At 53.2% G+C, this 115,343-nt stretch carries 96 protein-coding genes and 3 pseudogenes (2 of these 99 running past the window's edge); 47 read left to right on the forward strand and 52 right to left on the reverse strand.

Going from position 1 to position 115,343, the window contains the following annotated elements:
* The 5 genes from DD586_RS08850 to DD586_RS08870 form a co-directional block, all read right to left on the reverse strand.
* Positions 1–109, reverse strand: partial view of a phage major tail tube protein gene (locus DD586_RS08850; protein WP_012884464.1) — the 5' end (the start) only. Its footprint begins 410 nt before the window's first position; only the first 109 of its 519 coding nucleotides appear in the window; its start codon is at positions 107–109; its stop codon lies beyond the left edge, outside the window.
* A gap of 14 nt (positions 110–123) precedes the next feature.
* Positions 124–1,293 carry a phage tail sheath protein gene (locus tag DD586_RS08855; protein ID WP_012884465.1) on the reverse strand — a complete coding sequence of 390 codons (1,170 nt, stop codon included), beginning with the start codon at positions 1,291–1,293 and terminating at the stop codon, positions 124–126.
* A 226-nt stretch (positions 1,294–1,519) separates the two neighbouring features.
* The gene (locus DD586_RS08860; protein ID WP_012884466.1) at positions 1,520–2,131 is read right to left on the reverse strand and encodes a tail fiber assembly protein; all 612 of its coding nucleotides are present in this window, start codon (positions 2,129–2,131) and stop codon (positions 1,520–1,522) included.
* 2 nt (positions 2,132–2,133) lie between these two features.
* Positions 2,134–2,730 carry a phage tail protein gene (locus DD586_RS08865; protein WP_012884467.1) on the reverse strand — a complete coding sequence of 199 codons (597 nt, stop codon included), beginning with the start codon at positions 2,728–2,730 and terminating at the stop codon, positions 2,134–2,136.
* Between the two features lie 161 nt (positions 2,731–2,891).
* A complete protein-coding gene (locus DD586_RS08870) occupies positions 2,892–3,473 on the reverse strand; it encodes a recombinase family protein (protein WP_012884468.1) in 582 nt (193 codons plus the stop codon).
* Between the two features lie 54 nt (positions 3,474–3,527).
* Between DD586_RS08870 and DD586_RS22245 the strand changes: the two are divergent.
* The 3 genes and pseudogenes from DD586_RS22245 to DD586_RS08885 form a co-directional block, all read left to right on the forward strand.
* Positions 3,528–4,082 (forward strand): annotated as a pseudogene (locus DD586_RS22245) (phage tail protein); the annotation flags it as partial.
* A gap of 167 nt (positions 4,083–4,249) precedes the next feature.
* The gene (locus tag DD586_RS08880) at positions 4,250–5,605 is read left to right on the forward strand and encodes an esterase-like activity of phytase family protein (RefSeq protein WP_012884470.1); all 1,356 of its coding nucleotides are present in this window, start codon (positions 4,250–4,252) and stop codon (positions 5,603–5,605) included.
* Between the two features lie 152 nt (positions 5,606–5,757).
* Positions 5,758–7,104, forward strand: coding sequence for an MFS transporter (locus tag DD586_RS08885; protein ID WP_012884471.1), 1,347 nt, complete (start codon positions 5,758–5,760; stop codon positions 7,102–7,104).
* Between the two features lie 88 nt (positions 7,105–7,192).
* Here DD586_RS08885 and smrA read toward each other — a convergent pair whose 3' ends face one another.
* The 14 genes from smrA to DD586_RS21985 form a co-directional block, all read right to left on the reverse strand.
* Positions 7,193–7,759, reverse strand: coding sequence for a DNA endonuclease SmrA (gene smrA, locus DD586_RS08890; RefSeq protein WP_012884472.1), 567 nt, complete (start codon positions 7,757–7,759; stop codon positions 7,193–7,195).
* A gap of 153 nt (positions 7,760–7,912) precedes the next feature.
* On the reverse strand, positions 7,913–9,118 hold the full coding sequence (locus DD586_RS08895) for a phage tail-collar fiber domain-containing protein (protein ID WP_012884473.1): 1,206 nt from the start codon (positions 9,116–9,118) through the stop codon (positions 7,913–7,915).
* A 228-nt stretch (positions 9,119–9,346) separates the two neighbouring features.
* Positions 9,347–9,958 carry a phage tail protein I gene (locus DD586_RS08900; RefSeq protein ID WP_012884474.1) on the reverse strand — a complete coding sequence of 204 codons (612 nt, stop codon included), beginning with the start codon at positions 9,956–9,958 and terminating at the stop codon, positions 9,347–9,349.
* Complete coding sequence (locus tag DD586_RS08905; RefSeq protein ID WP_012884475.1) at positions 9,951–10,859, reverse strand: baseplate assembly protein; 909 nt, start codon at positions 10,857–10,859, stop codon at positions 9,951–9,953. Before DD586_RS08905 ends, DD586_RS08900 begins: the two co-directional genes overlap by 8 nt.
* A gap of 4 nt (positions 10,860–10,863) precedes the next feature.
* Positions 10,864–11,214: a GPW/gp25 family protein gene (locus DD586_RS08910; protein WP_012884476.1), complete on the reverse strand. Its 351-nt coding sequence runs from the start codon at positions 11,212–11,214 to the stop codon at positions 10,864–10,866.
* Positions 11,211–11,852 (reverse strand): phage baseplate assembly protein V, encoded by a 642-nt coding sequence (locus tag DD586_RS08915; protein ID WP_023639486.1) that lies wholly within the window; start codon positions 11,850–11,852, stop codon positions 11,211–11,213. Before DD586_RS08915 ends, DD586_RS08910 begins: the two co-directional genes overlap by 4 nt.
* Positions 11,853–12,191: 339 nt before the next feature.
* The gene (locus DD586_RS08920; protein WP_012884478.1) at positions 12,192–12,653 is read right to left on the reverse strand and encodes a phage tail protein; all 462 of its coding nucleotides are present in this window, start codon (positions 12,651–12,653) and stop codon (positions 12,192–12,194) included.
* Positions 12,654–12,695: 42 nt separating this feature from the next.
* Complete coding sequence (locus DD586_RS08925) at positions 12,696–12,899, reverse strand: tail protein X (RefSeq protein ID WP_012884479.1); 204 nt, start codon at positions 12,897–12,899, stop codon at positions 12,696–12,698.
* 693 nt (positions 12,900–13,592) lie between these two features.
* Positions 13,593–13,814 carry a hypothetical protein gene (locus DD586_RS08930; protein WP_012884482.1) on the reverse strand — a complete coding sequence of 74 codons (222 nt, stop codon included), beginning with the start codon at positions 13,812–13,814 and terminating at the stop codon, positions 13,593–13,595.
* 63 nt (positions 13,815–13,877) lie between these two features.
* Positions 13,878–16,001, reverse strand: a complete 2,124-nt coding sequence (locus DD586_RS08935; RefSeq protein WP_012884483.1) for a replication endonuclease — start codon at positions 15,999–16,001, stop codon at positions 13,878–13,880.
* Between the two features lie 96 nt (positions 16,002–16,097).
* Positions 16,098–16,322 carry a TraR/DksA family transcriptional regulator gene (locus DD586_RS08940; protein ID WP_012884484.1) on the reverse strand — a complete coding sequence of 75 codons (225 nt, stop codon included), beginning with the start codon at positions 16,320–16,322 and terminating at the stop codon, positions 16,098–16,100.
* Complete coding sequence (locus DD586_RS08945) at positions 16,322–16,537, reverse strand: DUF2732 family protein (protein WP_012884485.1); 216 nt, start codon at positions 16,535–16,537, stop codon at positions 16,322–16,324. The genes DD586_RS08940 and DD586_RS08945 overlap by 1 nt, the downstream gene beginning before the upstream one ends.
* A gap of 122 nt (positions 16,538–16,659) precedes the next feature.
* Positions 16,660–17,172 carry a hypothetical protein gene (locus tag DD586_RS08950; RefSeq protein WP_012884486.1) on the reverse strand — a complete coding sequence of 171 codons (513 nt, stop codon included), beginning with the start codon at positions 17,170–17,172 and terminating at the stop codon, positions 16,660–16,662.
* Positions 17,169–17,651 carry a hypothetical protein gene (locus tag DD586_RS21985; RefSeq protein WP_012884487.1) on the reverse strand — a complete coding sequence of 161 codons (483 nt, stop codon included), beginning with the start codon at positions 17,649–17,651 and terminating at the stop codon, positions 17,169–17,171. Before DD586_RS21985 ends, DD586_RS08950 begins: the two co-directional genes overlap by 4 nt.
* A gap of 124 nt (positions 17,652–17,775) precedes the next feature.
* On the opposite strand from DD586_RS21985, the gene DD586_RS08955 reads away from it, so the two are divergent.
* Positions 17,776–18,618 carry a phage repressor protein CI gene (locus DD586_RS08955; RefSeq protein WP_019845996.1) on the forward strand — a complete coding sequence of 281 codons (843 nt, stop codon included), beginning with the start codon at positions 17,776–17,778 and terminating at the stop codon, positions 18,616–18,618.
* A 654-nt stretch (positions 18,619–19,272) separates the two neighbouring features.
* Positions 19,273–21,282: a methyl-accepting chemotaxis protein gene (locus DD586_RS08960; RefSeq protein ID WP_012884489.1), complete on the forward strand. Its 2,010-nt coding sequence runs from the start codon at positions 19,273–19,275 to the stop codon at positions 21,280–21,282.
* Positions 21,283–21,500: 218 nt separating this feature from the next.
* Here DD586_RS08960 and DD586_RS08965 read toward each other — a convergent pair whose 3' ends face one another.
* From DD586_RS08965 to yebS, 4 genes are all read right to left on the reverse strand, one after another.
* Positions 21,501–21,692 carry a YdfD/YebW family protein gene (locus tag DD586_RS08965; protein WP_012769560.1) on the reverse strand — a complete coding sequence of 64 codons (192 nt, stop codon included), beginning with the start codon at positions 21,690–21,692 and terminating at the stop codon, positions 21,501–21,503.
* Positions 21,693–21,801: 109 nt separating this feature from the next.
* Entirely contained in the window at positions 21,802–23,250 is a 1,449-nt protein-coding gene (rsmF, locus tag DD586_RS08970; RefSeq protein WP_012884490.1) for a 16S rRNA (cytosine(1407)-C(5))-methyltransferase RsmF, read from the reverse strand.
* Between the two features lie 105 nt (positions 23,251–23,355).
* Positions 23,356–25,986 carry a PqiB family protein gene (locus DD586_RS08975; RefSeq protein ID WP_012884491.1) on the reverse strand — a complete coding sequence of 877 codons (2,631 nt, stop codon included), beginning with the start codon at positions 25,984–25,986 and terminating at the stop codon, positions 23,356–23,358.
* A 15-nt stretch (positions 25,987–26,001) separates the two neighbouring features.
* Positions 26,002–27,273: a membrane integrity lipid transport subunit YebS gene (yebS, locus tag DD586_RS08980; RefSeq protein ID WP_012884492.1), complete on the reverse strand. Its 1,272-nt coding sequence runs from the start codon at positions 27,271–27,273 to the stop codon at positions 26,002–26,004.
* Between the two features lie 302 nt (positions 27,274–27,575).
* On the opposite strand from yebS, the gene DD586_RS08985 reads away from it, so the two are divergent.
* The 3 genes from DD586_RS08985 to prc all read left to right on the forward strand — a co-directional run bounded on the left by DD586_RS08985 (position 27,576) and on the right by prc (position 30,930).
* On the forward strand, positions 27,576–28,082 hold the full coding sequence (locus DD586_RS08985) for a GAF domain-containing protein (RefSeq protein WP_041164896.1): 507 nt from the start codon (positions 27,576–27,578) through the stop codon (positions 28,080–28,082).
* An 84-nt stretch (positions 28,083–28,166) separates the two neighbouring features.
* Positions 28,167–28,889 (forward strand): RNA chaperone ProQ, encoded by a 723-nt coding sequence (gene proQ / locus DD586_RS08990; RefSeq protein WP_012884494.1) that lies wholly within the window; start codon positions 28,167–28,169, stop codon positions 28,887–28,889.
* 19 nt (positions 28,890–28,908) lie between these two features.
* Positions 28,909–30,930 (forward strand): carboxy terminal-processing peptidase, encoded by a 2,022-nt coding sequence (prc, locus tag DD586_RS08995; protein ID WP_012884495.1) that lies wholly within the window; start codon positions 28,909–28,911, stop codon positions 30,928–30,930.
* A 128-nt stretch (positions 30,931–31,058) separates the two neighbouring features.
* Here prc and DD586_RS09000 read toward each other — a convergent pair whose 3' ends face one another.
* From DD586_RS09000 to narX, 4 genes are all read right to left on the reverse strand, one after another.
* Complete coding sequence (locus DD586_RS09000) at positions 31,059–32,114, reverse strand: DUF481 domain-containing protein (RefSeq protein WP_012884496.1); 1,056 nt, start codon at positions 32,112–32,114, stop codon at positions 31,059–31,061.
* A 229-nt stretch (positions 32,115–32,343) separates the two neighbouring features.
* Positions 32,344–33,624: an acyltransferase family protein gene (locus DD586_RS09005; RefSeq protein ID WP_012884497.1), complete on the reverse strand. Its 1,281-nt coding sequence runs from the start codon at positions 33,622–33,624 to the stop codon at positions 32,344–32,346.
* 273 nt (positions 33,625–33,897) lie between these two features.
* A complete protein-coding gene (gene narL, locus DD586_RS09010; protein ID WP_012884498.1) occupies positions 33,898–34,545 on the reverse strand; it encodes a two-component system response regulator NarL in 648 nt (215 codons plus the stop codon).
* On the reverse strand, positions 34,538–36,346 hold the full coding sequence (gene narX / locus DD586_RS09015; protein ID WP_012884499.1) for a nitrate/nitrite two-component system sensor histidine kinase NarX: 1,809 nt from the start codon (positions 36,344–36,346) through the stop codon (positions 34,538–34,540). The genes narL and narX overlap by 8 nt, the downstream gene beginning before the upstream one ends.
* Before the next feature lie 439 nt (positions 36,347–36,785).
* Between narX and DD586_RS09020 the strand changes: the two genes are divergently transcribed.
* Entirely contained in the window at positions 36,786–38,177 is a 1,392-nt protein-coding gene (locus DD586_RS09020) for a NarK family nitrate/nitrite MFS transporter (RefSeq protein WP_012884500.1), read from the forward strand.
* A 109-nt stretch (positions 38,178–38,286) separates the two neighbouring features.
* Here the strand turns inward: DD586_RS09020 and blaCAR are convergent, their stop codons facing one another.
* Positions 38,287–39,294, reverse strand: coding sequence for a CAR family subclass B3 metallo-beta-lactamase (gene blaCAR, locus DD586_RS09025; protein ID WP_012884501.1), 1,008 nt, complete (start codon positions 39,292–39,294; stop codon positions 38,287–38,289).
* 116 nt (positions 39,295–39,410) lie between these two features.
* Here blaCAR and DD586_RS09030 point away from each other — a divergent pair, with 116 nt between their 5' ends.
* From DD586_RS09030 to DD586_RS09060, 7 genes are all read left to right on the forward strand, one after another.
* The gene (locus DD586_RS09030) at positions 39,411–40,301 is read left to right on the forward strand and encodes a LysR family transcriptional regulator (protein WP_012884502.1); all 891 of its coding nucleotides are present in this window, start codon (positions 39,411–39,413) and stop codon (positions 40,299–40,301) included.
* Positions 40,302–40,634: 333 nt separating this feature from the next.
* Positions 40,635–44,405: a nitrate reductase subunit alpha gene (locus DD586_RS09035; RefSeq protein ID WP_012884503.1), complete on the forward strand. Its 3,771-nt coding sequence runs from the start codon at positions 40,635–40,637 to the stop codon at positions 44,403–44,405.
* Positions 44,405–45,964, forward strand: a complete 1,560-nt coding sequence (narH, locus tag DD586_RS09040; protein ID WP_012884504.1) for a nitrate reductase subunit beta — start codon at positions 44,405–44,407, stop codon at positions 45,962–45,964. The genes DD586_RS09035 and narH overlap by 1 nt, the downstream gene beginning before the upstream one ends.
* A complete protein-coding gene (gene narJ / locus DD586_RS09045; RefSeq protein ID WP_012884505.1) occupies positions 45,961–46,680 on the forward strand; it encodes a nitrate reductase molybdenum cofactor assembly chaperone in 720 nt (239 codons plus the stop codon). Before narH ends, narJ begins: the two co-directional genes overlap by 4 nt.
* Entirely contained in the window at positions 46,680–47,357 is a 678-nt protein-coding gene (gene narI / locus DD586_RS09050) for a respiratory nitrate reductase subunit gamma (protein ID WP_012884506.1), read from the forward strand. Before narJ ends, narI begins: the two co-directional genes overlap by 1 nt.
* Before the next feature lie 459 nt (positions 47,358–47,816).
* The gene (yiaY, locus tag DD586_RS09055) at positions 47,817–48,965 is read left to right on the forward strand and encodes an L-threonine dehydrogenase (RefSeq protein WP_012884507.1); all 1,149 of its coding nucleotides are present in this window, start codon (positions 47,817–47,819) and stop codon (positions 48,963–48,965) included.
* 552 nt (positions 48,966–49,517) lie between these two features.
* Positions 49,518–50,543, forward strand: coding sequence for a HoxN/HupN/NixA family nickel/cobalt transporter (locus tag DD586_RS09060; RefSeq protein ID WP_012884508.1), 1,026 nt, complete (start codon positions 49,518–49,520; stop codon positions 50,541–50,543).
* A 413-nt stretch (positions 50,544–50,956) separates the two neighbouring features.
* Here DD586_RS09060 and DD586_RS09065 read toward each other — a convergent pair whose 3' ends face one another.
* Positions 50,957–51,415 (reverse strand): winged helix-turn-helix transcriptional regulator, encoded by a 459-nt coding sequence (locus DD586_RS09065; protein WP_012884509.1) that lies wholly within the window; start codon positions 51,413–51,415, stop codon positions 50,957–50,959.
* A 61-nt stretch (positions 51,416–51,476) separates the two neighbouring features.
* Here DD586_RS09065 and DD586_RS09070 point away from each other — a divergent pair, with 61 nt between their 5' ends.
* A complete protein-coding gene (locus tag DD586_RS09070; RefSeq protein ID WP_012884510.1) occupies positions 51,477–51,713 on the forward strand; it encodes a tautomerase family protein in 237 nt (78 codons plus the stop codon).
* A 328-nt stretch (positions 51,714–52,041) separates the two neighbouring features.
* Positions 52,042–52,524, forward strand: a complete 483-nt coding sequence (locus DD586_RS09075) for a glutathione peroxidase (protein WP_012884511.1) — start codon at positions 52,042–52,044, stop codon at positions 52,522–52,524.
* A gap of 130 nt (positions 52,525–52,654) precedes the next feature.
* Here DD586_RS09075 and DD586_RS21350 read toward each other — a convergent pair.
* A pseudogene (locus DD586_RS21350) lies at positions 52,655–52,801 on the reverse strand (HNH endonuclease); the annotation flags it as partial.
* Positions 52,802–53,599: 798 nt separating this feature from the next.
* Between DD586_RS21350 and DD586_RS09080 the strand changes: the two are divergent.
* From DD586_RS09080 to DD586_RS09110, 8 genes and pseudogenes are all read left to right on the forward strand, one after another.
* On the forward strand, positions 53,600–54,781 hold the full coding sequence (locus DD586_RS09080) for an MFS transporter (RefSeq protein WP_012884512.1): 1,182 nt from the start codon (positions 53,600–53,602) through the stop codon (positions 54,779–54,781).
* 58 nt (positions 54,782–54,839) lie between these two features.
* On the forward strand, positions 54,840–55,454 hold the full coding sequence (locus tag DD586_RS09085) for a CDP-alcohol phosphatidyltransferase family protein (RefSeq protein WP_012884513.1): 615 nt from the start codon (positions 54,840–54,842) through the stop codon (positions 55,452–55,454).
* A 12-nt stretch (positions 55,455–55,466) separates the two neighbouring features.
* Entirely contained in the window at positions 55,467–56,765 is a 1,299-nt protein-coding gene (locus DD586_RS09090) for an ATP-grasp domain-containing protein (protein WP_012884514.1), read from the forward strand.
* 62 nt (positions 56,766–56,827) lie between these two features.
* Positions 56,828–59,173 carry a PEP-utilizing enzyme gene (locus tag DD586_RS09095; protein ID WP_012884515.1) on the forward strand — a complete coding sequence of 782 codons (2,346 nt, stop codon included), beginning with the start codon at positions 56,828–56,830 and terminating at the stop codon, positions 59,171–59,173.
* Positions 59,170–59,784: a gamma-glutamyl-gamma-aminobutyrate hydrolase family protein gene (locus DD586_RS09100; RefSeq protein WP_012884516.1), complete on the forward strand. Its 615-nt coding sequence runs from the start codon at positions 59,170–59,172 to the stop codon at positions 59,782–59,784. The genes DD586_RS09095 and DD586_RS09100 overlap by 4 nt, the downstream gene beginning before the upstream one ends.
* 1 nt (position 59,785) lies before the next feature.
* Positions 59,786–60,511, forward strand: coding sequence for a phosphocholine cytidylyltransferase family protein (locus tag DD586_RS09105; protein WP_012884517.1), 726 nt, complete (start codon positions 59,786–59,788; stop codon positions 60,509–60,511).
* Between the two features lie 225 nt (positions 60,512–60,736).
* Positions 60,737–61,104, forward strand: a pseudogene (locus DD586_RS22250) (IS481 family transposase); the annotation flags it as partial.
* Positions 61,105–61,318: 214 nt separating this feature from the next.
* Positions 61,319–62,359, forward strand: coding sequence for a LacI family DNA-binding transcriptional regulator (locus tag DD586_RS09110; RefSeq protein WP_012884518.1), 1,041 nt, complete (start codon positions 61,319–61,321; stop codon positions 62,357–62,359).
* A 22-nt stretch (positions 62,360–62,381) separates the two neighbouring features.
* Here DD586_RS09110 and DD586_RS09115 read toward each other — a convergent pair whose 3' ends face one another.
* Genes DD586_RS09115 through bglB form a run of 3 tightly spaced genes read right to left on the reverse strand, consistent with a single transcriptional unit; the run spans position 62,382 to position 67,363 of the window.
* On the reverse strand, positions 62,382–63,728 hold the full coding sequence (locus DD586_RS09115; RefSeq protein ID WP_012884519.1) for an MFS transporter: 1,347 nt from the start codon (positions 63,726–63,728) through the stop codon (positions 62,382–62,384).
* Between the two features lie 36 nt (positions 63,729–63,764).
* Positions 63,765–66,248: a PA14 domain-containing protein gene (locus DD586_RS09120; protein WP_012884520.1), complete on the reverse strand. Its 2,484-nt coding sequence runs from the start codon at positions 66,246–66,248 to the stop codon at positions 63,765–63,767.
* A 38-nt stretch (positions 66,249–66,286) separates the two neighbouring features.
* Entirely contained in the window at positions 66,287–67,363 is a 1,077-nt protein-coding gene (gene bglB / locus DD586_RS09125) for a beta-galactosidase BglB (RefSeq protein ID WP_012884521.1), read from the reverse strand.
* Positions 67,364–67,732: 369 nt separating this feature from the next.
* Between bglB and DD586_RS09130 the strand changes: the two genes are divergently transcribed.
* Positions 67,733–68,356 (forward strand): glutathione S-transferase family protein, encoded by a 624-nt coding sequence (locus tag DD586_RS09130; protein WP_012884522.1) that lies wholly within the window; start codon positions 67,733–67,735, stop codon positions 68,354–68,356.
* Positions 68,357–68,498: 142 nt separating this feature from the next.
* On the opposite strand, the gene DD586_RS09135 is transcribed toward DD586_RS09130, so the two are convergent.
* Together DD586_RS09135 and DD586_RS09140 are read right to left on the reverse strand one after the other, a co-directional pair.
* Positions 68,499–69,530, reverse strand: coding sequence for a methionine synthase (locus DD586_RS09135; protein ID WP_012884523.1), 1,032 nt, complete (start codon positions 69,528–69,530; stop codon positions 68,499–68,501).
* 27 nt (positions 69,531–69,557) lie between these two features.
* Positions 69,558–70,535, reverse strand: a complete 978-nt coding sequence (locus DD586_RS09140) for a DUF1852 domain-containing protein (RefSeq protein ID WP_012884524.1) — start codon at positions 70,533–70,535, stop codon at positions 69,558–69,560.
* 549 nt (positions 70,536–71,084) lie between these two features.
* Here DD586_RS09140 and DD586_RS09145 point away from each other — a divergent pair.
* Positions 71,085–72,179 carry a helix-turn-helix domain-containing protein gene (locus tag DD586_RS09145; RefSeq protein WP_012884525.1) on the forward strand — a complete coding sequence of 365 codons (1,095 nt, stop codon included), beginning with the start codon at positions 71,085–71,087 and terminating at the stop codon, positions 72,177–72,179.
* On the opposite strand, the gene DD586_RS09150 is transcribed toward DD586_RS09145, so the two are convergent.
* Together DD586_RS09150 and pptA are read right to left on the reverse strand one after the other, a co-directional pair.
* A complete protein-coding gene (locus DD586_RS09150; protein ID WP_012884526.1) occupies positions 72,121–73,173 on the reverse strand; it encodes an alpha/beta hydrolase family protein in 1,053 nt (350 codons plus the stop codon). The genes DD586_RS09145 and DD586_RS09150 overlap by 59 nt on opposite strands.
* Before the next feature lie 346 nt (positions 73,174–73,519).
* Positions 73,520–73,750, reverse strand: coding sequence for a tautomerase PptA (gene pptA, locus DD586_RS09160; RefSeq protein ID WP_012884527.1), 231 nt, complete (start codon positions 73,748–73,750; stop codon positions 73,520–73,522).
* A gap of 87 nt (positions 73,751–73,837) precedes the next feature.
* Between pptA and DD586_RS21990 the strand changes: the two genes are divergently transcribed.
* The gene (locus DD586_RS21990; RefSeq protein ID WP_157668896.1) at positions 73,838–74,011 is read left to right on the forward strand and encodes a hypothetical protein; all 174 of its coding nucleotides are present in this window, start codon (positions 73,838–73,840) and stop codon (positions 74,009–74,011) included.
* Positions 74,012–74,044: 33 nt separating this feature from the next.
* Here the strand turns inward: DD586_RS21990 and DD586_RS09165 are convergent, their stop codons facing one another.
* On the reverse strand, positions 74,045–75,139 hold the full coding sequence (locus DD586_RS09165; protein WP_012884528.1) for an ABC transporter ATP-binding protein: 1,095 nt from the start codon (positions 75,137–75,139) through the stop codon (positions 74,045–74,047).
* A gap of 388 nt (positions 75,140–75,527) precedes the next feature.
* Positions 75,528–77,015, reverse strand: coding sequence for a MocR-like pyridoxine biosynthesis transcription factor PdxR (gene pdxR, locus DD586_RS09170; RefSeq protein WP_012884530.1), 1,488 nt, complete (start codon positions 77,013–77,015; stop codon positions 75,528–75,530).
* Between the two features lie 125 nt (positions 77,016–77,140).
* Between pdxR and DD586_RS09175 the strand changes: the two genes are divergently transcribed.
* The 5 genes from DD586_RS09175 (at position 77,141) to DD586_RS09195 (ending at position 83,401) form a co-directional block, all read left to right on the forward strand.
* The gene (locus DD586_RS09175; RefSeq protein ID WP_012884531.1) at positions 77,141–78,406 is read left to right on the forward strand and encodes a 4-aminobutyrate--2-oxoglutarate transaminase; all 1,266 of its coding nucleotides are present in this window, start codon (positions 77,141–77,143) and stop codon (positions 78,404–78,406) included.
* A 21-nt stretch (positions 78,407–78,427) separates the two neighbouring features.
* Positions 78,428–79,888 carry an NAD-dependent succinate-semialdehyde dehydrogenase gene (locus DD586_RS09180; protein WP_012884532.1) on the forward strand — a complete coding sequence of 487 codons (1,461 nt, stop codon included), beginning with the start codon at positions 78,428–78,430 and terminating at the stop codon, positions 79,886–79,888.
* Between the two features lie 323 nt (positions 79,889–80,211).
* Complete coding sequence (locus tag DD586_RS09185) at positions 80,212–81,243, forward strand: ABC transporter substrate-binding protein (RefSeq protein ID WP_012884533.1); 1,032 nt, start codon at positions 80,212–80,214, stop codon at positions 81,241–81,243.
* Between the two features lie 34 nt (positions 81,244–81,277).
* Positions 81,278–82,549, forward strand: coding sequence for an ABC transporter permease (locus DD586_RS09190; RefSeq protein WP_012884534.1), 1,272 nt, complete (start codon positions 81,278–81,280; stop codon positions 82,547–82,549).
* Between the two features lie 33 nt (positions 82,550–82,582).
* Positions 82,583–83,401, forward strand: a complete 819-nt coding sequence (locus tag DD586_RS09195; RefSeq protein WP_023639526.1) for an ABC transporter permease — start codon at positions 82,583–82,585, stop codon at positions 83,399–83,401.
* 103 nt (positions 83,402–83,504) lie between these two features.
* Here DD586_RS09195 and DD586_RS09200 read toward each other — a convergent pair whose 3' ends face one another.
* Positions 83,505–84,284: a DeoR/GlpR family DNA-binding transcription regulator gene (locus DD586_RS09200; protein WP_012884536.1), complete on the reverse strand. Its 780-nt coding sequence runs from the start codon at positions 84,282–84,284 to the stop codon at positions 83,505–83,507.
* 113 nt (positions 84,285–84,397) lie between these two features.
* Here DD586_RS09200 and hisN point away from each other — a divergent pair, with 113 nt between their 5' ends.
* The 11 genes from hisN to DD586_RS09255 all read left to right on the forward strand — a co-directional run bounded on the left by hisN (position 84,398) and on the right by DD586_RS09255 (position 97,116).
* Positions 84,398–85,189, forward strand: a complete 792-nt coding sequence (hisN, locus tag DD586_RS09205; RefSeq protein WP_012884537.1) for a histidinol-phosphatase — start codon at positions 84,398–84,400, stop codon at positions 85,187–85,189.
* A gap of 75 nt (positions 85,190–85,264) precedes the next feature.
* Complete coding sequence (locus DD586_RS09210) at positions 85,265–86,443, forward strand: MFS transporter (RefSeq protein ID WP_012884538.1); 1,179 nt, start codon at positions 85,265–85,267, stop codon at positions 86,441–86,443.
* Positions 86,444–86,865: 422 nt separating this feature from the next.
* Positions 86,866–88,449: an ABC transporter substrate-binding protein gene (locus DD586_RS09215; protein ID WP_012884539.1), complete on the forward strand. Its 1,584-nt coding sequence runs from the start codon at positions 86,866–86,868 to the stop codon at positions 88,447–88,449.
* 75 nt (positions 88,450–88,524) lie between these two features.
* Positions 88,525–89,511, forward strand: a complete 987-nt coding sequence (locus DD586_RS09220) for an ABC transporter permease (RefSeq protein ID WP_012884540.1) — start codon at positions 88,525–88,527, stop codon at positions 89,509–89,511.
* 1 nt (position 89,512) lies between these two features.
* On the forward strand, positions 89,513–90,418 hold the full coding sequence (locus DD586_RS09225) for an ABC transporter permease (protein ID WP_012884541.1): 906 nt from the start codon (positions 89,513–89,515) through the stop codon (positions 90,416–90,418).
* A complete protein-coding gene (locus tag DD586_RS09230; RefSeq protein ID WP_012884542.1) occupies positions 90,415–92,115 on the forward strand; it encodes an ABC transporter ATP-binding protein in 1,701 nt (566 codons plus the stop codon). Before DD586_RS09225 ends, DD586_RS09230 begins: the two co-directional genes overlap by 4 nt.
* Positions 92,116–92,127: 12 nt before the next feature.
* On the forward strand, positions 92,128–92,907 hold the full coding sequence (locus tag DD586_RS09235) for an SDR family oxidoreductase (protein WP_012884543.1): 780 nt from the start codon (positions 92,128–92,130) through the stop codon (positions 92,905–92,907).
* Between the two features lie 45 nt (positions 92,908–92,952).
* Positions 92,953–94,155 (forward strand): amidohydrolase, encoded by a 1,203-nt coding sequence (locus DD586_RS09240; protein WP_012884544.1) that lies wholly within the window; start codon positions 92,953–92,955, stop codon positions 94,153–94,155.
* Positions 94,152–95,408, forward strand: a complete 1,257-nt coding sequence (locus tag DD586_RS09245) for a D-amino acid dehydrogenase (RefSeq protein WP_012884545.1) — start codon at positions 94,152–94,154, stop codon at positions 95,406–95,408. Before DD586_RS09240 ends, DD586_RS09245 begins: the two co-directional genes overlap by 4 nt.
* 72 nt (positions 95,409–95,480) lie before the next feature.
* Entirely contained in the window at positions 95,481–96,158 is a 678-nt protein-coding gene (locus tag DD586_RS09250) for a TetR/AcrR family transcriptional regulator (protein WP_012884546.1), read from the forward strand.
* A 43-nt stretch (positions 96,159–96,201) separates the two neighbouring features.
* Positions 96,202–97,116, forward strand: coding sequence for a 4-hydroxy-tetrahydrodipicolinate synthase family protein (locus DD586_RS09255; RefSeq protein WP_012884547.1), 915 nt, complete (start codon positions 96,202–96,204; stop codon positions 97,114–97,116).
* A gap of 56 nt (positions 97,117–97,172) precedes the next feature.
* Here DD586_RS09255 and DD586_RS09260 read toward each other — a convergent pair whose 3' ends face one another.
* The 6 genes from DD586_RS09260 to DD586_RS09285 form a co-directional block, all read right to left on the reverse strand.
* Positions 97,173–98,108 carry an aminotransferase class IV gene (locus tag DD586_RS09260; RefSeq protein WP_012884548.1) on the reverse strand — a complete coding sequence of 312 codons (936 nt, stop codon included), beginning with the start codon at positions 98,106–98,108 and terminating at the stop codon, positions 97,173–97,175.
* A gap of 9 nt (positions 98,109–98,117) precedes the next feature.
* A complete protein-coding gene (locus DD586_RS09265) occupies positions 98,118–98,900 on the reverse strand; it encodes an amino acid ABC transporter ATP-binding protein (protein WP_012884549.1) in 783 nt (260 codons plus the stop codon).
* 43 nt (positions 98,901–98,943) lie between these two features.
* Positions 98,944–99,618, reverse strand: a complete 675-nt coding sequence (locus DD586_RS09270) for an amino acid ABC transporter permease (protein ID WP_012884550.1) — start codon at positions 99,616–99,618, stop codon at positions 98,944–98,946.
* 8 nt (positions 99,619–99,626) lie between these two features.
* Positions 99,627–100,298 (reverse strand): amino acid ABC transporter permease, encoded by a 672-nt coding sequence (locus tag DD586_RS09275; protein WP_012884551.1) that lies wholly within the window; start codon positions 100,296–100,298, stop codon positions 99,627–99,629.
* A 230-nt stretch (positions 100,299–100,528) separates the two neighbouring features.
* Positions 100,529–101,683, reverse strand: coding sequence for a trans-sulfuration enzyme family protein (locus DD586_RS09280; protein WP_012884552.1), 1,155 nt, complete (start codon positions 101,681–101,683; stop codon positions 100,529–100,531).
* A gap of 30 nt (positions 101,684–101,713) precedes the next feature.
* Positions 101,714–103,081 carry a pyridoxal-phosphate dependent enzyme gene (locus tag DD586_RS09285; protein WP_012884553.1) on the reverse strand — a complete coding sequence of 456 codons (1,368 nt, stop codon included), beginning with the start codon at positions 103,079–103,081 and terminating at the stop codon, positions 101,714–101,716.
* Positions 103,082–103,360: 279 nt separating this feature from the next.
* Here DD586_RS09285 and DD586_RS09290 point away from each other — a divergent pair, with 279 nt between their 5' ends.
* Complete coding sequence (locus DD586_RS09290) at positions 103,361–104,770, forward strand: MmgE/PrpD family protein (protein ID WP_012884554.1); 1,410 nt, start codon at positions 103,361–103,363, stop codon at positions 104,768–104,770.
* Between the two features lie 17 nt (positions 104,771–104,787).
* On the opposite strand, the gene DD586_RS09295 is transcribed toward DD586_RS09290, so the two are convergent.
* From DD586_RS09295 to sbmA, 4 genes are all read right to left on the reverse strand, one after another.
* The gene (locus DD586_RS09295) at positions 104,788–105,597 is read right to left on the reverse strand and encodes a transporter substrate-binding domain-containing protein (protein ID WP_407635426.1); all 810 of its coding nucleotides are present in this window, start codon (positions 105,595–105,597) and stop codon (positions 104,788–104,790) included.
* 348 nt (positions 105,598–105,945) lie between these two features.
* Positions 105,946–107,901, reverse strand: a complete 1,956-nt coding sequence (locus tag DD586_RS09300) for a methyl-accepting chemotaxis protein (protein WP_012884556.1) — start codon at positions 107,899–107,901, stop codon at positions 105,946–105,948.
* A 575-nt stretch (positions 107,902–108,476) separates the two neighbouring features.
* The gene (locus DD586_RS09305; RefSeq protein ID WP_012884557.1) at positions 108,477–110,450 is read right to left on the reverse strand and encodes a methyl-accepting chemotaxis protein; all 1,974 of its coding nucleotides are present in this window, start codon (positions 110,448–110,450) and stop codon (positions 108,477–108,479) included.
* 632 nt (positions 110,451–111,082) lie between these two features.
* A complete protein-coding gene (gene sbmA, locus DD586_RS09310) occupies positions 111,083–112,312 on the reverse strand; it encodes a peptide antibiotic transporter SbmA (RefSeq protein WP_012884558.1) in 1,230 nt (409 codons plus the stop codon).
* Positions 112,313–112,687: 375 nt separating this feature from the next.
* On the opposite strand from sbmA, the gene DD586_RS09315 reads away from it, so the two are divergent.
* Entirely contained in the window at positions 112,688–113,278 is a 591-nt protein-coding gene (locus DD586_RS09315) for a hypothetical protein (protein WP_012884559.1), read from the forward strand.
* Between the two features lie 240 nt (positions 113,279–113,518).
* On the opposite strand, the gene sctU is transcribed toward DD586_RS09315, so the two are convergent.
* Positions 113,519–114,598, reverse strand: a complete 1,080-nt coding sequence (sctU, locus tag DD586_RS09320; protein ID WP_012884560.1) for a type III secretion system export apparatus subunit SctU — start codon at positions 114,596–114,598, stop codon at positions 113,519–113,521.
* A gap of 36 nt (positions 114,599–114,634) precedes the next feature.
* Positions 114,635–115,343: the 3' portion of a type III secretion system export apparatus subunit SctT gene (gene sctT, locus DD586_RS09325; protein ID WP_012884561.1), read on the reverse strand. It continues 95 nt past the right edge of the window; only the last 709 of its 804 coding nucleotides appear in the window; the start codon falls outside the window, past its right edge; it ends in the stop codon at positions 114,635–114,637.

A 115,343-nucleotide genomic window follows, 5' to 3' on the forward strand; every position in this document is an offset into this window, starting at 1 on the left:
TTTCCAGTTTGCGGGTCAGTTTCGGCAGGGTGACGGAATGCACCTGGCCCATGTAGCTCATACCGTTGTTGAACAGGTTGAGATATTTAAGTTTACGTGGCAGTGCCATGAGTCTGTCGCTCCTTAGCTGTTAACAGATGCGGCCAGGTTCACCAGATACTTGTCGGTGATACGCTGACGCAGCGTGAGGTTTTCCAGTGGCGGCACCGGGGTGTACTCGTAGTCGATGTACAGCTTGCCTGCCTTCAGCGTTTCCTTGTCGTTGGCGCTTTCATCGAACCAGCAATCGGCGTCGATAATGTAGCCATTGGATTTCAGCTCGCGGAATTTAGCCTTGATACCTTCGATGATGTCGCGGATCAGGGTGGCAGTTACCGGTTTGTCGACCGCCCACATGTGCGCTTCGGCCATGGTGTCGGCCAGTACCTGCGCCGTGCGGGTGTAGTTTTCAAACAGGAAAAGCGGATCGTCGGAGCAGGTGCGGTTACCCCAGAAGCGGAAACCGTCCTTGCGTACCAGCGTGGTGACGCCAGCCTGGTTCAACAGATCGGCATCGCTACCGATGGTCTGCAGGTCCCAGTACACGCTGGCGGAGATGCCGGTAACGCCGTTAACGCCGACGTTAGACAGGGTTTTATGCCAGCCAGTTTCCTGGTCGATTTTGGCACGCAGGCCCAGTGCACGTGCGGTGGCGTAAGCTGTTGCACTGGCGTTAGCCGTGGTGTCCCAGGCAACGAAGTCCGGCCAAATCACCATCAGTTCGCGCTGGCTAAAGTTGCCGCGGTATTTGATGGCGTCAGACAGGGTTTTGCAGCCATAAGCGCTCACGTAACCGAAGGCGCGCAGTGACTGGCAGATAGCCGCCAGCGCGGTAGCGACAGGCTGGGAATCCAGCCCCGGCACGCCGAGGATACGCGGTTTCACGCCAGTCACGGCCTGAGCGTCCAGCAGGGCTTTCATGCCGGTGTATTTACCGTTGGCATCGGCGCCGCCGATGATGTTGGATACCGTTTCAGCCTCGTTGGCGCCTTCAGCTACGCGAACGACTACCGTAACCGGTTTGGTCTGGTCACCGATGGCCTGCAACGCAGCAGCCAGGGTACCGGTTTTACCGGCTTTGCCTGCGGCGGTCAGTACATCGGTAATCAGCACCGGTGTATTCAGTGGGAAAGTGGCGGCGTCAGCATCCGGTCCAGTACAGACCATACCGACGATCGCGGTTGATACAGTTGAAATGACGCGGGTACCGTCGTTGATTTCGACGACCTGCGTACCGTGATGAAAATCACTCATCAAGAATGTCTCCTGTTGTGGGGTGCGAGTAATAGTGCCTTGCTGGAAAAAAGAAGGCATCCGAATGGGGTTTGGTATCGGATGGCACAACAGGGGAATAAGTGAGGTGTTTAAATTATTATTAAAAACAGGTGGTTGAGTGAAAATAAAAAAGATGCCGTTGGAGTGACAACGGCATCTTTGGCAGGGACACACCTCAGCAAAGGGCGTCAGTGTGAACGCTGAATCAGGCTGGCATGGTTGGCCAGTCAATCGCGGGCGCGGCAGACAGAACCACCCGGTTTAACAAGACCAGATAGGTTTTCCAGTCCTTCAATGCCTGAACTTCCTGTTCGCTCGCCATGTTCAGCTCAACCGCGTACTGCAGTACGGTCAGGCGTTTTTCCGCTTGTGCCAGGTAACTCGCCTGCTGCTGTTGAGCGGCAGTCAGCTGAGCGGCCTGTTTTGCCTTTTCATCCGTTACCCAGTTGTCACCTTGCCAGACATCATAGTCGGTTGTCGGTGGCAAGAGCGTCAGGGTATCGGGCAGGTCGCCGAGTTGGCTTATCTGGGTGGGTTGACGTGTCTGTTTATCGTAGGCGGTCTGCCCGCGATAATTGACAATGCTTTCCCAGGTTAACCCGTCCTGACTGCGCACGGTCGTGTGACCAGCTTGTTCATCCGGTGGCGTATCCGTAAAACTGTGTGCCGGAATGCCAACACCTTCCATCAGGTATTCCCGGGTACTACCGATATATTCCCGTGTTTGCGGGTCAATATGGTAAACCTGAATATACCCATTACTGACACTCAGCCCTTGTTCATTCAGCTGCGTCGTATTTTCGTTTTGTGTTGTCATGATTAACCTGCCTTGACGATATAGCTGAAGGCGATATTGCGTGGGCGGGTTTCATTTCCACCTGTCAACGAGGTTAACTCGCGTGATGTTGAAACACCGGATTGACTGAAATCCTCAATATTGGCGCTAGGCTGATCATTTGCGTATCCATACACCGCGCCATTCCACTTACTGGGATCAGAAACGGGCATCATATGGTTATGCGATTCAAGCATTCCTGACTGTGCGCTTAGGATCTGGCGATTGGTATCGACACCACGCCCGTCATCCCAGCCACGAATAAATTCGCCGCGCAGATCCGGTAACGTGCCAGCAGGGTACAATTTCGCCAGTTGTGGGTATTTGGTTTTATCAAACGCCTGACCGTTACATTTCAGCCAGCCTTCCGGCGCATCTGCCAGCGGCCAGGCTTGCGGGATACCGACCAGGTCTTTCAACCCGTCGGTCGTGGTAGGTTGCGTTGCTGGGGTATCTTGCTGGCTATCCTGGCACTTGGCACATCCAATGGTAATACTGCCGATATTAATCGGGCTGTTTTTGTACAGATTCTCTTTACCCAAGATCAGGTCCAGTGAACAAGGGGAGTTACTTTTTTCCATGTGTTTTCTCTCAATATGAATGATGTTGTTAGCGCGAGTGATATCGCGCTTTTATTATTTTTTGAAAACACAACGCATGCATTGAATGCCTGTTTTGGGGTGGGTGGCAAGACATGTAGTGACTTCATTCTTATAATGTAAATTATAAGAATGAATATTTTTTATATTGAAATTATTTTCTGATGAATGGATTCTTTCGTGGCAGGAAAATATTTATAAATGGTTTTGGCCGACACCCCAATGATATTGGCGATTTGCCAGCGTGTTGCACCATTACTTAACAATGTTTTGGCATGATCAATCGCATCGGGTGTCATAATGCGACGCCGCCCACCGATGCGACCGGCGGCTTTGGCCGCCGCTAATCCCGCCCGGGTACGTTCGATTATCAACTCGCGTTCCATCTCTGCCAGTGCACTCATGACATGGAAAAAGAAGCGGCCAGCAGGCGTGGAAGTATCAATGGCATCTGTCAGGCTGCGAAAATGAATACCACGACTTTGCAGGTCAGACACCATGGTAATCAAATCACGCACACTGCGGCCCAGTCGGTCCAGTTTCCAGACAATCAGCGTGTCACCACGCTTGAGTTTACGCAATGCGCGTTTAAGTCCCGGTCGCCTGGCGTTTTTGCCGCTGGCCTGATCTTCGAAAATCAGCTCACAATTTGCACTATTCAGTGCATTTTTCTGTAATTCGGTGTTTTGATCGCTGGTCGATACCCGGGCATAACCGATAAGCATAACGTAACCTCCTGAAAAGGCTGATTGTATTTATCTCCGTGCTTTCTCGCAAACCTGGGTTTAAGCGACACGCTGAAAATCGCCGATATCGTCGGCATCCCACTGCCCTGGCCACAGGCGACGCCGCCTGCTGGCTGGCTGAAATGCAACGGTCAGGCTTTCGACAAAAACGCCTTCCCGAAACTGGCACAGGTCTACCCTGGCGGTGTGCTACCGGACCTGCGTGGTGAATTTATTCGTGGCTGGGATGATGGGCGTGGGGTGGATGCGGGGAGAGGGCTGTTATCAAGACAGGCACCGACCCTTATTACTGCTAACATCGGCCCTGATGTAGCACAATTGTTAGTAGTTGAAGGATCCACCGCTAACACAGCGACAATTGCTGAGTTTAATCAATCAATGCAAACCGATACGATCGTAGATGCTGATTATGGACCAGCATTGAAAGGTTATTCTTATGCCATAAATGGATACGCTTATACAGGAAATAGCAATCAGAGAAGTGTCGATACGAATGCTAATCGCCCATTAAACAATAATCCCTACTTTATTTCTGGCGGTTCTCGCCCCCGCAATATCGCCTTTAGCTATATTGTGAGGGCGGCCTGACGGTTGAGTTGATTTCCCCACTTGCCGTATAGACCCCATCAATACGCGATTACGCGGTGAGGAAACTCGCCGCGTTTTCTAAAGTAATCGGCTATGGGGATTGTCATACAAGCGTCGTATTGCCGTCTTAGTGTAATCTCGCCACTTCTCTATCACGGGATTCAACTATGCGCTTTGGCTTACCTCTTCTCCCTATGATGCTGTTAACCCATGCAGTCTACGCTGCCGACATTCAAACCGACCAATACCAGATTACCTTTCCTGATAATGATCGGGTGGGTTATCACGGCAAATGGCAAGCGCGTTTTCCGAATGGTTTTCCAATGGGTGTCGGTTCCGGGTTGTCATTTATCAGGCGTGAGGGGGACAAGCTGATATTTGTTACCGTCACTGATCGTGGGCCAAATGCAGATGCACCGGAATATCAGGGTAAAGAGGCGAAAATATTTGCCGCTCCTGATTTTACCCCTGCAATTATGACGATTACTGTGGATACTAAAAGTGCACAAGCCACGGCGTTACATCCATTGCATGATGAATCGGGTTCTGTCAGCGGTTTGCCATTACCAGGCACGTTGATAGGTACAACCAATGAAGTGGCACTCAGTGATGTGTTGCAAACGCTGCCAAACGACCGTCAGGGATTAGATACTGAAGGGATTACACCCGATGGTCTGGGAGGATTTTGGATCTCAGATGAATACGGCCCATTTCTTATCCAGACTGATACACAGGGTAAGATCCTGAAAAAAGTGGGTCCAACCCCATTAAATGGCGAACAGGGTATCGCCAGTGGTCTCCCGAACATTCTTAAATGGCGGCAACCTAACCGGGGCTTTGAAGGTATCACCCGAATGCCTGATGGACGCATTCTTGCGGCGGTACAAAGTACACTGAATATCGATGGGAAAACGCAAAATAAAGCACTGTTCACCCGCCTGGTCAGTTTTGATCCTGCAACAGGTAAAACAGCGATGTATGGTTATCCGCTGGATGCCGAAAAATGGAAGAAGACTGGAGATGCCAAAATTGGTGACATGGTCGCGCTGAACGATCATGAAGTGTTGGTGATTGAACAAGGGGCGGATAAAGACCAGGTCATGCACAACCTTATTTATCGTGTTGATCTGGATGGGGCCAGCGACTTGACCTCGTTGGATTCGACACAGCCCCCAGAGTGGAACGATGCCGAAACACTGAAAACACGCGGTATTGTACTGGCGAAAAAGCAGAAATTGGTCGATTTACGCCAGCTAGGCTGGAAGCCGGAAAAAGCAGAAGGGCTAGCGCTGATTGATACCAGCACGCTGGCGGTAACCAATGACAACGATTTCGGTTTACAGTCTGTGCTGGTCAATCCTGCCAACGGTGTAAAGAAAATTGGTAAATATCAGGTGGGGTCTGATGGCAAACTGTCGTTAAATGGCCAGCAGGTCAATACCCAACTGGAGCTGGAGCCACTGCCTAAAGATGAGGCAACCAGCCAACTGTGGATTATTCATCTTCCCCAGCCACTCCAGTAAAATCCAGCAACTTACCGGGCAGCGTTTCTTCTAAGGAAGCGCTGCTTTTTCATTGTTACACAAAATTTTCTCAGCATCGTATTTCCCTATCGGAAATAATTGTTTACAGTGTAAGCCATTGTGAACATTTGCGGTATTGTTGGAGAAAAAGCGTGACAGGTTCCACCGCGATTGACGTACGCCAGCTGATTAACCAGCGCCCGCTTGGCGCTTACCAGAAACTGATCGTTCTCCTGTGTTTTTGCATCATTGCGCTTGACGGTATGGACATCGCCATCATGGGGTTTATTGCTCCTTCGCTGAAAACGGCGTGGGGAATTGGCAATGCAGAGTTAGCCGTGGTTATCAGCGCTGCTTTGATTGGCCTGGCGGTAGGCGCCATGGTGTCTGGCCCTTTAGCGGACTGGCGTGGGCGTAAAACTATCATTATCGTCAGTGTATTTCTGTTTGGGCTGTGGACGCTGCTGACAGCGTTTTCCGAAAACCTACAGCACATGGTCATCTTTCGCTTTTTGACCGGGTTAGGTCTGGGCGCGGCGATGCCAAATGTGGGTACGCTCGTCTCAGAATTTGCTCCGGAGAAAAAACGCTCCTTCATCATTACCGTGGTTTTTTGCGGCTTTAGTTTCGGTGCCGCCAGCGGTGGATTTGCTGCATCCTGGATGATTCCACAGTGGGGCTGGCATTCTGTCTTACTGCTGGGAGGGATTTTGCCGTTGTTATTGGTGCCGTTCCTGTTGCTAAGGCTACCCGAGTCGGTGCGCTTTTTGGTTAGCAAGCGTGCAGACTCACGGCAGATACACCACATTGTGGACAAGATAGCCCCCGGCGTGACCCAGGTCGATAGCCTGTTTGCCATGCCGACAGCAGAGAAACCACCGGCGTTTGCCGTGCGACTGGTGTTATCACGCTCTTATCGTTTCGGCAGTATTATGCTGTGGGGTGGCTATTTCTTTGGCCTGTTCATGGTGTATCTGCTGGGAAGCTGGTTGCCGACCGTTATCAAAGAAGCAGGCATGAGCGTGACCGAAGCGACCGTCATCACCGCACTTTATCAGGCAGGCGGTACATTCGGTTCGTTATTTGCTGGCTGGCTGATGGACCGGGTTAACCCACATCTGGCGCTTGGCATCATTTATGCCGCTGGCGGTGTTGCCACAGCAATGATTGGCGTTACCCATGCCTATTTCGTGCTCCTGGCTGTGGTGGCTTTCAGCAGCGGTTTCTGCCTTAACGGCGCCAACACCGGCATGAATGCGCTTTCTGCGCGTTATTATCCGACTGAGGCCCGAGCCACCGGTTCCGGCTGGATGCACGGCATTGGGCGCATGGGAGCCATCATGAGTGCGTTTGCTGGTGCACAGGTAGTCAGTATGGGGTGGGGGTTAAGTGCGATGTTCACTATTCTTGCCATTCCTGCGTTACTGACATCGCTGATGATCTTCGCTAAGGGGCAATTTGGTCATAATCGTCCCCCCATCGCAGAATTGAGTTATTAGCGTTGAGCTATTTTAGTTTAGCGTTGAACAATTAATGCATTCACGCCCGGTCAGCCGGGCGTTTTTGTTATCAGATAAGCCAAATTCGTCACCGGCTACGTTTAGCATGCCTCTCGCGATTATCCTGTCGGGCTTGCTCTGATTTTCTCAGCGACACATAACAAGCACCAGTACCACCATGAAATGGCTGAGCAATACAGCATGCCTGTACCGCATCAAACTGCTGCAACCAGCGAAACAGGTAGTTGCGCACCACGTTGGCGTGTGACTTATCATGGTGACTTTTACCATGAATGATCAACAAATTGCGTAAATTCTCCTGCTGTGCCCGTAACATGAACGCGAACAAATTCTGTCGACAGGTTTCGATTGGCTGGCGCAACAAGTTCAGGCTGGCATCCAGCGCATATTTTCCCTGACGTAATTTGTCCACCACCCCTTGCTGGATGCCTTCTCTTTTGAATTCCAATGGTGTGTCACACGAAACCAGATCCAAAAATCCAGTAATCAGAAAATTATCCAGCTCGGGTTCTTGCACATGATGAGGCGTCACATTCGGGAGAGAGGACTTCAGGTGAACGACGGTTGAGGACGGCTTCAGCGGTTTGACATCGTCCATGGCGTTTAGGAATAGGGCTTTTTCGTCAGGCGTCATCGTGTCACTCGCTATTATCTACTTCACTGCCTCTCTACTATAACCAGAGCGCCAGTAAATATCACCCAGTTAGCCGAAACGCGGCGAGTTTCCTCACCGCGTAATCGCGTACTGATGGGATCTATACGGCAAGTGGTGCGGCAAACTCAACCGTCAGGCTGCCCTCACGATATAGCTAAAGGCGATATTGCGGGGGCGGGTAGCCCCATAACCAAATTGCCAGCCATATGAATCCAGATCTTGTGCTCCCGACGATTCTACATTTAGAGCGGCTCGAAGCATGTCATAATCTGCCTTATTTACGATATCAAACCCCATAGATTTATATGTATTAGCGCTATCGTTATTACCATGTATCAGTGTTCCCACATTTACTGAAGTTAAGTTGGGATCTGAAACGGTCAGAGTTCCTTTTTGCCAGCTTAATAATTCACGGGCAACATCCACCCCACGCCCATCATCCCAGCCACGAATAAATTCGCCGCGCAGGTCCGGTAACACCCCTCCGGGGTAGACCTGTGCCAGTTTCGGGAAGGCGTTTTTGTCGAAAGCCTGACCGTTGCATTTCAGCCAGCCAGCAGGCGGTGTCGCCTGTGGCCAGGGCAGCGGAATGCCGACGATATCGGCGATTTTCAGCGTGTCGCTTAAACCCAGGTTTGCGAGAAAAGCCGATTTATCGGCGATATCGGCACCGTTTTGCTCTTTGAGCAACGCGGTGTTTTTGACAAATGCGGTGGTGGCCAGCTGGGTGGAGTTTGTGCTTTTGTCCGCAGTCGGGGCACTTGGCACGCCGGTCAGGGCTGGGCTGTTGAGTGGGGCGTACTGTGGGTGAGGGTTGGCGGCGGTGACATGCGCGTTGAGTTGACTATCGGCGTATGCTTTCACCTCAATCGCTTTATCATCGACGTACTGTCGTGTTGCCAAAACTACCGCCGGGTCGATTTTCAGGGTGATGGCGTCAGCGCTATTCACAATCAGGATCATGCGGACGGTTTGTACCCGGCCTGAGCCTTCTTGCAACTGCGGTTTATAGGTGTCGGCGCAGTTTGCTACGGCAATCAGGTCGCCGTCGCTGTCATACAGGCCGATTTCGCGAATCCACCAGCCGCCTTCGGTTTCAGGAATAACCTGCTCGGCGATGATTTGGTTCGTGTTTTGGGGATCGACACTCAGTGCATTGAGCGGTGCACGACGTTTCTCGTTGACCAACTTGGTTTGGGCTGGCGTTGGGGTTGGCAGGCTGCCGCCGCCATCGCCCACGGCCATTTGCGTGATAGCCAGATGGCTACCCAACGCGGTGGCGTTGGCCAACTTCGCCGCGCCGATATTCGTCAGTAAAGCAAAGTATTTTGTACTCATGCAGATTACTCATACGGTTAACAGGGTAGGATGCCGTAGCGGCATCGGGGATGCTGGGGTGCTGACTGGTGATAACCAGCCGGCTGAACCCCGGCTGTGATTGCGTCACGGTAGTATGCGAGAGTGTCTGCCAGGCCGCATCTGGTGGGTGTTGGCGCAAGGCGCAGACAACATCGGGGAGGGGGCATAAAAAAAGCCAGCGCAGGCTGGCTTGGTGAGGAGCGTGGATTAACCGCCGACGTTCAGGTCGTCAATCAGATGAATCGCACCACCGGTGAATTCTTCACCCGAAATGCTGATGGTTTCCGGGAAGTAGGGGTAGATGGTTAACTCATCACCGCTGTAAGAGCTGGCGCCCAGCGAGACGGTACCTTGCGTGTCCAGATTGATATTCAGCCCCAACATCTGACGGCTGACGGGTTTGGCATCGGCAATCAGTCGCTCCAGTTCCTGAAAGGACTCCTCGGTAATGCCCGACTCCTGGATGCCGATATCCAGCCGGAAGGTGCCGGGAACGTCGCCGGTTTGCCACCACTCTTTGATGCGAATCAGGTATCCCAGCGGTTCAACCACCCGGCGCAGTGCGCCGATAGTGCCCTTATGCCGGTGGATAAAAAACGCATCTTTGATGACTTTTCGTTTGACGGATTCTGACCAGCTTTCATCCCAGCGGTCGACCGACCATGTCCAGGCCAGATAGGGCAACAGCTCGACCGGGCAGGTGTCGGGATTCCAGATCTGGCGCAGGGGAATCGGCACGTTTTCCACACTGGCGCCGGTCGTCGCGACCGCATGCTCCAGTGTGGATGAACCGGGGGGAAGCAGGGGGCTTTTATTCATCCGTGCCCCCCAATATCAAGGTATAGCCAGTGCAATGCGACGCCTGGGTATCATCCAGTACGATGTCCGCTGCCGGGCTGGCTAACTCTACCCGCTGAACGCCTTCCACATGCAATGCCGCGTAAATGGCCGATCGGCGGATGTCGCGTCCCAAGCGGTGCTGGGTGGTGACGTAACTCTGTAGCTTCTTCTCGGCAGCAGCACGTATCGGTTCGGCTTCCGGGCCGGGATACAAATACAGCGTGGCATTGATGTCGTAAGGAACAATCACCGCCGATTTGACGGTGACCCGATCTGCCACCGGCCTGACATCTTCGGCGTTGAGTGCGGCGTTAACGGTGGCGATGAGCGCGTCGCTGGCGGTACCGTCATTTTCCCGCGACAGGACCGATACCAGCACCTCGGCAGGACCAGGGCTAATAACCGAAATATCGGCGACCTGGCCGCTGGCGCTGCGCCCATGAAACTGGTAAGCACCGATGGAGCCCGCCACACTCAACCCTTCATAAGCCTGCTGGATACGCAGGCGAAAGTCGGTATCAGACTCCATCACTGCGGCGGTCGGGGGAACGGTGGTCGCGTCGGCTGGGGTGATCACCAGTCGCGAGACGTTAACGTTAGCACCTAGCTGATCCAGGTCGTTGCCACGGGAAAACGCCAGCATCCCAGCCTGAGCGGCTTCGTTGATGCGCTGGCGTAACAGGAGTTCGCGATAGGCGTTTTCCTGCAGCAGTTTTACCAACGGCTCTGACTCCAGTGTCAGGGTACGTGCAATGGCGGCACGTTCATCGTCACTGTAAAGCGATAACAGCGTTTCCTTACGTGAGGCGAACAGGGTTTCATAATCCAGCGTTTCCACGACGCTTGGGGCGGGTAACTGACTTAAATCGATAATGGGCATGATCTCAGCTCACAGGAATGGTTAACGAAAGGGATGTGCCGTTGCCGGACAGCGTGCCGGAAATATCCACAATCAACTGGCCGTCGTAGTGGCTTTCCATTGAGATGGACGTCAGCGTCAAGCGAGGTTCCCACTTCAACAGCGCGACATAGCAGGCTGCCTGAACCTGTAGCTTCAGGGCGGGTGTCTGCGGTTGGTCGATAAGCGTGGACAGCAGCGAGCCATAATCGCGCCGCATGACCCGGCTGCCTTGTGGGGTGGTCAGAATATCGCGCACGCTCTGGCGCAAATGCTCCAGATCGCTCAGGCTGACGCCGGTGTTGCGATTCATGCCGGTGTACGATGTGCTGGTCATAAAGGTCCTCCTGTTGTGCCGCCGCCACTTTGTACGCCGCCGTGTTGATGGGTATGGACCACCACGCCATTGGAGGAGAAACTGCCCCCTGAATGGGTGACGCTGCCTGTGATGCTGCCGCCTTGCTGTACTTCGATGGTCTGAGTAATCAGCTTATGTGTACAGACGACTTCCGGAGTATCCAGCGTGATGCGTTCGCTGGCGTTGATGGTGACGTTTTTTGTGGTAACGGACACGGATTCTGCCGCAACGACAGTGGCGGTTTTGATGCCGGTGACGGTCAGTGCGCCGTTCGCTGGTTCATATTCCATCACGGCACCATCGGGAAAACGGATGTGGCAGGCATCCGCAGAAACCGATGGTGCAGGGTGGTTATCGCTATAAATACCCGGTACGACAAAAGCCGTATTGAGCTCGCCTCCTATAGCAAGTATGAGTACCTGTTCACCCACCGACGGCGCCCACCATTCGCGGGAACTCCCCGCGCGACGGGACAGCCAGTGGAGCCATCCGGTGACCATGCCACCGGTCTGCACGCGACAGCGCGCCTGTTGGGTATCAACTTCAGTAACGACGCCGATACGAATCAGGTTACGCAGCGCACGCTGGATTTCGGAGAGATATTCGTATGTATTCATGCTGGGAAGCATGCGTCTTCCCGGTGAATGAGACAATTGTCCGCGGTTGTGTGGCTACGGATACCACCGGTAGTTGCATCACTCGTCGAGAGGTAAACGCTAAATAACATGTCGTGTGTTATCGGCGAATAACCTGGCGTGAGAGATAAGGGAAAATAAATACGAAAAAAACGCCGATAGAATGGTGATGACAAATTGGAGATAAATAAAATAATAAGAGAGTAATATCCGGAATCACTATATGACAGAGGGGGGTGTATCTGAGGCAGAATTGAGGTAATAGTAAAAAATAGGCCGCTTTCACAACGGCCTTTATGGGGATAGTGTTATTTCAAACGATCAGTTGCCTTTCCATTGACTGATCAATTCCCCAGCGATATAGAGCGCGGTGGGCCGACTAACTGGTTCAGGCGGAGTGGGTTCCGGTTCGTAATTGACCTGCACTGTCTGGTTTAGTTCGCTGACGCGATTACGTTCTGTCAGGTTAAGGCGAATAGACAGCGTGCTGGTATTATCGGCATTATTATCAACGGTGAAACTAATACCTTTATTGCGAATGCTTTCCCGCGTCAGTAAATCGGGCTGGTTTTGGCGCACCCAAAGTAACAGTGTGACGAAAAGTGTATCGGGGTTATCAGCGAAATTATTCAGCGTCAGCAGCAGCTGATAACGGTATTCGAATGACAGTGAGGGCTCCTGCAACGCAGCAATTTCACCTTCCTGGATCCGAAACTGTAATACATTACTCAATGACGGTAATGCTGTAGTCAGTGCAAGTCTGAGGCTTTGCGGTTTTTGCATAGTAAGGTTCCTGGTGTGGCGGCGATCGTCAGCGTAGGCTGATTACTCCCAAATGTTGATACTTTCCTGAGAACTGGACACGCTGATATCGGGCAGGGTAACGGCAGTGCCGTGTGGCAGAATGGGGCCAAGATCTGCCAGTCCTGGGTTGGACTGCATGACGGTTTCAACTACACCCTGCGTACGGCCGTAATAGCGGTAACAGAGCGCATCCAGCGAGTCGTCCTGATGAGCGTAGACTTTCATGTGACACCTTTGAGTGCATATAAAATAAGGCCGAATAAAACGGGTCGTTTCTGATTCGTTATCCTCCCGAGGATCAGCCTCAACTGCAATGCAGGCGCGGTGTGGTGCTGATAGCACAACAACATATATACCCGTCATACTTCAAGTTGCAGGTGTGTTGGCTGCGTTACTCGGCCCATAAACGGGCCTCGCCCTTCGGGCCGCTGCTTGCCGCATTACAAGGCTCTAATGAGCCTTGCCCTAAAGGGCCAACGCGTTGCGTTGTTCAACACGCATGCGTGTTGTCCTGCAACTCGAATTATTTAGGGTATAAGCGCGTTGTTCTGTCATTTGAATTATTGAAAGGGAAGATCGGGTGTGTTTTGGCGGATATGACAGAACCTATCCCACCAGGCTATTTCCTCCATTATCATGCCTGTTGGGATAGGTCCCTAATTTTGCCTTGCTGTATAAAACGAAAAAATATTACCAACGAACAGGTCTGCACTGAGTCAGTTATTACAATTCATGCCAAAACGTATATTCCGGGTTTAGTCGGATTGGCCGCTATTATCAAACGGTCTGGATACGAAAAAAGATGTTGCTGTGTATAAGTCTGGCGCATTGGCCACAGAGAAAATCCATTAATTTGCCCGTGCCTCCGGTTAAATAACCAGGAGTTTCACGTCGGCCGTTATTATCCATTGCAATCCCTCACAACGATTGTTGCTCTAACCATGCCTTTAGCTGTTGCCCATCACCACTGCTCTTCAGAAATTGCTGATAATCACTATGCGGGAGCTCGCCGTGAGATAAGTCGGCGATTAGCGACATGGCGATTTTCATTTCTTCAGGATTGCATTGTGATATTAAAGACATATCGGCAATTAATCGAATCCTTGACAAGGTCAGCTCTCTGCTTTCAGTCTGTTCCACGGTACCTCTTCCATTGTGAGACTGTATTTATATACAGTACTTTATTCAGTAATATTCGTCAACTCATAAGTGCAGGACCTGTGTGTCCATGATGCGCTTTCCATCAACGTCGGATATAGCTTTATTCCTAATTTCATCAATCAGTTGCCCGTCAACGCTTACCCTGGCGCCGCGAACCAGCGCTTCCCGTTCCCAGCGTGAAAGGTGAAGGCCTTGTTGTCTGAGCCAGGGGCCTAACGACGCCAGTTTGTCACGCTGGAAATAGGTTAATCGTGCTGAAGGAACACGAGGAATATCACGGCATGACGACGGGAGTGCGGCTGGTGAAATCACCCCCCCACAGTTATTGACAGAACTCCAAGGGAGAGCAGGGCGATGCCTGTCGGTTTCGTCGTGGTGAGTAGTACGGTTTTTGGCCACGATTCGCCATTCATCTGGCCGGGTGGGGAAGACGCGTTCACTGCCGCACTGGACAGAAAAAATACCGACGGTACGCACGATCGTTTCATCATAAGCGTTGAGTCGTTCGCTGGCGGCTCTGGCGACGCGAACCGACTGGCATTTTCGGGCAACGTTGGCTCCCCCTTGCGCTTCAATATAGGCAGCAAAGTCGCCGTGGTCGGCGGCATATCTCACGCGTTCGGCTTGATCGCCCAATGCGCCAGCCAGAGAACGGCTGCGAATGCGCCGACATTCCCGATAGGCACCGACGGTAGGCAGGCCAATAAAATGAAACTGGGGGATGCGCCACAGCGATGCCCATGCAGAGGCGGCCACTGCCATATCCTTCAACGGTTTTCCCGTTTCATTGTCTGTTTCATCGTCCAATGCGTAGCCATCGATATTTTTGGCAATATATTTGGCGACATACGCTGTGGCACCTCCTTTGTTAATGTGTTTGCAGTCAAACAAGCGTTGCGTTGCGCCGCTATTTTCCTGTTGCAGCACATAACGCCGCAGGATGTCGACGATCGCCTGACGCTGCGCGCGCTCGCAATACAGCATCAGGTGCCAGTGCGGCGTACCATCATGATGCGGTTCGACGACCCGCAAACCGTAAACGGATAATTTGCGGTCTTTGAGTGCCGTACGAATTTTGCTCCAAAGTTTGACCAGATAATGTTGAGTCATTTTGGGCGATGGGCAATCCGGCATCCATCCGGTGTTGGGCAATACCTGGTCGTGATTACGGGTACGAGTGGGGTGGTAATGCCCAGGGGCCGTTAGCGTGACCAGCATACCGATGTGTTGATGAGCTGTGGCATAACGTTCAATGCCTGCCAGCATCGCCATCAGTTCCATACGGCGAATACTGGGGTTAGCGATACTGGACATGACTTTATCGATCAGATCCACGCGCTCACCGCTGTGGATATTTTCCAGATCACGACTTTTTAGGAAATCGAGTGTCGCCAGTCGGCGGTAGTGACTCTCCTGCCAGGCCTGACGGCTGATAAATGGCGATGCCGCCCGGCTGACTTCGCCGCTGGCAATCCATAACGCTTCACGCCAACGGGTACGCTGGATTTTTAACTGACGTTCCCACCAGCGCGGGGTCACCAGCCGCATGATACCGGCGCAGGCTTGCTCGAGCGTGAGCGTTCCACTCTGGTGGCGATGCCAGTACGCCGGGGTTACGTTCAGTGCCTGTGCCAGCGTCGCCAATTGACCATAGAGACGGGTTTGTATCTCGTCACTGAATAGCGGCATGTGATGATTGCCACTACACGCCTGCAAGTACTGATCACAACGCGCGTTGTAGGCATCATTCATGTGACCGGCGATACGGCTGGCAAATGCAGACAGCACCCGATCCGGCATGTCTGGCAGTTGGTGGTATTGTTCCGCCTCACTGATGAAGCGCGAAGAACGGCGAGTGTTCATCCGATAGCGGGAATTAACGGCGTCGATTCGGGGCCACAGCCGACGATGAACCACCGCTAACAGGTAGTTAAACGCGGCCTGTAGCCCCTGATGTTGCTTGAGATACTCGAAGCGTCGCCGAAAGTGATCAGCGAGGAAACGCGGTAACAGCGCCAGTTGATACAAGACTGCCTGCCCTTGTCGCAGTGTATCTGAAGACAGCGTACTGGATTCGGGCAGAATAGCCGTACGGGGGGCATTCCAGGCATATGCCCAGCGTTGCTCCCCGTTATCGGCACTTTTTTCGCTGTTGTCAGACGTCATAACCAGCCCGCGTGTTGTTTACCCAATGCGTATTTGCCGGATGATCGGCACAAATCGCCGTACCGTTTCCGGTCTGTCAGTTCGTAGATGTTGTTATCAGGACAGCGGCCGGTAATGGCGTAGCCGCTGCTCACGAATTTCCTGGCAGGATACGCAGCACACCACACCGGGAATCGCCAGCCGACGAGCCTCGGGAATCGGCGCTTCACAATCTTCACAGACTAATGCCGATGGGATGACGGGCGCGGTGCGTGCGTGCGCAATTTGTGCATCCAGCAGTAACGCTTGCTGCTCCTGAGAGATGTCCATACTGTCTGCCATCAGTGCGCCTCCCACAGCTGGTGTCGAATGTTTTCTGCTTCCTGTTGCAAGAGCGCTACCAGCTCCTGCGCGGATAAATGCTCCTGACAGGCGTGTTGCGCCAGATTATCCAGATGCTCGCTGTAACGATGAGCAAGGTCGGTGCGCCAGCTATCCTGCGGGCGACTACCCGGTGGGATGAAGCCTGTGCAGTGCCTTTTTTGGTTGTTTTTCATACATTCTCCTGATAATAAGCCGCAGCAAGCCCTGCCAGCCAATGTGGCGGCCTGTCTGGCGGCGGTTGAGTTAACGGCGGTGGTTTTCTGATGAAGTCTGCCGTCAGCGATAAAAACGGGTGCTAGCGAAAATAATGTTCGGGTTTGATACTGGACAGAATGTCGGGGGCATCGCTAAACAGGCTGTGTAATTCACCGGCAGCGCGAACCAGCGCATCTGTCCATTGACAATCCGGCTCATCGATACGCCGCAGCGGGTGGTTGAATTCCCGCGCTGTGAGCCCGGCGTGAAAAAACAGTGTGCGGCGTTCGCCCAGGTTTAACCGGGTAACCAGTGGCAATACATCATTTCTTGCCTTAACGTCCGACCCGCCAAATGCGTTGCGTAGTTCATTTAACGCACTGACAACCCTTTCTCTTGCCATTTCATCCATCTCATCTAGCAGATAGACACACCAACGTTGGTGCAGTGCGGCATGAAAACACAGCGTGCGCCGATAGCGTTCCGAAAGTCGTTGGTAAAACAGGCACGTCTGTTCCCAGCGCGAATCAGCAAAATGTTTTCCAAGCAGCGCCCGCAAATTGGGCGGCAGAGCCTGCAGGTGATTGGCGGTAAAGGCATAATGCGGCTTCATGATGACACTCGCTGGCCGTCACGGCCGTTTGGTCGGCTACCGAACTGAGGGTGTGGGTACTGAACTTTAGTAGAGTTCGAATTTCCGAATTTCGTGGTAAAGTCATTGGTGCCATTCACAACGGTCAAATGGCAGTGCCAATTTGGCAGCGGCTGTAACGTTGTAACAAGTGAAAATGCGTCCGGTTTCCAATCAGGAGTGAACGGCGTTTTTGCATTTGCAAAATCACTGGAACTGGGGAGATTGATTGCGGCACGGTATATATTTCTGATAGCAGGTCGATAGTGCCAGAGATCAGCCATTGCCAATACCGTTTGCGTCGCGTTGTGCAAGCAAGTGAAAGTCGCTGTTACCGGGGCAGGCATAAAATGAGGCATTCGATAATCTATGGCTACCGGTGTGGCGATGACACAAAAAGCACTCACTGACGTAGGATTTTCCTCAGAAATGAGCGATAGAATTGAAATCTCGTCCGACATAAAGCAATATCTCCCCCAGGCTAGGGTGTTCTATGGTGTTACATGTGCTATGTAGACACTATAAAACACGTAACGTGTATATGTAAATACTCGTGAGGTGTTTTTGAATACAAATAGTGATGCCGTGTCTGCGGCCTCCGTACTTGAGCGCATCATGTCAAGCTATGGAGTAAAGACTCAGAAGGAACTGAGCGAGGTAACTGAAATACCTACCAATACAATCAGTAACTGGGTTCAGCGAGGGAACGTGCCGGGTAACATTATTCTTAAATGTGCGCTAGATACTGGAGCCGAAGCAGGATGGCTGGTAACTGGTGAGTTTGCAAATGCGAATGTCTTTGCTCATAAATCACCGCTGAAAGGCAAGGCGCTTTATGAGCAAATTCTATCATCGGGTGGTAAGGCGGTACTGCGTCGTATGCTTGATGCCTATGGCTTTAGTACGCAAAAAGAGTTGGGTGACTTACTGGGCATTGCGCCTGGGACGATCAGCACTTGGATTCGGCGAGATTTCTTTCCTGGGGATGTGGTCGTTACCTGTGCGCTGGATACCGGGGTGTCACTGGCGTGGCTGGCGACTGGTAAAGGGTCGCCGCAACAGCATGATACGCCGGTGAGCCGTCATGATGACGCGGGTATTACCCTGATTCCACGTAACGTACTGAAGACCGGTAAATTGCAGGAGGCAGGGGAGTGGAAAGCCGACCCGCAATGCATTCCTGCTGGCTTGCATGCACCGTTGCTGGTGGAGGGGAGCACCGCTTCCTGGCTGGTGGATACCGGTATTACCAGTATCAGCAATGGACGTTGGTTGCTGGATATTGACGGTAAAAACGATATCTATGATGTGGCGCTGTTGCCGGGGCGCAAAATGCAGGTTGAAGGTGGCGGCTCGCAATTCCAGTGTGGGGTCGATGAAGTCACACCCCGTGGGGTGGTGGTGCTAACGTTGACGCCCAGCCTCTAAAATCAACATCAACACATATGGCGTGCTGAGGTGCGCCGTATGTGTTCTCTCTTCGTCATTATTCTTGTGAATCTGTCGCGGCGGCGGTGATTGTGTTGCTGTCAGTAACGTGTGCCTGCGGTTTCCTACCCATCGTAACGGTATCACGTCAATATTACACGTCTATAAAAATTCATCATCAAATAAGCAGCACGATGCTAACATTATAATTACATTAATTGCTGTGGTTATCACAGTGGAATGAAGCGGCGAATTATAGCTGATTATTATCATGTCGCTTTTTTATTTTTCACATTATTGTTTATACTCATTTTTGGGGTAAAGATTTATTTATTCCACATGATAGTGATTTATTGGATTTTTAATTGAAAAAGATGAGTTGTGATAGTTGTCTAATTATTCAGTGTTCTTGGGTGTTTTTATTAAACTACTATTTATACAGGCCGATAAATTTTTAAGTTGGGATGCGGAGTCATAAAACCTGGGTGGTAGTGAATCTCTGAATTATTACGTGACGATGTTTTTATCCGTCATCGTTGCTATGCGTTATGCCTTGTGCTTGGGTTGCAGGGGAATCAATAGGCTTGCAGTTTGGTGATGGCAGAAATAAATACGCTGGTGATCAGATTACGATAATCATAAACAGGTGATGCTATGAGTATTTTGGGTGAAAAATACGATAATCTTAAAGTGGGAACCCGGCTGTCGCTAGGGTTTGGCTTGGTGCTGTTATTGTCGCTAGTGGTATTGATATCCGGCGTCGTCGGATTTCGAACCATCGATGATAGTAATATTAAGGTGCAGGTGACGAATGATCTTAATGCCACACTGGCGCAAGCGCGCGTCTTGCGTACGCAATTCCAGTTCACGCACGATTACAATGTTATTGAGAAGAATGGGGTGCTGGTTAATAAAATGGTCGACATCCTCACCCAGGCTAAAAATCTGAGCTGGGATAAGAATACCCTGGATGATGTCGAACGTATCGATCAGGATTTGAAAGTCTATAGCACGACACGAGAAGCGTTTATTGCCACCAGCAAAAAGCGTGATACTGCAGGATTGGCAATTAGCCAGGACGACAGTGAAAAAGTGCTGGAAACGTTCCAGAGCCAATGGCAGCAGGCAACCGGGCTCCCTTCTGATACCCAGGTGGTACTGTATCAGCTCGGTGAGCGCATGTCGGATATTCGTGATGTCGCCCATGATTTGTTGCTGGCACCGTCTGATAACACGCTGGCAGTGACCTTGAAGAGTATTGATACGGCGGAAAAAACCATTAAAGAAAGAGCAGGGCAGTTACCAACAGAGATACAAGCCAGCCTGAAAACGGCCTGGGATTATTTTCTGGTGTATCGTCAATCTGCCGGTGCCTATCTGGCAGCATTCCAGGATGAAACCCGTGCCAGTCAGGCCATGACGGCATCGGCGGATAAACTGAATAAAGACGTGTCGGCCCTGTTTAGTCAGCAACTGATCAACTCGACTCAAACTACCCACTCCTCAGAACTAAAAATGATGGTGACCGGGCTGGCGGTAGTGCTGTTTGGCATCATCATGGCGTGGCGTATTTCGGTGCAGATTGTCTCTCCACTTAGACAGGGTTTGTCGGTGGCTGAACGCATCGCCGATGGTGATCTTTCATCATCAGTCAGTTCTTCACGCCGTGATGAGCTAGGCATGTTGATCACTGCCATGGCGAATATGAATGACAAATTGCGCACCATGATTCGGGATATTCGCGAAGGGGTAGGGAATGTGGCATCGGCGTCTGCTGAGATCGCGGCCGGTAATACAGACTTGTCGTCCCGCACAGAACAGCAGTCGGCAGCCGTTGTGGAAACTGCTGCCAGTATGGAACAGTTGACCTCAACGGTAAAACAGAACTCGGAAAACGCGCATCATGCCTCACAGCTGGCCTCAGAAGCCTCACAAAATGCCATTAAAGGCGGTGAGATTGTCAGTAACGTGGTGAAAACCATGAATGATATCTCCAGCAGTTCTAAACGCATTTCCGAAATTACCTCCGTTATCAATAGTATTGCTTTCCAGACCAACATTCTGGCGCTGAATGCGGCGGTTGAGGCGGCAAGAGCGGGCGAACAAGGGCGTGGTTTTGCCGTCGTCGCCAGCGAGGTGCGCAATCTGGCGCAGCGCAGTTCGCAGGCGGCAAAAGAAATTGAAGGGCTGATTCAGGAGTCGGTATCGCGGGTGAATACCGGTTCAGAGCTGGTAGATGACGCAGGCAAAACCATGCAGGATATCGTCCGTTCTATTACCCATGTATTTGACATTATGGGGGAAATTGCTTCGGCATCTGATGAGCAAAGTCGCGGGATTAGCCAAATCGCCCAGGCAGTGACTGAGCTGGATAGCACCACACAGCAAAACGCCGCGCTGGTGGAAGAGTCCTCCTCGGCGGCCAATGCGTTGGAAGAGCAGTCGCAGTTGCTGATGCAGGCGGTATCGGCGTTCCATTTAGGTGACGACTCGCACGCGCGCCATTCTACTCCCGGTGCAACAGCCAATCATCAGGCGCTATTGCTGGGTAAACCGTCGTCCGGCAAATCGAGTCAGTCAGGGCGCAAACACACAGCGAAGACGGATCAGTCGTCTGGTAGTGCTAAACACCATTCTGACAAAGATGAGTGGGTGAAGTTTTGATGTGTGAGTGACGTTTTGATGAGTAGTGAAAGGAAAGTCTGTCCATAATAGTCGGTCTTTATTACATCAGTTTGGGCAATGTCGTTACCGTTACGGCATTGCCCTTTTTTTATGAGATCTGGGTTATGGAAGGTCGTTTATTGGGGACGTGTGTTGAACATCTGTCTGTTGCATCATGTGTAGAGTGAGTCAAGAACAAGGGACGAAGCGCTAGTGGATTAGCGGTCACGGTATTCATGGGCCGGCTTCCAGTACCCGCTGCGAAAATCGTCAATTGGAAAGCAGCCGCCATTACGGATTTGTTGCTCCTCCATGGCGCTCAGACACTGCGGTTCATTGATATAGGTTCCCGCGACCAGACTCTCGCAGTTACCCCCCAGGTAACAGACAAAGATCACCAGTGCGAACATAGATTCCTCAACAGGTTACTACGCCTTGATTGTGAGTGTAGATGAAAAACGTTGATCGGGAACGCCGCAGGCGGCGACCCGGCCAAAGATTAATCGATGGAATTAAAAATTAATCGATAGCAAGCACAAGATTGGCACCATCGCGTACCAAATCACGAGGCAGGGTGTTTTTCAGCCGCTGACCAACACGTTTGCTGAGCCCCAGCGGGGTCTGCTGCCAGGTCAATAATATGTCGTCATGGTCGCTGAAGGCGGGAGGATAAATGTCTTTTCCCCGGAACCAGTCCACGGCCTGCTCGGCAGTAAGCGCGAAGGCGTTCGGGCTCTGCGGGTCGCCCAGTGCCACAATGGCTTCATGCTGCCAGCGATACCCTTTGGCAAAACGCTCCGCCAGTTTGATACCGATACGGGAGAAGCGCATTTTACCCAGCATGAGCTGCAGTGCAGTGGGAAACAACCAGATCTCATCGTCACGCTGCCATAGCTGCAACTGCTGCTCTGACCATCGCAACCCCAAACGTCGTGCGTTTTGGCTAATCAACTGAGCGTCTTTGTTGCTGAGTGGTGTAAATGGCAGCTTGCCCGGTTTGTAATCCGGCGGTGCCAGCGGCGGTACGCTCGCAGTTTTACGCAAGCGCGCCACAAAAAAACCTTCGCTGTCATAAATTTGTGGAAAGACATGCAGGAACCCCTCGTCCGTCAGAGCCTGATGCGCTTGCGGGAAAAGATCTTTTAGCGACTCGATTTCACACGCGCCGGGGAATTGTTGCATTAACCAATGGCACACCTGCTGGTTTTCCTGATGATTCAGGGTACAGGTGGAGTAAATCAGCACGCCGCCCGGCTTCAATGCATGGAAGGCGCTGAGTATCAGGTCACGTTGAGTGGCGGCGATATCAGCGATGCTTTCCAGCGACCAGTGACTCATGGCAGCAGGATCTTTCCTGACCACGCCTTCGCCAGAGCAAGGGGCATCCAGCAGGATGGCGTCAAAGGTTTCAGGCAAGGCGTTGCCGAAGACCCGGCCGTCAAAGTGTGTCAGCGTGGTATTGCTCACGCCACAACGATGCAGGTTGGCGTGCAGAACCTTCACCCGACTGGCGGAGTATTCGTTGGCGACAATCAATCCCTGATTGTTGAGATGGGCGGCAATCTGGGTGGTTTTAGAACCGGGGGCGGCTGCCATATCCAACACCCGCTCTGGGGTGTCATGCCCCATGAACAGCGCACTGACCGGTAGCATCGAACTGGCTTCCTGGATGTAAAACAGGCCGCTAAGGTGTTCGAGCGCATTACCCAGCCGCATGGCTTCTTCATCCGCGTTGAGCAGCCAAAACCCGTCGTGACACCAGGGTACTGCTTCCATTTCCCAACCGTAAGGGGCAACCAGCGTGAGAAAATCAGGCACGCTGATTTTCAATGTGTTGACGCGAATACTACGGCGTAATGGCCGCTGGCAGGCATCGATGAAGTCATCCATGCTCAGGTGCGCAGGCATGATGGCTTGCATAGCGGTCAGAAAATCGGGAGTGAGGGAAGCAGGAATAGGTTTAGCCACAGCAGCGTTTCCGTTACAACAATCAAAGTGTGAATCTTACCATATCCCAGTGATGGGAAGGGATGGCGGCTCACTGCTTCAGATGCGGTGAGCCGCCGTCTTTGCTTATCGTTCCGGCAGGGCGGTTCCCCAGTCGCGCCAGCCACTGGGTTCTTCGCTATGCAACAGGAAGTGTTTACCGGCCTGTGCTGTCGGTGCCAGCGGTGTGGTGGGTGGGGTGGCAAAGGCGATACCACCGCGAATGAATTGCTGGAACGTTCCGCTCTTGATCACACCGCCGGTCAGGCCAAATTGCAGGTTATAGCCGGAAGCCAGCCAGAATACCGAGTTATCGCGTACCAGATGGGCATGGCGTTTACTGATACGCAGCGCGACAGAGACCCGATCGGACAAGGTGCCGAGTGACAGGCCGGTCACCGTGCCGACCTCAATACCGCGAAACAGTACCGGGGTACCAATCTGTAGCGATCCGGCTTCCGCGGTATCCACGCTGATATTTAGCCCGTCCTGATAGCGTGAGTCGGAAATCGTGGCTTTTTGCAGTTCAAAACTGCGGGTAACGGCACCATTACCCGGTTCGACGTTGATATAGGGCTGAATCAGCGTTTCCAGGTGGTTGACCCCAGCGGCGGAAATGTCGGGTGTCACCACCGAAAAACGGGTACCCGCACGGGCAAAATGGCGGACGTATTCCGGGTATAACACCGCCTGTACTCGCACTTCGTCGCGCTGCTCCGCCAGTTTGAGTGACTCCAGTTGGCCAATGTCGATGCCGAGATAGCGGATTGGCATACCGGCGGAGAGCTTGCTGGCATCATAAGTGCGCAATGTAATTCGGCTGCCAATGGCTCTGGCGGCGGTTTCATTGCTGTACAACGGCCGCTTGCCGCCTTGCACATCGGCTGCGCCGTCCACATTGTCAAAACTAATCGCCCCTTTCAGCGCCCGGCTGAGCGGAGAGGCCTGCACCGTCAGCCCTGCGCCGTTCAATTGCACGCGCGCGCCGCCCTCGGCCCAGAATACGCTGTTATCGGTGAGCAGTTTGCGGTATTCCGGCCGAATATAAACATCGATTTCGAAGGTGTCGGCTTTGGGGCGAATGCGGGTAATTTCACCGACCTGAAATTTGCGATACAGCACGACGGAGCCATCCTGAATATCCGGCAGGCTGTCGGCCAATAACGTCAGCGTGGTGGGGGGCATTGTCCCCTGAATACCGGCACCGGCTTTTTCCCGATCGCTGTAGAGCGGGTAACGCGACAGTGCCTCACCAGTCGAGCCCGGTAACACGGTGACACCACCGTTAAGCCACTCTTGCGCGCTGGCGCCCAGCATCTGTACGCCGTCCAGCCCGAGTTTGACATTGACCCGGCTACTGGCGACAAATTGACTGTCTTTATGCAGCAGGTGACGGTATTGGCGGTCGATAACGGCGGTAAAATTCACACCATTATCGGTCAGCGTGCGTTGAACAATGCGACCAATTTGCACACCGTGCAACATGATCGGCTGGCCGCTGTAGATACCGTAACTCTGGTCGGCTGTTAATTCGACGTTAAGCGCACCGGGCTGTTGCAACTGCTGTTGTGTCGCGTCAGCCACGGTGAAGTGTTGTTTCGGTTCGCCCTCGCCGGGGATGAGCGTCAGCGTGGTCCCCCCCAGCAGACTGGGCAGGTTGAGATCACTGAGCGATAAACGCGGTGCGGCCAGTTCAATGCGGGTATTGTCGCGCATCAACGGCACCACAGACGGGTCGACAATTAACTCACCGGTGACGCGCTGGTTAGCTTCCAGGGTGAGCCGTTGCAGTGTCCCCACCTCCAACCCTTGATACAGCAGGGGAGTGTGCCCGGCTTGCAGTTTATCGCCAGAAGGCAAATCCAACGTTATCGACACGCCACGCTGGCTGTGCGCTAGGTCCGGATACAAATCATAAATTTGGTCCGCAGAGGCAGGCTCGCTCTGTTCGGGCGAGTCAAAGGCGATAGCACCGTTAACCAGTGCCGATAGATTTTGCATTTCAACGGTCGCCCCGCTGAAACTGACATCGGCTTTTAGTCCGGAAACATTCCAAAAGCGGCTGTTCTTTTTCACCAACCCGGTGAAACGGCGGTCGATCAATACGTCAATCGTCACACCTCGGTGATCGGCATTAACGCTGTAGTCGTAGACTTTCCCAACCGGAATCTTACGGAAATAGACTAGCGAACCGGCATTGAGCGACCCCAGGTCGTCAGCATGCAGGTGCACCAATAATTCGCCACTGTTAGCGCGATATTTCGGCTGATTATCTTGTGCGGTGAAGTGTGTCGCCGGGTCGCCACGACCGGGTAACATGCCGATATAGTTACCGCCGACCAGTGCATCCAGCCCTGACACCCCAGCCAATGAGGCTTTGGGCGTCACCAGCCAGAACTGGGTACTACTGCGTAGCGCATCCTTCATGTCGTTACGAATGCTGGCGACGACCTGAATCGTACGCAAATCATCGCTGAGTTTTATGTTGCGCACGGTGCCGACTTCCACCCCTTGATAGCGCACCGGCGTGCGGCCGGGCACGATGCCGTCCGCTGAGACGAAATCAATGGTTACCGTCGCGCCGCGCTCCTGCTGGTTGGTGTAGAGCAACCAACCGGCAATCAGCAGGGCGACAACGGGCAGTAACCAGAAAGGCGACAGGCGGCGTCGGGATTTGATGCGGGCTTCAGCGGCGGGCATCGGCGTTGAGTTCGACATTGTTATCCTATGAATTTAGTCGTTATCCCATATCAGTCGACTATCCAGCCATTCGACAGACAATATGGTCAAAATAACGGCAGCGCCAAAATAAAGCGCCGCAGGTCCCATGGTAAAAGCAAGCAATTGGTCGCGGTTAACCAGCGACATGGTCAGCGCGATAACGAACAGGTCAAGCATCGACCAGCGCCCAATCCAGGTCATCAGGCGCAGTAGACGCATACGGAGCATGCGGCCGGTTTTCATCCGAAAATGAATACTGACCAGCAGAAATGTGGTGATGATAACCTTGCTGAACGGCACCAGAATACTGGCGATAAAAACCACCAGCGCCACCGGGACATTACTGGCCGCCAGCGACATAATGCCGGAAAAAATGGTGTCCTCGCGGCGAACACCGTTGACATAAATGATTGAGATCGGCATCAAATTGGCAGGCAGCAGCAGGATAACGGCGGAAATCAACGCCGACCAAGATTTTTGCAGGCTATAAGGACGGCGCGGCGTGAGCGGCACATGGCAACGACGGCAACGGCCTTGATGGTCAGGCTGTGCAGTAAAATGGCAGGACAGGCAGACCAGCGCCTCTGCTGAGGCTGGGTTGGCACGTTGTGGATCACGCTGTGGGCGTTGTGGGTCTCGTTGTGGATAGTAGCGCTGCCAGAGTTGCTCGGTATTAAGGTGAATCAGGGTCAGCAGACTGAGCGCCATCAGCACCAGAAACGCCAGTAACCCATTGCCGGGCAGGACCTCGGAAAATTCACGCACTTTAATCGACGCGACCGCCAGACCGACCAGATACACATCTAGCATGACCCACTCTTTCAGGCGTTCGAACAACAACAATACCGGCCGCAGGTTCATGCCGACGCGTGGGGCGAAAAACAGATATAGCAGTGCGAAGACCAGCGTGAGTGGAGCCCCGATAGTACAAAATGCCACGATACTGGCGGTGACCGGGTGTCCCTGACGCGTCATTTGCCAGATACCTTCCAGCAGGCTGGCGTTGATGGACACACCCAACAAGCGAATATTGAGCAGCGGTTCGGTATAGGCAAACGGCATCAGAAGCAGCATGGCGATGGCCATCGACACCAACCGGGAAATAGACCAATCGCGGCCGCTGGCAATATGGGCCGCGCAGCGCGGGCAGTGACCGTGTTGATGGCGTTTGAGCCGGGGCAACATGAATGGCTGGTCGCATTGCGGGCAACGTTGAAAGCGGCGCGGCGCTACAGGCGGCGAGTCGGCCGACTCGATGGACGCAGCGGCGTTATAAATTTTCATATTTCCTGCGGGCAGGTTAACAGGACAGGTATTATCATAGTGTAACTGAATGATGGATGACACAAAATCACTGCTACTCTTGTCAGGTCACATGGTGACGTCATCAGACGGTATCCTGCATGCATTTACCGATGTCGGGCGCTGTATAACGCACAATAACCGCTGCTTTATGAGCGCCCCGTGCGGTGAAAGTTGGGCTGACAAGAGAAATCCTGTAGCATCCCGACGCGAGACTTTATGTAATGTGCTGCGGACATCAGCCGCCCGGCGGTCCGTAAAGACAATTTCTGCCTATGCAAATGATGAAAAAAGAACAATTCTACAATGAACTGGAACGCGACCTGACCGCGCTGATTGCCGGTGAAGATCGCTTCCTCACGATATTATCAAACAGCAGTGCGTTACTGTTTGAACGATTGGATGGTGTGAATTGGGCCGGCTTTTATTTGCTGGAAGGCGACACGCTGTTTCTGGGGCCGTTTCAAGGGCGCCCGGCTTGTGTGCGTATTCCAGCAGGAAAAGGGGTCTGTGGTCGAGCTATTGCGGAAAACTATGTTCAACGGGTTGGCGATGTTCATGCGTTCCCCGGTCACATCGCCTGCGATGCCTCCAGTAATGCTGAAATCGTGTTGCCGCTGACGGTGGATGGTCAATTGATTGGCGTGCTGGATATCGACAGCACGGTCCATGACCGATTTGACGCCGAAGACGAAGCCGGTTTACTGGCTATCGCCGCGGTGTTATGCCGCCAATTGTCACAGAGCGATCTGCTATCTTTCATCAATTCTCTTATGTTGCGACAAGGATAACGTAGCAATTGCCGATGGCGTCATTATAATGACGCCTGTTCATGCCTGCGCTGGTTGGCAAACCCGTTGTAATCAGGAAATTTCATGGAAAATCAACCTAAGTTGAACAGTAGTAAAGAAGTGATCGCCTATCTGGCAGAGCGTTTTCCGCTTTGTTTCACGCTTGAAGGCGAAGCGCGTCCGTTAAAGATTGGTATTTTTCAGGATCTGGTCGAACGCGTGTCCGAATCTGAACACGTTAGCAAGACGCAGTTGCGCTCCGCGCTTCGTCTTTATACGTCAAGCTGGCGTTATCTGTATGGCGTTAAACTCGGCGCTCAACGCGTTGACCTTGATGGCAACCCGTGCGGCGAGCTTGAGCAGCAGCATGTGGAGCATGCCCGCAAGCAACTGGAAGAGGCTAAGGCCCGTGTCCAGGCTCAGCGTGCCGAGCAACAGGCGAAGAAACGCGAGTCCGGTGAAGCCGAACCTTCCCGCCCGCGTCCGTCTGCTGGCAAAAATGCCCTGCGTCGTGAACGTGATGCCGCGCCGCGCAAGCCGCGTCCGTCTACTCCTCGCGCCACACAGACCGCTTCTCCGTCATCCGATAAATCCCAACCTCGTCAGCCTAAAGCAGCCCGTGCGGTAACACCGGAACGGCAAACGGTGACGGATATTTCCAGCTTGCAAATCGGCCAGGAAATCAAGGTCAGGGCTGGCAAAAACGCCATGGATGCCACTGTGCTGGAGATCGCTAAAGACGGGGTCAGGGTACAACTGGCTTCTGGTCTGGCGATGATCGTACGCGCAGAACATTTGCAGTTCTGATACGGAGGCCAACCAGGGCATGAACAAATTTGTTAAAGCAGTCGCATTAACCTGGCTTTTGCTGTCCGGGGGCAGTTTTGCCAGCGAGAGCATTACCCGCGCAGACCAAATTCCCCAACTGCAGCCAGAAGCACAGCATTCTACCGTCAGTGAGCGCGTGGCATCGCGCTTTCTACGTTCCCACTATCGTCAGTTCATGCTGGATGCGCAATTTTCCGGCAAGATCTTCGACCGTTATCTCAACATGCTGGATTACAGCCATAACGTGTTGTTGGCTTCAGACGTGGCGCAGTTTGCCGGTCAGAAGGGCGAGTTAGGGGAAAATCTGAAGAATGGCAAGCTCAGCCTGCCATACGCCATGTACAACCTGGCTCAGAAGCGCCGTTTCGAGCGTTATCAGTATGCCCTAACGCTGCTGGAAAAGCCGATTAACCTCAACGGAAGCGATTTTATCGACCTGGATCGCGCTAAAGCGCCCTGGCCGCAAAGCGTGGACGAACTTAACGCACTGTGGGATGCCAAGGTCAAATATGACTGGCTGAGCCTGAAACTGACCGGCAAAACCGATGCGGAAATCAAGGAAACCTTGACCAAACGCTATCAGTTTGCGATTCGTCGCCTGGTCCAGAGCAATAGCGAAGATGTGTTCCAGATCATTATGAATGCCTTCGCGCGGGAAATCGATCCGCATACCAGTTACCTGTCTCCCCGCAACACTGAACAGTTCAATACTGAAATGAGCCTGTCGCTCGAAGGTATTGGCGCCGTACTGCAGATGGATGAAGATTACACGGTAATCAATTCCATGGTGCCGGGCGGCCCGGCCGCGAAAAGCAAACGCATTAGCGTTGGCGACCGTATCGTAGGCGTCGGGCAGGCTGGTAAGCCGATGGTGGATGTGATCGGCTGGCGGCTTGATGACGTGGTGGCGCTGCTCAAAGGGCCGAAAGGTAGCAAGGTGCGTTTGGAAGTCTTGCCTGCAGGTAAAGGCACCAAAACGCAAACCATCACGCTGACCCGTGAGCGCATCCGTCTGGAAGACCGCGCGGTGAAAATGTCTATCAAGGATGTCGGCAAAGACAAAGTCGGTGTACTGGATATCCCCGGTTTCTACGTCGGACTGACGGATGATGTGAAAGTACAGTTGCAAAAACTGGAAAAAGAGCACGTCAGTAGTATCGTCATCGACCTGCGTGGTAACGGCGGTGGTGCCTTGACCGAAGCGGTCGGTCTGTCGGGGCTATTCATTCCCACCGGGCCAGTGGTGCAGGTGCGCGACAATAACGGCAAGGTCCGTGAGGATAGCGACACAGATGACACCCTCTATTACAAAGGCCCGCTGGTGGTGCTGGTTGATCGGTTTAGCGCCTCGGCGTCAGAGATTTTTGCTGCCGCGATGCAGGATTACGGCCGTGCGCTGATTGTGGGTGAACCTACCTTCGGTAAGGGTACGGTGCAGCAATACCGTTCTCTTAATCGTATTTACGACCAGATGTTACGCCCTGAGTGGCCCGCGCTCGGTTCGGTACAGTACACCATCCAGAAGTTCTATCGCATTAACGGCGGTAGTACCCAGCGTAAAGGGGTGACACCTGATATCGTGATGCCGACCGGCAACGAGGCGGTGGATACCGGCGAGAAGTTTGAAGATAACGCATTGCCGTGGGATAGCATCAAACCGGCCAGTTATACCGTAATGGGCGACATGAAACCGTTGCTGCCGGGGCTGATTGAACAGCACAATGCCCGTATCGCCAAGGATCCGGAGTTCCAGTATATCCAGCAGGATGTATCGCGTTATCAGGAGATGAAAGAGAAGCGTAATCACGTGTCGTTGAACCTGGCGCAGCGCCAGAAAGAAAACAACGAAGACGAGGCGACGCGTCTGCAACGCATCAACGATCGACTGAAACGTCAGGGTAAACCGCCGTTGAAGTCGCTGGATGACTTGCCGAAGGATTATCAGGATCCGGATGCGTATCTGAATGAAACCGTCCAGATTGCGGAAGACCTGTCTAAACAGGAATCGAAGTCACAGTAAGGCTGTGACGCTACGGTGAGCCAAAACAAAAAGCCCGGTTTAAACAAACCGGGCTTTTTTTATCGCCGTATTCCACGGCACTCAGCAGCTGGTTCCCGCGATAACCGCAGGAACCAGAACGCGATAAATTACCAGCCGACGCCCAGACCCAGTGAGTACAGAGTGTCATTGACGTTACCCTGTACGCTTTCGGTACGGTTGCGGGAGACTTTCATACTGACGGATGACCAGTCGGTAACTTTGAAGCGCAGACCTGCACCGGCTTTGAAATAAAGCGGGGTGGTGCTGTCAAACGAACGCCCGACTTCACCATCGCTGAACAGCTCGGTACGTTTGCTGAACAGGAAGCGATCGTAGCTCCACTTCAGGCCACCGGAGTAGAAATTATCTTCGTTGTTGTTCTGATAAATAAACGTCTGGGAGTTCACCAGCGTTGTAATCGAGAACGCACCCAGATCGTTATCCCAGAACTGGTAACCCGGACCGGTACCCACAGAGCGGTTGATCTTGATGTTTTCTATCCAGTCGCGTTTGTATTCATAGCGACCCTGCCAGAACCAGTGCTCGTCGATGAATTTATCCAGCGCGTATTCACCGTCAGCGTTTTTGGTGCTTTCCACATTATCTTCTTTGGTCATGTGGTAGCTGGCATCCAGGTTGTGGCGCCATGTGCCGTGGCGCAGGCGCGTACTCAGCGTTGCATCACGGTTGTCGGTTTCAGTGGAGCTTTTCTTGTGGGCCAGGCTGACATCGATATTGCCTTTCCAGGAGAAATCCTCCACCCAACGGTGTGGAACGACCATTGAGTTGATATCAGACAGCGGCAGCGTTTCCTGTCCGGCGCTGACTTGCTGGCCGTCTATGCTGGCGGGTTGAGCCACGATAGCGCGTGAACTGTCAGAGGCCTTGATAGACGGGTAAAGTACGCCTTTTTCGTAGCGCTGCCCTTGAATCACCATACCGTGGTCGGTCTGGAAGGTTTTAACTTTGTCCCAGGTTACCGACAGGGTGTCGGCATAGTCGGTTTTGATGAATAACTTGCCGCTATCCAGCAGCGTAATCTGGCCGCTGATCTTGTCACCGTTGGTTAGCCAGACGGTGTCCGCATGGCTGGTGGAAATGCCTGCAGCGCTGAGCGCGATGAACAGACCCAGCGGCGAAAGTGCATGTTTGGAATATGTCATGATGTCAGATAAAACAGTGAATGACTAAAAGTGAAAGACGCCGTTCGAACGGCTTGCCGATGTATCGATATACCGGTTACTTCCCGGCGAGGCAACATTAACAGGAATCGTGCCGCGTCTCTAGGTATAAGTGACCCATAATTAGAATGGAAATTGTTATAAACCGTGTGATTAATGATTTACGGCTATAACGGTGATGGCGGTCACATCATCGTTATAGCCGCTGTCATCAGGCTGCGCTGCGGGAAGGTTGGAAGCGGCGAGTGAGGAAGCGTTCGGTCAGCGACTGTTTCATGCGGGTCACAACCTGTTCCTGGAATATCACGCACAAGGTAACGGTTGTTAGCAGGAATACGCCGTAGCCAGTCATGGAGGCTTCCACACGTCCTGCCGCATCAATACACGCCTGCCAGTCGGTAAAACATTGCAACGGGTGGCCGCGCAGTAATTGTTCCAAGGTCCGGAACAGATTAAACAACGGGACGTGCAAGGCGAAAATCGACAATGATGCGCCACCCAGGCGGGTTACCCAGGTTTTCAGCGTCTCGCTGCCTGGTTCGCGGGCGTGAGCACACAGACAGACCAGTGCAACCTGTGCAGGTAACAGCAGGCCGTTGTGCAGCAGGAAATACCAGTAGTGTTCACCGTGCGTAAATAACCAGGTCGCGATAATGAAACTCAGACCGATGAATACGCCTAGCGCTTTACGTTGGGTAGCACCTTGTATCCATGTCAACGCCGGTATCTTACCGTCCCGATATTGTCGGAAAATGGCGTAGCCCACTATCCCAGCTAAAAACTCCGGCAGCCGAAGTAGCGGATTGCGTTGTAGCAAACCGGTATACGGCACGCCATATAATTGATGCCAGATAACCCATACCGGCGGTAGCAGATATAACAGGAACAGAGCCACCAGCCACAGACGCGGGTAGCGGCTACCCAACAGACGTGGAGCCAGCAATGGGAACAGTAAATAGAAAAAGAACAGTGTTGAGACTGACCACAACGGCGCGTTGAAGGTCAAAAAGTAGGGGTTCCACGCCTGTAACATCAGTAGTTGCAGCAGTCCATTCACAGCTAACTGCACGTTATCCATGTAGTGGCGCAAGGTTTCCGGGGCGACACCGGGGTCGTTACTGTCGTAAATGACGAAACGGGCGCTGGCGACTTGCCCCTCGGGTGGGATGGCTAGCCAATGCATCATGCTGACCACCACAATGGAGGACACCAGACCGATAATATGGATTGGATAGAGGTTAAACAGCCGCTTAGCCAGAAAATGCCGGGCGGGTTCACGTAACTGTCCGTCACGCAGATAAACGTGCGTCAGCAGAAAGCCAGACAACACAAAAAAGGTGCTGGTGGCGAAGAATCCCATGCTGGTCAGTTCGTTGAGAAAGGGGATCTTGTCACGCTGCGGATAGATATGTACGGTGTGGTAAACCATCACATAGCATCCAAGCAAAAATCGGAGCCATTCAAGTCCAATAAATCGTTCTCTGACTTTCATTCTCTTTTTCCTCCGGTTAAGCCTGGCTAAAGCGCAATGAAACGCCGAACGAGGTGAGTCTAGGAAATGAATATGGGGAAATATCTAGGAAAATGGCGATAAAGTACTAAAAATTATGAACGGCCGTTACTCTATCAGCCGTATTGCAAACAAACGTATAGAAATGTAGATGGGTGTATTTTGCTGTAATTTTTAACATCTAAACGTAAAACGCAACATCATCGGGCGATGATGGCGGATAACAGAATGACTGGCGGCACAAGCCGCCATTGGTTAGAAAATCTTCTCTTGTACTACCCAAACCGCCGCTTCTACGCGTGAACGCAGCTTCATTTTTTTCAACAGGTGTTTGACGTGTACTTTTACCGTACTTTCGGTAATCGTCAACTTGCGGGCGATCACTTTGTTGGGTAACCCCTGGGCTATCAGCTTCAGAATATCTTTTTCCCGCGGGGTCAATTGCTGGATATCGCGGGTATCCGTGCTGCGTGTTTCCCGCAGGCTGGCTGCCAGAACCGGCGTCAGGGTATCACTGAGCACCATTTTTCCTGCCGCCGCCTGGTGAAGCGCAACCAACAAGTCCTCCGGCTCCATGTCTTTTAGCAGGTAGCCATCGGCTCCGCTTTTAAAGGCGCTGATCACGTCTTCTTCATGGTTTGACACGGTAAATACCACGATGCGCCCGGATAACGAGGTTTCGCGCAGACGGGCCAGCGTTTCCAGTCCGTTCATGCCCGGCATATTCAAATCCAGCAAGATCAGGTCCGGGTCGAGCTGTTCTGCCAGCGTCACACCCTGTTCCCCCTCACTGGCCTCACCGACCACACACAGGTCTGGCGCCATACTGAGTAGCTGTTTGACGCCATTGCGTAGCATCGGATGGTCATCAATAAGCAGTACGGTAGAGGCGTCATTAGTCATGGTTTTCTCCTGATAATACGGGGGGCTGGCGAGAGTCGGCCTGAAAACGGACATACACTTCCGTGCCGCCGGAAACAAGACGTTGAACAGTACAGTCGCCGTGGAGGCTTCGGGCGCGGTCGCGCATGATGATAAGGCCATAGTGGTTGGTACGACGGTTGTCATCACTGATGCCGATGCCGTTATCACGCACACGCAGCTCGATATACCCTTGTTGTTGACTCAGGGTAATGCTGGTTGCCGTCGCCTGTGCATGTTTATACGTGTTGCTCAGTGCTTCACGCACAATCTGCAACAGGTGAATCCCTTGATGGGCAGAGACGGCCTGCGGCGGGAGGTGGTAGTTCAGCACGATGTCATAGCCGAGCCGTTGATTGAACTCCTCCACGGTGGATCGTAATGCCGCCAGCAGGCCGGATTCTGACAGCTTCAGACGGAAAGTAGTCAGTAATTCACGCAACTGCCGATAGGCGGTATTGATTTCATCGCGCATGGCGTCCAGTTGCTGTTGTATTTCCGGCGTCAACGAGGTGTGCTGCATTTGCAGGCAACTAACCTGAATCTTCAGACAGGAGAGGGACTGGGCAATCGAGTCGTGTAACTCCCGGGCGATGGTGGTGCGCTCTTCCATCAGCATCAACTGCTGTTGATGGCTGGACTGCCGTTCCAGCGCCAGTGTGCTGGTTAGCTGCTCCAGCAGCGTATTGAGCAACTGGTGTTGGTCGGGGGTCAGATGTTGGTGAACCGGCAGTCGTGCCAGCACCACACCGTAGTGACCGAGCTTGTCATGCAGATTCCAACTGACGGGTTTGCCTTCATACGTCATCCGGGTTGAAAAGTGCGCACAGCGCTGACAGGCGCTGTCCGGGCAGGTGTCAGGGTTGGGAATGACGGTCAGGCTGGAAGGGGTGACATGCGCCTGATGGTTATCTTCATACAGCTGTAACTGAATGCCGGTCAGGGGCATCAACGCGCTGAGCTCATCCAGCACCGGCAGCAGTCGGCTACACAGCGGCGCATTGGTATGCAAGCGTCGGCTGGCGCGATAAAGAAACGCCAGTGTGTCGTTTTTTTGTTGTAAATCAGCGGTTTTTTCGATTACACGCTGTTCCAGGTCGCGGTACATCGCTGACAGTTCATCTGACATATTGTTCAGCGCCTGTGCCAGCGTGCTCATTTCATCCTGACCGTGCGGGGTCACCCGCTGGTGAAATTCACCCTGACCGATGGCTTGAGCCATCGACAGCAACTTGCGCCAGGGGGTCAGCAACCGGTGACGCAGATAGAAAAAGGTGAGCACCAGCAGCGACAGCATGATGACGATAAACATGCGCTGTACCAGCGTCACCAGCCGCAGGTGCGCTTCGGTCTTCTGGTCGATAGCCAGTACCAGCGCGTCCAGATGGTGGACAAAATCCGCAACGGCGTCGGCGGCATCTGCCGGATGTTTTGCCTGACGCAGACTTGGTTTCAATTGATCGGCCCAGTAACGTTGCAGTGTGGTGAGTTGCTCGCTTAGCCCCTCGCGTATGACCGCCTGACGCAGATCGTTGTCGTTTTCATCACGCTCCAGCTCTTGCAGATAATGGTCGCTGCCTGCGGTAAGCGGCACCATCGACAATAACCGGTAACTTTGCATGCGCAGAGAACCGGCTTTATTGATGGCGTGTGCGTTGCCCTGAATGCTTTGTGACATCCAGCTTGATATCGCCATGCCAGCAATACCCAGCAGGCCAAGCAGCAGCATGGACAACGCCACCTGATTGACCAGTGAGAGTGGAAGCCGAAAGCGTCTTAACATGAGGGAAACCGCCTGTGACGAAAGTGGAAACACATGTGTATGCTAAAGAATAGACTGCGGGTCAGACAGGTTACCTTGATTCCGATCGACAAGGCGAGTTATCGACCGACGCCGGTTAGCTATCGTGGATTCAGTGTAGAAATCCATTCATGCAACACCATGGCATTTTTTCTTATTTCCAGAAGTAACCCCATACCCACAAAGGGTTACTCCACAATTTCCATTGGTAGGTAGTCGTGAGTACCGTGACGGAGTTAATGGTCATAACATGATGAAACGACACTATTAACTTGTCATGGCGACTTACCTATTTGGGAGTGGGTGTTAAATCAGCGCATTTTTTTACCCAACAAGCTGTTGATGTATATCAAGTTTGCTTCGGTCATACCCTCTAATGTGACGCGTAGTGATAGGGGTATTTTTCTGACCGAGGCTTGTTATGACGCAGTCAACCATTACGCCAGGTGCTTCACGGCAGACTGTTATCCGGGAATGGCGCCCGGAGGATGTACAGTTCTGGCAAAAACAGGGGCGTGGTATCGCGCAACGTAACCTGTGGATTTCCATTCCTTGTCTGTTGTTGGCTTTCTGTGTCTGGATGTTGTTCAGCACAGTGGCCGTCAATTTAAACAAAGTCGGTTTCCATTTCACCACCGATGAACTGTTTATGCTGACGGCATTGCCATCGGTATCCGGGGCGTTATTGCGGGTACCGTATTCATTTATTATCCCGCTGGCAGGCGGACGCCGCTGGACCACCTTCAGTACGTTGATTCTGGTGATTCCGTGTGTGTGGCTTGGGTTTGCCGTGCAGGATCCACAGACATCGTACAACGTGTTTATCATTATCTCGCTGCTGTGTGGATTTGCCGGTGCTAACTTTGCTTCCAGCATGGCGAATATCAGCTTCTTTTTCCCGAAAGCACAGCAGGGTGGTGCGCTGGGGTTAAATGGCGGGTTTGGGAACCTGGGTGTCAGCGTGATGCAATTACTGGTACCGGTGGTGATCTTTCTGCCGGTACTGAGTTTCACGGGTAAAGGCATCGTTCAGCCTGATGGCAGCCAGGTCTGGTTGCAGAATGCGCCCTGGGTATGGGTACCGTTGTTGCTTATCGCTTCGGCGGCAGCCTGGTTCGGTATGAATGATCTCTCCACCGCCAGAGCGTCGCTGCGTCAGCAGTTGCCGGTACTGAAACGGTCGCATCTGTGGATCTTAAGCGTACTGTATCTGTCGGCGTTCGGCTCGTTTATCGGCTTTTCTGCCGGTTTCGCTATGCTGTCGAAAACCCAGTTCCCGGATGTGGTCATCCTGCATTACGCCTTTTTCGGCCCGCTGCTGGGCGCGCTGGCGCGTCCGGTGGGTGGCATGTTATCGGACCGCTTCGGTGGTGTACGGGTGACGCTGATTAATTTTGTGTTGATGGCTATCCTGTCACTGCTGCTGTTCACCGCACTGCCGGGCCAGAATCAGCCGGGTTCCTTCCTGATGTTCTTCGGCATTTTCATGCTGCTGTTTTTGACGGCCGGGTTGGGCAGCGGTTCCACCTTCCAGATGATCGCGGTTATCTTCCGTGGTATGACGATGGAAAGGGTAACGGCCGCAGGTGGTGGTACTGAGGAAGCGCTGCGTAGTGCGGTGACCGATACTGCCGCGGCGTTAGGGTTTATCTCCGCTATCGGCGCTATCGGCGGCTTTTTCATTCCGAAAGCGTTTGGAACATCGCTGGCGCTGACCGGTTCACCTGCCGGTGCCATGAAGGTGTTTGTGGTGTTCTATGTTGCTTGTGTACTGATTACCTGGCTGTGCTACGGACGTAAAGCCCGCGCGTAGTTCAGCGGGTAATGATACCGAGCCGGTGAGATGTCCCGGCTCGGTGTATTTCAATATGTCGTCTTCCCGCTTTTCTGTCTGGCCGCTATCGGGCATACGCCTGTTCGGTTTACTGCTTATTTCCTTGCTCTTTTTTCTGCTCGTTCGCCAGTCGCTGTTCCGCTTCCTGATAGGCGCTGTCCATTTGTTTAATCAACGCAGCCTGATTCACCAACGGGTGGGGGTCGCCTGGCTTGCGTGTTTTCAGGCGCTCTTTAGCTTCCGTTAACCCGGTATTGAACGGGTGAGCAGTGAGGTGGACCATGATCGGATGTTGCGGGTCGGTAATCAGGCGTTTTATCCGCTCAATACTGGCGAGGTAGGCTTCGACCTGCCGGGCGTTTTCTATCGCATTCAGCCCCATTCCCCCGATGGTGATGGCCCGATAGGTCTTGTCGCCATCGTTGACGTCAAAGGCGTAAGAGGTCGTTCCCCAGGTATGACCGGGGGTGGCATAAGCGTAAAACGTCGTATCACCCACCGTGAAGGCTTGCCCGTCGTGCGCCACGATATCGGCGTGGTCAAGCATTTTCCAGGGATGGGAGGTGTGTTGCGATTGTTTGGCACCGTTTATTGCTTCGTCCCAGCCCGGCTGTGTCATAACAAATCGCGCCTGACTGAGGGCTTTGATCTTATAGGCTCCACCGACATGGTCGAAATGTCCGTGCGTCATCAACACCAATTTGATATCCGCTGGATCAACGCCAACCTGACGGATGTTAGCCAGTAATTGATCGACATAGGGTTCATGCAGGGTATCGATCAATACCGGGCCTGCACTGGTTTTGACCAGCCAGGCGGATACCCAGCAAACACCCACGAAATAGACATTATCGAACGCTTTATAGGGTGTAATCGCCTGAGCTTGTGGATCGTTTAACCAACGGTTTAGGTCTGGTGGCATACGCCCGGTGCGGCCGAACTCGGCAAAACGCGCGTTAATGGCGTCAGATGGGCAACCTGCCAGTGATGATGCGGCGGTGGTGCTGGAAGAAGGCGACGTTTGTGCCAACGTGGCAGTGACCGGTGTGGTCAACAACCCGAAGGTAAAGTACAGTGCAAGGTATTTTTTAAGCATAATCAATCTCATAGAGTTATTTTGGATTATTGATGATCATTATTGCTTCCTGAAGTGAACGAATAAACCCTAGAATCAGCCATAGTTTGTTGCATATATCGCTCAATAGAGGCGCTATGGATCGTCTTATTGCGATGCAGGTATTTGTGGCGGTGGCAGACCTGGGGAGTCTGACCGCAGCGGCGAATAAACTGGATATATCGCGTTCAATGGCCACACGTTACATTGCCGCACTGGAACACTGGTTAGGGGTGCGGTTGCTGCATCGCTCAACCCGCAGTCTGGGATTGACCAGCGTCGGTAACGACATGCTGGTGCGCTGCCGTCAGATTTTAGCGTTATCTGAGGACATGGCGGCACTTTCCAGCAGTGGTAATACGGAACCGCACGGCGTGATCCGGGTCGCCAGCAGTGTGTCGTTCGGGCAGTCTTATCTGGCGCAAGCGTTGGGACGCTACCGCGCTCGTTATCCTCATACCACAACCGAGCTGATACTGACAGATCGCGCCATCAAGCTGGCGGAAGAGCGTATCGATCTGGCTGTCGAAGTGACGAACTCACCGGATCCTAACCTGATTGCCAAACCGCTGGGGCGCTGTGCATCGGTGGTCTGCGCATCACCGGACTATCTGGCGCACCATGCTCCACCGACCACGCCGAACGATCTTGTGCGGCATAATTGCCTTAACCATATCCGCCTTGGGCGGGAGTGGCGTTTTACACACCGGGAGAGCGGGGCGCAGCATCGTGTCATGGTGTCAGGACGCGTGGTGGCCAATGACACGCTGGTGCTGCTGACGGCAGCTCGGGCGGGTGAGGGTATCGCCTGTTTGCCGGAATTTGTCGTGCGTGGCGGGCTGGATGCCGGAGAGCTGGTGCCGTTGCTGGGGGATTACCAGACACAGGCGCTGGGTATTTACGCGTGTTACATGTCGCGGCGTCATATGCCTGCTACGCTGCGCACACTATTGGATTTTCTGGTGCAGGATTTATCAGCATCAGGCTGATGCTGGACGAATCAGAGGCAAACAGGAGGTAAAACGCCCGGCTACGTGGCCGATGGCATTCTACTACCTCCAAAGAGTCTTCATCAGTAAATGTCACCTGACCTTATCATTTCAATCCTCAATATTTCCTTTTTTATCAGTTAATTAACTGACTTTTTTCTGATACCACCAAGGTGGTATTTTCCCAAATCCCACCACAAACCGGCTCCTGAGGGCTTGATCGCTGTCAATTCTGACACTTATTCAGTTGGCTACCCTGCATCGTAGTGAGCAATACCCACGTGTACTTCTATAACGACAGGAGCCGTCAGGTTCCGCAGCAGGAGAGTCCGGATGAGCAAATTTCTTGACCGGTTACGCTATTTCAAACAGGTGGCCGAACCGTTTTCCGGTGATCACGGCCAGACGCTGAATACCAACCGTGACTGGGAGGATGGCTACCGTAGCCGCTGGCAACATGACAAAGTGGTGCGTTCGACGCATGGCGTCAACTGTACCGGTTCATGTAGCTGGAAGATTTACGTCAAAAACGGGCTGGTCACCTGGGAGACGCAACAAACCGATTACCCCCGTACCCGGCCTGATCTGCCGAACCATGAACCGCGCGGTTGCCCACGCGGTGCCAGCTATTCCTGGTATCTCTATAGCGCGAACCGCCTGAAATACCCGATGATGCGTAAGCGCCTGATGAAGCTGTGGCGTGAAGCGCGTCGTCACCATGCTGACCCGGTAGATGCCTGGGCGTCAATTGTCGACGATGCCAATAAAACGAAAGAATACAAGCAAGTCCGTGGTCGTGGTGGTTTTGTCCGTGCCGACTGGCAGGAAGTGAATGAGCTAATCGCCGCCGCTAACGTCTATACCGCCAAAACCTTTGGCCCGGACCGGGTGATCGGCTTTTCACCGATCCCGGCTATGTCGATGGTGTCTTACGCCGCCGGTGCCCGTTACCTGTCGCTGATGGGTGGGGTGTGCCTGAGCTTCTACGACTGGTATTGCGACCTGCCACCGGCATCACCGCAGACCTGGGGTGAGCAAACCGACGTGCCGGAATCGGCCGACTGGTATAACTCGTCGTACATTATTGCCTGGGGTTCCAACGTACCGCAGACCCGTACCCCTGATGCGCATTTCTTTGCTGAAGTTCGTTACAAAGGCACCAAAACGGTCGCCATTACCCCTGATTATGCAGAAATCGCCAAACTGTGCGATCAGTGGCTGAACCCGAAACAAGGTACCGACAGTGCGCTGGCGCTGGCAATGGGTCACGTGATCCTCAACGAGTTCCATCTCAAGCAGCCGCGTCAATATTTCACCGACTACGTGCGCCGCTATACCGACATGCCAATGCTGGTATTGCTGGAACCGCGTGCTGATGGCAGCTACGCCGCCGGGCGTTTGTTGCGCGCCGCCGATCTGGTCGGCAACCTGGGTCAGGAAAACAACCCGGAATGGAAAACCATCGCCATTGATGAAACCACAGGCGAGCTGGTGGCACCGCAGGGTTCCATCGGTTATCGCTGGGGTGAACAAGGCAAATGGAATCTGGAACAGCGCGAAGGGGGCTCCCAACGTGATGTTAACCTGCAATTGAGTCTGCTGGGTCACCATGACGAAGTAGTATCCGTCGGCTTCCCGTATTTTGGCGGTGCGACCAGTGAACACTTCGCCAGCGTCGCGCTGGATGAGGTGCTGCTGCATCAGTTGCCGGTGAAACGCCTGACGCTGGCAGATGGTCAGGAAGGGCTGGTGACCAGCGTCTTCGATCTGACACTGGCTAACTACGGTGTGGATCGTGGTTTGAACGACGCACAGTGCGGCAATGATTACGATCAGATCAAAGCCTATACCCCGGCGTGGGCCGAGCAGATTACCGGCGTATCACGGCAGAACATCATCCGCATCGCGCGTGAGTTTGCCGACAATGCCGACAAAACCCACGGGCGGTCGATGATCATCGTCGGTGCCGGTATGAACCACTGGTATCACCTCGACATGAACTACCGCGGGATCATCAACATGCTGATCTTCTGCGGCTGTGTCGGGCAGAGCGGTGGCGGCTGGGCACACTATGTTGGCCAGGAGAAACTACGTCCGCAAACCGGCTGGTTACCGCTGGCGTTCGGTCTGGACTGGCAGCGTCCGCCACGCCACATGAACAGTACCTCGTTCTTCTATAACCATTCCAGCCAGTGGCGTTATGAAACCGTCGCACCGCAGGAATTGTTGTCGCCGCTGGCAGACTCATCACGCTTTAGCGGCAGTTTGATTGATTTTAACGTGCGCGCTGAGCGCATGGGCTGGTTGCCTTCCGCACCACAACTGGGTGCTAACCCGCTGCGTATCGCCGAACAGGCCGCCGCCGCCGGTATGTCACCGCAGGATTTCACCGTAGCGGAACTGAAATCCGGGCGTCTGCGTTTTGCTGCTGAGCAGCCGGACAGCCCGCAAAACTTCCCGCGTAACCTGTTTATCTGGCGTTCCAACTTGCTGGGTTCTTCCGGTAAGGGCCATGAGTACATGCTGAAGTATCTGCTGGGTACCGAGCACGGTATTCAGGGGCAGGACCTGGGCGAGCAAGGTGCGGTCACGCCGGAAGAAGTGGAATGGCGCGCACAAGGTGGTGAAGGCAAGCTGGATCTGGTCGTGACGCTGGATTTCCGTATGTCCAGTACCTGCCTCTATTCCGACATCGTGTTGCCGACCGCCACCTGGTATGAAAAAGACGACATGAACACCTCGGATATGCATCCGTTCATTCATCCGTTGTCGGCGGCGGTTGACCCGGCCTGGGAGTCGAAAACCGACTGGGAAATCTATAAAGGGCTGGCGAAAACCTTCTCTCGCGTGTGTCAGGGTCACCTTGGGGTCGAAACCGATGTGGTCACGCTGCCGATTCAGCACGACTCGGCCGCCGAACTGGCGCAGCCGCTGGGCGTGAAAGACTGGAAAAAAGGCGAATGTGACCTGATTCCGGGTAAAACCGCACCGCACATTATGACCGTGGAACGCGATTACCCGAACCTGTACGCCCGCTTTACCTCACTCGGCCCGCTGCTGGATAAACTTGGCAACGGCGGTAAAGGTATTAGCTGGAATACCCAAAACGAAGTGGACTTCCTCAAACGCCTGAACCGCGTGCAGGAAGAGGGCGCAGCGGCGGGTCGCCCGAGAATCGACAGCGCCATCGACGCCGCTGAGGTGATTTTGTCGCTGGCACCGGAAACCAACGGCCAGGTGGCGGTGAAAGCCTGGGATGCGTTGGGCAAGGTTACCGGCCGTGATCACACCCATCTGGCGCACCCGAAAGAGGATGAGAAAATCCGCTTCCGGGATATTCAGGCACAGCCACGCAAGATCATCTCCAGCCCGACCTGGTCTGGTCTCGAAGACGAGCATGTGTCTTATAACGCCTGCTACACCAACGTGCATGAACTGATTCCGTGGCGCACTATTTCCGGTCGCCAGCAACTGTATCAGGATCATGAGTGGATGCGTGCCTTCGGTGAAAGCCTGTTGGTTTACCGTCCGCCGGTAGATACCCGTGCTGCTCAGCCGTTGTTGAACAAGAAACCGAACGGTAACCCGGAGAAGGCGCTCAACTTCCTGACACCGCATCAGAAGTGGGGGATTCACTCTACCTATAGTGAAAATCTGTTGATGCTGACACTCAGCCGTGGTGGGCCGATTGTCTGGCTGAGCGAGGATGATGCCCGCGAGCTGAACATTGTCGATAACGACTGGATAGAAGTATTTAACGCCAACGGTGCGCTGACGGCCCGTGCGGTGGTAAGCCAGCGTGTTCCGGCAGGGATGACCATGATGTACCACGCGCAGGAACGACTGGTGCACCTGCCGGGTTCAGAAATCACCGGCCAGCGCGGCGGTATTCATAACTCCGTGACGCGTGTTTGCCCGAAACCAACCCATATGATTGGCGGCTATGCCCAACTGGCGTACGGCTTTAACTACTACGGCACCGTCGGTTCCAACCGCGATGAATTCGTGGTGGTGCGTAAGATGAACCGTATCGACTGGCTGGATGAGGACAGCCATGACGACCTGTCTTCCCATGTGCAACCTCATCTGCAGGAGAAAGCCTGATGAAAATTCGTTCACAAGTCGGCATGGTGCTGAATCTGGATAAATGCATTGGCTGCCACACCTGTTCGGTGACCTGTAAAAACGTCTGGACCAGCCGCGAAGGGGTGGAATACGCCTGGTTCAACAACGTGGAAACCAAACCCGGCACCGGTTACCCGCATGCCTGGGAAGATCAGGAAAAATGGAAAGGCGGCTGGATTCGTAAGATCAACGGTCGACTGGAACCGCGCATGGGCAACCGTGTTGGGGTGCTGTCGAAGATTTTCGCCAACCCGGATGTGCCGGCGCTGGATGACTACTACGAGCCGTTTGACTACGACTACGCACACCTGCAACGTGCTGGCGAAAGCCGGCATCAGCCAGTGGCTCGCCCGCGTTCGCTGATAACCGGCCAGCGTATGGAGAAGATCGAAAACGGTCCGAACTGGGAAGACGATCTGGGTGGCGAGTTCAGCAAACGTTCGCAGGACAAGAACTTTGACGACATGCAGAAAGACATGTACGGACAGTTCGAAAACACCTTCATGATGTACTTACCGCGACTGTGCGAGCACTGCCTTAACCCGGCGTGTGTCGCCACCTGTCCGAGTGGGGCGATTTACAAACGGGCGGAAGACGGCATTGTGCTGATCGATCAGGATAAATGCCGTGGCTGGCGCATGTGCCTGACCGGCTGCCCGTACAAGAAAATCTATTTCAACTGGAAGAGCGGAAAATCAGAAAAATGCATTTTCTGTTATCCGCGTATTGAATCCGGTATGCCGACGCTGTGCTCGGAAACCTGCGTGGGTCGTATCCGCTATCTGGGTGTATTGCTCTACGATGCTGACCGCATTGAACAGGCGGCCTCCACGGAGAATGAAACCGATCTGTACGGCCGTCAGTTAGACATTTTCCTCGACCCGAACGACCCCGAGGTGATTGCTCAGGCACAACGTGACGGCATTCCGCTCAGCGTAATTGAAGCCGCACAGCAATCGCCGGTGTACAAACTGGCGGTGGAATGGCAACTGGCGCTGCCGCTGCATCCGGAATACCGCACACTGCCGATGGTATGGTACGTGCCGCCGTTGTCACCGATTCAGGCAGCGGCCGATGCGGGTAACCTGGTGCACAGCGGTGTCCTGCCGGACGTCGAAAGCCTGCGTATCCCGGTGCAGTATCTGGCGAACCTGTTGACAGCGGGCGATACCCGTCCGGTGCTGCGTGCGTTGCGGCGTATGCTGGCGATGCGTCACTTCAAACGTGCGCAGACCGTCGAGCAGATTACCGACACCAGCGCGCTGGAGCAGGTGGGGCTGACGCCATCGCAGGCCGAAGAGATGTACCGCTATCTGGCGATCGCTAACTATGAAGATCGCTTTGTGGTGCCGTCCAGCCACCGTGAGCTGGCGCGTGAAGCCTTCCCGGAAGCGCATGGCTGTGGTTTTAGTTTTGGCGACGGCTGCCACGGTAGCGATTCATCGTTCAATCTGTTTAACAGCCGCCGCATTGACGCCATCGACGTCACCAGCAAAACCCAGAACATGAGCCGGCGGATGCAGGAGAACAAGTCATGATCAGCCTTCGCGTTATCGCCCGGCTGCTGGAGTACCCGGATGCGGAGCTGTGGCAGCAGCGTCAGGACATGCTGGACGCGCTGGAGCAGGCTGACGAGTTGCCGCTGCGCCAAAGCGCGCAGTTGTTGCAGTTCATCGGCGACTTTTATCAGGGCGACCTGCTGGACCAGCAGGCGCGCTACAGCGAGCTGTTTGATCGCGGTCGTGCGCTGTCGTTGCTGCTGTTTGAGCACGTACATGGTGAGTCGCGTGAGCGTGGTCAGGCGATGGTGGACTTGCTGGCGCAATACCGCGAAGTCGGCCTGGAGCTGGACTGCCGTGAACTGCCGGATTTCCTGCCGCTGTATCTGGAGTATTTGACGTTGCGTGAGCCGCAGGCCGCGCGTGATGGATTGCGTGATATCGCGCCGATCCTGACGCTGCTGGCAGAGCGGCTACGCCAGCGCGACAGTGACTATGCCCTGTTGCTGGAGTTGTTACTGACGCTGGCGTCGTGCGAGCCGTCGAGTGACGCGGTGGCGGCGAAAGTGGCACAAGAAGCACGCGACGACACGCCGCAGGCGCTGGATGCCGTATGGGAGGAGGAGCAGGTCCGCTTTTTGGCCGACGCGGGCTGCGCCCCGGCGCAACAGACTCGTCATCAGCGTCGGTTCGCCGACGCGGTGGCACCGCACTACCTGAACCTTGACGCTTCACCGGTCAAAGGAGATTGCTGATGCATTACCTCAATCTGTTTTTATTCGATATCTACCCTTACATCGCCGGTGCGGTTTTTTTGATCGGCAGTTGGCTGCGTTATGACTACGGTCAGTACAGCTGGCGTGCTGGTTCCAGTCAGATGCTGGATAAAAAAGGCATGCGACTGGCGTCGAACCTGTTCCACATCGGCATTCTGGGCGTGCTGGGCGGCCACTTTGTGGGCATGATGACACCACACTGGATGTACGAGTCGTTCCTGCCGTTGGACGTAAAACAGAAAATGGCGATGTTCGGCGGTGGTGCCTGCGGCCTGTTGACGCTGGTTGGCGGTATCTTGTTGTTAAGACGTCGGCTGACTAACCCGCGTGTCCGCGCCACCTCCACCACCGGTGACATTCTGATCCTGACATTGCTGGTGATTCAGGCGGCGTTGGGGTTATTGACCATCCCGTTCTCTGCCCAGCATATGGATGGCAGCGAGATGATGAAGCTGGTGAACTGGGCGCAGGCCGTCGTCACCTTCCGCGGTGGTGCATCAGCCTATCTGGATGATGTGGCCTTCATTTTCCGTGTACACCTGGTATTGGGGATGACGCTGTTCCTGCTATTCCCATTCTGCCGTCTGGTACATATCTGGAGTGCGCCGGTTGAGTATCTGACCCGCCGTTATCAGTTGGTCAGAAATCGCCACTAATTCAGCTATTTCTCTGCAAAACAACGCCGCCTGACGACGGCGGCGTTGTCTGTGTGCGATCCATCAGCCTAAAAATCACCTATCAAGCTGATTCGAAATAATTTTTATCACCTCTCGTCCCGTCTTATCGTCAACGGCTTTCCACCACAGGGTTATCGCTCGCCTCACTCGTTTTACCCGAAAAGGTTACGTACCAGCATGATTTCCTGTGTAAATGAATTGTAATGCACGCGTTGCGTCAGTTTGGTGACGGATTATGTCAGCGGTAATATGATTTCACGATATGAAATGGTTATTTACTAAAATAACAGTCAGTTATCAGTGTGGATGGAACAAAAGAATGATTTCTCACTTCAGGTATAAAGAGTGTTAGAAATTTGTTCTGGGTCAATTTTACTGAAAAATGTCAATGCTAGGATGAATTCAAGTTAAAACTCTGTAATAAATGGATGGTGATCTATGAGCAGCGCATTTTACATTCCAGCCTTAAACTTGATGGGCGAAGGTGCATTAGAGGAAGCGGCAAGGCAGATTCAGTTGCAGGGTTTCAAACACGCGTTAATCGTAACGGATGGCGTGCTGAACAAAATTGGTGTTGCGGCTTCCGTGCAGCAACTGCTGAAGAAATATCAGGTCGACAGTGAGGTGTATGACGGCGTGCAGCCGAACCCGACTGTGGCCAACGTGGATGCAGGCCTGAAAATTCTCAAAGCGAACAACAGCGATTGCGTTGTATCGCTGGGTGGCGGCTCTTCCCATGACTGCGCCAAAGGGATTGCCCTGTTGGCGGCCAATGGCGGCGAAATTGCCGACTATGAAGGCGTGGATGTGTCTGCCAAACCGCAGCTGCCGCTGATCGGTATCAACACCACAGCGGGGACGGCCTCTGAAATGACCCGTTTCTGCATTATCACCGATGAAGCGCGCCACGTGAAAATGGCGATCGTGGATAAAAACGTAACGCCGGTGATGTCCGTCAACGATCCGGCACTGATGGTCGGCATGCCGGCATCACTGACTGCCGCCACCGGGATGGACGCATTGACCCATGCTATCGAAGCCTATGTGTCGACCGCCGCCAACCCGATTACTGACGCGGTTGCGATCAAAGCGATAGAACTGATTCGTGACCATCTGCGCGACGCGGTTAAAGACGGTAAAAACATGGTCGCGCGTGAACAGATGGCTTATGCCCAGTTCATGGCCGGCATGGCATTCAATAACGCGTCACTGGGTTATGTGCATGCGATGGCGCACCAATTGGGCGGTTTCTACAACCTGCCGCACGGGGTGTGCAACGCAGTACTGCTGCCGCACGTAGAGCGTTATAACGCCACCGTTGCTGCACCGCGTCTGAAAGACGTTGCCATCGCACTGGGTGTGGATGTTGCCGGTCTGAACGACCAGCAGGCAGCGGAAGCGGCTATCCAGGCTATCAGCCAAATGGCGAGTGACGTCGGCATTCCGGCAGGTCTGAAAGACCTGGGCGTGAAGGAAGAAGACTTCAACATCCTGGCCGATAACGCGCTGAAAGATGCCTGCGGTCTGACTAACCCGAAAAAAGCCACTCACGCGGAAATCGTCGAGATTTTTGCCGCTGCATTCTAATCTGGTGTGAGTGTTGGCATCGAAAACCCCTGACCTGATGGTTAGGGGTTTTTTTATGATGTTTATTATCGGGTTATTAGCTGTTTTGTGCCACAAACCGACGGCGTAATACGATGTTGTTCCAGCCAAACGCGGGTCAGTCCGGGCCGCTTTTATAGCTTCAACAGTCTGTCGGGCAACATCAGGTATGGTAAGTAAATATGGTAAGCAAAAAGGAGGCCAGGACAAATCTTCGGCCGCTTTTGTGTGATAATTTACACTTTTATCATACGCCGCACTTGAAAAAGTTTTGCTGAACGCCTAAAACCACAGTCTGTGCATGGGAATTGAATCGCCACTCAACAACGATCGTCACTCAACAACGTATGCTGTCATTGTGATCCATTCCGTTTCCTGCGCAAGGCGCAGCGCATCACCTGCTCATCGCTATAAATGACGAAAAATTGGCATGCTACGTGATAACAAAATCTACAAAATCTACAAAAACAAAGCGTTAATCACGGCATGGTTGATACACAGAGTGATTTGTCAATTCCACTTCGAGGCTTTTTTATGTTGTCTGGATGGTTGTCTCAAAATCTACATGCGCGCCTACTACTGGTTACTCTTTTCTTCGTTAACATTGCGGCCTGGGTATGGGCATTTATCGCTTTTGGTCATAGCTCTTCTTTGATGGCTGCAAGCCTGCTCGCCTGGTGTTATGGCTTGCGGCATGCTGTCGATGCGGATCATATTGCGGCAATTGATAATGTTACCCGTAAGATGATGCAACAGGGTAAGACACCCTGCAGTGTCGGCACCTGGTTTTCACTGGGGCATTCCACTATTGTCATTCTTGCTACTATCGCCATTGCGGCAACAGCAACTGCTTTCAGTAATCAAATGGACTGGCTCCATGAAACTGGCGGTGTTATCGGAACGACGGTATCCGCAGTCTTTCTGATTCTTATGGCTTTGGCAAATCTCTTGATTTTGAAAGGGGTATGGCACGCTTTCCAGCGCCTGAAAAACGGCGAAAAAGTCACTCAGGATGTCTATGCGGTTTCACAAGGCGGCCTGATGAGTTGGATATTCCAAAAGACGTTCCGTCTCGTCTCCAAAAGTTGGCAGATGTATTTGGTTGGTTTTTTGTTTGGCCTAGGTTTTGATACCGCGACAGAAATTGGCGTTCTGGGGATCTCGGCTGCGGGGGCGTCTAGCGGCATGTCTGTCTGGTCTATTCTGGTTTTTCCGGCGTTATTCACCGCAGGGATGGCATTCATTGATACGCTGGATAATATTGTTATGGTTGGTGCATACGGCTGGGCATTTAATAAGCCACAACGCAAACTTTATTATAATATGACCATCACAGGTACCTCCGTCGTTGTTGCGCTTTTCATTGGTGGTACAGAAGCCATGGGTCTGCTGATGGATAAACTGGATCTGCATGGCGGAATATGGGAATGGGTTGGACTACTGAATGATAATCTGGGCAATGCTGGGTTCTTTGTTGTCGGGTTATTTATTCTGTGCTGGCTGGTATCAATGCTGAATTACAAATGGAAAGGCTACGATACCCTTGCGGTCAATGAGTGACATTATATTTGAGGGTCGCAGTCATTCAGGCGACCCTCACCGACGGAATATCTCCGTCTACCTGCTTTCCGTTAATCTTCATAACCAGAGCATTGCTTCAGGAATCACATCCGTTCTTTGCTCTTGGCTGATGTTACGCTGCTAAATTTTTTCAACTAATGAGAATGCAACGTCCGCTTCACGCTCCATAGCGCCCCTCAGCCCGATATGCTTATCTGTGCAGTCTGGACGTCAAATGTAGGCATTTAATTAGCGAACGAGACCAGCGAGAATAACGTTAATATACCCTAAATAATTCGAGTTGCGGGAAGGCGGTGACACAGTGAATCCCAGGAGCTTACATAAGTAAGTGACTAGGGTGAACGAGGAAAGCCAACGCACCTGCAACTTGAAGTATGACGGGTATAGACACATTAACGTTTGAAAGCCACTATCTGAAGGTTCTTAGCATCAACGACATCTCCCTTTGTGGATACAAATGCACTGTGTACTGCGTCCCCCGTACTTTTATCAACTAAGGAAATATGCGGCTCATCATGCAATATATTTTTATGTCCCCATTCCATTAGGGAAAAAAGAAGTGGTGCCAGAGATCGGCTCTTGGGTGTGAGAACATATTCATAGCGTTCACGTGTACCTTCTTCCTGATAGGGGATTTTGCAAAGTAGACCGAGTTCAGTCATTTTTTTTAATCGGTTTGCCAATGTCTGCTTCGTAATTTTTGTATGTGCGCGTATCGTTTCAAAGCGACTAATCCCGTAAAAGGCCTCCCTTAGAATCAACAAAACCCATTGATCTCCAAGTAGTTCTGCTGCCGCAGCAAGCCCGCAAAGCTCAGGTGACAAGTACGGTAAGGAATTATCTTTTGACATGTGTACATTTGCCTCTTAACCTAAGTATGATTTCAATACTCAGCTAGTTAAGGAGAATACAATGCCCTTCGTCAATGTGCAAACCATTAAAGGGATTTTGAGTCCAGAGCAAAAAAATGAACTTCTACGTCGTATGACTGACCTTATGGTTGAAATTGAGGGGAAAGGCGATCCTGAGTTTCGGCGTTCGGTATGGATTCGAATTGACGAGCATGAACCAGAGCAGTGGAGTCTTGGGGGAATACAACCCACATCTGAAATGATTGCTGCAAAATTTGCATCACCGCAGCGGTCATGATTCGGTTGTAGTTATTCACATTTAGCCCTGAGTAATCGGCGGACAGTACTCATGTCCGCTCTGACAGTCCGATGATGACACGCTGTTTGGGTTCGTACCCAAACGCGCTCAACGAACTTCATAGTGTGTCAATCAGGGAGAGCAGGGCAAAGGTCGCCTGTTTGTTGTTCTTTTCGTTCGACTTTGCAAAGATGTATCGCACACGATTCCAACTTGCCAGGCAATCAGGAACAGGATTGACTCTTCACGGCCCATGCCCTGTGCCCCAACAGGAACGCGCTACGTGGCAATGTCGACGTCGAACTGGTTCTGCTTTGAGGATTCCGATATGACTCCCTTTCATCAACTTACCGCCACCAGTCTGGGCGGCCAGCTTATCTCGATGGCCGACTACGCGGGTAAGGTGGTTCTGGTCGTTAATACCGCCAGCCATTGCGGCTTCACACCACAATACGGTGGTCTTGAAGCGCTCTACCAGAAATACGCCGCCCAGGGTTTGGTAGTGCTGGGTTTCCCCTGCAACCAGTTCGGTAAACAGGAACCCGGCAACGCCGACGATATCGCGCAGACCTGTCACATTAACTATGGCGTGAGTTTCCCGATGTTCGAGAAAGTAGAGGTCAACGGAACCGAAGCGCACCCGGTGTTTCGTTATCTGAAAAACGAATTGCCCGGCGTGCTGGGTGGACGGATCAAGTGGAACTTCACTAAGTTCCTGATCGGTCGCGACGGTAAACCGCTCAAGCGTTTTGCACCGTTCACCACCCCGGAGAAAATGGAAGCCACAATCCTTGCGGCACTTGAAAGCTAAGTGTTTCGGTAATTCGAACCGTTCACTTATGAACAATTCATTATCCGTAGGAGGATAACTTCCGCTGTTAGCTCGTGGTAGCCCTGCTTCAATGCCTGTGGGACTTAGCCAAAAGCGGATGTTACTGGCACTATTTCTTCTTATTAAGCATCGACTTTAGATCGGCAAAGGGATCATAGGTTGCTGTACCAACATCTTTTTGCGTGTCTTCCCCCGCCGCAACGGTTGTGCCGTACTGCTCGGCTTCAGTGTACATCGAGTGTTCGTGGTTATGGCAAGTACCGCTATATCGCGCAAGACGATCCATAAGCTACCAGCCAGTTTGTAGATGAAGTTCAAGGGGGAACGAAATGACTACCTATCCATCTTCCCGATGGAGGAACACACAGCGCAACGCATTCTGGTGATCTCGGTGACGGTTATCCGTCGGGGATAACCGCTATGGTCGGCATAACTCAATGCGGTTACCGGGTCGCATAATTCGGACTGGATTCTATTCAAGAGACAGACTATTTATAAAGGTATTAGTAATAATAAAGTAATTTATTAATAAATAATAAGCATTGACGTTTAATAACAATCTAAGTAACAGTAATTGATTGATAAGAAGGTATTAAATTGAGAGTACTTAGCAGTGCCGACTGATTCTACGCACTCAGGGAAACATCTAACAAAAATCCCTATACTCACTCTTTCATGCTATTAGGACGGAAACGATACGCATCAAATGGATTCATTAGATAAAATACCTCATTAGTAAGGTTAATCATAAGGCCACCATAATTAAATTTATGATTAGTATCGGAGACTTACTACCTGAAAAGTGTAATATTCTTATAGAACCTGACCAGTCAGAATAAAATCATTAGGATTATTATTTGTTCAGACTAAATCATAGAATCAGGTAAATTTTTAGCATTATGCGTTGCTATCATAAAAAATAATAAAATGTAATGATTACATTAATTGACATAAAAAGTTTAAGCAGATAGTTTAACGAAACTGAATTTTCTAATTTTAAACGCCTTATGTTTCATTTCGATGACATGGCGGAAATTTGATTAGGATTGCCGCCATGGAAGAACGCGCACTGCAAACGCACTCATCTGTATGGATAAGCCGATTAATTTGGGCAGTTAATCTCTGCTCAATAAGTGCCTCAACTTTATGTTATATATACCTTTCATGGTATATTTATCATGCAACCGGGAACATTATACTTTCACAGGCTGTGCTTTATGCACCGATGATTTTACCCGTAATTTTTGTAAATCAAGTACAGGGTATTGCGGAAAAAACCTCTCCTCGCAAACTGCTTATGATGAGTAATCTTGTTGCTGCTATTTGTACACTCATTATATTCAGTTTGATTCACCGAATACCAACCTTCGCACTGCTTGGGGGACTATTAATTGGTTCAATTGACGCACTTCAACGTGTCGGTCGCATAGTTGCCATTAAGTATTATTTTAGTGGAGACAAAATCGAAACCACAGTACCGCTCACCCTCACAGCACAGTTTATCGCTGGTGGATTGGCAGGAATGTTGATGGGAAGTATTAAAGGTGAAATGTCGCCACAATTAGCAATGTCGATGATTTCAGTGTTGTTCATCGCTTCGGTACTGGCATCATTCCTTTTACCTAAACTCAATTTACATCAGGAAGGGAAAGCACAGGCTCGATCATTAAAATCGTTTGCTGCTCTACTCTCAGATAATGCGCCGTTAAAGAAAGCATTCCTTAATTTCATCGTTTTTATTACTTTCTTTCAGGGGTTTTTTAATGTATCCCGCGTTACATTACCATCGCATGTTTTGAATTTGCCTGAAAATTTTGTTGGGTATCTTCAGTTGGTCAATAGTGGTGCTGCCCTGGTTGGTGCGGTATTTTACTTCATTTATAATCGAAAGGGAGTGAAGTTTAATCCGTTATACATGGCAATCATCAGTGCCTTATTCATGGTTATCACATCGCTCGGTGTTAATGTGTTAACCAGCTATCTAAGCTATTTCTTCTATATATTCTTTTTTGAACTTGCTTTTTTTAAATTACAGGCAGATATCGTTTTAAAGAGTAATGTCAAAGACATGCCAATGATTGCCGCTATGCAATATGCTGGCGTCTATATTGGAATGATCACTTCAATATTCATTGGGTCAGTACTGACACAATATTCACACCTTTATGTAGTAGCCATATTTTTTACGATAGCATACTTCTTATGTTACGTATCACTCAGTAAAGAAAGAAAATAAATCAATGCCTGCTTTTCTAAGCAGGCGAAATTACTATAAGTAATAAAGGATAAAGTATATGGGCGCAATAACGTCAGCATTTCCGTTTGTGAAATTTATGGATTTGGCTAATTTATTGACCACTATTAATGTGGGATTGTCACTTTCATCAATCTATCTTGCATATACAGATAATATTTATCTTTCATCTATTGCATTATGTTTAGCTGCTGTATTAGATTTTCTAGACGGTTATATTGCTCGTACATGGTTAACTGAAAAAAAACAAAACAGGGAATTTGGCAAGCAGCTTGACAGCCTTGCTGATCTTTTAAATTTTAGCGTAGCTCCCGCTTTAATTATTTTCCACATTATTCCAGGTTGGGCGTCATTTGCTTCGGGAATGATGCTGTTGCTGTCAGGTTGCCTCAGACTCTCATTATTTAGTGTGATCAGCGGCAGTCATCCAGGTAGCTATCGTGGTTTGCCAACAACCTATGCAGGTGTTATTTATTCATTATTTTTCCAGCTAGTTGCATACAATAAAGTAGCGTTGCCTTATCTTATTTGGCTTAATCTGTTTATTGCTTTGATTCAGATAATCAATGTAAGAATACCAAAATATGCAGCGTTACCGACAATTTCAGTATTCCTGATTCTTTTTGTCGCAGTAAGAGTTTTTATTTCTCTATAAGGAAACGTTTAGATGAAGCATGTTATTTTTGTAGATAGCACTGTAAGCGGCTTACTGGCTTTTCAGGCAGCCAAAAGAATGGGCTGTTATGTCACATTCATCAGACAGAAAGATGCCTCTTTTTTGACTATTTCCATCGGTAATGATGAAAGTAAGCTCAAACCACATTTAGAATTCGTCGACCAATTTTTGGAAGTTGAATCTCTGGATGGCGAGGAGTTTCATGATCTGCTGGTGCACCTCAATGAGAAACGCCCAATCGATGCATTACTTAGCACCTCTGAGGCTGGAATTGTTCCTGTAGCCAGAGAAGCAGAGCACTTTAATCTACGCTATCCTAGCCTCTCTGCATTAAACAATGCAGTGCAAAAAAATCAGCTACGCGAAACACTGAAAAAAAATGGTATCCGCTCACCTGAATATCAGGTTTTGAGTGAAGAACAACTGGTATCGGGTGTTACCCCACACATTGAACTCCCGTTCGTGGTTAAACCGACGAGAGGTTTTGCAAAACAATTTTCTGCCATCTGCTATACCAGCGAAGATTTTGAGACGTTCATTAAAACATTACGCGAGGGTCGTGCAGAATCTGATCGTATGATCGATACCCTGGTAAGCCGCGACTATCTGGTTGAAGAGTATATTGATGGAAGCTTACATTCCGCTGAAGTAATAGTACAAAATGGTATCGTGCAGGTTTACGCCACCACAGTACGCTTCCGTTCCGTTTATAGTGAAATGCTAGAAATGACCGCTACGATGCCGTCAGGTCTCAATGCTGATGAACGTAATGAAATAAAAGAGTATGTACAGTCAATTTTTTCCGCTTTAAAACTGGATGTGGGTCTTTATCACGTTGAGCTTTTACGAGATGAAAAAGGTCCATGCCTTGTTGAAATTAATGCGCGCATGATGGGTAGTGTTGCACCTCAAATGTATCGCATGATTACAGATATCGATCCCTTCGAGTTATTGATCCGTCTTCATCTGGATGAACCTATCAGTATTAATGATAGTGTGCTTACGCGAGCAGGTACGGTTGTTACGATAGCTTCACGTCATGGTGGCGCAATCAGTAGCGATTATAACCAGGCTCGTTTTGAAAAACTGTTGAAATCTTACAATATTGATTTCTGCTCAGCATGGGTAAAACCCGGCCAAAAGGTCAATGTGTATACTGGAAATATTGGCACTATTGGTCATGTTATTGTTCTTGGTGATGACCCTTATGAAGTTGCGCGTAAAGGACACCGCTTCTTGTGTGAGTTAGATGAAATTTATGGTCTTGAACTCGCAAAATATTTTGAATAATTAGCCAAGCCATTATTCCTCCGTCACCTGACGTTCACAATGAGATTAAAAGGAAAGTAGAAATGGAGTCCACCCGTTTAACCACCTTCTCTTTTGATGGTAAAGCTGGGACGTTGGCAAAACTCACGCCAATTCTCAGTAGCGCAACAATAATGCCGTTGTACCGTTTTACTGTCAGAAAATGGCAAGAAAACTCAGCACTGGTCATTGAAAATATCGTCAATAGCTTGGGGGCTGATAATCTGATTGTTCGTTCAAGTTGCCGAAATGAAGATCGGTCTGGGCAGTCAGGAGCGGGGGCATATGACTCTATTGCCAATGTTAATGGTGAGCCTGAGTTATACTCAGCGATATCTCACGTTATCGCCTCATATAATGGTGCCATTGCAGAGGATGAAGTATTAGTACAGCAAATGGCTCAGGATGTTTTAGCTTGTGGTGTAGCAATGACGCGCGATCCTGAAAGCGGCTTGCCCTATTATGTCATCAACTACACTGTTGACGGGCAGACTGACGGTGTAACTTCAGGTAGCGAAAACGTATTGTCATGGATTGCATTAAAAGATGAAGTGGCAAATGAACCCCCTGTATTAAAAGGCATGATAGCGTTGTTGCAGGAGGTACAACTGATTACAACCCAGACCGCACTGGACATTGAATTCGCAATAACGAAAGAAGGTCCGGTGCTGTTTCAGGTTCGCCCAATGACAGCGCTTGACACTCTTGGCTCAGACCATGAATTTCTCAAACTCATTAGAAAAGAGGCTGAGTCGCTGAAAGAGGCATGTGATCGCTTACAAGCAGGACACACGGAAAAAATCGCGTTGTTTGGCATAATGCCCGACTGGAATCCGGCAGAAATTATTGGTGTCAAACCGCGTACACTGGCGTTTGATCTTTATAAATACTTAATAACCGACCTAAATTGGGCTTCAGCTCGTTTCCGCTATGGTTACCGTGATATGCGGGGTCATAAGCTGATGTCATCATTTGCGGGTACACCCTATATCGCCATTCCCTATAGCATTGAGTCATTCATTCCGGCGTCAATGCCACACGATATCGTTTCTTCTGTAGTAAATGCTAGCTGTCATCATCTTGCTCAGCATCCAGCTTTGCACGACAAAATTGAGTTTGCCATTGTACCAACTTGCTTTACACCTTCTCTCACATTGAAAAGTGCATCGTCACAACCAGCGTTAAAAAATTTAAGTAAAGCAGAGATTTCACTATATCTGGATGAATTACTGAAGTTGACGGAACATATCATTTCAGACAATGGTCCATTCGCTAACGATCTTCGGTTGCTCCCCAGAATTGAGCAGAATTTAAACGAGTTAAAAGAAAAAGAATTGCGCGATACAGACCCATTACAGCATTTCCGTATCGCACTCAGTAATGCCAGTGTTATAGGCGAAATATTTGCTGGCTCAGCACGAGCTGCCTTTATTGCTACCAGCATATTAAAATCTTTAGAGCAGGAAAATGTTGTTCCGCAAGGATATACCGATAATTTCTTATCGCGCGCCCGCACAGTTGGCCAGGAATTATCCGATGACTTCTGCCTTTTAGATAAACAGCTATTTTTGAGAAAACATGGTCATATTCGTCCGGGTACTTATGATATACGCGTTGCTCGCTATGACGAAAATCCAGATTCATATTTTGACTGGCTATCGCCACCTGCCAGACCAGTGAGAACTGTGGAAAATGCATCTGATTCTCGTGACTTGTTACTCAGCATCCAAAAGGCTTTTCATCATTGTGGAATGGACATACATGTAAAACAATTCTTCACTTTTGCACTCAATGCAGTAGAGGCACGAGAAAAGGTCAAATATCTTTATGGTGCTTTCGTCTCTGAAGCCTTGAGCGCGCTTACTGCATGGGGAGCACTACATCGCATTGATCGGGATACACTGAGTCACAGTCCACTCAATTACTTCATCAATGAAAAATACTGTGATATCGATGGTATCGATGCAGTTGCAAAGGAAAATAAACGTATTTGGCAGTCAAAGAGTAGCTTACGATCTCCTTCGATTATTGATTCAGCTAATGCACTGTACGCCCATGAAATTAACGTTGCCAAACCTAATTTCATCACTAAAGAAAGGGCTGAAGCATCTGTGCGGGTTCTAAAAGCAGGGAATACACATTCTGACGATATAGAGGGGACTATTGTTTTAATTGAAAATGCAGATCCCGGCTTTGACTGGATTTTCACCCGTCGCATCAGTGGGTTCATTACGGCTTACGGCGGAGAAAATTCACATATGTCTATCCGAGCCAGAGAATTCGGCATTCCTGCCGTTATCGGTATAGGTGAAAGGGCGCTAAACCGCCTTGCGGGTGCGCAACGGTTGTTGATGGACTGTGCTGCCAACCGAGTAGAGATACTCTCATGAAACATGTCGCTATTACGATGATGCGATTGTATGAGCCTTCACGTCAAGAATGGCGAGATGCTCTCGACCAGCGTTGGTTGTCGCTCATGCAGACATGTGGACTGATACCTCTATATCTACCAAACGATGCCGATTTAGCAGAAAAAATATTACTGTTATCTCAACCTGAAGGCGTGATTTTCAGCGGCGGCGGTGATTGTTATGCAATAAGCGGCGAGCAGGACGCAAGAGATTTGACTGAAGTTCGTGTTCTGGATTGGGCTATTAAATATTCTAAACCTATATATGGCGTTTGCCGGGGTATGCAAGCTGTACTAAGCCATTTTGGTGGTGCCATCATACCTGTTACTGGACACGTAGCTACCCGTCATAAGATTTCAATTCACGATAATGAAATAGATACAGAAATAGAAGTAAACTCTTTTCATAATTATGGGTTTAGACATATTCCTGAAGGATTCACTGTTACAAGCAAGACCGCAGACGGTTTCATTGAATCTGTTAGTGATAGAAAAAGAAAGATACATCTTATTATGTGGCACCCTGAGAGAGAAGATATTGCCGTGCCTCATGATGTTAAAATAATCAAGAATATATTTGGAGCGGAATAGCATGAAAGGTATTTTGTTAGTGGCTGGCCGTGGGAGCCGCCTTGGTGATATTACAAATGAAAAACCTAAGTCACTGGTTGAACTAAATGATCAATCATTGCTACAGCGCGCGATCGATTCTTTAAAGAAAGGCGGGGTTGATAATATTGCAGCCGTAGGTGGTTATCGCAGTGAGATGATTGAACCTTACGCAGATCGGTTATTTATCAATGAAAACTGGGAAAGAACAAGTATTTTTAGTTCATTACTATGCGCCCGTGAGTGGCTCAAGACAGAAACCTGTATTGTAAGCTACGGCGATATTTTTTATTCTCACCATTTGGTTGAATCCCTAATAAAAAGCACTGGTGATATTAACCTGACCTATGATCCGAATGCAGTAGAGTTATGGAAGAAGCGAAACGAAGATCCACTATCTGACCTCGAAAGCTTCATAATAGATAATGGAAGGATCGTAGGCATTGGAGGACGAATTAAAAGTCTTGATGAAGTTCAGGGCCAATACATGGGGCTTTTCAAAATCACTCCGCAAGCATGGAGTTGGATTGAAAATTTCATTTCATCGTTGAGTCAACATGAGATAGAGAACATCGACATGACAAATCTATTTTCTAAACTCATCAATAGTGGTCATCATGTGTTTGGAACTAAGAATGAATATCCATGGGGAGAGATTGACACGCCATCGGATATCAGTCTTTATCATAAAATCTATCCTAATGTATAATTTGATTAACTCCGGAAACACTCCGGAGTTATTTTTCGTTCACGGTTATAGGTACTCCTGATTTAACCGCAGTTGTAATTTAAATTGTACCTTCTGTTGACATGTGACTTGATAGCCAGAGGAAAAACTACACAAATAACGAACCAACATTCAATCCGTATATGAAAAATTTCTACTATCTAATTTATGTGATTCATAAACATCTCTTCACTGTAATGGTTCGCGATGGAGAGAGAAATTCAACAACGATTGCTGTAGGTAAAGCCCTATGATACGTCAGGTGATGCGGGGCTTGTCTGCCGCTATTATGGTATTTTTCGTCCCACACTACATAAATTGTTCTCTGGAAAATTGCTCTCTGGAAGTACGCACGCTTCGGAATTTGGTAAGCAAGGCGGAGGCGGATTCAGGTCGAACTAAAACGGCTTCATTCCCTCTCTCTGGCTATAGAGACTACCCATAAATTTCTTTGCCGAAATCAAATTAAACCTGTTGTTAAGTTTCGATTAAAAGCAGATTTCGCTCGCTATGAGCGCTCCGCTCCCGGTGATTGTGTTCAGAGGGATACCGGCAAAATTGCTCCAAGCTTATATTAGTACGCCTCTTTAGCCACAAATTAACCAATTCAGCCACACCATACTGCCAATCAATACCATGGTGAGTGAATGCGCGGATTAAATTAAGCGAAACGGAGACACCGGTGCCGAAATTGCCTATTTATATGGCTTTGCTAACAGCAACTATTTCACCACATGGTATAAAAAAGGTCTTTGGGATTACGCTGAGCGAAGGCAGAAAGGATGGGATATGAGTAAACCAGATAATAAGGAAGAGCGCGACGCGGGATATCGCCGGGTACGGCTGGAGGATATTGCCACCCGTTGCCGAACTTCGCTCAGTACGGTGTCACGAGCGCTGTCAGGTGAAAAAGGGGTTAGTCACGAACTGCGTACACGGATTCAGGAGGTGGCGCGTGCTATGCGTTATACACCGGCTCAGGAGCTGTGCGGTGCGCGAATCGTTCTGGCTATTTCGCAGGTAGCGATGCTGGATTATAACCGCTACCAGTTTAGCTGGTATGTGTTGCAAGGATTGAAAGAGCGAGCGAAGGTGCTGGGCGTTGATCTTATTACCCATCCTCTCAACGATAATAACAATGGTGCTTTGCAGGCGCTGCTGGAAGAACCTGACGTGGGTGGGGTATTGGCATTGACGGTGGATGACGGCGTCTTTCTGAATACGTTGGTGAACCTGAAAAAACCGGCGGTCTTAGTGAATACGGAAGATCCGTTGATGCGGTTGTCCAGCGTGCTTCCCTGTAATCGTTCGGCGACGCGCATGGCCTGCGAATATCTGCTGGAACGCGGGCATCGCGACATTCTGTTTTTAACCCATCCCGGCCGACGGACGATTGAACAACGGGAAGACGGCTGGCGTGAAGCGATGCGCTGTCGCCAACTGGTGTGCGACAACTCACGCGTCTTGACGGTAAGCGACTGGTTGCCAGAGCTGGCGGAGCAGGCGGTGATTGCGCGCTTGAGCGACAATCCAAGTGAGTGCACAGCGATACTGTGTGCCAATGATTCGTTGGCGCTCGGCGCGATTAATGGCGTACGGTCCTTAGGACTACGCGTGCCGGAAGATATTTCGGTGATCGGTATGAATAATCTGCCGCAGGCCGATTTTGCGACACCGCCATTGACCACCGTTCATCTTCCAGTACAGGAAATTGGCACTCTGGCGCTAGAGCTGTTGCAGGATATGATTGCGGGTAGTGTTGAGACGCCAAGGCGTATTGAGCTGGCATGCTCCATTGTGGAACGTCAATCGGTGGCCCGCATCGAGTGATGCGGCCAACCGATAAAGCGGGTTAATCAAAATTAGCACGTTCCATTTTCGGCACTAACAGGAGATACATAACCGCCCATGCCAGTAGGTAAGCGACGGAGCTGATGGCGAAAAGAGCCCAGTAGTTACCTGATGCATCGAGAACTGCTCCAATTACGGTAGAGAAGATGACGCTGCCGATCATCCCAAACGTGCTGCCGATCCCCACGACTGAGCCGACGGCAGCGCTTGGGAACAGGTCGGATACTGAGGTCAGAATGTTGGCGGACCAGCCCTGGTGAGCCGCGGCGGCCAAACCAACCAGCGCCACTGCAGCCCACAGATTTTCAACCTGAGTGGCGGCGAAAATCGGCAAAACAAGGCAGGCGCAGATAAGCATCGTGATTTTACGCGCGCTGGCGGTGCTGAAGCCTTTGCTCATCAGCTTACCGGGTAACCAGCCAGCACCCAGGCTGCCAACGATGGCGAAGAGATAAATCACGATAAGCGGCAGGCCTAAGCCTTTCATGTCGATACCGCGTGATTCATGCAGCCATTTCGGTAGCCAGAAAAGGAAGAACCACCAAATTGGGTCGGTCAACATTTTACCTAATGCCACCGCCCACAGTTGGCGATAGCCCAACAGACTCGACCATTTAATGGCGGAAACATTAACGATCTCTTCTTTATCCTGAGCAATCCAGGCCTGCTCTTCCGCACTGGTTTTCGCTTTCACCGGACCAAAGGCGAGGAACCAGGGGATCAGCCACAGAAAGCCAACCGCACCCAGAATTAAGAACGCGCCTTGCCAGCCATAATGTATCGCGATGAGTGGAATCAGTGCCGGAGAGATCACCACGCCGATATTCACCGCGACCCCGAGAATGCCGGTCGCCAGTGTACGCTCCTTTTTGGGATGCCACTCGGCAATCACTTTCATCGCGGCCGGGAAGTTGGCGGATTCACCAAGCCCGAGCAGTACGCGTACCACCGCAAAACCGGTGACTGAACCGGCGACAGCATGCAGCATCGCCGCGGTGCTCCAAACGACCATCGCCACCGCATAACTCATTTTGGTCCCTAGTTTGTCGATAATTCGCCCACATACCAGCGTGCCGACACCGTAAGCCACGGTAAAAGCATTGACCAGCCAGCTGTACTCTATCTCCGTCCAGCCGATATCTTTTTGCAGCATCGGTGCCAGCAGACCGAGAATTTGACGGTCCATATAGTTAACTGTCGTAGCAAATACCAGCATGGAACACACTACCCAGCGATAGTTGCTTTTCGGTTTAGCCTCTTCGAGTGCGGGATTGTGCAGACTGCTCGGATTAACATGACCAGAGGTACGCCCTGAAGGTGCTGACTGTTTGTCGATTTGTGTATCCATTATTATTTCCCTTGCCCGGTCTGTGTCGGGTGTTGGCTACAGAGGAAGTTCACAGCTACTGCCCACGACGCTCCACTGCTGAGGGTCAAGCGTGCGGCCTTCGGCGTTCACTCGCCCGTCAGCAAAGAAACGCACTGTGCCGTACAGCGGATCGTTCACTTCTATGCTGCCGTCGTCGTGCTGAGTCATTGCCAGGCAACTAAAGCGCGTGCTAAAGGTGTCCAGACTGCTATCGACACGGTCGTTGATGCGCACCAGCCAACAGGTTTGCCGCCCGTTAAGGCGAATTTCACAGTCTCGGGTTGGGCCTGTATTCACCGTTTCAAACGCCTGGTTTCCCATCAGTAACGCCATCCCGTCACCGCTGCGTACGGCTGCGTACTGGTTGTTGATAGCGACCTCATCAAACTGGCTTTGCGGCAGCCACGCGTGGGTAAAGGACGGTTGGCCCTCGTGCAAATTGAAAATCAGCACGGCCAATCCTCGATATTGCTGAACGCGGGGGAGCGTGCCGCATCCACCCCAGTAGGAGGGGCGACCGAAGCCACCGTGCAGGGTCTCTCCCGGATGATTGATCCAGATCTGCGCTTCGGGTTGGCTGCCAAGGCGTAAATGAAAAGGTGTCTCCTGATAGCCCCATTCACCCCAGCGGTAGCCCGCTATCGACCCCATTGCCGCATGGCGGTTTTTGTAGTGATACAGTCGGGCAATTCGGTTGGCACCTTGCGCGAAACACCACTCGGTAGCGCTCTCTTTTTGCCAGGCGGCAACGTCAGCGAGCTCCCTCGGCGGGTTGAGCAGGCCGTCACGCAGCAGAAGTGCTAATTGCGGCAGTGCATGGAAGCGACAGCCGTAGTTGCCTTTTCCCCAGAGCAAACGCGAAATGGCCGCAAGTTCCAGAGAGCGTCCGGCGCGTAGGGTGTGTTCGTACGAACGTCCCTGCGAGGCGGTCAGAAAGCCTTGATGGGCTGAACGGGCAATCTGCGTGAGCAGGCGCTCTATGGCTGCAATCGCGCGTTTGCTTATCTGCGCGTCGCCTGACAGCGCCGCGAGTGCGGTTAATCCTTTCAGGTCAATGGGGAAATAGGGCGCAGAGTTCCATTCGGCCATTTCGCATTGTTCAAAATGGTCCAGCCATGTGATGACGCGCGCTTTACCTGCCGCCGCCTGCTCACGTCCGCTACGTCCAGAGCGAGTGAAAATAGCCTCTGGGAAGAGATTGCCCGCCAGTAGCGCCGCAGTGTGGAACAACAGGGCGTGATTTTCAGAGAAGTACCATTGGACATCGTTGCCCGGTTCATCCATCCAGTATCGAAAGCGCAGGATGGCGTCATCAATACGCCCGCGTACTGCCGGATCGATCTCATCGGCCCACACTGCGCGGCACCACAACAGCGGAACAAGGGTAAAGTCTGCGCAATCATGACAGTCGAGTACGGACGGCAAAACGCCATCCAGCATCTGCTGGGTTTGCTCATCGTTAAGGCCGCAGGCCAGACGCGCCAGAGCTTTGACGCTGCTGTATTCACCTTCATGAGCGACCACGCTGAGCGCTTCAGCAATTCGCGCCTCCTGTGTTTGTGGGACTGCCTTCTGCCGGTCGGCGTGGCAGATTTCAACCCCCAGGGTGCGGCTAATCTGGAACCCTTCGCGTTGCAGCGTTATGTGGAAATTGCGGAAGTCCGCGGGGATCTCTTCGCTTTCAGCGATGGCTACCAGCGACTCACCGGCGGTCAGTCGGGTGTGAAATGCTACGGGTTTATCGAGTGAGATAAAATCGCCCAGGACATTGACGTGTAACCTATAGTCCGTCGAGGAAGGCTTCGGGAATGCCAGGCGAATGGTGCCACGGTTATACACTGGATACTCAAAGGAAACGCCATCCAACAGCTGTTCCATCTCTTTGACCTGTGTGTCAGACAGGGGTGTTTCCAGCGCAATGTGTAGCGGCTCGCCAGCGAGGTAGTCGAGTTCGAAAAAGAAACGAATATCACGTTCGGCTAAATCATCAAACCAGAGCTCAAGCTCGTTTTTTCCCGCATGCAGTGACAGGCTGAATTCACGCTGGCTTTCCAGATTGCGCTGGTAATCAGCCATCCAGAGTACTTCTTCACCATTCAGCTTTAGCACCGCTCCGCCACAGGTTGTCAGGCGAAAACGATATTCACCTGCCTGCGGGCAATCGAGCAGCGTTCTGGCCCAGGCCCCAACGCGGGTTGGACGGAACCAAAAACCGGACAGATCGACTCTGTCTGAGGCAAAAGGGAACCACCAACGAGAATAGTTTGCGCTTGCAAAGGGTTGTGGCTTTTTCTCGGAAAAGTGCTGGCGAAAAATATCACGGCACGGGTAAGTATGCGGAATGAAGTTCTTATGTTTGCTTAAAAAGAAAAACGGATCCATTTCGCCTGCCATCGGTAAATCCACTGTGTCATAGCGTAAACTTGAAATATCGGATAGCTGCCAGTAGCGCACAGCACTACCTGCCGTTAAATTAAAATTACTATATTCGATAGCCATTATTTTTTTCTCCGAAAGAGAATGGTTTGATTTTATTTTTAATTAACGAAATGCAATCCTTCACTCAGGCATAATATTGCCAGCGCCTGTCCATACCCAGTAGGTTGTAATGGAATGTCTTTATAAAATTGCAGTGTCCTCCCCATTCGAGTGCCATAAGAAACATTATGGACAGTCCCCTTGGCATCAATATTATCCTGAACAATTGCCAGCGCTTTCATGCCCGCCTGTTGCCACCGTTCATCGCCAATTCCCATACGTGTGCCTTTTAATAAGCCATAGCCAAAACCGGCGGTTGCGGAAATTTCGGTATAGGAGTCAGGATGGTCGAGCAAGGTGTGCCATGCGCCGTTATCTGCCTGTAAGTCAATCAGCGTATTGACCTGCTTTTTCAGACACTCGATCAGGTATTCGCGTACGCCCGTGTCTACATCGGCAAGATCCAGTAACTCGAGGATGCCAACAGTAATCCACGCATTGCCACGCGCCCAGCGGGCATTGGCAAAGTTGCTGTTCTCGACAAAGCTCCAGCCGTGGTACCACAAACCGGTTTGGGGATCATTGAGGTAGCGTGCATGCAGCAAGAACTGACGCACCGCTTCATCAACCAGTTCTTTGCGCCCGGATACCGTACCGTAGTGCGCCAGGAACAGCACGACCATGAACAGCGTATCGTCCCAGAGCTCCATCTCATTAATGCCGTCGGAAACCACATGCTGGAAGCCTTGTTCTGGTGTACGCGGGAGTTCGGTCATCACACGGGTTGCCCAGTTATCCAACACCTGCTGATAATGGGGCTGCCGGTGATGAGACCAGAAAAGCGATAAGGGAAGCATCGGTGCGGTGGTATTAACGTTCAAGCCCGGCAGCCCTTTTTCAATATTTTTCTGAAACCAGTTATCGATAATTTGATAAAGGTCATTCGATTTATTATTTTCCCATAAACGCACCAGTCCAAATAGCCCAACGCCCTGTGGCCATTCCCAACTGGCAAATGAAATATAATCTCCGATGCTACCGTCAAGATTGGGTTCATTAAATCGTCCATTATCTTTTAATTCAGTAAATCCACTTAAAAGTAAGTCTATATTTTTATTCAGAGTGCGTTTTTCCATTTTTATTCTCAGTCAGCGCGTGATGATTATTTCAATAATGATTAAATCACTATGTATTTAATATGCGCAATACGAAAAAATTTTGCGTTCATATTTTGTGAGCTTTGACAATATTTAATCAGACCTTGTTTTTTTATTTTTTTCATCGTAATAACTGGAACTATTGATAAAACAAGAGGTTGCTGGAACGGTGTTTCATTTTTAGAGGAGGGATTGCGAAAATTTTTTGCGTAGTTATCACAGCGCCTATTGATGATGTCGTTGTCCACGACGTGCCGCAACCGGCAGTGCTCTGTTGCCAGTAGCAACAAGGCATGAAGTTGGTGTAGTGTTTTTAAACGATTAATCACGCGGAAGGGCCTTCGAAGCATGCTGAAAATACTGGGTAAAACGACGTCAATCAATGTGCGTAAAGTACTCTGGACCTGCGAAGAAGTGGGGCTGGATTATGTTCAGGAAGATTACGGTAGCGGATTTGCCTCGACGCAAACCGATGCCTTTCGCGCCATGAATCCGAACGCGATGGTGCCCGTGTTGATTGACGATGAGTTCGTGCTGTGGGAATCGAATTCGATTTGCCGCTATCTGGCGCGTAAAGCCGGGCGCGATGACTTACTCCCCAATGAACCGCAAGCGTGTGCCAACGTCGAGCACTGGATGGATTGGCAGGCGACCGAATTTAATAACGCCTGGCGTTATGTCTTCCCCGCTCTGGCGCGCAAGAACCCAGCCTATAACGATCAGAATGCGATTGCTGAAGGCATTAACGCGTGGAACCACTGTATTGGTATTCTGGAACAACAACTCCAGCGCACCGGTGCATGGGCGGCAGGTGAGACGTTTACGCTGGCGGATGTGGTGCTTGGGCTGTCGGTGAATCGCTGGAAAATGACACCGTTTGCCCATCCCGATGTGCCTGCTATTGACGCGTGGTTTATGCGTTTGAATCAGCGGCCAGCATTTTTGCGTCATGGCAATAATGGTATGGTCTAAAAAGTCGGGTTGACGGCATCATATCAATTCGCCGCTTTTTATCCGCCATCACGTAATGATCAATATGACGCAGTCCGTGTCTGGCGATTGAGTTGAGCGCCTGACACGGACTGCGTTTTTCATGATCGATAATCCAGCGGTGTTATTTAGCCAGGATCTCTCTGCGCACGATATCTGCGCCTGCGCTTAATGCGTTGAGTTTGCCTATGGCGACCCGACGAGATAAAGGAGCCATACCACAGTTGGTAGAAGGATAGAGCTTATCGGCATCCACAAACTGAAGCGCTTTTCGTAGAGTATCGGCGACGTCCTCTGGTGTTTCAATGGTATTGGTTGCCACATCAATAGCGCCTACCATGACTTTTTTACCGCGAATCAGTTCCAGCAGATCCATGGGAACACGCGAGTTATGGCATTCCAGTGAGATGATATCGATAGCCGATGTTTGCAGTTTGGGAAACGCTTCTTCATATTGCCGCCATTCTGACCCTAGCGTTTTTTTCCAGTCGGTATTGGCCTTGATGCCATAGCCATAGCAAATATGTACAGCCGTTTCACATTTCAGCCCTTCAATGGCTTTTTCTAACGCAGCGATCCCCCAGTCATTCACCTCATCAAAGAAAACATTAAATGCCGGCTCATCAAACTGGATAATATCGACACCCGCTGCCTCTAATTCTTTCGCTTCCTGATTGAGTATTTTTGCAAATTCCCAGGCGAGCTTTTCACGGCTTTTGTAGTGGTTATCATAGAGTGTATCAATCATCGTCATCGGCCCCGGCAACGCCCATTTAATGGGTTGCCGGGTGAGTTGACGTAAGAATTTGGCATCTTCAACAAAAACGGGTTTTTGACGCGCTACGGCACCGACCACTGTCGGTACGCTTGCATCATAGCGATTACGAATTTTAACGACTTCACGTTTCTCAAAATCCACACCGCTCAGGTGCTCAATAAACGTGGTGACAAAGTGTTGGCGTGTTTGTTCGCCATCGCTGACAATATCAATACCCGCACGCAGTTGATCAAATAGCGACAGACTCAGGGCATCTTTTTTCCCTTCAATCAACTCTTCGTTCTGTAATTTCCAGGGGGACCACAGCTTCTCAGGCTCTGCGAGCCAGGAAGGCTTGGGTAAACTGCCCGCAGTCGAGGTGGGTAGCAATGTTTTCATAGCAGGTGACCTTATATTTTTGGTGAATCAACGCGCGTAATGGGCAGACCATTGTTCAAGAATATGTTTGTATGGTTTGATGAAGTGCTCTTCAGTAAACTTCCCTTGTTTAATCGCTAACTGGCTGCGCTCTTCCCGATCATAAACAATCTTTGTTAATGAATGATCCTGGTTATTCAGGTTGGGTTGATAGTATTGCCCCGCGGCAGAGTTAGCATTGTAAATCTCAGGTCGGTAAATTTTTTGGAAAGTCTCCATCGTGCTGATGGTACTGATAAGCTCAAGATCAGTGTAATCACTCAGTAAGTCACCAGAAAAATAAAAGGCCAAAGGCGCAACACTATGTTGTGGCATAAAGTAGCGAACCTGTAACCCCATTTTTTCGAAATACTGTTCGGTTAAAGAAGAACCATTCGGCTGGTATTCGATACCCAATACAGGATGCTGGTTTCCAGTGCGATGATAGATATCTTTGCTGGAAACACTTAAGCATATTACAGGTGATTTTTTAAAATTATCTTTGTATTCCTGTGAGTTGACGAAATGCTTAAATATATTCCCATGCAAATCGCCAAAGTTATCTGGAACGCTAAATTCGGCGTGGTTATTGTTATGTTCTAACAACAACACACTAAAATCATAATCTCGCACATAAGAAGAGAAGTTATTGCCTACAATACCTTCAATCCGTTGATTTGTTTTTTTGTCAATAATGTTCGTTTTCAATATTTCAATGGCCGGGAAGGTGCCGTCATTATTGGCAAGATGCAGGTCAACAGAGATGATTTCAAGTTCGACAGAATAACGATCACCTTTGGGGTTATCCCAATGCGCCAATGTATTGAAGCGATTATCAATCATCACCAATGTGTTGCGTAAGTTCTCCTGGCGGCTCGTTCCCCTGGCCAAATTCGCAAAGTTGGTGGTGATGCGCGTATTTTCGGAGGGGTTATAGTTCTCATCGAAGCAACTGCTCTTAATCGTAAACGTAAAATTTGTAGTCATCGCGTTCTTTTATCCTGTTGCCTGATATGAAAACCTTGTTAATACATTGATAGTAAATGACTTTATCTTATCATTTAGTGGTCTTCATGTTGCTAATACGTTAACTCAGCATATTTTATGCCAGAGTTGCTGGGTGAGTGAAAGAGACTTTATTTCATTACAACATGAGCCATATTCATGGTCAGGCATACGGTCAGGTCAGGGAGGGGGTAGGTGGTCGAGTCTCACAATATTAACCAATGCCTTATTTGGCATTCTTATGCCAATGCTAAAAGAGGTAAAAGCCGTGGTGGCGAACGACAGACAGATTGATTTGTATAACAAGGCCCATCCTGAGCCTTGTTCTTGACGGGATAACACGAATTTCTGCACAGCAACCGGTGAGCACAGCGTCTCATCATTGAACACCGACTGATACTATCCGCGTAATGTGAAGACGGCCCTAAGCGAGGTGCTCGCTTTTTAACAGTTGTATAAATCCTATCCGATAAAGGTTCGCTTTATACTCCCGCAGAGCGATATCTCGGCAAAATGACGTCAAAGGAGACAATGCGCAGGCAGGTGTGTAATTATTATTGGTATTTTCCTATTATGGTTTGCCACATGTTCTCTGTTCCTTTTCCGGTTGTTACCTTACTGGCCCTACTTTTCTTACTGGTGATGACGCTGTTGCCCGGAAAACCACGTCACCGTGGTACATTGCATTTTCTTGTCGCCTGCGTAGTCCTGCTATCTGTGAGCATGCTCCGCTGGGAATATGACTCTATCATGTTGCGGAATATTCAGTCAGGGTTAGCAATGTTTCTACCCCCTGTCGCCTGGCACAGTTTCATCTCAATGACGGACATTACCAGGCAACGGCGCTTGTTACTGCTATTTGTGCCTGCCGCCGTTTCATTATGTATCAGGATAGTCTGGCCAGTTTCGATTGATTTTATTCTCATTGCGCTATTTGCTGGCTACGGATGCAGCCTGTTTCGTATTGCATGGCAGGGAGAGCAGCAGTTCACTCTAAGCCGACTGGAGGAATTATCACAGACGACAAAGATGGCCTTTTTCGCGGGTTGCTTTCTGTGCATATCCGCAGTGACGGATCTTCTGGTCGTATTTGACTTCGATATCAACGGTGGAAAACTGGCTCCTGGCATGGTTGTTATTTTTCAGATAATACTACTGCCGCTTATCGGTATTGCTATCATCAGCGCAGGAAGGGCGGCTGCAATGTCTGGAACGGATTCCGGGGAAACACCACCACCGGCATGTTCAGTACGTTCTTCGGAAGATGTGTCGGAGGTGTATACACGGCTTGAGACGCAGGTTCGTGAAAAGCAACTCTACCTTAACTCCGATCTGACACTCAGCGCCCTGGCGAGGAAAACCGGTATTCCTGCACGACATCTTTCAGGGGCGGTAAACGCGGTAAAGCAGTGTAATGTCTCGCAGTGGGTCAACGGATTCAGGATTGAACGGGCGAAGGAATTGCTGCTGAGCTCTTCGTTGCCCGTTACGGAAATTATGCTGGAGTCTGGATTTATCACTAAATCGAATTTTAACCGGGAGTTCCAGCGAGTAACTGGCGTGTCTCCTACTTTATTTCGCCAGCAGGCACGTGATAATTCAGAGATAAGCTCAGGAATGAACTAATTTCACGTACCAGCTCCTTATGGATATCTGTCCGGCTGGCACCATTGCCGTCACGGCATACAATGCCATTGCCCGGTGAGTCTTCATCAATGACTTGTTCAGCACCGGTTTTACACAATTGCATAAAACTGAAGTGGGTTGCGCCGTCAATGGTGTCGAAGTGGCTCCACTGTGGCGACATCTGTGCGGCAATATACCCTGACTCCTGGCTGAAAGGCAGTTCTCCCAGCCTGTCATTACGGGCCGCCAGAATCAGTACAGGTATGTTGATATCACGCAGGCTGTGAGGCGTAAAACCGGGGGCTAATCCGAGGTCAAGAGAAACGACGGCTCTGATTCTGGCATCCCTGTAGTCTGCAGACAGTTTTTCCTGTGCCGACGCGTCATTTATGCCAAGATTTTCCGTTAACTTACAGTCACCTCGCTGTGGGTATTGCTGGCAGTCATGCAGCAATCTCGCAGGATCAAACCGGGCACCTGCCAGCGACATGACCGTCCACCCTCCGAGGGAGTGCCCTAAAGCGGCAATGCGGTCGTTGTCTGTTTTCCCGAATAATTCTGGAGTGTTAATGACGGAATCAATAACCCGGGCAATATCGCGCGGGCGTTTCCACAGTTTTTTAGCCTCAACAGGGTTCTGGTTAAAGATAGTTGTTCCGGGATGGTCCGGTGCCGCAACGATGTATCCCTGCATTGCCATGGCTTGTGCAATCCACGACAGACTTCGCCAGCTTCCATTGTAACCATGTGATATCACAAGAAGAGGGTGTTCTCCTGATAGTGGAGGCGCATTGCGGATGACGGGAACGCCGATAAAGGCGGGATTCTCTCCTACCGTTTCCATAGTTTCTCCAGCAGGTGTTGGATACCATACTGCCACATTCAGCGGTTCCCCCTTCTGGTCTGACAATGTCATCAGCCGAAATCCTGGATACGCCTGAACCTGTATAGAAAAAAGTAGAACCGATAGTAAAAGGAGCGCTTGTCTTAACATCATGGATGCCTCTGTTGGAATAAATCAGCGGCTTTTTTACTATGCTGCGCAGCATCATGGCGTCCCGGAACACGATCCGGGGCGTCCTGCAACACGATCCAGGTCGTTAATGTGGGGAGCTGCGCCGGTCATCATCGGATATCCCCGCAACGGATCGAGAGCGAAAAGCGTTGCGACTCTTTTGGTGGGGGCACTCAAGCTAATGAAGAATAGAATTGCGGTGCATCACAAGGCCCACACGAACCTTGCGATACACCGGGTAACGGAAGCCGCTCAGTGGCATTATCAGTAAGACACTATCTCGCAGTAAGACTTTTATTACCGATAACGTATTCAGGCGTTGTTGTTACATCGAATAGCCCGGTTTTTTGGTGAGGTTATCCAGTTCTGGACCAATTTCGATATCGTAAACGGTGTCTTTCCAGCGATCTGGCGTAACTTCGGTTAACGCCACCGAGATAGACTTGTCTTCCGCGTTCAGGTACTTCTTGAGCAGGTCGCTGATATCGTTTGCCAAATCCTGTTTAACGGTTTCCGGCAGATTGCGGGGAAAATACTTGATGGCAACATGTGGCATAGCTAAGACGCTCCGTGTGTGAAAGTCGGTATTTGAGAGGGCAGTTAGCGCTGAAACACTCACCGCCTGTGGCGTGATCATCTTGGCATGCTTTTGGGCAGACGACTATCTACATCAAAGACGACTATCTACATCAAAGATGACTATCTGCTCAAAGACGACGGTTTACCTAACGAAGATGATTTACCCAGCGAAGGCGCGCTACCCAAACGTGGACTATCCGGATTAGCGGTTCGGCCCACATTACTGGCCCAGCGTTGATCGATGGTGGGATCCACGCCGAGCCGCGGCGTTTTACTGTACGACGACCACATCCAGTGCGCGCAGGTGCTCCGGCAACCAGGATAAGTGGATTTCACTGCCAATTTGCCAGTTCGGATTAACGTCGCTGGCGGGCAGTTTCACCATAAATTGCGGCTGTCCTGCTACCTCGGTCATCATGCGGACGTGATCACCAAGATAGATAAATTGCTGGATATGGGCACGAACCTGCTGGGCACCATCTGGCAGGACGCTGGCGTTAACTTTTACTCGCTCCGGGCGGATGCACAGATGGATTTTTTTACCCGGTGAACTGGGGCGCACTTTCAGCGCACGCAGAACGGTGCCATCATCCAGTTGAGCCTGATAATAATTGCCGTCGCTGCCGCATTGGGTGGCAATCAGCGTATTGTTTTCACCGATAAATTGCGCCACGAAGGTATTTTGTGGGTGTTCGTAGATATCGCTCGGGCTGTCCATCTGTTGGATGATGCCGTCATTGAACACCGCGACCCGGTCTGACATGGTCATCGCTTCGCTCTGATCGTGGGTGACGTACACCACGGTAAGTTCTAACGCCCGGTGTAGTTCCTTGATTTCCAGTTGCATATGTTCGCGAAGTTGCTTGTCCAGCGCGCCCAAGGGTTCATCCATCAGCACCAACCGGGGCTCAAACACCAGCGCTCTGGCCAGCGCCACGCGCTGCTGCTGGCCGCCCGACATCTGCGCCGGGTAGCGGTCAGCCAGATTAGCCAGCTTGACGCGGTCCAGCACGCGGTCCACTTTCTCTTTGATGTCACTGCGGTTCAGGCGGCGAATGGACAGTGGAAACGCCAGGTTTTCCGCCACCGTCATATGCGGGAACAAGGCATAGTTTTGAAATACCATGCCGATGCCGCGCTGATGTGGGGGGAGGTTGTGCAATGGGGTGTCACGCAGCAGGATTTCACCCTGCGTAGGCGTTTCAAACCCGGCCAGCATCATCAGACTGGTGGTTTTACCGGAGCCGGACGGGCCCAGCATGGTCAGGAATTCACCTTCCTGAATATCCAGATTCAGGTTTTTGACCACCAGACGATCGCCATCGTAGGTTTTTTGAATATTTTTGAAGCTGACGTAGGTTTTCATTCTTCCCTTCTCTCACGTGTCGTAGCTCGATGCTGATAATGACTTATGCATAAGTCGTGCCTGATACTTAATTGAGAAACTATTCTTATTGGTTTGGAATAAAAAAGAGGCGTCAGATGTTCAGCCGGTTACCGTGATGAACGCGGATGTTCGGCTATTACCCGGTGTGTTAACAGTGCATATTGCACAGCATTAACACTGGTGCAACAAATAGGATGCCTGAACAGTATGGTGCATTGTTTGCTGAGATTGCATCAAAATGGTGATTTTTTGTTAAGTGAAAGCACCAATGCTGTGCAATGGCGCGAGCGAAAACGTGAGGTTGGAGGAGGGCTACTGCCACCGATTGGGGAGGGTGGCAAGTAGGGGCGCGGCGCTCTCGGGGGCCTTAGTCGTGTGGCTTTTCCAGAGCGCGTAAACAGCGAAGAATCACGTCAAATGCCTGTACTATTTCAGCCTCATCCACACCGGCGTAACCGAGCAGCAGCCCGCGCTGATGCGTTGGGTGCAGGTAGTAACTGGAAAGCGGTTTGACCATCACGCCGTGTTGCAGAATACGGGTGGCCAGCACCACGTCATCGATGGGGTCGGGCAAGCGCAGAATCAGGTGTAGCCCGGCGTTACTGTTATAGCCGAGGTAGCCATCTCCTAAATGCTGCACGATCAATTCGCTCAACAGCGCGCGACGGCGGGCGTACAACAGGCGCATACGTCGGATGTGGGCGGCGTAGTGCCCTTCACTGATGAACTGGCTTAGCGTTAGTTGCGTCAGCAGGTGCCCGCCACGGTACAGCTCGGCGTGCGCTATTTTCAGTTCTCGCGCCAGTTGCGGCGGCAGCACCATGTAACTGACTCGCAGCCCCGGATAGAGTGTTTTGCTGAAGGTGCCGATGTAGATAACCGGCGGTTGCGTCTGGAGCCCTTGCAAGGCCGGAATCGGGCTGCCGGAAAAGCGGAATTCGCTATCGTAATCGTCTTCAATGACCCAACTGTTGTGCTCCTGCGCCAATGCCAGCAACCGCTGGCGACGGGCCAGGCTCATCACCGCCCCTAACGGGTACTGATGTGATGGCGTAACGCAAATCAACCGGGGCACCGAGTGCGGCGAGACATCGTCCGGCGGCACCATGCCTTGCTCATCTACCGCCACTGGCGCGACACGCAGGCCATTGATGGTCAACACATTGCGCATGCCCCAATAGCAGGGGTCTTCAATCCAGGCCAAATCACCCGGGTTGCACAGCATTTTGGCCAGCAGATCCATCGCCTGATGGGTCCCTTCGGTGATCAGGATTTGTTCCGGTGTACAGGTCACCGAACGCGCCACCCGCAGGTAGTCCACCAGCGCCTGTTGCAGTTCCGGGCAACCGCCGATCGGTGAGTAAGAGAGTTGTTCCGGCTTCAGGCGGCGCGACAGGCGGGTTTGCAGCCGCCGCCATAGGTCATGCGGAAAGCTGGCGATATCCGGAACACCCGGCATAAACGCCCCCCACTGGCGAGCCGATGCACCGGCATACCCCAGCAGATGCATACCCCTCCGGGAAATTTCCTGTATGGCCGGACGCAGTGGCGACAGCGTATCGTCGCGCATATCCGGCGTATGGGTGTCTGGCAACTGTTCGGTGACGTAACTGCCGCTGCCGGTACGGGTCTCGATATAACCTTCCGCCAGCAGTTGTTCAAAGGCGGCGATCACCGTATTGCGCGATAGCGATAACTGCTGCGCCAGGTCGCGGGACGAGGGTAAACGCCGTCCCGGCGCGATATCACCAGAGAGAATCGCCAGGCGGATGGTGTCGTACAGCCGCTTGTTGAGGGTGCCTTCCAACTGGCGTTCCAGCCCCTGCAGCAGCAAATCGGTCAGTAGTGAGCGCAAAGTGGATCCTTTAAATATTAAAAACTGGCTCTGGATTATAGGGCCATAGAGGAGATAAATAACAACATCGTAACGTCAATCGTCAACCCTTATTGGGTGGTGTGTTCATCGAATCGGAGCGGAAAATGAGTAACAGCGAATTGAATCAACGTCGTTTGGCCGCCACGCCGCGTGGCGTGGGTGTGATGTGTGATTTCTATGCCGACAAGGCGGAAAACGCCACCCTGTGGGATGTTGAAGGGCGCGAGTATATTGATTTTGCAGCCGGGATTGCGGTACTGAACACCGGCCACCGTCACCCTAAACTGCTGGCGGCGGTACGCGAGCAACTGGAAAAATTCACCCACACCGCCTACCAAATCGTGCCTTACGGCAGCTATGTGGCGCTGGCAGAACGCCTGAATGCACTGGCGCCGATCGCTGGTCCTGCCAAAACGGCTTTCTTCACCACCGGGGCCGAGGCGGTTGAAAACGCAGTGAAAATTGCCCGCGCTTACACCAAACGCCCTGGCGTGATTGCCTTTGGCGCGGCGTTCCACGGCCGTACGCTGCTGACCCTGACGCTGACCGGTAAAGTGGCTCCGTATTCCACCGGTTTCGGCCCGTTCCCAGGGTCCATTTTCCATGCGCTGTACCCGAATGCCCAACACGGCGTTACGGTAGAACAGGCGCTGGAGAGCATTGATCGCATTCTGCATACCGATATCGGTGCCGATCAGGTCGCCGCCATTCTGCTGGAGCCGGTACAAGGCGAAGGGGGATTCAATGTGGCACCGCCGGAATTCATTAGTGGTGTGCGCCAACTGTGTGACAAATACGGCATGTTGCTGATTGCCGATGAAGTACAGAGCGGCTTTGCCCGTACCGGCAAGGTGTTCGCGATGGAGTATTACAACGATAAAGCGGACCTGATCACCATGGCGAAAAGCCTGGGTGGCGGCTTCCCGATTTCTGGCGTGGTAGGGCGTGCCGAGGTGATGGACGCACCGGGCCCCGGCGGGCTGGGTGGTACCTATGCGGGTAACCCGCTGGCGGTGGCCTCGGCGCTGGCCGTACTGGATGTGATTGAAGAGGAACAACTGTGCCAGCGTGCCCAACGCCTTGGCGCTACACTGGTTGAAGCGCTGGAACAGGCGAAAACCGCCAACCCGGCGATCGCTGATATCCGTGCCCGTGGCTCAATGGTGGCGGTGGAGTTTACTGACCCGCAAACCGGCAAACCGAGCGCGGAAATCACCAAAAAATACCAGCAAGCGGCGCTGGAACAAGGGCTGCTGTTACTGACCTGCGGTACGCATGGCAACGTGATCCGTTTTCTGTATCCGCTGACCATTCCGGATGCCCAGTTCAGCAAAGCACTGTCTATTCTGGCCCAGGTTCTGGCGAAGTGAGCTGTGAGCGAAAAGGTAGCTATGCAACTAAAAAATAAAGCGTTATTCCGCCAGCAATGTCTGATTGGCGACGAGTGGCAAGACAGCCATAACGGCGCTCGCCTGAGCGTGAACAACCCGGCGACCGGTGATGAACTGGGCAGCATTCCGCTGGTCACGGCGCAGCAGACTCAGCTGGCGATTGCGCAGGCCGAGCAGGCGCTGGTGGCGTGGCGTCAGCGTACCGGTAAAGAGCGTGCGGCACTGATGCAGGCATGGGCGCAATTGATTCGTGACCATCAGGATGATTTGGCGGCGATCCTCACCGCTGAACAGGGGAAACCGCTGGCGGAAGCCCGTGGGGAAATCGCTTACGCTAATTCGTTTATCGACTGGTTTGCCGAAGAGGCGAAGCGGGTAGAAGGCAGTGTGTTGCAGTCGCCGCAGGCCAATCAACGCCTGCTGGTGATTAAGCAAGGCATCGGCGTATGCGCGGCGATCACACCGTGGAACTTCCCGGCGGCGATGATTACCCGTAAAGCGGCGCCTGCACTGGCGGCTGGGTGCACCATGATAGTCAAACCGGCGGAGCAGACACCGTTCACCGCACTGGCGCTGGCGGAGCTGGCGCTACAGGCGGGCATCCCTGCGGGTGTGTTGCAGGTGGTGACTGGCGAAGCCGCCTCAGTGGGTAAAGTGCTGTGTGATAGCCCGGTGGTGCGCAAGCTGAGCTTTACCGGGTCTACCGAAGTTGGCCGCATTTTGATGGCGCAAAGTGCGCCGACGGTGAAAAAACTGTCGCTGGAACTGGGCGGCAACGCGCCGTTCATCGTGTTTGACGATGCCGACCTGGAACTGGCGATAAAAGGCATTCTGGCGTCCAAGTTCCGCAATAGCGGGCAGACCTGTGTTTGTGCCAACCGCATTTATGTTCAGCGAGGGATCTACCCGGCACTGGCTGCACGGCTGGTGGAGGAGGTGGAAAAACTGAGCGTGGGCGAGGGGACTCAACCCGGCGTGACGCAAGGCCCGCTGATTGATCAGGACGCGGTCGGCAAGGTTGAATTGCATATTAGCGATGCGCTGGCCAAAGGGGCGACGTTGCTGACCGGCGGTTCACGCCATGCGCTGGGCGGCACGTTCTTTACGCCGACGGTGATAGGTGGCGTAACGCGCGAGATGCGGTTTGCGCGAGAGGAAACCTTCGGGCCGGTGGCACCGTTGTTCCCGTTTGACGATGAGGCGCAGGCGGTGGCGATGGCCAACGACACCGAGTTTGGCCTGGCGGCCTACGTCTATACCCGTGACGCCATCCGCCAGTGGCGTGTGCCGGAAGCGCTGGAGTACGGCATGGTCGGCATTAATACCGGCCTCATTTCTAACGAAGTCGCCCCGTTTGGCGGGGTAAAACAGTCGGGGTTGGGACGAGAAGGTTCACGCTTCGGCATTGAGGAATACCTGGAGATGAAATATCTCTGCGTTGACCTTACCCCATCAGCCTGACGACGGATGCATTCGGATGAACAAGGATGTTCATGTCAGGTACGGTCGGGCCAGTCTGGTGCAGTCTGTTTACCCACTGCACCATAACAAGGCAAGCCCTCCGCCGACTGTCGCAGTCAAAAACAGGCTATCAGATTAAAAATAACACCAGCACTGTGCAGTTTGCACAGCGTAGCACTTCCACGGCTCCATCCGGCGGTTTTTAATCCAGTCGATAGAAACTGGCATGAAAACTGCTATACAGAATGATGTCATGCATCAAAAAAATTTAAGGGTTTTCCCCTTATGGACATACGTTGACTACTCTCTTTAGGAGCCAGACCATGTTGAAAAAATTTGCACTATCCGCTCTGCTCGTTGCCATGGCCTCCCAGAGCTGGGCTGATAATCTGACCGTGATTTCCTTTGGCGGCACCAACAAAGACGCACAGGACAAGGCGTTTTATAAGCCGTTCCAGGCCGCGGGCAAAGGCACGATCGAAGCCGGTGAATACAATGGTGAAATGGCTCGTATCCGCGCAATGGTGCAGACAGGGCAGGTTGGCTGGGATGTGGTGGAAGTGGAAGGTCCGGAACTGCTGCGTGGATGTAACGAGGGGCTGTTCGAACCGCTGGACTGGCAAAAACTGGGTCATCAGGCTGACTTTGTTAAAGGTGCCGTCTCGGAATGCGGTGCCGGGATTTTTGTCTGGTCCACGGTGCTGACTTACAACGCCAATAAATTACAGCAGGCCCCCAAAAGCTGGGCTGATTTCTGGGATGTGAAAAACTTCCCCGGCAAGCGCGCGCTGCGCAAGAGCGCCAAGTTCACGCTGGAAATCGCTTTGTTGGCCGATGGTGTGAAACGTGAAGATGTCTACACCGTGCTGGCGACCCCGGCGGGTGTCGATCGCGCGTTCAAGAAACTCGATCAGATCAAATCCAATATTCAGTGGTGGGAATCCGGTGCACAGCCGTTGCAGTGGCTGGTGGCCGGGGATGTGGTCATGACCTCTGCCTACAATGGTCGCGTGGCCGTGGCGCAGAAAGAAAAACCGGGCATCAATATCGTCTGGAAAGATGGCCTGTACGATTTGGATAGCTGGGCGATTGTCAAAGGCTCCAAGCATAAAGCGCTGGCTGAACAGTTTATCGCGTTCGCTAACCAGCCGGAAAACCAGAAGGTGTTTGCTGAAAACATCGCTTATGGGCCGACCAACAGTAAAACCACTGCGTTACTGAACCCGGCCATCAGCAACAACCTGCCGACCGCTCCGGATAACCTGACCCAGTCTGTACAGGTCGATACCGAATTCTGGATTGATCACGGCGAAGAGCTGGAACAGCGCTTCAACGCCTGGGCTGCCCAGAAGTAATCCTGAACCGGTATTGAACAAGGAGAGCACGCTTATGTCCCAGAGTGAGATGTTGAAGGCTGAACCGCCAGTCGGTAATCAGGAAGGTCGCACCAGTCTGAAACAGCAACTGCGTCAGGCGCAGGCCCGCTATCAGAAACGGTCGCTGTTGCTGATAGCACCCCTATTCCTGTTTATTCTGGTCAGTTTTCTGTTCCCGATACTGTCGATTCTGGGCAAAAGCGTGTCTAACCCGGACTTGCGCGTCAGTATGCCGATGACGGTGGAGGCGATGCGGAATTGGCCTGGCAAAGCGGTACCGGATGAAAGTGTGTTTCGTGCGCTGGTGAGCGATCTGCGTAATGCCCGCAGTACCGGGCAGGTCGCCACGATCACCAAGCGGCTGGGGTATGAAGACAGCCAGTACCGCACGTTGATTACCCGTACTCTGCGTAAACTGCCGTCGGATGAACAGCCGGGGTTGCGTGAGCAACTGATCGCCGAGCAGCCGATGTGGGGTGAGCTCAACACCTGGAAAACCATCGAGCGAGCGTCAAGTCCGTTTACCAGCTATTACCTGCTGGCGGTGTTTGACCATAAGGTCGACCCACAAACCGATAAGGTGGTGGCGCAACCGGCAGATCAGGCGTTGTATGTTGATGTGCTGATGCGCACGTTGTTGATGGCCGGTGTGGTCACGCTATTGTGTGTGGCGTTGGGGTATCCGCTGGCTTACTGGCTGGCGAAACAGCCGGATAACCGCGCTAATTTATTGATGATTCTGGTGTTGCTGCCGTTCTGGACCTCACTGATTGTGCGAACCGCCAGTTGGATCGTGTTGTTGCAATCCGGTGGGTTGATCAACCGTTCACTGATAGGTCTGGGCATTATTGATGAGCCGCTGGTGCTGGTGTTTAACCGCATCGGTGTCTATATCTCCATGACCCATATTCTGTTGCCGTTTTTTGTGCTGCCGCTGTATGCGGTGATGAAAGGTATTTCACCTAACTATGTTCGGGCGGCGATTTCGCTGGGCGCGCATCCGTTTCTGGCGTTCTGGCGGGTGTATGTGCCGCAGACTTACGCTGGGGTGACGGCCGGTGCGTTGCTGGTGTTCATGATGGCGATTGGCTACTACATTACGCCCGCGTTGCTCGGTGGGCCTGGCGACCAGATGCTCAGTTATTTCGTGGCGTTTTTCACCAACACCACCATGAACTGGGGAATGGCGGCCGCGCTGGGGACGCAACTGTTGGTCATCGTGGTACTGCTGTATGTGGTGTATATCCGTGTTACCCGCACCAATGCGGAAGCGGCGGCGCGTTAAAAGAAGGAGCAAGCGATGAAACCGATGAAGGAAATGAGACAACAGGGATCGCAGCTGTTGCGGATGTGGAATGGCTTCTTCAATTTTTATGGCGCGGCGATGTTGCTGTTTCTGATCGTGCCGGTGCTGGTGATTGTACCGCTGTCGTTTAATGCCGGGTCGTTTCTCAGCTATCCACTGGCCGGATTTTCCCTGCGCTGGTATCGGGAGTTTTTTCACTCCAGTGAATGGCTCGGTGCGTTGGGCAACAGCCTGCTGATTGCACCGCTGGCAACGATACTGGCAACCGTATTGGGTGTGCTGGCGTCGGTGGGGCTGGTTCGCGGTGAATTTCGCGGCAAGTCGCTGGTGATGGCGGTACTGATTTCACCGATGATCGCCCCGGTGGTGATCGTGGCGGTCGGGATGTTTTTCTTCTTCGCCAAGCTGTCACTGCTCAATAGCTACATCGGGTTGGTGCTGGCCCATGCCGTATTGGGGGTGCCGTTCGTGGTAATTACTGTTACCGCGGTGCTGAAAAATTACGATCAGAACCTGACCCGCGCCGCTGCCAGCCTGGGGGCACCGCCGTTGCTGGCGTTTCGTCGGGTAACCCTGCCGCTGATAGCACCCGGCGTGTTCTCCGGCGCACTGTTTGCGTTCGCTACCTCGTTTGATGAGGTGATTGTGACGCTGTTTCTCGCCAGTCCGCGCCAGCGCACGTTGCCATTGCAGATGTTCGCCGGGATCCGTGAAAACCTTGACCCGACTATCGCAGCGGCGGCGACGATGATGGTGGCTGCCGCGCTGGTGCTGTTGGTGGTGATGGAAGTGCTGCGTCGTCGTTCGGAGAAATTGCGCGGCGGGCATTGATTCCAACAGCGGGTACTGCATAACGCCATTTATCTCTGTTATGCGCCCTTGCCAGAACTGGCAAGGGCGCTGCTTTTTTGTCTGTGGGTGCGACGGGGGCGGGTTAGCGTGCTTCGGCAAACCGTATCGTCATTTTTTTGTCGCGAAAAGGCGCGAGTTTATCTGGCGAAATGGTCGCCTCTACCACCAGTGTGGCGATATCTTCGCAGGGGATGACATGGTAACGGGCGATGGCCGGAAGTTTGTCCGAGGTCATCGCCACCACAACCTCGTTGCTCTTGCCCACCGCCGCGTGCTTGAATTCGGCGTCTTCATAGTCAAACACCGTTAGCCCTTCGCTGGCATCCAGTGCGCAACCGCCCAGAAAACAGAGATCAAAATAGATATTCTCCAGTTGTTTTTGCGGTGTGATACCCAGTGCGCCGCCGGTGCGGGGTTGTACCCGGCCACCGAGCATAATCACCTCGGCATGGGAGGATTTCATCATTTCCAGCGCGATAGCTGGCGAATTGGTGACGACAGTGACGGGCAACGTAGGCGGGATCGCCCGGGCGATGGCGAGGTTGGTCGAGCCAGAATCGATAAATACGCACTGATTAGCCTGAATCAACGCAGCGCAGGATTGCCCCAGCCGGTCTTTCGCGTCGCTGTCGGCAGAAGCCCGAGTAATAAAATGCCCGTCAGCCGGTGCCAGGCTGACCGCGCCGCCATATACCCGCTTGCATATCCCTTCACGCGCCAGTTCCTGCAAATCACGCCGGATGGTGTGTTCCGATACCTGTAATTCTTGCGACAGTAACGTACAAACCACCCGGCCTTCCTTCGCTAATCGATCGCGGATCAACGATTGTCGTTGTTCAGGGAAAGATGCATAATCGAGCATAACCAAGCCTTTTAATTAATTTAATCGAGCATAACGAGCAAAATTAATCATTGGGACGACGACTTGTCAATTAAATAGTGGTGATGTGCAGCCTATCGAAAGAGGTGAGAGCCATGAGTCAGTCATTACCGGATATCGCGTTTTTTCATCGTCTGGCTGACGCCGCCAGTCAGCAAACCCTGCCGCGCTTTCGTTCGCAGCAGAATCTGCATGTCGGTAGTAAACCCAAAGAAGGGTTTCGTTTTGATCCGGTGACGGATGCTGACCGGGAAGCGGAGCGGGTGATTCGGGCGCTGATTACCGAACACTACCCGGATCACGCGATCATGGGGGAGGAGTTCGGCACGACCGGCAGCGGTGATATCCAGTGGGTGTTGGACCCGGTCGATGGCACCCGGCCGTTCCTGTGTGGACTGCCGGTGTGGGGCACGCTAATTGGGTTGTTGTATCGCGAACGTGCGGTGATGGGGATGATGAGCCAGCCGTTCACCGGCGAAGCCTTTTGGGCGGATGGCGAGCACGCCTGGTACCGCGGTCCGCAGGGGGAAAGACGACTGGAAACCCGCAAGAACGTGCCGCTGGATCAGGCTATTTTGCACACCACATCGCCGGAACCTATCGAGCGCCATCCGCAAGTCCACTTCTGGGATCTCACCGAGCGTACGCTAATGACCCGCTACGGTGGTGAATGCTATGCGATGGCGATGCTGGCGGCCGGGCATATCGATATCTGTCTGGAATATTCGCTGCAACCTTATGATATTGCGGCGTTCATCCCGATTGTGGAGCAGGCCGGCGGTGTGGTCACCACGCTACAGGGCACACGGGCGGAAGCCGGCGGGCAAATACTGGCGACGGGGTGCCCGCGCTTACACGAAGACGTGCTACGGATCCTGAATGGGTAACGCCGGGTACGTTAACAGGCCACATGCGTCGCAGTGGTCATTGGTCTATTTCTTTCTCATGAGACGATATCGTTTATGCAACCGTTGACGGATTCCCAGAATATTTCACCTTTAGCTGCCCCGTTGTTTGATGAACCGGGACGGCGCGAACAACGTGCGACGCGCGTGATGTTTTTTTTAGCCGGGTTTGGGACGGCTGTTTGGGCGGCGCTGGTGCCGTTCGCCCGGCTAAATACCGCCGTGGATGACGGCATGCTTGGCCTGCTGTTGCTGTGTCTGGGGGGCGGCGCGCTGGTGGCGATGCCGCTAACCGGCATGCTGACCACGCGCTTTGGCTGCCGTAAGGTGATTTCGCTGGCGGTATTGCTGTTCTGTCTGATCTTACCGTGGCTGGCAGTGATCCCGAGTGCGGCGCTACTGGCGCTGGCATTACTGATATTCGGTATCGGAGTTGGTACCACCGACTGTGCGATGAACGTACAGGCGATTTTGGTGGAGAAAGCCTCAGGTAAAGCCATGATGTCAGGGTTCCATGGGTTTTACAGCATTGGCGGTATCGTCGGTGCCGGGGCGATGAGCGGCATGATGTCGCTGGGGCTGTCGCCGCTGGTGGCGAGTCTGATCAGTGTGGTGGTGATGGTGCTGTTATTGCTGACGCATCTGGCCGGTTTGCTGAGGTACGCCAATCCGCCGGAAGGCCCGGCGTTTGCTATCCCCCGCGGTACGGTACTGGTGCTGGGGTTGATCTGCTTTGCCGTGTTCCTGGCGGAAGGCGCGGTGCTGGACTGGAGCGCGGTCTTTCTGACCGAATACCGCGGCATGCCGGATGCGCAAGGTGCGCTCGGTTTTGCGTGTTTTGCCGCCACCATGACGCTCGGTCGTCTGACTGGCGATCGGGTGATAACCCGACTGGGGGCTCAGCCGGTGGTCATGCTGGGGGCCGCGCTGGCGGTCAGCGGGTTGATGCTGGCGGTGTGGGTTCCGTACTGGTCGGTCGCGTTGCTCGGTTATGCGCTGATTGGGTTGGGATGTTCCAACATTGTGCCGGTTATGTTCTCGGCCATCGGGCGTCAGACCAGCATGCCGCAGGCGGCGGCGGTACCTGCGGTTACCACGCTGGGTTATCTGGGAATCCTGGCTGGACCGGCAAGTATCGGGTTTATTGCGCATCACAGCAGTTTGTCGGCCGCATTTTTGGTGGTGGCGGTGTTGCTGGCGCTGGTTGGGCTGAGTGCCAAAGCGGTGAAGGTCTAGTCGTTCGTGGTATGGCAGCAAAGCGCGGTGATGATTTCGCTTATCGTTGGTTTTGGCGACGAACAGGCCGTCATACTTTTCATTATCCGGCGGCTGGCGTTGCTGCCGGATAATGCATAAACCGGTCAGGACACCGGTAGGAATCCCCTGCTGCATCACCCGTCGCTTTTATTTTCGTTTACCCGCATGACTTCCCTCATTCACTCTCTATCCGTTATCCGTTATCCGTTATCCGTTATCCGTTATCCGTTATCCGTTTTTCCGCATTACTTATCCAAAATTAAACGTTCATTTCAAACAAGCGTTGGGTTAGTTTTTCCGCAGAGTTAAACACCCACCGTATGCTGGAGCCTGCCTGGTCACCATGCACTTGCGGTACGGATAATGACCGGACATCACCCATTTCACCCAGGGATAACAACATGAAAAATAAATCGCTTTTTGCGGTCTTGCTGGTGGCCGCATCGCTGTTTGGCGCGATGAGCCAGGCAGCGGAGACGACACCCAAACACGGTGGCACGCTGAATTTTCTGGTCGAGCCGGAACCGCCTGTGCTGACGTCTCTGGTCAATAGCGGCGGGTCGGTGATCAAGGTCAACGCCAAGGTGATCGAAGGATTGCTGAACTACGATTTCAACATGAAGCCGATTCCACAACTGGCCACCAGTTGGTCGGTGAGCCCGGACGGCAAACAGTACACTTTCCACCTGCGCCAGGGCGTGAAATGGCACGATGGCAAGGATTTCACCTCCGCTGACGTGGCGTTCTCCATCCTGACGGTCAAGAAATACAATTCCCGCGGGCAGGGCACCTTTGCCAATGTCACCGAAGTGAAAACGCCGGATACTTATACCGCCATTGTGGAGCTGTCGCAGCCCGCGCCTTATCTGATCAGCGCGTTTTCCGCCAACGAAGCGCCGATCGTTCCCAAACACCTGTATGACGGCACCGATATTCGTACTAACCCCTACAACACAGCACCGGTAGGCACCGGGCCGTTCATCTTCAAGGAGTGGGTGCGCGGTAGCCACATCGTGTACGAGCGTAATCCCAACTATTGGGATCAGCCAAAGCCGTACGTGGATCGGCTGGTGGTGAAATTCATCCCTGACGCGGCGACCCGCCTGATCGCCTTTGAGACCGGTGAGCTGGATCTGGGCAGTGAATCGCCGGTGCCGCTTAATGAACTGGATCGCGTCAAGAAAAACCCCAAGCTGGCGATTGAAACCGGCGGTTACGGTTACGGTCCGACGCAGACTCGTATCGAGTTCAATCTGGACAATCCATACCTGAAAAACCTGAAGGTACGGCAGGCGATCGCCCACAGCATCAACCGCGACGTGCTGCGTAACGTGGTGTGGTACGGCTACGCCGTCAATTCGCCAACGCCGATTACTCCGGAGCTGGCGCAGTTCCACGACAGCGCGCCGTCGCCATACCTGTTCGATGTGAAGAAAGCCGAACAACTGCTGGATGAGGCCGGGTTTCCACGTCAGGCCGACGGCATTCGTTTCCGTCTGGTACATGACTACATGCCGTACGGCGATGGCTTCAAGCGCGTGGCGGAATACCTGAAATCCGCGCTGGCTAAGGTGGGGATCGAGGTCACCATCCGGTCGCAGGATTTCGCTACCTACGTCAAGCGCGTGTATACCGATCGGGATTTCGCGTTCACCAACCACTCCATCTCCAACCTGTTTGACCCGACAGTCGGCGTGCAACGGCTGTACTGGTCACAAGCCTTTAAACCGGGTGTGGCGTTCGGCAATGGTTCACATTACGCCAACCCGGACGTAGACAGGCTGCTGGAGCTGGCGGCAGTAGAAACCGACCCGGCCAAACGTGCGGAGGAGTTTCGCGCTTTCCAGCGCATCGTGGCGCAGGAACTGCCGGACATCAATCTGTTGCAGCTTAAACGCCTGACTATCTACAACACCCGCGTTCACAACCAACTGACCGATATTCAGGGTACCAATGGCAGCCTGGCGGAAATCTGGCTGGATTAATGACCCGTGAACCGGGAGCGCGTCGGTATTCGATGGCGCGCTCTGTGGCGTCGCCTCTGCATATAAAGGTAAGTGATGAGAAATAGTGAACGCATCCGGCAGGTGTTGTGGCGTACGTTGCTGCATGCGGTGCCGGTGGCCATCGGTATCGTGATCGTGGTGTTCTTTTTGCTGCAACTGGTACCGGGTGATGCGGCGGATGTACTGGCCGCCGAAGCAGGCAGTGCCACCGCGGAAACCACCGCGCAGATACGCCAGCAGTTCGGGCTCGATCTACCGGTACTGCATCAACTGTACAACTATCTATCCAATCTGGCGCACTTCAGCCTGGGGTTTTCACCGCGCTACAACGCGCCGGTGACGGAATTGATCCTGTCCCGTCTGCCGCAGACGCTGCTGCTGATGTTGGCTTCGCAGTTGGTGGCAATCGTGGTGGGGATCGCCCTGGGGGCGGTGATGGCGGTGTGGGCAGGCAAATGGCCGGATCGGTTGCTGTCGCTACTGGCGCTGTTGCTCTATTCCACGCCAGGGTTCTGGATTGGACTGATGGCGCTGATTTTGTTCTCGGTCCGGCTTGACTGGTTACCGGGTGGTGGCAGCGCCACCATCGGCGCAGATCTGCATGGCTGGGCTTATCTTCGCGATGTGTTGCTGCATGCGGTGTTGCCAGTCGGTGCCCTGAGCAGTTTCTTTATCGCCATTTACGCCCGGCTGACGCGCGCGGCGATGCTCGAAATCGACCGGCAGGATTTCGTGCGCACTGCCCACGCGAAGGGGCTGAGCCCGTGGCGGGTGACGCTACGCCATATTCTGCGCTGCGCGCTGTTGCCGGTGACCACGGTTGCTGGGATGCACATCGGTAACCTGCTGGGCGGTGCGGCGGTGGTGGAAACCGTATTTAGCTGGCCGGGGCTTGGCCGACTGGCGCTGGAAGCGGTGATGGCGCGCGATTTTAACGTGTTGCTGGGTGTGTTGCTGCTGTCGGCGTTTCTGGTGATCGTCGCCAATATTCTGGTCGACGTACTGCAAAGCTGGCTGGACCCCCGAATCAAGGCGAACTGATATGAAAAATACCGTTTCTTCTCGCACCGCCGTTGGTGAACGGGTGCCGCCGCGTCGCCGCGTGCGGTTGTCGCCAGAGGTGAGGCTGTTTTTGCGCAATCCTTCCGGTATGGCGGGTGTCGCGCTGTTGTTGCTGGTGGTCGTGATGGCGCTGGCGGCACCGTGGGTCTACCCCGGTGACCCGCTGGATATGGTAGCGCAGCCGTTTCTGTGGCCGGGGCAGGATCCGGCTTTCCCGTTAGGCACCGATTCGCTGGGGCGTGATGTTGCTGCCGGAGTGGTACATGGGGCGCAGGTGTCATTGCAGATAGGCTTTTCTGCCGTGGCGGTCAGCCTGTTGATCGGTATAACTGTCGGCGCAATTGCTGGCTTCTTTGGCGGCAAGGTTGATCACCTGCTGGTGCATGTCACTGAACTGTTTCAAACCTTTCCCACCTTTCTGCTGGTGGTGGTGCTGGTGGCTATCGGTCAGCCATCGGTGACACTGATTTCCTGCGCTATCGGTGTCGCCTCCTGGCCGACCATCGCCCGGCTGGTGCGGGCAGAATTCCGTACCTGGCGTGAAAGCGATTTCGTGCTGGCGGCGCGCAGTCAGGGGTTTTCCAGTCTGCGCATCATGGCGCAGGAGATCCTGCCTAATGCGCTGCCGTCGATCATCGTTACCACCTCGGTGATGGTGGCGTCGTCCATTTTGATCGAATCCGCGCTGTCGTTTCTCGGTTTTGGCGATCCGAACCGGGTGAGCTGGGGCAGCATGATCGGTGCCGGTCGTGAGTCGCTGCGCTCGGCGTGGTTTTTGACCGCGATCCCCGGCGGTGCGCTGGTGCTGACCGTGCTGGCGCTCAATTTGGTGGGGGATGCGCTCAACGACGCACTGAACCCCCGCTCACGGAGGGAACGCGTATGACCCCGCTGTTGGAGATTCAGGATTTACGGGTGACCTTTCCCGGTCATCAGGCGGTGCGCGGCCTCGATCTGGCGCTTCATCCCGGTGAAACGTTGGCGTTGGTGGGCGAATCTGGCTGCGGCAAATCCGCCACCGCGCTGTCCATCATGCGGCTGGTGGGTGCGCCGGGACAGGTCACCGGGCGCATTCTGTTCGACGGGCAGGACCTGCTGGCGCTGCCGAACACCGCGATGTGTCAGCTGCGCGGCAACGCGATTTCAATGATTTTTCAGGAGTCGATGACCTCGCTCAACCCGGTGTTGACCATCGGCCAGCAGATCGTCGAAACCCTGCGCACGCACCAGTCGTTGACGCCGACTCAGGCGCGGGCGCGAGCCATCGAGCTGCTGGACCTGGTGAAGATCCCTGAGCCGCCACGGCGTATCGACGATTACCCGCATCAGTTGTCTGGTGGGCAGCGTCAGCGGGTGATGATCGCGATGGCGGTGGCCTGCCAGCCGAAGCTGCTGATTGCCGATGAGCCGACCACCGCGCTGGACGTCACCATTCAGGCGCAGATTCTGGCACTGCTGGATCAACTGCGGCGCGAGCTGTCGATGAGCCTGCTGCTGATCACCCACGATCTGGGAGTGGTGGAGCAGTGGGCGGACCGCGTGGCGGTGATGGTTGGCGGGCGCAAGGTGGAAGAGGCGTCAACCGATGTGTTGTTCCAGCAACCGCAGCACCCCTATACCCATGGGCTGTTGGCGACGTCACTGCATCTGGCCGATGACCTGCACTACCGGCAGCAGCGCTTGCCGGAGATCCGCCATCCCGACAATGGTGATGCCGGGCAGGTGACGGTGGTGACGCCGCCGCTGCGCCGTGTTCCGGCTGCGGATACCACCCGCACGCCGCTGCTGTCGCTGCATCGGGTGCATACCCGCTACGCCACCTCGCAGGGTGTGGTTAATGCGGTGAAGGATATATCGCTGGACATTTATCCCGGCGAAACGCTGGGGCTGGTGGGGGAATCCGGTTGCGGCAAATCGACGTTGTCAAAGACCATTTTGCGCCTGCTACCCGTCGCTGAAGGCCGGATGCTGTTTGACGGTCAGGATATTACCCATCTGAACGAGTCGCAGTTGCAGCCGCTGCGCCGCCGGGTGCAGATGATTTTTCAGGATCCCTACGCGTCGCTCAATCCGCGTCACGATGTCCAGCGCATTTTGGAACGGCCGCTGATTGTGCACGGCGTCACCCAGCGCGCGGAGCGTCAGCGGCTGATCAGTCAGGCGCTGGAACGGGTTCGCCTGCCGCAGAGCAGTCTCCAGCGTTATCCGCACGAGTTCTCCGGCGGTCAGCGTCAGCGCATCGGCATTGCGCGTGCACTGGTAGTCAACCCGTCGCTGGTGATTTGTGACGAGCCGGTGTCGGCGCTGGATGTGTCGATTCAGGCGCAGATCCTCAATTTGCTGGTGGAACTAAAGAGTGAAATGGGGCTATCGCTGCTGTTTATTTCGCATGACTTGTCCGTGGTGCGCTACATCGCCGACCGGGTGATGGTGATGCAGCACGGCGAGTGTGTGGAAAGCGGCGATTGCCAGCAAATCTGGCGGCAACCGCAGCACCCGTATACTCGCCTGCTGCTGGACTCTGTACCGGGCAGGCAGCCGCTTACGGCGCACGCCAGTCATTTCTCTGTGGTTAACGCATAAGGGGTCATTGATATGGATTTGGGTATTGCTGGCAAACGGGCGTTGGTATGGGGTGGCAGCCGTGGGCTGGGTAAAGCCGTTGGCCGTCAACTGGCGCAGGAGGGCGTGCAGGTCACGCTGTTGGCGCGTACCGAGGTTGCGTTGCGTCAGGCGCAGGATGAAATCGAACAAGCGGTCGGCGTACGCCCGCAGGCAGTGGTGGCGGATATTACCCGCGACGAAGGGCGGCAGGCGGCGCTGGCGGCCTGCCCGCAACCGGACATTCTCATCAACAACGCCAGCGGCCCTGCACCGGGCGATTTTCGCCACTGGACGCGCCAGCACTGGCTGGAGGCGCTCGACGGCATGATGCTCGGTCCGATCGAAATGATGCGTTTGACGGTGGATGGCATGCGTCAGCGCGGCTTCGGGCGCATCGTTAACATCACCTCCCGCAGCGTCAAGATCCCGCAACTGGAGCTGGGGCTATCGAACAGTGCCCGTTCGGGGCTGACCGGTTTTGTCGCCGGGCTGTCCCGCACGGTGGTACGTGACAATGTCACTATTAACAATATTCTGCCGGGCATCTTCGATACCGACGGCCAGTGGCAGCACATTCAGTCGCTGGTGGCGCAGACCGGCAAATCCTATGAGCAACTGCATCAGGAGCGGGCCGCGGCCAACCCGGCCGGGCGTTATGGGCAGCCGGAAGAGTTCGGTGCGGTTTGTGCGTTCCTGTGCTCGCGGCAGGCGGCGTTCATCACCGGACAGAACTGGCTGATTGACGGCGGCAGCTATCCAGGCACCTTTTAACTGTTGCGCCCGCCGCCGACAGGCGCAGGCCAGAAGGAATACGACATGGCGGACTATGAACCGACGCTGCGGCAGATGATTCCGGTGCTGACCGGGATCCGCCGCCATATTCATCAGCACCCGGAAATCGGGTTTGAGGAGTTCGGCACCGCGGCGCTGGTGGCGGAGAAATTGCATGAGTGGGGGCTGGCGGTAACCACCGGCATCGGCGGTACCGGCGTGGTGGGGACGCTGCGCGGGAAACAGCCGGGCGAGGGGGTCATTGGCCTGCGCGCCGATATGGACGCGCTGCGCCTGCAAGAGAAAACCGGCCTGCCGTATGCTTCGGCGTATGACGGCAAGATGCACGCCTGCGGCCATGATGGCCATACCACCATGTTGCTGGGCGCGGCGTGGTTGTTGTCCCGCCATCCGGATTTTGCCGGGACGGTACATTTTATCTTCCAGCCTGCTGAAGAAGGGCTGGGCGGCGCGCGGGCGATGCTCGACGATGGCCTGCTGAGTCGCTTTCCATGCCAGCGCCTGTTCGGGCTGCATAACAAACCCGGCATCGCGCTAGGGCGTTTTTCGCTGCGTAGCGGGCCGATGCTGTGCGCCAGCGACAGTTGGCGTGTCGTGTTCCACGGCACCGGCGGCCACGGTGGCTCCGGTGTGCACCTGTCGATTGACCCGACGCTGCCCGCCGCGCAGTTCGTGCTGGCGTTGCAGACTGTAGTCAGCCGCAACGTTCCGGCGATGGAGGCGGCGGTGCTGAGCGTGGGGCATATCGGTGGCGGCGACCCGCTGGCACCTAACGTGATCCCTGACCGCGTTACCGTGACCGGTACCGGGCGTAGCTACTCACCGGCTATCCGCGAGCTGCTGGCCAAACGGCTGACCACACTGGCGCAACACAGCGCGCAGGCGTTCGGTGCGACGGCGGAGGTCGATTATGAATTTCAGTATCCGGTGCTGGTTAATGAGCGGGAGATGGCCGGGCGTGCGCAGCAGGCCGCCGAGCGGGTCGCTGGTGTGCACGCGGTCGACAGTGACATGACGCCGCTACTGGGGGCGGAGGATTTCGCCTACCTGCTGGAGCAGCGCCCCGGCGCGTTCATCATGGTGGGCAATGGCGATGACGACGATGCCCACGGCCGACCACTGCATACCCCGCATTACGATTTTAACGACGCGCTGATTCCGGTCGGAGTGCGTTACTGGGTGGAACTGGTGCGTCAGGAACTGCCCCTCGCAGGAGGTATCGCATGAAAGTGATGGTACTTGGCGCAGGCGTGGTGGGTGTCACCAGTGCCTGGTATTTGCATCAGCAAGGGTTTGAGGTTGAGGTGATCGACCGCCAGCCCGGTCCGGCGCTGGAGGCCAGTTTCGCCAATGCGGGCGGTATTTGTCCCGGTTTCGCTGGCCCCTGGGCATCGCCCGGCATGTTGCTCAAGGCATTCCGCTGGCTGTTCGTGGCGCAGGCACCGCTCAAATGGCGGCCGGCACTTAGCCCGGCGCAGTGGCAGTGGCTCTGGCGTTTTGCCCGTAACTGCCGGTTGGACGCCTATCGCGCCAACAAAAGTCGGATGCAGCGCATCGCCCATTACAGCCAACAGTGTCTGCACCAACTGCGCAATGAATTGGGACTGGATTACGCCCAGTCGTCGCTGGGGGTACTGCAACTGTTCGGCGACGAACAGGAACTGGCGATGGCGCATCATGCGTCGCAGGTGTTGACACAGTTTGGCGTCAATCACCGACTGGTTGACCGTCAGGCGGTGACGCAGATCGAACCGGCGCTCTCGCAGGCGGACGCACCGCTGAGCGGTGGCCTCTATCTGCCGGACGATGAAGCGGGCGACTGTGCGCTGTTTACCCGGCAACTGGCGGCACTGTTGCAGCAGCGCGGCGTGCGTTTCCATTTTAATACCCCGATCGAGCGCCTGCGGGCAAGCGATGACCACCGTCGCGTCACCGGTGTGGCAACCGCTGGCGGTGAGCTAACGGCGGATGCCGTGGTGGTGGCGCTGGGGTGCGCCTCGGTACCTTTGCTGCGTCAGGTGGGTATCCGGCTGCCGATTTATCCGGTGAAAGGGTATTCGGTCACGCTGCCAATTGCCGACGATGCCGCCGCGCCGCGGGTGTGCGTGATGTACGAGCATCATAAGGTGATGATCACCCGTTTGGGGAACCAGTTGCGGGCGGCGGGTATCGCTGAAATTTCCGATTTCAGCACCCGGACGGACGCGAAGAAAAGCGCCTTTGTGGCGAGCGTCGCGCAGCGGCTGTTTCCGGGCGCGGGCGACTATCAGACAGTAGCGCGCTGGTGCGGCCTGCGCCCGATGACGCCGGACGGCCCCGGCTATGTGGGCGCTACGCCGGTGGCCGGGCTGTTTCTGGCCTGCGGACAGGGCTCCAATGGCTGGACGCAGGCGGCAGGTGTTGGGCGTATCGTGGCGGATGTGATAGCCGGTCGAACGCCGGATATCGACTTGAATGGGTTGACGCTGGCACATCGTTAATCGATGACCTGGGTAAACCCGGGATGCCGCGGCGTGTGGATTCACTATCAAAGGATGACAAAAGGACCATCAATGAGTACAGCAGCCAAAGAAAAAGAGGGCGATGTCCGGCAACGCATCTTACAAGAAGCGATGACGCGTTTCGCCCACAAAGGCAGCGAACTGACGACGGTGCGGGAGATTACCGAAGCGACGCAGGTCAATGTCGCCGCTATTAACTACCACTTCGGCTCCAAGGAGGGGTTGTTGAAGGCGGTGTTGGATGCCGTGCTGCAACCGCTGAACGCCGAGCGTAGCCGTTTGCTGGACGACGCGGAGCGGCAGTGGGGGGATTCACTGCCACTGTCGGCATTACTGGATGCCCTGTTGCGTCCGCTGGTGCAGAGCGCTCGGACCCCGGATGGTGGCCGTATCGCCGTGCGGTTGTTGCAGCACCTGCGCGCCACGCCGCAGGGCGAAGTATCGCTGTTGCTGTCCGACCATTTCGATGGCACGGCCCACCGTTTTATTCAGGCATTCGTCCGGGCGGTGCCGCATATTTCGCGCGCCGAGGCTATCTGGCGCTATGAGTTTGCACGTGGTGCGGCGATGCACGTGCTGGCGGATGTCGATCCACGTTCCGGTCGTTTGACGCTGTTGTCGCAGGGATTGTGCGACAGCAACGACGACGAACAGGTACTGCAGCAATTGCTGCGGTTCGTCAGCGCCGGTTTCGCGGCACCGTCGGCCAATGCTGTGCCGACCGAATAACCGTTTTTTTATCACAACGACATATCATCAGACAGGAATGGCTATGAGCAGAGAGAGAATTGAAGGGTCTTTTGTCGCGTTGATCACCCCGTTTAACGACAACGGCAGCGTGGATTTCGGCGCATTTGAAACCCTGTTGCAGTTTCAGGAGCAAAACGGCACCGCAGCGGTATTGATTATGGGGTCTACCGGCGAAGTGTCGATGCTCTCGCCGGAAGAGCGCCGGGAAATCATTCGTCGTACCGCCGGTTTTAACAGCGGCAAGATGAAGATCTTTTTCGGTTGTACCGGCAACAATACCGATACCACCATCGACTATGTGCGCTTTGCCAAAGACAACGGGGCTGATGGTGCGATTATCGCTGCGCCCGCCTATATTTGCGCCAGCGAAAGTGATATCGAGCACTATTTTCTGGAGATCGCCGACGCCACCGACCTGCCGCTCGGTATCTATAACAATCCGCCGCGAGTGAAAACCGACCTGCACTGGACATCGCTGCTGCGTATCTTTAAGCACCCGAATTACGTGATCCATAAAGAATCCACCACCCGCGTTGGTCAGGTGGCACAAGTGTTGGCAGGCAACCCGGACGTGTCGGTAATGTGCTGTGATTCGCCCAACCTCGGTCTGGTTGTTCCCACGATGTCGCTGGGTGGCCACGGCACCGCCAACATGACCGGTAATATCGCACCGGCGGAACTGGCGGCGATCTCCCGACCGTGGCGCGAGGCGGGTGACGCTGAACGTTTCCGCGACGCGTACCAGCATCTGTTGCCACTGCTGCACTACACCTATTCCGCCATCAATCCGGTGGCGGTGAAATCGCTGATGAAGGCGGTCGGCCTGCCTGCGGGTAGCCTGCGCCGCCCGCTGCGCGATCTGGACGGCGACGCGCTGGAGCGTGGGGTGCGCATTGTGGCGGAACTGGGACTGCGTGAAAAATACGGTTTTCGCTGACTAACAGCAACCGGGGCATGGCCCCGGTTTTTACGCCGTCAGTCGGGGAAACCCGATCAGGTTTCGATAAACGTCTGGTACCACTGTCTGATCTGTTCAGTGACAGTGCGGTTCGCCGCCTCAAACTCTCGGCCATCCAAAAACTCTCGCCCATCCAGCTTACGCACTGGCGTAATGCCGGCCAGTGTGCCGGTGACAAAGGCTTCGTCGGCCGTCATCGCTTCTGCCAGCGTGAAATCATCCACCTGCACCGTCAGACCGTGGGCTCGCGCCAGCGCGATCACCGTCTGGCGGGTGATACCGTTAAAGCAATAGCGACCGCTGGAGGTCCAGAGTTCGCCGCGACGCACAATAAAAAAGTTGGTGGAGTTACAACTGGCGACAAAGCCGTGTGGGTCCAGCATCAGTGCTTCGTCAGCCCCGGCGTCGATAGCTTGTAACAACGCCTGAATCAGATTCAGACGACTGTGGGAGTTAAGTCGCAGGTCGAACACATCCGGCGTGCTGGTGCGATAGCTTGAGGTGAACAGCGCCAGTCCGCGTTGCTTCGCCGTTTCATCCACCACTTTGTATTCCGCTACGCACACCACCGTCGCGCCGCCGAGGATAAAGCGCGGGTCCTGATTTGGGGTACTTTTACGCCCACGGGTGATCATCAGCCGTAGGTGAGCGCCATCGGTCATGCCGTTGATAGCCAGCGTGCGTTGCATAATGTCTGTCAGTTCTGCGCGGGTATGGCCGATATCCAGCCGGATGGCGGCTGCTCCCGCCAGCAAGCGGTCCAGATGGGCATCGAGGGAAATCAGGCGACCGTTGACCAGCCGCAGACCTTCCCACACGCCGTCGCCGCAGACGTAACCTGAATCAAATACCGACACCACCGCCTGTGAGCGATGCACAAATTCGCCGTTGACGTACACCTGCACGTCGTCATTGCGGGGGTCCTGCCGATAAGCCTGGCTGCTGACGACGGAAGAGGAGGAAACGCTCATGCTGACTCCTTAAAACGCACGTTCGGCGAAACGGGCCAGAAACGCCTGCGTACGAGGTTGTTGAGGATGGCGCAGCACCTGTTCGGCGCTGCCCATTTCGTGAATCACGCCATCGGCGATGAAGATAACCCGGTCGGCGAAGTGCCAGGCGAAACCTAGTTCGTGGGTGACCAGCAACAGGGTTCGGCCCTCGTCCGCCAGCGCACGAATGGTGTGCAGCACTTCGCCCACCAGTTCCGGGTCGAGCGACGAGGTGGGCTCGTCAAATAGCATGATCTCCGGTTCCATCGCCAGCGCACGGGCAATCGCCACCCGCTGTTGCTGGCCGCCGGACAGATTACTGGGGCGGGCGTTAAGCTTGTCCGCCAGCCCGACTTTCTCCAGTTGCCGACGGGCGATGGCGTCGGCTTCGGTACGCGGTAGTTTTTTTACCGACAGCAGGGCTTCCTGCACGTTTTGCAGCACGCTCTGATGAGGAAACAGGTTGAACTGCTGGAACACCATGCCGACACGCTGGCGCACCGTGCACAATTGCTTTTCTGGGTATCGCCGCGTACCGTCCGGCATAGGGTGCCCCAGCACGTCGCCGTCCAGTTCGATAGTGCCGCCGCTCGGCACTTCCATGAAATTCAGGCAGCGCAGTAAGGTACTTTTGCCAGAGCCGCTGCCGCCGATAATAGCGATTTTCTCCCCGCGCCGTACATCCAGGTCGATGCCTTTTAGCACCGGCTGACCGTGAAATGCTTTGGTCAGCCCGCGCAGCCGTAAAACGATATCCTGTGAATCAGTCATAGGTGGTTACCGGGTTAATAAGAATTACCGGGTTGATAAAAAGCTACCGGGTTGATAAAGGGGAACGCCAGCGCCGCTCCAGCCGTGCGGCCAGATAGCTGCCGGGCCAAATCAGCACGAAGTAGAACAGCGCCACCACGGTGAGGATCTCCAGCGGGCGGTACGTGTCGCTGCTGAGCAGCCGCCCCTGATACATCAGCTCATTGACCGCCAGCATCGACGCCAGCGAGGTGACCTTCGCCAACTCGATCAATCGATTGGTCAGCGCGGGCAACATGCGCTGCAACACTTGCGGCAGGATCACGCGGCGTAGCGCCAGCGGATAAGACATGCCGAGCGCTTTGGCTCCTTCCCACTGGCTTTGCTCCATCGATTGCAGACCAGCGCGGAAGATTTCGGTGCTGTAAGCGGCGGTGTAGAGTGTCAGCGCCAGCACCGCCGCGCCAAAGGTGCTGAGCTGGAGGCCGGTCAGCACCGGCAGGGCGTAGTAAAACCAGATCAGTTGGATTAGCACCGGCGTATTGCGAAACAGTTCGACGAACGCCATTACCGGCAGACGGACGGCGCGGCGGCGTGCGGTGCGGGTGATGCCCAGCGCCAGGCCGAGCAGGGTGCCGCCGATGCCCGCCAGCAGCCACAATTCCAGCGTGACGCCCAGCCCGCGCAACAGGACCGGCAACTGTTGCCAGATAAAGCCAAAATTCCATTGATAGTGCATCGGCAACCTCACTGTATACGGGCGTAAGACAGTCGCCGCTCGGCGTACTGGCTCAGCAGACTAAGGACAAACAGCAGCGTGAAATAGAGCAGTGCCGCCAGACTGTAAATTTCCAGCGGACGAAAGCTCTGACTGTTGATCTGCATCGCCTGATACAACAGCTCGCCGTAGGCCAGTGATGACGCCAGCGAGGTGGATTTAATCAATTCGAACGAGCGCTCAATCAGCGGTGGGATCATGCGGCGCAACGCCTGCGGCAGGATAACGCGGCGCAGCGCCAGCGGGCGCGACATACCGAGCGCTTTGGCCCCTTCCCACTGCCCCTCGGCAATCGACAGGATGCCGCCGCGGTAGACTTCGGCGTAAAACGCGGCCGACTGTGCCGACAGGGCGGTCACCGCCGCGGCGAACGGCGACAGGGTCAGCGGGCTGATGACCGGCAGCGCGTAGTAAATCCAGAAAAAATGCACGATGGCGGGCGTGTTGCGGTAAAAGCCGATGAACAGGTGGGCGGGCAAACGCCACAGCCGGGTGGACGACAGTTTCATCGTGGCCAGCAGCACGCCAGTCAGCATCCCGATGAGAATGCTGGTAAAGCCGATGCGGACCGTTCCCCATAACCCGTCCAGCAGCAACGGCCACCAGTGTGGCAGGGCGGAAAAATCCCATTGATAACGCATGTGTTTTTCCCTGATAACGCCAATGGCGTATGAATAGTGAACTCGACTACGATATTGTTATATCGATGGTACTTTTTATATTCTCAGCATCTTAGCAGCCGAAAAATGTGATAAGTAAATGCTAAAAAAGCGGATTGATAGCCGATATTTGGCTAAAGAAAGCGGGAAATTCGCTGAGGTTACGGGCGGAAAAATCGGGCTGTCGATGACAGCCCGGATGATGAGGGGGATTACGCCGTCTGGCCGGTTAACGCCTGTTGCAAATCGGCAATCAGGTCTTCCACATTTTCGATGCCGACCGACAGGCGCAGCAACTGCGGCGTGATACCGAGGTGCAGACGTTGTTCCAGCGGCAAGGAGGCATGGGTCATGTTGAAGGGTTGGCTGATCAGGCTTTCTACGCCGCCCAGACTTTCCGCCAGCGTAAACAGCCGGGTGCGCTTAATCACCGTGCTGGCGTACTCGGCGTCGCCGCGCAGCCTGACGCTTATCATGCCGCCAAACGCACTCATTTGTTGACGCGCCAGCGCATGTTGCGGGTGAGACGGCAGGCCGGGGTAGTACACCTGTTCCACTTGCGGCTGTTGTTCCAGCCAGCGCGCCAGCGTCAGCGCGTTGTCGCTATGGCGGGCCAGGCGCAGCGCCAGTGTGCGGATACCGCGCAGTGTCAGGAAGCTGCTGAACGGATCGAGTACCCCGCCCACCGCATTTTGCAAAAACGCCAGTTGCGCTGCCAGTTCCTTGTCCCGCCCGACCACCGCCAGCCCGGCGACCACGTCCGAGTGGCCGTTCAGATATTTGGTGGCCGAGTGCACCACGATATCAAAGCCCAGTTCCAGCGGGCGCTGCAAGGCCGGAGAGGCAAAGGTGTTGTCCGCGACGCTTATCACGCCGTGGCGCTGGGCTAGCTCGGCGATGGCGCGCAGGTCGGCCAGTTTCAGCAGCGGGTTGGTGGGGGTTTCCACCCAGATCATCCGGGTTTGCGGGGTGATCGCCTGCTCCAGCGTGGTCAGGTCAGCCGGGTCGACATAGGTGACGGTTAGCCCGGCGGTGCGCTTGCGCACCCGATCCAGCAATCGCCAGGTGCCGCCGTAAATGTCATCCACCGCGACGATGTGGCTGCCCTGATCGAGCAGTTCCAGCACGGTAGCGCTGGCCGCCAGTCCGGAGGCGAAGGCAAAGCCCTGAATACCACCTTCCAGCGCGGCGATGTTGGCTTCCAGCGCGTGACGGGTCGGGTTGCCGCTGCGTGAGTATTCGTAACCGGTATGCTGGCCGGGAGCAGGCTGGGCAAAGGTAGATGTGGCGTAAATGGCTGGCATGACTGCGCCGGTGCTATCCGGGGTGTAGCCAGCGTGAACGGTCAGGGTGTCGAAATGGCTCATGATAAATCCTTGTAGTAAACGGTAGAAAGGTCAGCGCACCCGATGCCGCCAGTGATTGAGCACATCGGTGCGGGTAATCAGGCCGAGGAAGCGCTGGCCGTCCAGAACGATGGCGACATGGCCGCGATCAAACGTGGTCAGCAGGTGATCGAACGAGGCGTCTTTCTGCAGGGTGTTGACCTGATCGGTCATCGCATCACGGGCGGTCAGCGAGAAATGGCGTGGGTTGGCTTTGAGATTGTTGAGCAGGTCCCACTCATCAATCACCCCGACTACCCGGTCGTGTTCCAGCACCGGCAACTGGGAAATGTCGTACAGCCGCATGCGGGCATGCACGATCGCCAACGAGTCATCAGGGGAGACAGACACAGTAGCGCCTTCGTTATGGCGATAGGTGATCAGATCGCGCAGGTCGCCCAGCGGCGGGCGTTGAATTAACCCTTGCTCAATCATCCAGTAGTCGTTGAACATCTTCGACAGGTACTTGTTGCCACTGTCGCACACCAGCGTTACCACCCGGCGCGGTTCAGTTTGGGCGCGGCAGTAGCGTAGCGCCGCCGCCAGCAGTGTGCCGCTGGAGGAACCGGCCAGCACACCTTCTTTGAGTAGCAGTTCGCGGGCGGCCTGAAACGATTCCTGATCGCTAATGGCGTAAGCGTGTTTTACCTGACTGACGTTAGCCAGCGTGGGCAGAAAGTCCTCACCAATGCCCTCTACCAGCCAACTGCCCGCGTCGCCAATTGTGCCTTGCCGTACATAGTCAGTCAGGATAGAACCGGCCGGATCGGCCAGTACCAGTTCGGTTTTCGGTGATACGTCGGCAAAGTAACGACTCAGTCCACCCAGCGTGCCGCCGGAGCCGACGCCAACCACAATCGCGTCAATGTCATGCTCCATCTGCTGCCACAGTTCCGGGCCGGTGGTGCGGTAGTGAGCCAGCGGATTAGCGGGGTTATTGAACTGGTCGATGTAGAACGCACCGGGGATCTCGTTTGCCAGCCGTTGTGCATAGTCCTGATAATAGTCCGGGTGGCCTTTGGCGACGTCAGATCGGGTCAGGCGTACATCGACACCGAGTGCGCGCAGATGGAAGATTTTCTCCCGGCTCATTTTGTCTGGCACCACCAGAATCAGCTGGTAGCCTTTGATAGCCGCCACCAGTGCCAGCCCCAGCCCGGTATTACCCGCGGTGGCTTCGATCAGCGTGCCGCCAGGCGGTAATTTTCCTTGTCGTTCGGCGGCCTCAATCATGGATAACGCTACACGATCTTTTATCGAGCCGCCGGGATTCTGGTTTTCCAGCTTGGCGAATAACCGGCAAGGGCCGGTATCAAACTGCGTCAGCTCCAGCAACGGGGTGTTGCCGATCAGGCTGAGCACGGATGTAGGAATAGACATAGTCATCACCTCGGATCATAACGAGGTGCACATGGTAGAGCTCAGGCATAACAGCATGAAAATAATATAATTGACCATCTATATGTGATTTTTAGAAATAAAATTCTGTTTGGCGGTAAAGCCATACAGCCTGATAGCCATGCAGCGGTATATCCATCCGTTGATGAAACGACGGGTTATCACCTTTGGTTTCAACGGTGGCGAAAATGGCATAAAGCAGCTGGAAAATGCAGTGTTATCATCAAGCGCCATCCCTGACGCCGACCGGAATCTGGACCGATGACCTCTTTGCACGCGACCTCCCCGATAACCCTGACGCTGGCCCGCTTTGCCCGCCAGCTCACGCCAGAGGCGATCCCTGCGGTCTGGCGGCGAAAAATCCTGCTGCATCTGCTGGATGCGCTGGGCTGCGGCGTCGCCGGGTTGGAGAGCGAGGTGTTTTTGCAAGCGCAACGCATGGCGCGTCAGCAATATGCGGTGGGAACATCGCCGGTGCTGGGAAGCCGGGACGGGCTGTCGGCGCTGGGAGCCGCATTTGTCAATTCGGTGGCGATGAACGCGCTGGATTATGACGATGGGTTTGAACGAGAGGGTCGCGGTATGGGCCACCCTGGCGCGACGTTGGTGGCGGCGGCGTTAGCTGCGCTGGACGGACGGCGGATATCCGGCGCGCAGTTGTTATGTGCGCTGGTCGCCGCCTGGGAAATCAACGGCCGCGTGATCCTGTCTCAGCAACCCAGCCCGGAACGTTTTCAGCAGGTGTACGGCGTGTGCCAGCATCAGTCGCTCGGTGCGGCGGTCGCATTCGGTCTGCTCCGCGGCTGCGATGCCGCCGGGTTAGAGAATGCTATCGGGCTGGCAGCGTCGCTGAGCCCACTACCGGGGCTACACAAGTACAACTGGCAGCAGCGGCCGCTGGTGGCGTTGAAGGATTACAACGCACCGGCGACGGAAGCCGGGGTGCGCGGGGTGCTGCTGCACCGGGAAGGTATCATCGGGCCGCGCGATGTGCTGGCAGGCGAGCAGGGGTTCTGGCGCATGGCAGGCTCTGACCAATGTGATGCCTCGCTACTGGTTGATGGACTGGGGGACGTGTGGCGATTGCGCCATGCCAGTATCAAACGCTATCCGGTTTGCCGTTGGATGCACACTGCACTGGCGGCGTTTGAGCAACTGCTGGCGCAGCAGGCGCTGTCGCCGGAGCGGATCACGCAGGTTCAGGTCATTGGCAGCCGGACGTTGGTAGCGCAATTCGCCGATACGCAGGTGTTGAGCGAAACCGATGCCCAGTTCAGCGTACCGCTGGCGTTGGCCTGCCTGGCTTACGGCATTTCCCGACAGCACTGGAGCGACGTGACCACGCGGCAGAGTGCGACATTGCTGGCGTTTGCCCGGCAGGTCGAGTTAGTGGTGGATAACGAATTGGAACGGTTGATGGCGGTACAGCGGCGGCCTGTCAGCCGGGTGAGGGTGAACGTTGACGGGCAGTGGTTGAACGCGCCGACAGTGGATTATCCGCCGGGGTGTGAAGAGAACCCGATGGCAGACGCAGAGATTGTGCGCAAGTGCCGCGACAATCTGTCGCGGCGACTGGGGGATAGCGAGAGCGAGCGCCTGATTGATGCGCTGCTTGAATTGGAGCGTCAGCCGGATGTGGGGGCGCTGCTGGCACCACTGTTTGCTGGCTGACGTTCCCTTTTCGCCGGTTATTTCCACGCTTCGCGGAGCACTGGCGGCACCTTGCTGATGTCCACGCCGCGGGCTTTCAGTGCCTGCTCGTAGAACTGCTGAATCTGGCCGGATTGATAGAGCTTAGCGAATTCGTCGTTGAGGAACTGATGGAAGGTTGGGTCGCTTTCCTTACGGATAGCGCCGCTGGTACTGACCGCCACGATGGGTTTTGGCAGGATCAGGTTACCCTTGCCGACTTTAGCCTGTTGCAACGCCAGCGCTGGATGGAAATAGGACAACGCGTCTACCCGACCGGCATAAAATGCCGCCACGCCTTCATCCATGTTGGGGAAACGCACCAGTTGCGCTTTCGGCAGATTTTTGGTCAGCAGCAAATCCGGGCTGGAGCCCAGCGTGACGCCGATTTTGATATCCGGCCGGTTGAGGTCGCTCCAGTCGGTGACACTGATGCCATCGCGTACCAGTACCCCCTGGGCATACCAAAAGAAAGGTTGCTCCGGAAAATCGACCGCTTTTTTGCGCTCGTCAGTGGGGTCAAGTACCAGCATGGTATCGATCTGGCCGGTTTGCAGGGCGGCGACCGCGTTGCCCCAGGTGGTTTCTACTGCCACCAGCTTGACCCCAAGATCTTTCGCCAGCACCTTACCAACCTGATAGCCGATGCCATCCCATTCGCCGGTTGCCGCGTTCTTGAAATACCAGGGTTCGCCCTGCGCTACACCGATACGCAGTTCGCCGGTTTGTTTGATGTGCTGCCAGGTGGCAGTCGGCGTTTCGGCCTGAACCAGCCAGGGCGCGGCGGCCAGCGCCAGCGCGGCAATCATGTTGCGAAAAGATAACGTCATAATGTCCCCGTGTGTGAATGGTTAAGTGCCTGAATCCTCGGGGGAGGGTACGTACCAGTGTGGGCCTGGCAACGCTGCTCATCCCCGATAAAATCAGGCGTTGGATTAATCAATAAATAAAAAGCGAGCATCGCGCGCGACATCGGTTTCTTTCATAAATAATGCTTTAATATCATTAACATGATGACTGCGCGCGTAGGCAGTATTGCAGGAAATCGGTGCGACATTAAATGCGAAGAGTGACTGAGCTTATGCGCAGGATGGCAGAGCGGAAACCGTCATGAAATAGGCGGGCATCGCCCGCCATAGTGAGACCGGGATCATCGGCTAGAACGATTCCCACTCATTTTTTGCAGCCGACGAGAGAGATCCCGTCGTCGCACTGGCCAGCATCAGCGGTTTTTTAGCGCCGAGGGTACTGGGGGCGTGATGGGTAACGCGGTGGGCGTCGCCATCACCGAGGCGGAAAATCGACACCGCCTGTTCCAGTGCCTGAGCCTGCTCTTCCAGTGAGTTAGCTGCCGCAGACGATTGCTCCACCAGCGCGGCATTTTGCTGGGTGGTGGCGTCCATTTCGGCGACGGCGCTTGAGATCTGGTTAATCCCTCGGCTCTGCTCATCAGACGCGGAAGCAATTTCTCCCATAATATCATGGACATGAGAGATAGAACGAATGATCTCATCCATCGTCTTACCGGCGCTTTCCACCTGGGTGGAACCGGTATTCACCCGGGTGACTGACTCGTTGATCAGGCTTTCGATCTCTTTGGCGGCCTGCGCGCTGCGCTGGGCCAGACTGCGTACTTCGCCCGCCACTACAGCAAAACCACGACCTTGCTCACCGGCACGTGCGGCTTCCACCGCGGCATTCAGCGCCAGAATATTGGTCTGGAAAGCGATACCGTTGATAACCGAAGTGATTTCGGAAATACGCCGGGAACTGGTGGCGATTTCATTCATGGTGCTCACTACGTTGGTGACGATGTCACCGCCTTTAGTGGCGTTATTAGCGGCGTCGGCGGCCAGTTGTGAGGCGTGATGCGCGTTATCGGCGTTCTGCTTCACCGTTGAGGTTAACTGCTCCATGCTGGCGGCGGTTTCCACCACGGCGGCAGACTGCTGCTCGGTACGTGAGGAGAGGTCGGTGTTGCCAGCGGCGATTTCCGACGCAGCGGACGCCACATTATTTACGCCTTCACGAATGCTTCCTATCATATCGCGCAGTTTATGGTTCATCTGGTTCATTGCCGTCATCAACTGGCCCAACTCATCGCGGCGGTTGACGGTAATGGTGGCGGTCAGGTCACCCTGGGCAATCTGTTCGGCCATCGACAGGCTTTGACGCAATGGCTGCGTAATCAATAAGGTGATGCGCCAGGCCAGTAACACGCCGATAGCGATAATTGCCAGGCCGATAACCCACTGCTCGTATTGGGACTGACGGGTAATGTCATCAACCTTGGTTAATTGTGCCTGATAAAGCTGTGTCGTTGCCTGATTCAGCACCAGCGCGATATCCGCCATACGCTGAGAGGCGACGTTTTCCTCCTGATACGCGGTCATATAAAGGCTGACATCTCTGTCGTAGGTGGCGAACAACTGCCAGGCCTGATTGAGCCACGCCTGTTGTTCTGCATCGTACTGTGGCAGAGCCTGCGTGAGGATATGCTGCGCGCTGCCCAGTGCCTTGCGAAGTGCGGCTTCGTTTTCGCTGGAGGGGGCTAACGTCAGCTCATGCGCGGCATCTTTAATGTCAGACAGCGCTTCATGGATGTACAAAAACTCCAGCCGTAATTCCAGTGGCAACATGGCGCTGTCGAATTGTCTGCGTAGGGTATCCACTACGTTGCCGACGGTGTTCTGCGATAATTTTTGGCTGACAGCATCGCGCTTTTGGCTGGCGATAAGCAGGTTTCCCCGTGCCGTATTATATTCCTTGCTGGCCTGGGTTATTTTATCCAGCAGAATACGGGTATCCGCATCCCATTTCAGTGTTTCTGCTGTGTCCAGCAATTGCGTTACTTTATTCAGCAATTCGCTATTTTTATTTAGGGCAGCATAATCGTGGGTATATTGAAAACGCAAACGCTCGCGTCTGGCCTCTTCCAGATAGCTATTGATACTATTACTGATAATCGATTTTTGTGAATAGGCGTCAATATTACGAAAGCCATTTATTCCAGACAGCATGATGATGATGGCCATGAGTAAGAGTAGCCCAAACCCCAGAGCCAGCTTTACGCCGACCTTGAAATTGTTATACGCACCAAAAACAGTATTCATTGGTCCTTCCTTTCTTGATTTGCCAGAGAAATGATGAGGAAAAAACCGATTTGAATAATTCAATAACTAACGCTTCAGAACCTCAGTGCTGAAGCTGTATTTTATTATTATGGCTGCACTAACCTGTCATTGTTACTGTGAGTGAGTCGCTCTGTACGCGGACGATTACGGCCCTAAACTCATGGCTTATGCCTCTCACAGGGGAGGGTAATGTAATAACTACACTTTTATAACATAGTATTAAAAAGTGACTTTATCAATGAACTAATGAAAAAGGAGATAGCGATTGTCGGTGATTGATGCCTCATCCATTTTTGGGGGGTTATTCAAATGGAATATCCAAAAAAATAATCATGGGCGTGATAATACTCAGTGACAATCTTTACGTTGCGTCGTTGGTGGAGGCATTTTAACGCTCAACATACGCTGCTGGAAAATAAATGGGCGACATCAGGTAGGGGAAAAAGCAGAATCTAAACACAGCATGGCCGTTTATTGCCATGCTGTGTGGTATTTATCAAAAGCTGTCGTTATCAAACGCAGTAGAAATTAACCGATATCGTTATCAAAACCGATTAGAACGACTCCCAGTCATCTTTGGCCGCAGTTGATGAGGATTTCACCGTAGCAGACGCTTTGGTCGTTGATTTCCCCAGCATTAATGGTGTTTTGGTACTGGTTGTGTTGCGTTGTCTTGCCGGTGAGACCGCAGCACTGTCATGGCTGGTCCGGAAAAAAGACACCGCGTGCTCCAGCACCTGAGCCTGCTCTTCCAGTGAATTGGCCGCTGCGGAAGATTGCTCCACCAGCGCGGCGTTTTGCTGGGTGGTGGCATCCATTTCGGAGACAGCGGTAGAGATCTGGTTGATGCCACGGCTCTGTTCATCGGAAGCGGAAGCAATCTCATCCATGATGTCATGCACATGGGAGATGGAACGGATGATTTCATCCATCGTCTTACCGGCGTTTTCCACCTGGGTGGAACCGGTATTCACCCGAGTGACCGACTCGTTGATCAGCGTTTCGATCTCTTTAGCGGCCTGCGCACTGCGCTGGGCCAGACTACGCACTTCGCCCGCGACTACGGCGAAACCACGGCCCTGTTCACCGGCACGCGCAGCTTCCACGGCGGCGTTCAGCGCCAGAATATTGGTCTGGAAGGCAATGCCGTTGATAACCGAGGTGATTTCGGAAATACGCCGGGAACTGACGGCGATTTCATTCATGGTGCTCACCACGTTAGTGACGATTTCGCCACCGCGGGTCGCATTAGCGGAAGCATCGGCGGCCAGTTGTGAGGCGTGATGTGCGTTATCGGCGTTCTGTTTCACCGTTGAGGTTAACTGCTCCATACTGGCGGCAGTTTCCACCACGGCGGCAGACTGCTGCTCGGTACGTGAGGAAAGGTCGGTGTTGCCAGCGGCAATTTCCGACGCGGCGGACGCCACGTTGCTCACCCCTTCACGAATTTCGCCGATCATCTCGCGTAATTTATGGTTCATGGCGGCCATTGCAGACATCAACATCCCCAGTTCATCGCGGCGAACAACGGTGATGGAGGCCGTCAGGTCACCTTGGGCAATCCGTTCAGCTATCGACAGGCTCTGGTGCAGCGGACGGGTAATCTGCAGAGTGATACGCCAGGCCATCAATACCCCGATGGCGATAATCACCAGGCCAGTCAGCAGTAATTGCCACTGTGAGCTGGCGGTGGTGTTGCTGACCAGTGCTAACTGACCGGCATATAAATCGTTGGAGGCGTTATCCAGAATCACGGCCGCGTTGGTCATGGTGCTGGTGGCGGCGCTTTCATTACGGAAAGCATTCATGTACTCGTCAATGTAGCCGTTATAGGCGGAAAAGAAACGCCAGGCCTGGTTTAACCAGCCTTGCTGTTCCGCACTGAATTTCGGCAGGCTTTGATTGAACGCGGCCTGAGTGCTACTAAGGGCTTTACGCAGGTTGGATTCGGCCTGCGTGGACGGCGTCAGCAGTAACTCATGCGCCAGATCGCGGATGTCTGCCAACTGTTCGTACAAGGTGGTAAATTCCAGCCGCAATTCCGGTGTCTGTGTACTGCCACTGAATTGGGTGCGCAGTGTACCCAGTACGCTGGCGCTGCTGTCCTGGTTGAGTTTTTGCGCCACGGCGTCACGCTGCTTGCTGGCGTTGATCAGCGACTCTCGCCCTGGGAGATAAGCGTTGTAGGCGGTATTGAGTTGATTCAGCAGTTCACGTGCATCAGGACTCCAGGTGAACTGGTTGGCCTGCTTCAATGACTGGCCCACTTTTACCATCAGGTCGCCGACTTTATCCATTGCGCTGTAGTCATGGGTATATTGGAAATTGAGGCGGGCGCGTCTGGCATCGTTCAGGTTATTATTAATGTCATTACTGATAATGGATTTATTGACGTAAGCGTCAATATTACGAAAGCCGTTAATCCCCGATAGCATGATAAAGGCGGACATAACTAAAATAAGTCCAAACCCTATTGCCAGTTTAATACCAACCTTCAGATTGTTATAGGTATGCATAATTGTATCCATCAAGGTTTCCTACAGAGCTAAATGTGTTGACAATACAAATCAACAGAGAGTGACCATCTGTTAACGTCCGTGTTTTTCATAAAGTACAGAGATGGGTTTCTTTCGCGAGGAGAAAAACGTGTGAATCTTATCACATTTTTTGGAGAGATAAATACTTGCTAACATAATGAAAGTAGAGGTTGTTTGTGTTTCTTATTCCATTTCTGTTTTTTTTATTGGAATTCTATTTGTAATCTGTTAAATGTTTTCGTGTACTAGTTAGATGATGTATTGGTCGTGGTTTTATCTGCTCTCTTTTTCAAAAAATTATTTTTAAATAGCCTGACTAAGTCATATTTTTTCATTTTGTTGTTGGTCGAGAAAATAATGTGATTCTTCCGATAAAGAAAAAAATAATCAGGGAGAGGGCCGTCACGCTCATTCATGCTACACCCCGAATAATTCGGAACTGATAATGTGCGCTATACAGTCCGCTACACAATGCGCTATCTCTCGCTATTGGCGGTAAGTGGGATTGGGCATGTTCATTCAGGTATGGCGGAGAAAGGCATTCGCAGGATAAAGACTGTCGAGAGAGAACCCCGGTTCTGTGCTGTCTGGCCGACTGGCTACACCGAACCGGGGCGCGATGATCAGGTACCGGACGTGGCATCCGCCGCGTCGGTGACCATCGGTACGTCCTTAATGACCGATTCGAAACTACGCAGACGTTTATAAATCGACATCAGCTCGACGATGGTGGTCCACGAGTTAATCAGGTACTGGAATGAGCTACGCACCTGATCGAACACGTTGGTTATCTGGTTCATCAGACCGAGTGTCAGACTACCGGCGACGATCGACGGCAGCAGCATGATAATGCCGAACACATTGTCGGTTTGCAGATAGAGCACCCGTGCAATATTGAAATAGGTGTAATGGAAATAGAGGCGGAAATAGTTTTTCCGCACGTTGGTGAACAGCTGCTTTACCGTTGGCGGTGTGGCACGGGTGGCGTCGTCTTCACCATAGACCAACTCTTTACGATAGGCGGCCTCCACTCGCTGGTTGTTAAATTCCAGCCCCGGCAGTTTGATGCCGATAAACGCCAGCAAGCCCGTCCCTGCTAGTGACCAGACAATCGCTGCGATGACCAGACCGTAAGGTACTTCGCCAATCAACGGCAGGGTTTTGACATGAGATGAAAGGCTGACCAGCACCGGTAAAAAGGCTATCAACGTCATCAATGATTTCACCAGATCTACACCCAGGCTTTCCACGGTGGAAGCAAAGCGCATGGTGTCTTCCTGAATACGTTGCGCGGCCCCTTCAATGTGCCGCAGGGATTGCCAGTGCGAAGAGTAATAGTCATTCATCGCGGTACGCCAGCGAAAGACATAATGGCTGACGAAAAAAAGGTGCATCACGCCTACCGTGACAGCCGTTAGCGCAATACCCAGGAAAATCAGCAACTCTTTGTAAAACGCCTGAATCGTCACCGCGTTAGGGGCACTGAGCGCTTTTTGGATCAGGTCATAAAAAGGGCCATACCAGTCGTTTACCGCCACCCCGATTTCCACCGAAAAGTAGGTGACAAAAATAATCAGTGAGGTTCCCAGAATAGACCAGCGTTGCCAGGGGTGGGGACGTAATAGCGCCCAAGCTCCTGCGAAAAGGCAAACGCACAGCAGGTAATAACCGTAAAACCACAAAAAAGCGGGTGACAGGAACCGTGCGGCCCTGTGCGGCAACGGCTCGCTGATGTGCAGCAGGCTGTCACCCAGCGGGCGTCCCCAGCCATACCAAATGATCACTGCCACCAGTGACCAGATCAGCGCGGAAGAGAAAAACCACTTGGGATTGGGAAAAAACGACTTGAACATAAGCGCACTTTGTATCCGTAACAGGAGAATAATTGCTGTAATAGCAAATATTTAACCTAAGTGCAGGATTATATTGAAACGATTTTTGACGATGATGGCTTTTTCTTTACGCAGCCGTGCAGTGACAGGGAGCTTACCGTGGCACGACACACTCGACAGGCAGGTATCATTAGGGTGACCGGTTGGCTGACTGCGGTGTGTCGACGAGGCTGACAACGTTGTCAGGTCTTGATCGATGTTATCAGATTTTTTGGTGAAAACGGGTGTGTTAAAGTAGAACGCGATTTATTGCGAGTATCTCGTGTTTTCGTCGCTTAAGAATAAAAATGCACCAATAGTGTGTCAGGTAGTTTATATGGGCTGGAGGGATGGATTGTGGTGAAATATTTGGGGTTGGCTGGCTTGTTGTTATTAACGGCATGTTCATCACTGACTACTGTGAGTGATTATAATAAAGATTTAACAGATTCGCTTGCCGATAAAAGAGTCGGTATTGCCTTCGATATGAATAATAATAGAACGCGGGTCTACCCGGAAACGAAAACATGTATTGATCTCTACTCAAAAAATAACGGATTCGTTCCTGTCATGCGTTTGAGTAAAAAATCGATAGGGATGCCAGTCGTCGATGAAATGAGTGATAAGCATCAAGAGTTCTGGGTGAGTGCCAATGGGTATATCGCGGTCAGGGTGCTCTACACCGGTGAAAACAATCACAGGTCGTTCTTCTCGCCCGATGTGTTAGTGTCAGAGAGCGTGATTGCCTTTAAGCCTGAAGCGGGTTCATTTTATTACGTGACGATTGATTTCAAGGACAGAAACGCAGAAACAGGAAAATACTTAAGGGTGTATAAAATTGTTGATAATGCGTCGGGAGAAAAAACATTACAGCATGTCGAGATGCTGATATTGAGAAACTGTCCAGGTCAACAACCGTGGTACACAAAAGCCGGTGCGGCGATATGATTTTATTTTCTTAGACCGCTAACGTGTATCCCTGCTGATAGGCTATCGGCAGGGATACACCCCAAATATACCCGTCATACTTCAAGTTGCAGGTGTGTTGGCTGCCCTCGTTCACCCCAGTCACTTACTGATGTAAGTTCCTGGGGATTCGCTCGGTTGCCGCCGTCCTGCAACTCGAATTATTTTGGGTATAAATGTCTAAGCAAAATAGTAAAATAAAAAACATGGCTCCATCTGTGGTTAATCCAGTTCAATGATTTCCTGCTGGCTCAGGTCATTATCCAACTGGCGTAATACCCGATAGACCTGCGCAACCGACTGTAAAGTATGGCGTGGAATGTAGTGACCCTCGGGGACCCGATACAGAGTTCGTGCCAGCCAGATAAAGCGGATCACCGGCACATTGGCGTGCTGCGCGCGAGCGATGAGCGCTTTGGCCTGTTCGTCTTCACCCTTGAGTAGAATGCGCGGTAAGGGTGTTTTGCCGGGGCGATAGAATAGCGCCACCGCGTAGTGTGTCGGGTTAACCAACAGCAGGTCGGCATCCTCGATGTTGGGTTTGGCGCGAGGGCTGGCCGGTTCGTTGAGGATTTCCTGGGCGACCGATTTGCGATGCCCCTTCATGTGGGGGTCGCCTTCCGAATTTTTGAACTCGTTACGGATATCTTCATGACTCATGCGTTGCTGCTTGAGGAAGTAGTATTTTTGCAAGCCGAAGTCGAGTATCGCCAGCGCCAGCAGTGAGGACAGGGTGGTGCGTGCCACACTTTTCAGTACACTCTCCACACCTTTCCAGAAGGCGGTCAGGTCGCCATAGGCTAACTCCACCAGCCATTCCAACTGCGGTATGACGACGAGCCAGAACACCAATCCGATGGTGGTTGCCTTCAGAATAGAGGTCAGCATGTCGGTGAGCTTGCGCATCGTGAACATTTGCTTGATTTGATTGACCGGGTTGAGGCGGTTGAAATCGATTTTTAGCGCTTCCACCGCGAACAGCGGGCCGTACTGAATCCAGCCGCCGACAATACGCATCAGCAGTGCCACACTAATGGTCAACAGGCAGAAGGTGCTCAGCAGTGATAACGCTTCGCTGAACACTTCATCGGCGGCATGGACGAACGGGTCAGACAGACGGCTCAGCGGCAATTGCATTAATGCCTGTAATTTGCTCATGCCGTTATCAGTCAGTGCCAGAATCATCTCCAGCAATGCAAAGCTAATCAGCAGTTTGGGAACATCCTGACTTTGACCGACTTCCCCTTTTTTGCGTGCATCCTGCAATTTCTTGGAGGTGGGTTTTTCGGTTTTTTCGCTCATCCTGGTACCTTAGTGGTTAGTCGTCATCTTCAACGCTCAGGACGACGCCTGAAAGAACAGCGGAAATAGGTGTTTCAGGTCGGCCAGCGCCTTGAGTCGGCCTTCACCGAGAAACTGCAACACCGGCATGTAGAGCACGAAAAACGCCATCCCGGCCAGGCACTTGGCCGGGGCGGACAGCACGTAGACCTGCAATTGCGGGCTGTAAAGACTAAGAATGGCGATGCTGAACTCCAGCAACAGTAATAACGCCACCAACGGACCGGCATACACAATCATGTGTTGAAAGGTGTCGTTGAGCAGACCTAGATAGGTGTGAAAACCCAGCTCTGATAACGGCGGCAGAAAATCCAATGCTGGCCATAGCTGGTAACTGTCCCACAGTAATTGCGTGAAGCCGGAAAACCCGATGGTGATAACCAGCAGCAGGGTAAACAGCTCTTTCATCATGTGGCCAAGCGGGGTGGCATCGCTGCCCAACGCCGGGTTGAGCTGGCCGCCGGTCAGCGCGCCACGCTGGTTATCGAACAACGCGCCCACAGATTCAAACAGCCAGAACGGCATGGCCAGCACCACCCCCAGCAACACTCCAATGATCAGTTCTTTGAGCAACAGCGCGGGTAACATGGGCCAGGTTATTGTGGTGGTTAACATGTGTTGTTGGATAGCACCGGCCGGGACTAGCGCGATGGCAAGCGCCACCGCGTTGCGCAGCATGCCTTTGATAATGCTGAAAGAGAACAGT

The sequence above is a fragment of the Dickeya parazeae Ech586 genome, from assembly GCF_000025065.1.
Classification (GTDB): domain Bacteria; phylum Pseudomonadota; class Gammaproteobacteria; order Enterobacterales; family Enterobacteriaceae; genus Dickeya; species Dickeya zeae.

Coding starts and splice junctions, on each gene's coding strand:
- DD586_RS08855 (WP_012884465.1), bottom strand. CDS start 1,293: ATGAGTGATTTTCATCACGGTACGCAGGTCGTCGAAATCAACGACGGT.
- DD586_RS08860 (WP_012884466.1), bottom strand. CDS start 2,131: ATGACAACACAAAACGAAAATACGACGCAGCTGAATGAACAAGGGCTG.
- DD586_RS08865 (WP_012884467.1), bottom strand. CDS start 2,730: ATGGAAAAAAGTAACTCCCCTTGTTCACTGGACCTGATCTTGGGTAAA.
- DD586_RS08870 (WP_012884468.1), bottom strand. CDS start 3,473: ATGCTTATCGGTTATGCCCGGGTATCGACCAGCGATCAAAACACCGAA.
- DD586_RS08880 (WP_012884470.1), top strand. CDS start 4,250: ATGCGCTTTGGCTTACCTCTTCTCCCTATGATGCTGTTAACCCATGCA.
- smrA (WP_012884472.1), bottom strand. CDS start 7,759: ATGACGCCTGACGAAAAAGCCCTATTCCTAAACGCCATGGACGATGTC.
- DD586_RS08895 (WP_012884473.1), bottom strand. CDS start 9,118: ATGAGTACAAAATACTTTGCTTTACTGACGAATATCGGCGCGGCGAAG.
- DD586_RS08900 (WP_012884474.1), bottom strand. CDS start 9,958: ATGAATAAAAGCCCCCTGCTTCCCCCCGGTTCATCCACACTGGAGCAT.
- DD586_RS08905 (WP_012884475.1), bottom strand. CDS start 10,859: ATGCCCATTATCGATTTAAGTCAGTTACCCGCCCCAAGCGTCGTGGAA.
- DD586_RS08910 (WP_012884476.1), bottom strand. CDS start 11,214: ATGACCAGCACATCGTACACCGGCATGAATCGCAACACCGGCGTCAGC.
- DD586_RS08915 (WP_023639486.1), bottom strand. CDS start 11,852: ATGAATACATACGAATATCTCTCCGAAATCCAGCGTGCGCTGCGTAAC.
- DD586_RS08920 (WP_012884478.1), bottom strand. CDS start 12,653: ATGCAAAAACCGCAAAGCCTCAGACTTGCACTGACTACAGCATTACCG.
- DD586_RS08925 (WP_012884479.1), bottom strand. CDS start 12,899: ATGAAAGTCTACGCTCATCAGGACGACTCGCTGGATGCGCTCTGTTAC.
- DD586_RS08935 (WP_012884483.1), bottom strand. CDS start 16,001: ATGACGTCTGACAACAGCGAAAAAAGTGCCGATAACGGGGAGCAACGC.
- DD586_RS08940 (WP_012884484.1), bottom strand. CDS start 16,322: ATGGCAGACAGTATGGACATCTCTCAGGAGCAGCAAGCGTTACTGCTG.
- DD586_RS08945 (WP_012884485.1), bottom strand. CDS start 16,537: ATGAAAAACAACCAAAAAAGGCACTGCACAGGCTTCATCCCACCGGGT.
- DD586_RS08950 (WP_012884486.1), bottom strand. CDS start 17,172: ATGAAGCCGCATTATGCCTTTACCGCCAATCACCTGCAGGCTCTGCCG.
- DD586_RS21985 (WP_012884487.1), bottom strand. CDS start 17,651: ATGTCGGACGAGATTTCAATTCTATCGCTCATTTCTGAGGAAAATCCT.
- DD586_RS08960 (WP_012884489.1), top strand. CDS start 19,273: ATGAGTATTTTGGGTGAAAAATACGATAATCTTAAAGTGGGAACCCGG.
- DD586_RS08965 (WP_012769560.1), bottom strand. CDS start 21,692: ATGTTCGCACTGGTGATCTTTGTCTGTTACCTGGGGGGTAACTGCGAG.
- DD586_RS08975 (WP_012884491.1), bottom strand. CDS start 25,986: ATGTCGAACTCAACGCCGATGCCCGCCGCTGAAGCCCGCATCAAATCC.
- yebS (WP_012884492.1), bottom strand. CDS start 27,273: ATGAAAATTTATAACGCCGCTGCGTCCATCGAGTCGGCCGACTCGCCG.
- DD586_RS08985 (WP_041164896.1), top strand. CDS start 27,576: ATGAAAAAAGAACAATTCTACAATGAACTGGAACGCGACCTGACCGCG.
- proQ (WP_012884494.1), top strand. CDS start 28,167: ATGGAAAATCAACCTAAGTTGAACAGTAGTAAAGAAGTGATCGCCTAT.
- prc (WP_012884495.1), top strand. CDS start 28,909: ATGAACAAATTTGTTAAAGCAGTCGCATTAACCTGGCTTTTGCTGTCC.
- DD586_RS09000 (WP_012884496.1), bottom strand. CDS start 32,114: ATGACATATTCCAAACATGCACTTTCGCCGCTGGGTCTGTTCATCGCG.
- DD586_RS09005 (WP_012884497.1), bottom strand. CDS start 33,624: ATGAAAGTCAGAGAACGATTTATTGGACTTGAATGGCTCCGATTTTTG.
- narL (WP_012884498.1), bottom strand. CDS start 34,545: ATGACTAATGACGCCTCTACCGTACTGCTTATTGATGACCATCCGATG.
- narX (WP_012884499.1), bottom strand. CDS start 36,346: ATGTTAAGACGCTTTCGGCTTCCACTCTCACTGGTCAATCAGGTGGCG.
- DD586_RS09020 (WP_012884500.1), top strand. CDS start 36,786: ATGACGCAGTCAACCATTACGCCAGGTGCTTCACGGCAGACTGTTATC.
- blaCAR (WP_012884501.1), bottom strand. CDS start 39,294: ATGCTTAAAAAATACCTTGCACTGTACTTTACCTTCGGGTTGTTGACC.
- DD586_RS09030 (WP_012884502.1), top strand. CDS start 39,411: ATGGATCGTCTTATTGCGATGCAGGTATTTGTGGCGGTGGCAGACCTG.
- DD586_RS09035 (WP_012884503.1), top strand. CDS start 40,635: ATGAGCAAATTTCTTGACCGGTTACGCTATTTCAAACAGGTGGCCGAA.
- narH (WP_012884504.1), top strand. CDS start 44,405: ATGAAAATTCGTTCACAAGTCGGCATGGTGCTGAATCTGGATAAATGC.
- narJ (WP_012884505.1), top strand. CDS start 45,961: ATGATCAGCCTTCGCGTTATCGCCCGGCTGCTGGAGTACCCGGATGCG.
- narI (WP_012884506.1), top strand. CDS start 46,680: ATGCATTACCTCAATCTGTTTTTATTCGATATCTACCCTTACATCGCC.
- yiaY (WP_012884507.1), top strand. CDS start 47,817: ATGAGCAGCGCATTTTACATTCCAGCCTTAAACTTGATGGGCGAAGGT.
- DD586_RS09060 (WP_012884508.1), top strand. CDS start 49,518: ATGTTGTCTGGATGGTTGTCTCAAAATCTACATGCGCGCCTACTACTG.
- DD586_RS09065 (WP_012884509.1), bottom strand. CDS start 51,415: ATGTCAAAAGATAATTCCTTACCGTACTTGTCACCTGAGCTTTGCGGG.
- DD586_RS09070 (WP_012884510.1), top strand. CDS start 51,477: ATGCCCTTCGTCAATGTGCAAACCATTAAAGGGATTTTGAGTCCAGAG.
- DD586_RS09075 (WP_012884511.1), top strand. CDS start 52,042: ATGACTCCCTTTCATCAACTTACCGCCACCAGTCTGGGCGGCCAGCTT.
- DD586_RS09080 (WP_012884512.1), top strand. CDS start 53,600: ATGGAAGAACGCGCACTGCAAACGCACTCATCTGTATGGATAAGCCGA.
- DD586_RS09085 (WP_012884513.1), top strand. CDS start 54,840: ATGGGCGCAATAACGTCAGCATTTCCGTTTGTGAAATTTATGGATTTG.
- DD586_RS09090 (WP_012884514.1), top strand. CDS start 55,467: ATGAAGCATGTTATTTTTGTAGATAGCACTGTAAGCGGCTTACTGGCT.
- DD586_RS09095 (WP_012884515.1), top strand. CDS start 56,828: ATGGAGTCCACCCGTTTAACCACCTTCTCTTTTGATGGTAAAGCTGGG.
- DD586_RS09100 (WP_012884516.1), top strand. CDS start 59,170: ATGAAACATGTCGCTATTACGATGATGCGATTGTATGAGCCTTCACGT.
- DD586_RS09105 (WP_012884517.1), top strand. CDS start 59,786: ATGAAAGGTATTTTGTTAGTGGCTGGCCGTGGGAGCCGCCTTGGTGAT.
- DD586_RS09110 (WP_012884518.1), top strand. CDS start 61,319: ATGAGTAAACCAGATAATAAGGAAGAGCGCGACGCGGGATATCGCCGG.
- DD586_RS09115 (WP_012884519.1), bottom strand. CDS start 63,728: ATGGATACACAAATCGACAAACAGTCAGCACCTTCAGGGCGTACCTCT.
- DD586_RS09120 (WP_012884520.1), bottom strand. CDS start 66,248: ATGGCTATCGAATATAGTAATTTTAATTTAACGGCAGGTAGTGCTGTG.
- bglB (WP_012884521.1), bottom strand. CDS start 67,363: ATGGAAAAACGCACTCTGAATAAAAATATAGACTTACTTTTAAGTGGA.
- DD586_RS09130 (WP_012884522.1), top strand. CDS start 67,733: ATGCTGAAAATACTGGGTAAAACGACGTCAATCAATGTGCGTAAAGTA.
- DD586_RS09135 (WP_012884523.1), bottom strand. CDS start 69,530: ATGAAAACATTGCTACCCACCTCGACTGCGGGCAGTTTACCCAAGCCT.
- DD586_RS09140 (WP_012884524.1), bottom strand. CDS start 70,535: ATGACTACAAATTTTACGTTTACGATTAAGAGCAGTTGCTTCGATGAG.
- DD586_RS09145 (WP_012884525.1), top strand. CDS start 71,085: ATGCGCAGGCAGGTGTGTAATTATTATTGGTATTTTCCTATTATGGTT.
- DD586_RS09150 (WP_012884526.1), bottom strand. CDS start 73,173: ATGTTAAGACAAGCGCTCCTTTTACTATCGGTTCTACTTTTTTCTATA.
- pptA (WP_012884527.1), bottom strand. CDS start 73,750: ATGCCACATGTTGCCATCAAGTATTTTCCCCGCAATCTGCCGGAAACC.
- DD586_RS21990 (WP_157668896.1), top strand. CDS start 73,838: ATGCTTTTGGGCAGACGACTATCTACATCAAAGACGACTATCTACATC.
- DD586_RS09165 (WP_012884528.1), bottom strand. CDS start 75,139: ATGAAAACCTACGTCAGCTTCAAAAATATTCAAAAAACCTACGATGGC.
- DD586_RS09175 (WP_012884531.1), top strand. CDS start 77,141: ATGAGTAACAGCGAATTGAATCAACGTCGTTTGGCCGCCACGCCGCGT.
- DD586_RS09180 (WP_012884532.1), top strand. CDS start 78,428: ATGCAACTAAAAAATAAAGCGTTATTCCGCCAGCAATGTCTGATTGGC.
- DD586_RS09185 (WP_012884533.1), top strand. CDS start 80,212: ATGTTGAAAAAATTTGCACTATCCGCTCTGCTCGTTGCCATGGCCTCC.
- DD586_RS09190 (WP_012884534.1), top strand. CDS start 81,278: ATGTCCCAGAGTGAGATGTTGAAGGCTGAACCGCCAGTCGGTAATCAG.
- DD586_RS09195 (WP_023639526.1), top strand. CDS start 82,583: ATGAGACAACAGGGATCGCAGCTGTTGCGGATGTGGAATGGCTTCTTC.
- DD586_RS09200 (WP_012884536.1), bottom strand. CDS start 84,284: ATGCTCGATTATGCATCTTTCCCTGAACAACGACAATCGTTGATCCGC.
- hisN (WP_012884537.1), top strand. CDS start 84,398: ATGAGTCAGTCATTACCGGATATCGCGTTTTTTCATCGTCTGGCTGAC.
- DD586_RS09210 (WP_012884538.1), top strand. CDS start 85,265: ATGCAACCGTTGACGGATTCCCAGAATATTTCACCTTTAGCTGCCCCG.
- DD586_RS09215 (WP_012884539.1), top strand. CDS start 86,866: ATGAAAAATAAATCGCTTTTTGCGGTCTTGCTGGTGGCCGCATCGCTG.
- DD586_RS09220 (WP_012884540.1), top strand. CDS start 88,525: ATGAGAAATAGTGAACGCATCCGGCAGGTGTTGTGGCGTACGTTGCTG.
- DD586_RS09225 (WP_012884541.1), top strand. CDS start 89,513: ATGAAAAATACCGTTTCTTCTCGCACCGCCGTTGGTGAACGGGTGCCG.
- DD586_RS09230 (WP_012884542.1), top strand. CDS start 90,415: ATGACCCCGCTGTTGGAGATTCAGGATTTACGGGTGACCTTTCCCGGT.
- DD586_RS09235 (WP_012884543.1), top strand. CDS start 92,128: ATGGATTTGGGTATTGCTGGCAAACGGGCGTTGGTATGGGGTGGCAGC.
- DD586_RS09240 (WP_012884544.1), top strand. CDS start 92,953: ATGGCGGACTATGAACCGACGCTGCGGCAGATGATTCCGGTGCTGACC.
- DD586_RS09245 (WP_012884545.1), top strand. CDS start 94,152: ATGAAAGTGATGGTACTTGGCGCAGGCGTGGTGGGTGTCACCAGTGCC.
- DD586_RS09250 (WP_012884546.1), top strand. CDS start 95,481: ATGAGTACAGCAGCCAAAGAAAAAGAGGGCGATGTCCGGCAACGCATC.
- DD586_RS09255 (WP_012884547.1), top strand. CDS start 96,202: ATGAGCAGAGAGAGAATTGAAGGGTCTTTTGTCGCGTTGATCACCCCG.
- DD586_RS09260 (WP_012884548.1), bottom strand. CDS start 98,108: ATGAGCGTTTCCTCCTCTTCCGTCGTCAGCAGCCAGGCTTATCGGCAG.
- DD586_RS09265 (WP_012884549.1), bottom strand. CDS start 98,900: ATGACTGATTCACAGGATATCGTTTTACGGCTGCGCGGGCTGACCAAA.
- DD586_RS09270 (WP_012884550.1), bottom strand. CDS start 99,618: ATGCACTATCAATGGAATTTTGGCTTTATCTGGCAACAGTTGCCGGTC.
- DD586_RS09275 (WP_012884551.1), bottom strand. CDS start 100,298: ATGCGTTATCAATGGGATTTTTCCGCCCTGCCACACTGGTGGCCGTTG.
- DD586_RS09280 (WP_012884552.1), bottom strand. CDS start 101,683: ATGAGCCATTTCGACACCCTGACCGTTCACGCTGGCTACACCCCGGAT.
- DD586_RS09285 (WP_012884553.1), bottom strand. CDS start 103,081: ATGTCTATTCCTACATCCGTGCTCAGCCTGATCGGCAACACCCCGTTG.
- DD586_RS09290 (WP_012884554.1), top strand. CDS start 103,361: ATGACCTCTTTGCACGCGACCTCCCCGATAACCCTGACGCTGGCCCGC.
- DD586_RS09295 (WP_407635426.1), bottom strand. CDS start 105,597: ATGATTGCCGCGCTGGCGCTGGCCGCCGCGCCCTGGCTGGTTCAGGCC.
- DD586_RS09300 (WP_012884556.1), bottom strand. CDS start 107,901: ATGAATACTGTTTTTGGTGCGTATAACAATTTCAAGGTCGGCGTAAAG.
- DD586_RS09305 (WP_012884557.1), bottom strand. CDS start 110,450: ATGGATACAATTATGCATACCTATAACAATCTGAAGGTTGGTATTAAA.
- sbmA (WP_012884558.1), bottom strand. CDS start 112,312: ATGTTCAAGTCGTTTTTTCCCAATCCCAAGTGGTTTTTCTCTTCCGCG.
- sctU (WP_012884560.1), bottom strand. CDS start 114,598: ATGAGCGAAAAAACCGAAAAACCCACCTCCAAGAAATTGCAGGATGCA.